The sequence below is a fragment of the Enterobacter sp. PP-008-ECC_S150 genome (assembly GCF_045257065.1).
GTDB lineage: Bacteria > Pseudomonadota > Gammaproteobacteria > Enterobacterales > Enterobacteriaceae > Enterobacter > Enterobacter chengduensis.
In genome coordinates this window covers 164,120-260,758 of the sequence record NZ_JBJHHG010000004.1, presented here as the reverse complement: position 1 = coordinate 260,758, position 96,639 = coordinate 164,120, and the positions used below count along the sequence as shown (strand labels likewise).

The 96,639-nt window shown below is 56.8% G+C and carries 103 protein-coding genes and 1 other annotated feature (1 of these 104 running past the window's edge); of the genes, 53 read left to right on the top strand and 50 right to left on the bottom strand.

All coding sequences use genetic code 11. The annotated features are described in order from the left end of the window. On the bottom strand, positions 1-318 hold a 318-nt coding region (locus ACJBF3_RS07410; RefSeq protein WP_406544877.1), incomplete at its 3' end, for a transposase. A 160-nt stretch (positions 319-478) separates the two neighbouring features. Here ACJBF3_RS07410 and pepT point away from each other — a divergent pair. Together pepT and ACJBF3_RS07400 are read left to right on the top strand one after the other, a co-directional pair. Further along, a complete protein-coding gene (gene pepT / locus ACJBF3_RS07405) occupies positions 479-1,702 on the top strand; it encodes a peptidase T (RefSeq protein WP_045326994.1) in 1,224 nt (407 codons plus the stop codon). Positions 1,703-1,797: 95 nt separating this feature from the next. Continuing rightward, the gene (locus ACJBF3_RS07400; RefSeq protein ID WP_045326995.1) at positions 1,798-2,289 is read left to right on the top strand and encodes an REP-associated tyrosine transposase; all 492 of its coding nucleotides are present in this window, start codon (positions 1,798-1,800) and stop codon (positions 2,287-2,289) included. Between the two features lie 85 nt (positions 2,290-2,374). Here ACJBF3_RS07400 and ACJBF3_RS07395 read toward each other — a convergent pair whose 3' ends face one another. The 8 genes from ACJBF3_RS07395 to rluE form a co-directional block, all read right to left on the bottom strand. Beyond that, positions 2,375-3,496, bottom strand: coding sequence for a cupin domain-containing protein (locus tag ACJBF3_RS07395; RefSeq protein ID WP_045326996.1), 1,122 nt, complete (start codon positions 3,494-3,496; stop codon positions 2,375-2,377). 91 nt (positions 3,497-3,587) lie between these two features. Beyond that, on the bottom strand, positions 3,588-5,051 hold the full coding sequence (phoQ, locus tag ACJBF3_RS07390) for a two-component system sensor histidine kinase PhoQ (protein ID WP_045326997.1): 1,464 nt from the start codon (positions 5,049-5,051) through the stop codon (positions 3,588-3,590). Continuing rightward, positions 5,052-5,723: a two-component system response regulator PhoP gene (gene phoP / locus ACJBF3_RS07385; protein WP_024908594.1), complete on the bottom strand. Its 672-nt coding sequence runs from the start codon at positions 5,721-5,723 to the stop codon at positions 5,052-5,054. 123 nt (positions 5,724-5,846) lie between these two features. After that, complete coding sequence (purB, locus tag ACJBF3_RS07380; protein ID WP_008500757.1) at positions 5,847-7,217, bottom strand: adenylosuccinate lyase; 1,371 nt, start codon at positions 7,215-7,217, stop codon at positions 5,847-5,849. A 19-nt stretch (positions 7,218-7,236) separates the two neighbouring features. Beyond that, positions 7,237-7,866, bottom strand: a complete 630-nt coding sequence (gene hflD, locus ACJBF3_RS07375; RefSeq protein WP_008500756.1) for a high frequency lysogenization protein HflD — start codon at positions 7,864-7,866, stop codon at positions 7,237-7,239. A 27-nt stretch (positions 7,867-7,893) separates the two neighbouring features. Further along, positions 7,894-9,003 (bottom strand): tRNA 2-thiouridine(34) synthase MnmA, encoded by a 1,110-nt coding sequence (gene mnmA / locus ACJBF3_RS07370; RefSeq protein WP_047716228.1) that lies wholly within the window; start codon positions 9,001-9,003, stop codon positions 7,894-7,896. Between the two features lie 41 nt (positions 9,004-9,044). Further along, positions 9,045-9,518 (bottom strand): NUDIX hydrolase, encoded by a 474-nt coding sequence (locus ACJBF3_RS07365; RefSeq protein ID WP_045326999.1) that lies wholly within the window; start codon positions 9,516-9,518, stop codon positions 9,045-9,047. Positions 9,519-9,527: 9 nt separating this feature from the next. Next, positions 9,528-10,181 carry a 23S rRNA pseudouridine(2457) synthase RluE gene (rluE, locus tag ACJBF3_RS07360; RefSeq protein ID WP_045327000.1) on the bottom strand — a complete coding sequence of 218 codons (654 nt, stop codon included), beginning with the start codon at positions 10,179-10,181 and terminating at the stop codon, positions 9,528-9,530. 117 nt (positions 10,182-10,298) lie between these two features. Between rluE and icd the strand changes: the two genes are divergently transcribed. From icd to ACJBF3_RS07345, 3 genes are all read left to right on the top strand, one after another. Next, the gene (icd, locus tag ACJBF3_RS07355) at positions 10,299-11,549 is read left to right on the top strand and encodes an NADP-dependent isocitrate dehydrogenase (protein WP_045327001.1); all 1,251 of its coding nucleotides are present in this window, start codon (positions 10,299-10,301) and stop codon (positions 11,547-11,549) included. A 77-nt stretch (positions 11,550-11,626) separates the two neighbouring features. Further along, on the top strand, positions 11,627-11,974 hold the full coding sequence (locus ACJBF3_RS07350; RefSeq protein WP_045327002.1) for a DUF1304 domain-containing protein: 348 nt from the start codon (positions 11,627-11,629) through the stop codon (positions 11,972-11,974). 74 nt (positions 11,975-12,048) lie between these two features. Beyond that, positions 12,049-12,294, top strand: a complete 246-nt coding sequence (locus tag ACJBF3_RS07345) for a DUF2543 family protein (RefSeq protein WP_045327003.1) — start codon at positions 12,049-12,051, stop codon at positions 12,292-12,294. A gap of 286 nt (positions 12,295-12,580) precedes the next feature. On the opposite strand, the gene ACJBF3_RS07340 is transcribed toward ACJBF3_RS07345, so the two are convergent. Further along, positions 12,581-14,080: a cyclic diguanylate phosphodiesterase gene (locus ACJBF3_RS07340; protein ID WP_045327004.1), complete on the bottom strand. Its 1,500-nt coding sequence runs from the start codon at positions 14,078-14,080 to the stop codon at positions 12,581-12,583. A 236-nt stretch (positions 14,081-14,316) separates the two neighbouring features. On the opposite strand from ACJBF3_RS07340, the gene ACJBF3_RS07335 reads away from it, so the two are divergent. The 3 genes from ACJBF3_RS07335 to ACJBF3_RS07325 all read left to right on the top strand — a co-directional run bounded on the left by ACJBF3_RS07335 (position 14,317) and on the right by ACJBF3_RS07325 (position 17,968). Then, positions 14,317-15,837, top strand: a complete 1,521-nt coding sequence (locus tag ACJBF3_RS07335; RefSeq protein ID WP_080351119.1) for an EAL domain-containing protein — start codon at positions 14,317-14,319, stop codon at positions 15,835-15,837. A gap of 125 nt (positions 15,838-15,962) precedes the next feature. After that, the gene (locus ACJBF3_RS07330) at positions 15,963-17,435 is read left to right on the top strand and encodes a sensor domain-containing diguanylate cyclase (protein WP_045327005.1); all 1,473 of its coding nucleotides are present in this window, start codon (positions 15,963-15,965) and stop codon (positions 17,433-17,435) included. Between the two features lie 284 nt (positions 17,436-17,719). Then, positions 17,720-17,968 (top strand): GlsB/YeaQ/YmgE family stress response membrane protein, encoded by a 249-nt coding sequence (locus tag ACJBF3_RS07325; RefSeq protein ID WP_008500746.1) that lies wholly within the window; start codon positions 17,720-17,722, stop codon positions 17,966-17,968. A gap of 128 nt (positions 17,969-18,096) precedes the next feature. On the opposite strand, the gene ACJBF3_RS07320 is transcribed toward ACJBF3_RS07325, so the two are convergent. Both ACJBF3_RS07320 and ACJBF3_RS07315 read right to left on the bottom strand, forming a co-directional pair. Then, positions 18,097-18,195: a YoaK family small membrane protein gene (locus tag ACJBF3_RS07320; protein ID WP_014883431.1), complete on the bottom strand. Its 99-nt coding sequence runs from the start codon at positions 18,193-18,195 to the stop codon at positions 18,097-18,099. Positions 18,196-18,240: 45 nt separating this feature from the next. Beyond that, positions 18,241-19,269 carry a sensor domain-containing diguanylate cyclase gene (locus ACJBF3_RS07315; RefSeq protein ID WP_045327128.1) on the bottom strand — a complete coding sequence of 343 codons (1,029 nt, stop codon included), beginning with the start codon at positions 19,267-19,269 and terminating at the stop codon, positions 18,241-18,243. Between the two features lie 309 nt (positions 19,270-19,578). Here ACJBF3_RS07315 and ACJBF3_RS07310 point away from each other — a divergent pair, with 309 nt between their 5' ends. Together ACJBF3_RS07310 and ACJBF3_RS07305 are read left to right on the top strand one after the other, a co-directional pair. After that, a complete protein-coding gene (locus ACJBF3_RS07310; RefSeq protein WP_045327006.1) occupies positions 19,579-19,833 on the top strand; it encodes a DUF333 domain-containing protein in 255 nt (84 codons plus the stop codon). A gap of 80 nt (positions 19,834-19,913) precedes the next feature. Continuing rightward, entirely contained in the window at positions 19,914-20,219 is a 306-nt protein-coding gene (locus ACJBF3_RS07305) for a periplasmic protein (RefSeq protein WP_045327007.1), read from the top strand. Here ACJBF3_RS07305 and ACJBF3_RS07300 read toward each other — a convergent pair whose 3' ends face one another. Continuing rightward, complete coding sequence (locus ACJBF3_RS07300) at positions 20,220-20,564, bottom strand: DUF488 domain-containing protein (protein ID WP_045327008.1); 345 nt, start codon at positions 20,562-20,564, stop codon at positions 20,220-20,222. A gap of 101 nt (positions 20,565-20,665) precedes the next feature. Here ACJBF3_RS07300 and ACJBF3_RS07295 point away from each other — a divergent pair, with 101 nt between their 5' ends. After that, the gene (locus ACJBF3_RS07295; protein ID WP_045327009.1) at positions 20,666-21,376 is read left to right on the top strand and encodes a CTP synthase; all 711 of its coding nucleotides are present in this window, start codon (positions 20,666-20,668) and stop codon (positions 21,374-21,376) included. Between the two features lie 47 nt (positions 21,377-21,423). On the opposite strand, the gene ACJBF3_RS07290 is transcribed toward ACJBF3_RS07295, so the two are convergent. Continuing rightward, complete coding sequence (locus ACJBF3_RS07290) at positions 21,424-22,611, bottom strand: CynX/NimT family MFS transporter (RefSeq protein WP_045327010.1); 1,188 nt, start codon at positions 22,609-22,611, stop codon at positions 21,424-21,426. 99 nt (positions 22,612-22,710) lie between these two features. Between ACJBF3_RS07290 and ACJBF3_RS07285 the strand changes: the two genes are divergently transcribed. Further along, positions 22,711-23,502 (top strand): helix-turn-helix transcriptional regulator, encoded by a 792-nt coding sequence (locus ACJBF3_RS07285; RefSeq protein ID WP_045327011.1) that lies wholly within the window; start codon positions 22,711-22,713, stop codon positions 23,500-23,502. On the opposite strand, the gene ACJBF3_RS07280 is transcribed toward ACJBF3_RS07285, so the two are convergent. Next, positions 23,486-23,932 (bottom strand): DUF441 domain-containing protein, encoded by a 447-nt coding sequence (locus ACJBF3_RS07280; protein ID WP_024908579.1) that lies wholly within the window; start codon positions 23,930-23,932, stop codon positions 23,486-23,488. The genes ACJBF3_RS07285 and ACJBF3_RS07280 overlap by 17 nt on opposite strands. A 144-nt stretch (positions 23,933-24,076) precedes the next feature. Between ACJBF3_RS07280 and yoaI the strand changes: the two genes are divergently transcribed. Then, positions 24,077-24,181, top strand: coding sequence for a small membrane protein YoaI (gene yoaI, locus ACJBF3_RS07275; protein ID WP_088475353.1), 105 nt, complete (start codon positions 24,077-24,079; stop codon positions 24,179-24,181). A 21-nt stretch (positions 24,182-24,202) separates the two neighbouring features. Here the strand turns inward: yoaI and ACJBF3_RS07270 are convergent, their stop codons facing one another. From ACJBF3_RS07270 to yeaG, 3 genes are all read right to left on the bottom strand, one after another. After that, the gene (locus tag ACJBF3_RS07270) at positions 24,203-24,703 is read right to left on the bottom strand and encodes a YbaK/prolyl-tRNA synthetase associated domain-containing protein (protein ID WP_045327012.1); all 501 of its coding nucleotides are present in this window, start codon (positions 24,701-24,703) and stop codon (positions 24,203-24,205) included. A 99-nt stretch (positions 24,704-24,802) separates the two neighbouring features. Beyond that, on the bottom strand, positions 24,803-26,086 hold the full coding sequence (locus tag ACJBF3_RS07265; protein WP_045327013.1) for a YeaH/YhbH family protein: 1,284 nt from the start codon (positions 26,084-26,086) through the stop codon (positions 24,803-24,805). Between the two features lie 112 nt (positions 26,087-26,198). After that, positions 26,199-28,133 carry a protein kinase YeaG gene (gene yeaG / locus ACJBF3_RS07260; RefSeq protein WP_008500713.1) on the bottom strand — a complete coding sequence of 645 codons (1,935 nt, stop codon included), beginning with the start codon at positions 28,131-28,133 and terminating at the stop codon, positions 26,199-26,201. 431 nt (positions 28,134-28,564) lie between these two features. Between yeaG and ACJBF3_RS07255 the strand changes: the two genes are divergently transcribed. Beyond that, positions 28,565-29,311, top strand: coding sequence for a MipA/OmpV family protein (locus tag ACJBF3_RS07255; protein ID WP_045327014.1), 747 nt, complete (start codon positions 28,565-28,567; stop codon positions 29,309-29,311). 78 nt (positions 29,312-29,389) lie between these two features. On the opposite strand, the gene ACJBF3_RS07250 is transcribed toward ACJBF3_RS07255, so the two are convergent. Together ACJBF3_RS07250 and gapA are read right to left on the bottom strand one after the other, a co-directional pair. Then, on the bottom strand, positions 29,390-30,274 hold the full coding sequence (locus ACJBF3_RS07250; RefSeq protein ID WP_045327015.1) for a D-hexose-6-phosphate mutarotase: 885 nt from the start codon (positions 30,272-30,274) through the stop codon (positions 29,390-29,392). Positions 30,275-30,349: 75 nt separating this feature from the next. Then, on the bottom strand, positions 30,350-31,345 hold the full coding sequence (gene gapA, locus ACJBF3_RS07245) for a glyceraldehyde-3-phosphate dehydrogenase (RefSeq protein WP_014831506.1): 996 nt from the start codon (positions 31,343-31,345) through the stop codon (positions 30,350-30,352). A gap of 341 nt (positions 31,346-31,686) precedes the next feature. Between gapA and msrB the strand changes: the two genes are divergently transcribed. Together msrB and ACJBF3_RS07235 are read left to right on the top strand one after the other, a co-directional pair. After that, positions 31,687-32,100 carry a peptide-methionine (R)-S-oxide reductase MsrB gene (gene msrB / locus ACJBF3_RS07240; RefSeq protein ID WP_032639794.1) on the top strand — a complete coding sequence of 138 codons (414 nt, stop codon included), beginning with the start codon at positions 31,687-31,689 and terminating at the stop codon, positions 32,098-32,100. A 41-nt stretch (positions 32,101-32,141) separates the two neighbouring features. Further along, positions 32,142-32,414, top strand: coding sequence for a YeaC family protein (locus ACJBF3_RS07235; RefSeq protein ID WP_045327016.1), 273 nt, complete (start codon positions 32,142-32,144; stop codon positions 32,412-32,414). A gap of 51 nt (positions 32,415-32,465) precedes the next feature. Here ACJBF3_RS07235 and ACJBF3_RS07230 read toward each other — a convergent pair whose 3' ends face one another. The 4 genes from ACJBF3_RS07230 to sppA all read right to left on the bottom strand — a co-directional run bounded on the left by ACJBF3_RS07230 (position 32,466) and on the right by sppA (position 37,526). Next, positions 32,466-33,719: a glycoside hydrolase family 18 protein gene (locus ACJBF3_RS07230; RefSeq protein ID WP_045327017.1), complete on the bottom strand. Its 1,254-nt coding sequence runs from the start codon at positions 33,717-33,719 to the stop codon at positions 32,466-32,468. Positions 33,720-33,938: 219 nt separating this feature from the next. Further along, positions 33,939-34,580 carry a bifunctional nicotinamidase/pyrazinamidase gene (gene pncA, locus ACJBF3_RS07225; protein ID WP_045327019.1) on the bottom strand — a complete coding sequence of 214 codons (642 nt, stop codon included), beginning with the start codon at positions 34,578-34,580 and terminating at the stop codon, positions 33,939-33,941. A gap of 9 nt (positions 34,581-34,589) precedes the next feature. Continuing rightward, the gene (gene ansA / locus ACJBF3_RS07220) at positions 34,590-35,606 is read right to left on the bottom strand and encodes an asparaginase (protein ID WP_008500705.1); all 1,017 of its coding nucleotides are present in this window, start codon (positions 35,604-35,606) and stop codon (positions 34,590-34,592) included. A 63-nt stretch (positions 35,607-35,669) separates the two neighbouring features. Beyond that, a complete protein-coding gene (gene sppA / locus ACJBF3_RS07215; RefSeq protein WP_045327020.1) occupies positions 35,670-37,526 on the bottom strand; it encodes a signal peptide peptidase SppA in 1,857 nt (618 codons plus the stop codon). Between the two features lie 167 nt (positions 37,527-37,693). On the opposite strand from sppA, the gene ACJBF3_RS07210 reads away from it, so the two are divergent. From ACJBF3_RS07210 to ACJBF3_RS07200, 3 genes are all read left to right on the top strand, one after another. Continuing rightward, positions 37,694-38,245, top strand: a complete 552-nt coding sequence (locus tag ACJBF3_RS07210; protein WP_045327021.1) for an NAD(P)H nitroreductase — start codon at positions 37,694-37,696, stop codon at positions 38,243-38,245. 116 nt (positions 38,246-38,361) lie between these two features. Further along, complete coding sequence (gene selD / locus ACJBF3_RS07205; RefSeq protein WP_045327022.1) at positions 38,362-39,405, top strand: selenide, water dikinase SelD; 1,044 nt, start codon at positions 38,362-38,364, stop codon at positions 39,403-39,405. 4 nt (positions 39,406-39,409) lie between these two features. Beyond that, positions 39,410-41,317 (top strand): DNA topoisomerase III, encoded by a 1,908-nt coding sequence (locus ACJBF3_RS07200; protein ID WP_047723679.1) that lies wholly within the window; start codon positions 39,410-39,412, stop codon positions 41,315-41,317. A 164-nt stretch (positions 41,318-41,481) separates the two neighbouring features. Here ACJBF3_RS07200 and gdhA read toward each other — a convergent pair whose 3' ends face one another. After that, positions 41,482-42,825, bottom strand: a complete 1,344-nt coding sequence (gene gdhA, locus ACJBF3_RS07195) for an NADP-specific glutamate dehydrogenase (protein ID WP_045327024.1) — start codon at positions 42,823-42,825, stop codon at positions 41,482-41,484. A gap of 228 nt (positions 42,826-43,053) precedes the next feature. On the opposite strand from gdhA, the gene ACJBF3_RS07190 reads away from it, so the two are divergent. Then, the gene (locus ACJBF3_RS07190; protein ID WP_045327025.1) at positions 43,054-43,332 is read left to right on the top strand and encodes a DUF1496 domain-containing protein; all 279 of its coding nucleotides are present in this window, start codon (positions 43,054-43,056) and stop codon (positions 43,330-43,332) included. Here the strand turns inward: ACJBF3_RS07190 and ACJBF3_RS07185 are convergent. Continuing rightward, on the bottom strand, positions 43,292-43,708 hold the full coding sequence (locus tag ACJBF3_RS07185; RefSeq protein ID WP_045327026.1) for a pyrimidine (deoxy)nucleoside triphosphate diphosphatase: 417 nt from the start codon (positions 43,706-43,708) through the stop codon (positions 43,292-43,294). The genes ACJBF3_RS07190 and ACJBF3_RS07185 overlap by 41 nt on opposite strands. Positions 43,709-43,783: 75 nt before the next feature. Here ACJBF3_RS07185 and ACJBF3_RS07180 point away from each other — a divergent pair, with 75 nt between their 5' ends. Together ACJBF3_RS07180 and ACJBF3_RS07175 are read left to right on the top strand one after the other, a co-directional pair. Beyond that, positions 43,784-44,353, top strand: a complete 570-nt coding sequence (locus ACJBF3_RS07180) for a carboxymuconolactone decarboxylase family protein (RefSeq protein WP_045327027.1) — start codon at positions 43,784-43,786, stop codon at positions 44,351-44,353. Continuing rightward, a complete protein-coding gene (locus tag ACJBF3_RS07175; protein ID WP_045327028.1) occupies positions 44,346-44,963 on the top strand; it encodes a CDP-alcohol phosphatidyltransferase family protein in 618 nt (205 codons plus the stop codon). The genes ACJBF3_RS07180 and ACJBF3_RS07175 overlap by 8 nt, the downstream gene beginning before the upstream one ends. On the opposite strand, the gene ACJBF3_RS07170 is transcribed toward ACJBF3_RS07175, so the two are convergent. From ACJBF3_RS07170 to xthA, 6 genes are all read right to left on the bottom strand, one after another. Then, the gene (locus ACJBF3_RS07170) at positions 44,960-46,267 is read right to left on the bottom strand and encodes a sulfurtransferase (protein WP_406544867.1); all 1,308 of its coding nucleotides are present in this window, start codon (positions 46,265-46,267) and stop codon (positions 44,960-44,962) included. The two genes, ACJBF3_RS07175 and ACJBF3_RS07170, sit on opposite strands and share 4 nt — an antisense overlap. Positions 46,268-46,340: 73 nt before the next feature. Further along, positions 46,341-46,961: an ATP-binding cassette domain-containing protein gene (locus tag ACJBF3_RS07165; protein WP_045327029.1), complete on the bottom strand. Its 621-nt coding sequence runs from the start codon at positions 46,959-46,961 to the stop codon at positions 46,341-46,343. Further along, positions 46,961-48,490, bottom strand: coding sequence for a thiamine ABC transporter permease (locus ACJBF3_RS07160; protein WP_045327030.1), 1,530 nt, complete (start codon positions 48,488-48,490; stop codon positions 46,961-46,963). The genes ACJBF3_RS07165 and ACJBF3_RS07160 overlap by 1 nt, the downstream gene beginning before the upstream one ends. After that, on the bottom strand, positions 48,463-49,623 hold the full coding sequence (locus ACJBF3_RS07155) for an ABC transporter substrate-binding protein (RefSeq protein ID WP_045327129.1): 1,161 nt from the start codon (positions 49,621-49,623) through the stop codon (positions 48,463-48,465). Before ACJBF3_RS07155 ends, ACJBF3_RS07160 begins: the two co-directional genes overlap by 28 nt. A 15-nt stretch (positions 49,624-49,638) precedes the next feature. Further along, positions 49,639-50,322, bottom strand: a complete 684-nt coding sequence (locus ACJBF3_RS07150) for a TVP38/TMEM64 family protein (RefSeq protein WP_045327031.1) — start codon at positions 50,320-50,322, stop codon at positions 49,639-49,641. Positions 50,323-50,328: 6 nt separating this feature from the next. Then, positions 50,329-51,135 (bottom strand): exodeoxyribonuclease III, encoded by an 807-nt coding sequence (gene xthA, locus ACJBF3_RS07145; RefSeq protein WP_045327032.1) that lies wholly within the window; start codon positions 51,133-51,135, stop codon positions 50,329-50,331. A gap of 433 nt (positions 51,136-51,568) precedes the next feature. On the opposite strand from xthA, the gene ACJBF3_RS07140 reads away from it, so the two are divergent. The 7 genes from ACJBF3_RS07140 to ves all read left to right on the top strand — a co-directional run bounded on the left by ACJBF3_RS07140 (position 51,569) and on the right by ves (position 59,276). Then, positions 51,569-52,789, top strand: coding sequence for an aspartate aminotransferase family protein (locus tag ACJBF3_RS07140; RefSeq protein ID WP_045327033.1), 1,221 nt, complete (start codon positions 51,569-51,571; stop codon positions 52,787-52,789). After that, positions 52,786-53,820, top strand: a complete 1,035-nt coding sequence (gene astA / locus ACJBF3_RS07135; protein ID WP_023311275.1) for an arginine N-succinyltransferase — start codon at positions 52,786-52,788, stop codon at positions 53,818-53,820. The genes ACJBF3_RS07140 and astA overlap by 4 nt, the downstream gene beginning before the upstream one ends. Then, positions 53,817-55,304: a succinylglutamate-semialdehyde dehydrogenase gene (gene astD / locus ACJBF3_RS07130; RefSeq protein WP_045327034.1), complete on the top strand. Its 1,488-nt coding sequence runs from the start codon at positions 53,817-53,819 to the stop codon at positions 55,302-55,304. The genes astA and astD overlap by 4 nt, the downstream gene beginning before the upstream one ends. Then, entirely contained in the window at positions 55,291-56,616 is a 1,326-nt protein-coding gene (gene astB / locus ACJBF3_RS07125) for an N-succinylarginine dihydrolase (RefSeq protein ID WP_045327035.1), read from the top strand. The genes astD and astB overlap by 14 nt, the downstream gene beginning before the upstream one ends. A gap of 10 nt (positions 56,617-56,626) precedes the next feature. After that, complete coding sequence (gene astE / locus ACJBF3_RS07120; protein ID WP_045327036.1) at positions 56,627-57,592, top strand: succinylglutamate desuccinylase; 966 nt, start codon at positions 56,627-56,629, stop codon at positions 57,590-57,592. A 337-nt stretch (positions 57,593-57,929) separates the two neighbouring features. Further along, complete coding sequence (gene spy / locus ACJBF3_RS07115) at positions 57,930-58,421, top strand: ATP-independent periplasmic protein-refolding chaperone Spy (protein WP_045327037.1); 492 nt, start codon at positions 57,930-57,932, stop codon at positions 58,419-58,421. 297 nt (positions 58,422-58,718) lie between these two features. After that, a complete protein-coding gene (ves, locus tag ACJBF3_RS07110) occupies positions 58,719-59,276 on the top strand; it encodes an environmental stress-induced protein Ves (RefSeq protein WP_045327038.1) in 558 nt (185 codons plus the stop codon). Here ves and cho read toward each other — a convergent pair. Both cho and nadE read right to left on the bottom strand, forming a co-directional pair. Next, positions 59,254-60,132, bottom strand: coding sequence for an excinuclease Cho (gene cho, locus ACJBF3_RS07105; RefSeq protein ID WP_045327039.1), 879 nt, complete (start codon positions 60,130-60,132; stop codon positions 59,254-59,256). The two genes, ves and cho, sit on opposite strands and share 23 nt — an antisense overlap. Positions 60,133-60,312: 180 nt before the next feature. Next, entirely contained in the window at positions 60,313-61,137 is an 825-nt protein-coding gene (gene nadE / locus ACJBF3_RS07100; RefSeq protein ID WP_047716216.1) for an ammonia-dependent NAD(+) synthetase, read from the bottom strand. 232 nt (positions 61,138-61,369) lie between these two features. Here nadE and osmE point away from each other — a divergent pair, with 232 nt between their 5' ends. The 7 genes from osmE (at position 61,370) to chbG (ending at position 67,220) form a co-directional block, all read left to right on the top strand. Next, complete coding sequence (gene osmE / locus ACJBF3_RS07095; protein ID WP_032639844.1) at positions 61,370-61,714, top strand: osmotically-inducible lipoprotein OsmE; 345 nt, start codon at positions 61,370-61,372, stop codon at positions 61,712-61,714. Between the two features lie 281 nt (positions 61,715-61,995). Further along, positions 61,996-62,313 (top strand): PTS N,N'-diacetylchitobiose transporter subunit IIB, encoded by a 318-nt coding sequence (chbB, locus tag ACJBF3_RS07090; protein ID WP_008500676.1) that lies wholly within the window; start codon positions 61,996-61,998, stop codon positions 62,311-62,313. Positions 62,314-62,392: 79 nt separating this feature from the next. Further along, the gene (gene chbC, locus ACJBF3_RS07085; RefSeq protein ID WP_008500675.1) at positions 62,393-63,751 is read left to right on the top strand and encodes a PTS N,N'-diacetylchitobiose transporter subunit IIC; all 1,359 of its coding nucleotides are present in this window, start codon (positions 62,393-62,395) and stop codon (positions 63,749-63,751) included. Between the two features lie 47 nt (positions 63,752-63,798). Next, positions 63,799-64,146 (top strand): PTS N,N'-diacetylchitobiose transporter subunit IIA, encoded by a 348-nt coding sequence (chbA, locus tag ACJBF3_RS07080; RefSeq protein ID WP_023335359.1) that lies wholly within the window; start codon positions 63,799-63,801, stop codon positions 64,144-64,146. Positions 64,147-64,175: 29 nt separating this feature from the next. Further along, positions 64,176-64,994 carry a transcriptional regulator ChbR gene (gene chbR / locus ACJBF3_RS07075; protein ID WP_045327041.1) on the top strand — a complete coding sequence of 273 codons (819 nt, stop codon included), beginning with the start codon at positions 64,176-64,178 and terminating at the stop codon, positions 64,992-64,994. Between the two features lie 109 nt (positions 64,995-65,103). Beyond that, on the top strand, positions 65,104-66,459 hold the full coding sequence (locus ACJBF3_RS07070) for a 6-phospho-beta-glucosidase (RefSeq protein ID WP_045327042.1): 1,356 nt from the start codon (positions 65,104-65,106) through the stop codon (positions 66,457-66,459). A gap of 11 nt (positions 66,460-66,470) precedes the next feature. Next, the gene (gene chbG, locus ACJBF3_RS07065; protein WP_045327043.1) at positions 66,471-67,220 is read left to right on the top strand and encodes a chitin disaccharide deacetylase; all 750 of its coding nucleotides are present in this window, start codon (positions 66,471-66,473) and stop codon (positions 67,218-67,220) included. A gap of 87 nt (positions 67,221-67,307) precedes the next feature. Here the strand turns inward: chbG and katE are convergent, their stop codons facing one another. Continuing rightward, a complete protein-coding gene (gene katE, locus ACJBF3_RS07060; RefSeq protein ID WP_045327044.1) occupies positions 67,308-69,557 on the bottom strand; it encodes a catalase HPII in 2,250 nt (749 codons plus the stop codon). Between the two features lie 188 nt (positions 69,558-69,745). Between katE and cedA the strand changes: the two genes are divergently transcribed. Next, a complete protein-coding gene (gene cedA / locus ACJBF3_RS07055; RefSeq protein ID WP_072049969.1) occupies positions 69,746-70,000 on the top strand; it encodes a cell division activator CedA in 255 nt (84 codons plus the stop codon). Positions 70,001-70,052: 52 nt separating this feature from the next. Here the strand turns inward: cedA and ACJBF3_RS07050 are convergent, their stop codons facing one another. The 3 genes from ACJBF3_RS07050 to hxpB all read right to left on the bottom strand — a co-directional run bounded on the left by ACJBF3_RS07050 (position 70,053) and on the right by hxpB (position 72,935). Then, positions 70,053-71,444 (bottom strand): L-cystine transporter, encoded by a 1,392-nt coding sequence (locus ACJBF3_RS07050; RefSeq protein WP_045327045.1) that lies wholly within the window; start codon positions 71,442-71,444, stop codon positions 70,053-70,055. 127 nt (positions 71,445-71,571) lie between these two features. Further along, complete coding sequence (locus ACJBF3_RS07045) at positions 71,572-72,162, bottom strand: metal-dependent hydrolase (protein WP_032639858.1); 591 nt, start codon at positions 72,160-72,162, stop codon at positions 71,572-71,574. Positions 72,163-72,263: 101 nt separating this feature from the next. Beyond that, positions 72,264-72,935, bottom strand: a complete 672-nt coding sequence (gene hxpB, locus ACJBF3_RS07040; protein WP_045327046.1) for a hexitol phosphatase HxpB — start codon at positions 72,933-72,935, stop codon at positions 72,264-72,266. Between the two features lie 148 nt (positions 72,936-73,083). On the opposite strand from hxpB, the gene ACJBF3_RS07035 reads away from it, so the two are divergent. Continuing rightward, positions 73,084-73,620: a YniB family protein gene (locus ACJBF3_RS07035; RefSeq protein ID WP_045327047.1), complete on the top strand. Its 537-nt coding sequence runs from the start codon at positions 73,084-73,086 to the stop codon at positions 73,618-73,620. Positions 73,621-73,656: 36 nt separating this feature from the next. On the opposite strand, the gene ACJBF3_RS07030 is transcribed toward ACJBF3_RS07035, so the two are convergent. The 3 genes from ACJBF3_RS07030 to pfkB form a co-directional block, all read right to left on the bottom strand. Next, positions 73,657-74,517, bottom strand: coding sequence for a fructosamine kinase family protein (locus ACJBF3_RS07030; RefSeq protein WP_032639864.1), 861 nt, complete (start codon positions 74,515-74,517; stop codon positions 73,657-73,659). A 105-nt stretch (positions 74,518-74,622) separates the two neighbouring features. Then, on the bottom strand, positions 74,623-74,913 hold the full coding sequence (ghoS, locus tag ACJBF3_RS07025) for a type V toxin-antitoxin system endoribonuclease antitoxin GhoS (protein ID WP_045327048.1): 291 nt from the start codon (positions 74,911-74,913) through the stop codon (positions 74,623-74,625). Positions 74,914-75,019: 106 nt separating this feature from the next. Further along, positions 75,020-75,952, bottom strand: a complete 933-nt coding sequence (gene pfkB / locus ACJBF3_RS07020; RefSeq protein ID WP_045327049.1) for a 6-phosphofructokinase II — start codon at positions 75,950-75,952, stop codon at positions 75,020-75,022. Between the two features lie 295 nt (positions 75,953-76,247). On the opposite strand from pfkB, the gene ACJBF3_RS07015 reads away from it, so the two are divergent. Further along, positions 76,248-77,006, top strand: coding sequence for a YdiY family protein (locus tag ACJBF3_RS07015; protein WP_045327050.1), 759 nt, complete (start codon positions 76,248-76,250; stop codon positions 77,004-77,006). An 80-nt stretch (positions 77,007-77,086) separates the two neighbouring features. On the opposite strand, the gene yniD is transcribed toward ACJBF3_RS07015, so the two are convergent. Both yniD and yncL read right to left on the bottom strand, forming a co-directional pair. Further along, complete coding sequence (yniD, locus tag ACJBF3_RS07010) at positions 77,087-77,194, bottom strand: small membrane protein YniD (protein WP_008500658.1); 108 nt, start codon at positions 77,192-77,194, stop codon at positions 77,087-77,089. 98 nt (positions 77,195-77,292) lie between these two features. Next, positions 77,293-77,385 (bottom strand): stress response membrane protein YncL, encoded by a 93-nt coding sequence (gene yncL, locus ACJBF3_RS07005; protein WP_071886547.1) that lies wholly within the window; start codon positions 77,383-77,385, stop codon positions 77,293-77,295. Between the two features lie 324 nt (positions 77,386-77,709). Between yncL and thrS the strand changes: the two genes are divergently transcribed. The 14 genes from thrS (at position 77,710) to selO (ending at position 90,358) form a co-directional block, all read left to right on the top strand. Beyond that, on the top strand, positions 77,710-79,638 hold the full coding sequence (thrS, locus tag ACJBF3_RS07000) for a threonine--tRNA ligase (RefSeq protein WP_045327053.1): 1,929 nt from the start codon (positions 77,710-77,712) through the stop codon (positions 79,636-79,638). A gap of 3 nt (positions 79,639-79,641) precedes the next feature. After that, positions 79,642-80,184 carry a translation initiation factor IF-3 gene (infC, locus tag ACJBF3_RS06995; RefSeq protein WP_014069901.1) on the top strand — a complete coding sequence of 181 codons (543 nt, stop codon included), beginning with the start codon at positions 79,642-79,644 and terminating at the stop codon, positions 80,182-80,184. Between the two features lie 97 nt (positions 80,185-80,281). Beyond that, positions 80,282-80,479, top strand: coding sequence for a 50S ribosomal protein L35 (gene rpmI / locus ACJBF3_RS06990; protein WP_003030583.1), 198 nt, complete (start codon positions 80,282-80,284; stop codon positions 80,477-80,479). Positions 80,480-80,529: 50 nt separating this feature from the next. Beyond that, positions 80,530-80,886, top strand: coding sequence for a 50S ribosomal protein L20 (gene rplT / locus ACJBF3_RS06985; protein WP_000124850.1), 357 nt, complete (start codon positions 80,530-80,532; stop codon positions 80,884-80,886). A 117-nt stretch (positions 80,887-81,003) separates the two neighbouring features. Continuing rightward, positions 81,004-81,128, top strand: a sequence feature (Phe leader region). Next, entirely contained in the window at positions 81,009-81,053 is a 45-nt protein-coding gene (pheM, locus tag ACJBF3_RS06980) for a pheST operon leader peptide PheM (RefSeq protein WP_001386830.1), read from the top strand. It overlaps the preceding feature by 45 nt. A gap of 62 nt (positions 81,129-81,190) precedes the next feature. Then, positions 81,191-82,174, top strand: a complete 984-nt coding sequence (pheS, locus tag ACJBF3_RS06975) for a phenylalanine--tRNA ligase subunit alpha (protein WP_010426091.1) — start codon at positions 81,191-81,193, stop codon at positions 82,172-82,174. 15 nt (positions 82,175-82,189) lie between these two features. Then, entirely contained in the window at positions 82,190-84,577 is a 2,388-nt protein-coding gene (gene pheT, locus ACJBF3_RS06970) for a phenylalanine--tRNA ligase subunit beta (RefSeq protein WP_045327055.1), read from the top strand. 4 nt (positions 84,578-84,581) lie between these two features. Beyond that, positions 84,582-84,881, top strand: a complete 300-nt coding sequence (gene ihfA / locus ACJBF3_RS06965) for an integration host factor subunit alpha (RefSeq protein ID WP_003857805.1) — start codon at positions 84,582-84,584, stop codon at positions 84,879-84,881. Between the two features lie 103 nt (positions 84,882-84,984). Then, positions 84,985-85,965, top strand: a complete 981-nt coding sequence (btuC, locus tag ACJBF3_RS06960) for a vitamin B12 ABC transporter permease BtuC (protein WP_045327056.1) — start codon at positions 84,985-84,987, stop codon at positions 85,963-85,965. A 33-nt stretch (positions 85,966-85,998) separates the two neighbouring features. After that, a complete protein-coding gene (locus tag ACJBF3_RS06955; RefSeq protein WP_045327057.1) occupies positions 85,999-86,550 on the top strand; it encodes a glutathione peroxidase in 552 nt (183 codons plus the stop codon). Next, a complete protein-coding gene (gene btuD, locus ACJBF3_RS06950) occupies positions 86,550-87,305 on the top strand; it encodes a vitamin B12 ABC transporter ATP-binding protein BtuD (RefSeq protein ID WP_045327058.1) in 756 nt (251 codons plus the stop codon). The genes ACJBF3_RS06955 and btuD overlap by 1 nt, the downstream gene beginning before the upstream one ends. A 74-nt stretch (positions 87,306-87,379) precedes the next feature. Continuing rightward, entirely contained in the window at positions 87,380-87,844 is a 465-nt protein-coding gene (locus ACJBF3_RS06945) for an NlpC/P60 family protein (RefSeq protein ID WP_008500650.1), read from the top strand. A 293-nt stretch (positions 87,845-88,137) separates the two neighbouring features. Further along, positions 88,138-88,854, top strand: a complete 717-nt coding sequence (locus ACJBF3_RS06940; protein WP_045327059.1) for an EAL domain-containing protein — start codon at positions 88,138-88,140, stop codon at positions 88,852-88,854. Positions 88,855-88,915: 61 nt separating this feature from the next. Beyond that, complete coding sequence (selO, locus tag ACJBF3_RS06935) at positions 88,916-90,358, top strand: protein adenylyltransferase SelO (RefSeq protein ID WP_045327060.1); 1,443 nt, start codon at positions 88,916-88,918, stop codon at positions 90,356-90,358. Here selO and ACJBF3_RS06930 read toward each other — a convergent pair. The 7 genes from ACJBF3_RS06930 to aroH all read right to left on the bottom strand — a co-directional run. Further along, on the bottom strand, positions 90,355-91,134 hold the full coding sequence (locus tag ACJBF3_RS06930; RefSeq protein ID WP_045327061.1) for a heme ABC transporter ATP-binding protein: 780 nt from the start codon (positions 91,132-91,134) through the stop codon (positions 90,355-90,357). The two genes, selO and ACJBF3_RS06930, sit on opposite strands and share 4 nt — an antisense overlap. Then, positions 91,127-92,119, bottom strand: a complete 993-nt coding sequence (locus tag ACJBF3_RS06925; RefSeq protein ID WP_045327062.1) for an iron ABC transporter permease — start codon at positions 92,117-92,119, stop codon at positions 91,127-91,129. The genes ACJBF3_RS06930 and ACJBF3_RS06925 overlap by 8 nt, the downstream gene beginning before the upstream one ends. Further along, the gene (locus tag ACJBF3_RS06920; protein ID WP_047716210.1) at positions 92,119-92,940 is read right to left on the bottom strand and encodes a hemin ABC transporter substrate-binding protein; all 822 of its coding nucleotides are present in this window, start codon (positions 92,938-92,940) and stop codon (positions 92,119-92,121) included. The genes ACJBF3_RS06925 and ACJBF3_RS06920 overlap by 1 nt, the downstream gene beginning before the upstream one ends. Next, the gene (locus ACJBF3_RS06915; RefSeq protein ID WP_045327064.1) at positions 92,937-93,965 is read right to left on the bottom strand and encodes a hemin-degrading factor; all 1,029 of its coding nucleotides are present in this window, start codon (positions 93,963-93,965) and stop codon (positions 92,937-92,939) included. The genes ACJBF3_RS06920 and ACJBF3_RS06915 overlap by 4 nt, the downstream gene beginning before the upstream one ends. 34 nt (positions 93,966-93,999) lie before the next feature. Further along, positions 94,000-95,982 (bottom strand): TonB-dependent hemoglobin/transferrin/lactoferrin family receptor, encoded by a 1,983-nt coding sequence (locus ACJBF3_RS06910; protein WP_045327065.1) that lies wholly within the window; start codon positions 95,980-95,982, stop codon positions 94,000-94,002. A 72-nt stretch (positions 95,983-96,054) separates the two neighbouring features. After that, the gene (gene hemP, locus ACJBF3_RS06905) at positions 96,055-96,237 is read right to left on the bottom strand and encodes a hemin uptake protein HemP (RefSeq protein WP_045327066.1); all 183 of its coding nucleotides are present in this window, start codon (positions 96,235-96,237) and stop codon (positions 96,055-96,057) included. Positions 96,238-96,432: 195 nt separating this feature from the next. Beyond that, positions 96,433-96,639 carry the final stretch of a 3-deoxy-7-phosphoheptulonate synthase AroH gene (gene aroH, locus ACJBF3_RS06900; protein ID WP_045327067.1) on the bottom strand. Its footprint extends 840 nt past the window's final position, so the window shows 207 of its 1,047 coding nt (coding positions 841-1,047); its start codon lies off the right edge, out of view; it ends in the stop codon at positions 96,433-96,435.

The window sequence follows — 96,639 nt, the reverse complement described above, 5'->3', positions numbered from 1 at the left end:
CATAGATGGACGTGATGCTGCTTCACAGATAGCTTCAGCATCAACGAAGTCATTTTTGTTGCTTTTAACGAATGGGCGGACAAATTGCGGTGATATCAGCTTTGGAAAATGCCCTAACTCTGCCAGCTTGCGTGCCATAAAGTGAGAACCGCCACAGGCTTCCATCGCGATGGTTGTTGCTGGGCATGTCGCCAGAAATTCGATTAGCTTTGGTCGGGTGAATTTTTTACGGTAAACGGCCTTCCCACGATGATCCTGACAATGAATATGGAAAGAGTTCTTACCCAGATCGATACCAATAAGCGCAATGTTTTCCATGATGGTTCTCCGAATGAAAGCCTGTCCTCAGCATAGTACTGGGAAGGAGGGAGTGACCATCTCATTAAATATTCTCGTTTGCGGGATAAAAGTGACCTGACGCAATATTTGCGTTTTGATGCTTATTGATAATGTTGTCACAAAAAGTGAGGGTGACTGCATGGATAAATTACTTGAGCGTTTTTTACAGTACGTTTCGCTGGATACCCAATCTAAGCCGGGTGTTCGCCAGGTGCCAAGCACCGAAGGCCAGTGGAAGCTATTAAACCTGCTTAAAGAGCAGCTTGACGCCATGGGGCTGGTCAACGTCACCTTAAGCGAGAAAGGCACTGTGATGGCAACGCTGCCGGCGAATGTCCCAGGTGACATTCCGGCGATTGGTTTTATCTCCCACGTCGACACCTCTCCCGATTTTAGCGGTAAACACGTGAACCCGCAGATTGTGGAAAACTACCGCGGCGGCGACATTGCGCTGGGCATTGGCGACGAAGTGCTCTCGCCTGTGATGTTCCCGGTGCTGCACCAGCTGCTGGGCCAGACGCTGATCACCACCGACGGAAAAACGCTGCTGGGAGCAGATGACAAGGCGGGCATCGCGGAGATCGTGACGGCGCTGGCGGTGCTGAAAGAGAAAAACATCCCGCACGGGGATATCCGCGTGGCCTTTACGCCGGACGAAGAGGTCGGCAAGGGCGCGAAGCATTTCGACGTGGAAGCCTTTAACGCGCAGTGGGCCTACACCGTTGACGGTGGTGGCGTCGGTGAGCTGGAGTATGAAAACTTTAATGCCGCGTCCGTCACGATCAAAATTGTCGGCAACAACGTTCACCCCGGCTCGGCGAAAGGCGTCATGGTGAACGCGCTGTCGCTGGCATCCAGAATTCACGCAGAAGTCCCGGCGGAAGAGAGCCCTGAACAGACCGAAGGGTACGAAGGTTTCTATCACCTGACCAGCATCAAGGGCACGGTGGACAGCGCGCAGATGCACTACATCATCCGCGATTTCGACCGCAAAGCCTTCGAGGCGCGCAAGCGCAAGATGATGGAGATCGCGAAGAAGGTGGGGAAAGGGCTGCATCCCGACTGCTACATTGAGCTCATCATCGAAGACAGCTATTACAATATGCGCGAGAAGGTGATGGCGCACCCGCATATTCTCGATATCGCCCAGCAGGCAATGCGCGACTGCGATATTGAACCGCAGCTGAAGCCGATTCGCGGCGGTACCGACGGTTCTCAGCTGTCGTTTATGGGGCTGCCGTGCCCGAACCTGTTTACCGGTGGCTATAACTACCACGGAAAGCATGAGTTTGTGACGCTCGAAGGGATGGAAAAAGCGGTGAAGGTGATAGTGCGGATAGCGGAGCTGGCCGCGAAGCGGTAAAAAATGCCCGGTGGCGCTGCGCTTACCGGGCCTACGATCCGAATGTAGGCCGGGTAAGGCGCAGCCGCCACCCGGCATTGAGGCAAGGAGTGCCCATGTCAAACTACCGTCGCCATTACGTCCCCGGTGGAACCTGGTTCTTCACCGTCAACCTGCAAAACCGTCAGAGCGATTTGCTTACCCGTCATATTGATAGCCTCCGTACCGCGACTGTCGCGGTTAAACGCGCAAAGCCTTTTACGATAAACGCCTGGGTTATTTTGCCCGAACATATGCACTGCATCTGGACCTTACCGGAAGGCGACAGCGATTTTTCTGCCCGCTGGCGAGATATCAAAAAGACGTTCAGCCGCAGCATCGACATGCGCCATATCTGGCAGCCACGCTTCTGGGAGCACACCATTCGAAACGAAGACGATTACCGGCGGCATGTGGATTACGTCTACATCAATCCGGTGAAGCACGGCTACGTCAGTAAGGTTATCGACTGGCCGTTTTCAACGTTTCACCGAGATGTTCACGAGGGATTATATCCTGCCGATTGGGCAGGGGAGATCGAGGATTTTGCTGCGGGAGAGCGGAAGTAAAAAGCCGGGTGGCGGCTGCGCCTTACCCGGCCTACGATCGAATTGTAGGGCCGGTAAGCGCAGCGCCACCGGGCATTAAGGCGACTCAGTCCTCAAAGAACCAGTACCCGCTGTTGACCAGCGCGGCCAGCATTGCGAGGAAGGATGGATCTTCCAGCGCCTCGCCAAAGGTGTCGGCAGTCAACACCAGATGGCTGGCAATCGCTTCCAGCGCCGGACGGTGCGGAGAGTCAAGCTTCTCGCCGTTGACGAACACCTCATCACCAATGCGCAGCACGCGCAGCCCGCCCAGACGCGTCAGCTTGTCGCCCTGCCGAAGCGCATCATAAATCTCGTCAGCCTGATACGGCGGTTCCGGCGGCGCAACGTCCAGCTCATGACGCGACTGGCTGATAAACTCACCAAACCACTGTTTGAAGTGCTCCGGCTCGTTGATCAAATCCAGCATCATGCCGCGCAGCTTATCCAGCTCCGCTGGCAGAATATCGGCCGGATGCTCGCGGGCAGGGACGTCAGGGTCGCTATAACGGTAGCTGCCCAGCTCGCGTTGCAGAACATAGTCGGCAAATCCGCTGATCATCTCGCGGCCGCTTGGCGCGCGGAACCCAACCGAGTAGTTGAGGGAGTTTTCCAGGGAGTAACCCTCGTGCGGGAATCCAGGCGGAATGTAGAGAATATCGCCCGGCTCCAGCTCTTCGTCGATAATGCCTTCGAACGGATCGACCTGAAGCAGATCCGGATGCGGGCAGTGCTGTTTCATTGGCACTTTTTCGCCCACGCGCCAGCGGCGGCGGCCCGTACCCTGAATAATAAACACGTCGTACTGGTCCAGATGCGGACCCACGCCGCCGCCCGGTACGGAGAAGGAGATCATCAGATCGTCCATGCGCCAGTCGGGAAGGGCGCGGAACGGGCGCATTAAGGCAGCCGTTGGCTCGTGCCAGTGGTTCACCGCCTGCACCAGCAGCGACCAGTTGTTTTCACCGAGGTGATCGTAACTCTCGAAAGGACCGTGGCTGACCTGCCATTTCCCGTCCTGGTGGCTGACCAGGCGGCTGTCGACTTCATTTTCCATGGCCAGACCGGCCAGTTCGTCAGGGGAGATGGGGTCGACAAAGTTGCTGAACCCGCGTTTCAGAACCACCGGGCGTTTTTGCCAGTAACGTTCAATAAACTCGGGCCAGTTAAGCGTTAAGTGATAATCCATATTTTTTTATTCCGCAGGTTCTTACTGACCTGGATTATAACGGAAGCTCGGCCCCCCGGCTGCGAGATCCTCGCATTTTTCACATAACGGGTTAACTATCGTTCGACGTGGGCTCCTGGCGACCAAAAATGACCTCCATTCGGGCGCCGCCCAGCAGGCTTTCGCCGGTTTCGATTTTTCCGTCGTACTGGTCAACAATCTCGCGGGCGACGGCTAAACCGACGCCCTGGCCTGGGCGTAGCGTATCGGCGCGCTGGCCGCGATCGAACACCACATCGCGCTTGTTGAGTGGGATCCCCGGGCCATCATCCTCAACGATGATATGCAGTTCATTTTCCGTCTGGCGCGCGGACACTTCCACGAACTCCAGACAATATTTGCAGGCGTTGTCCAGCAGGTTACCCATCACCTCCATGAAGTCGTTTTTTTCCCCGACAAAGCTGATTTCGGGCGAAATATCGAGGCTAATGTTCACCCCTTTACGCTGATACACCTTGTTGAGGGCAGAGGTGAGGTTATCCAGAAGCGGGGCGACCGGGTGCAGCTCGCGGCTCAGCAGGGCGCTGCCGGAACGCATGCTGGCGCGGTGCAGGTAGTAGCCAATTTGCTGTGAAATACGGCTGATCTGTTCCAGCATCACCGGCTCGGCATCATCGACGCTCAGCTTCGAACTGCGCATTGAACGCAGGGTGCTTTGCATAACGGCCAGCGGGGTTTTCAGGCTGTGGGTCAGGTCGGTAAGGGTAGTACGGTACTTATCATAGCGTTCGCGTTCACTTTTCAGCAGGCGGTTGAGGTTACGCACCAGGCTGGTAAGCTCGCGGGTCGTTTCCGGATTCAGCTTCTCGCGATGATGCTCTTCCAGCTCGCGAACCTCTTTTGCCAGAGATTCAATGGGGCGCAAGCTCCACCATGCCGCTATCCACAGCAGCGGGATCACCAGCAGAAGATTTGCAGCCAGAACGTAGATGAACCAGCTCCAGACCATATAAGAACGCTTCAGCTCGATCGGAATGGTGTCGATCACCACGATGGTCAGCTGAGGCATGTTCAGCGTCGCCGGGTAGAGATTAATCGCAACGGAGTGCGTCATTTCCGTTTCGGCATCATCCGCGCGGATCTCGTTCAGCTTTTGCTGCAAAGAGCGATCTTCACGGATCAGCGAGCTGGTGGTATTGAGATCGGCCTCAATTTCATGAAAACCGTTGGTTTTAAGCCATTCCGGACGAATACTTTTAACCAGCCACGGGATGTCACGCTGCGCCCACAGTAACTTACCCTTCTCGTCATAGATCAGGGCCAGCGTGGGGCTCTGCTGGTTGAGGTTTTCCGGCATTTCGACGGTGATGCGGTTGTTTTCCCATTTCGCCAGGGTATAAAACAGATTGCTTTCGCCACGCAGCAGCCGAAAGGTGGTTTTATCAAAGCTGACGCTGTAGCCCACGAGGGCGACCATGCCGTAGGAGAGCGACAGCACCAGCACGACGGCGGCCGTTGCCAGCAGAAAACGTACCCGCAGCGAAAGGGGCAGAATATGGCGCAAGATCCGTCTCATTTAGCGTAATTCGAACAGGTAGCCCTGGCCACGGACGGTGGTAATCACATCCTGCGGATACTGCGCCTGAATCTTCTTGCGCAAGCGTCCCATCAGCACGTCAATGGTATGGCTCTCGCGCAGTTCCGCATCGGGATAAAGCTGGAGCATTAAGGAATCTTTGCTCACCACTTTGCCATTGTTACGGATCAGCGTCTCCATGATGGTGTATTCGAAGGCGGTGAGCTTGATTACTTCATCATTGATGGATAATTCCCGGCGGGAGAGATCGACCTGGAAAGGCGGGATGGAAATAACCTGTGACGCCAGCCCGCTGTTGCGGCGTAATAGCGCCTGCATCCGCGCCGCCACCTCTTCAATATGAAACGGCTTGGTGACGTAATCATCTGCACCCGCGCTGAGCACTTCAACCTTGTCCTGCCAGCCTTCACGGGCGGTCAGCACCAGAACCGGCAGGGAGACATCGTGGCTGCGCCAGCGGCGAATTAAGGACAGACCGTCTTCGTCAGGCAACCCTAAATCGACAATGGCGATATCCGGCAGGTGTTCATTGAGATAATAATCGGCTTCTTTTGCATCTTCAGCATCGTCCACCTGATGTCCCATCTCCTGAAGCTGGACCTTCAGGTGATGGCGTAGCAATGCGTTATCCTCAACAACCAGTACGCGCATCATCTCTTCTCCCTAGATATTTGGTATGAATAGTTTAACGCTGATTATGTTGTTGTGGGGATAAACATTGAGTAAACCGGGGAAAAGCATCCCCCTTTTCGGGCGAAAAGGGGGAGAGGGGCGTTATTTCAGCTCGTCGACCATGGTAATGGCGCGGCCAATGTAGTTCGCCGGGGTCATCGCCTTCAGGCGGGTTTTCTCTTCTTCCGGCAGCGCCAGACCGTCGATAAACTGCTTCATGCCTTCGGCGTCAACGCGCTTGCCGCGGGTCAGCTCTTTCAGCTTTTCGTACGGTTTTTCGATGCCGTAACGGCGCATCACGGTCTGGATCGGCTCCGCCAGCACTTCCCAGTTGTGATCCAGCTCGTCCAGCAGGCGATCGCGGTTCACTTCCAGCTTGCTCACGCCTTTCAGGGTGGACTGGTACGCAATCAGCGCGTAGCCAATGCCCACGCCCAGGTTGCGCAGCACGGTGGAGTCGGTCAGGTCGCGCTGCCAGCGGGATACCGGCAGTTTGCTCGCCATATGCTGCAGCACGGCGTTCGCCAGGCCCAGGTTGCCTTCGGAGTTTTCGAAGTCGATGGGGTTCACCTTGTGCGGCATGGTTGAAGAGCCGATTTCACCGGCGATGGTTTTCTGCTTGAAGTGGTTCAGGGCGATGTAGCCCCACACGTCACGATCGAAGTCGATCAGGATGGTGTTGAAGCGCGCGATGCAGTCAAACAGCTCGGCGATATAGTCGTGCGGCTCGATCTGGGTGGTGTACGGGTTCCACTGAATCCCCAGAGAAGTCACGAACTCTTCGCTGAACTGGTGCCAGTCCACTTCCGGATAGGCGGCGATGTGGGCGTTATAGTTACCGACCGCGCCGTTGATTTTGCCGAGAATTTCAACCTGCTCCAGCTGACGGTACTGGCGCTCCATGCGGTACGCGACGTTCGCCATCTCTTTCCCCATAGTGGAAGGGGTGGCTGGCTGGCCGTGAGTACGAGAAAGCAGCGGAATGTCGCGGTACTCCACGGACAGCGCTTTCACCGCGTCGATGATTTTACGCCAGTAAGGCAGCACCACCTCTTTGCGCGCGGTAGAGAGCATCAGCGCATGAGACAGGTTGTTGATGTCTTCAGAGGTACAGGCGAAGTGAATGAACTCAGACACGGCGTGCAGGGCAGGGACGCTTTCCACTTTCTCTTTCAGGAAGTACTCAACCGCCTTCACGTCGTGGTTGGTGGTGCGTTCAATGGTCTTAATGCGCGCGGCGTCTTGTTCGCTAAATTCGGCAACGATTTTATCAAGGTAATCGTTTGCCTTTTCGTCAAAAGCAGGAACTTCCTTGATTGCTGCCTGGGCGGCCAGCTTTTGCAGCCAGCGTACTTCAACCTGAACACGGAACTTCAGCAAACCATATTCGCTGAAGATCCCGCGCAGCGCGCTGACTTTATCGCCGTAGCGTCCATCGACAGGGGATACGGCGGTCAGTGAGGATAATTCCATAATTCGCAACTCCGGGAGGTTAACAATGAGCAAGAATTTGTTTTGCCTGAGTGGTCAGGCGATTACGAGAAAACATTAACTGCAGGCGGCCACCGCCAACCTGGTGCCACAGCACGGCGGCGCGGATCCCTGCCAGCAGGGACGCACGCACTTTTGCCTGCACCTGTGGACTTTGCAGCACGGCAGGGGAGCCGGTGACCTGAATGCGCGGGCCGAGCGGGCTGATGACGTCAACGTAAATACCGGCCATGGCGCTGAGCAGCGTGTCGGACTGCAGGTCAAAATGGTCAAGCTGGCGCTGTAGCCCGGCAATGCGATCGCCCAGGGTATTGAGCGCGCCTTTTGCGGCGCTCAGCTTACGCTCCAGCACCATCAGGCTTAACGTGTAGCGGGTCAGCTCTGCGTTTAATCCCTGACGGCTGCTGGCGTTAAGCACGCCAAGCAGGGTTTCAAGACCGAGACGAAGATTGGTTTCACTGCCACCGAACACGCCCAGGGTCGAGCCAGGGTTGAGATCGATAACGCTGTTCAGTGAAACGTGCAGGGCGTCAGCGTCGCAGTGACCCTGATGCGCAAGCTGTTGCACCAGACGGGCAGACTGGCAAATTCCCGCCAGCGCCAGGGTGATGTCATAGTAGTTCTTCGCCACACGGTCTCCTTTATGTGAGCAATCGTATTAAACAGCAGGCAGCGGCAGGCGCTGTTCAATGATCCCGCCGCCCAGGCAGATTTCGCCGCTGTAGAAGACAGCAGACTGGCCCGGCGTGACGGCGGCAACCGGCTCGTCGAAGCGCACGTCAATGCGATCGTCATCAAGCGCGGTAATGGTGCAAGGAATATCGGTCTGACGGTAGCGTGTTTTGACCGTGCAGCGCAGCGTGCCTTTCAGCGGCTCGCGATCGACCCAGTGCAGCTGCTGCGCGATCAGGCCAACGGACATCAGACGCGGATGGTCGTGACCCTGGGCAACAACCAGAATATTGTTTTCGACGTCTTTGTCGACCACGTACCACGGATCTTCGCTACCTTCTTTGGTGCCGCCGATGCCCAGGCCTTTACGCTGGCCTAAGGTATGGTACATCAGCCCCTGGTGCTGACCAATCTCGTCACCGTCGACGGTGACGATTTTACCCGGCTGTGCGGGCAGGTAGCGTCCGAGGAAATCACGGAATTTGCGCTCGCCGATGAAGCAGATGCCGGTAGAGTCTTTTTTCTTCGCGGTGATCAGGTCCAGCTCTTCGGCGATTTTACGCACCTGCGGCTTTTCCAGTTCGCCGACCGGGAACAGGCTCTGGGCGATTTGCTCGTGGCTCAGCGTGTAGAGGAAGTAGCTCTGATCTTTATTGCCGTCCAGGCCGCGCAGCAGCTGGCTTTTGCCGTTCACGTCTGCGCGCCGCACGTAGTGGCCGGTCGCAATATAGTCAGCGCCCAGGTCTTCCGCGGCGAACTCCAGGAAGGCCTTAAATTTGATCTCTTTGTTGCACAGGATATCCGGGTTCGGGGTACGGCCCGCTTTGTACTCTTCGAGGAAGAGCTCAAACACGTTGTCCCAGTATTCTGCGGCAAAGTTAACGGTGTGCAGTTCAATACCGAGCTTGTCGCAGACGGCCTGCGCGTCAGCGAGATCCGCTGCGGCAGTGCAGTATTCCTCACCATCGTCTTCCTCCCAGTTCTTCATGAACAGGCCCTCCACCTTATAGCCCTGTTGCTGCAACAGGTAGGCGGAAACGGAGGAATCGACACCGCCGGACATGCCGACGATCACTTTTTTTGGGCTATCTGACATTGGAATACTCACGACATTGAACTTCAAGGCGGCGTATTCTATCACGCCCCCCCACCATTGGCACCCTCTGTAAACGGCCAGTTAAATGCGCCGATGACATCCAGCGGCAAGCGGTCGGCGGACTGCCAGCAGCGAATGCTTTCCGCAACCAGCGGCGAGCGCAGGTTTGGCGCGTTCAGGATCTCGTCGGCAGTGACCCACAGGCAGCGGTCGATATCGTCATCCTGCGGCTCTGTGGCGCACGTTTCGCTAAGCTCGACGGCGAATAAGAAGCGCAGGAACGGAGTACTATCGGGGGCGATCCACTGGTGCATGCGGATGAAGTGCTGGGGCTCTGCGTGAATGCCGGTCTCTTCCCACAGCTCGCGTTTCGCGGCCTGCAGGAGCGTCTCGTTGGCTTCAAGGTGTCCGGCAGGCTGGTTCCACAGCGCTTTGCCGTTAATGCTCTCTTCAACAACAAGGAATTTACCCCGGGCGTGAACCACGCAGGCAACCGTGACATGAGGTTTAAACATAGTGACTCCTTAAAAGGTAACGTCTCGCCATTCACCGTTTGCCAGCGCGTCCAGAGTGTAGCTACCCATAGCGTAGCGAATCAGACGCAGGGTAGGGAAGCCGACGTGGGCGGTCATGCGCCGAACCTGACGGTTGCGGCCTTCATAAAGGGTAATTTTGAGCCAGCTGGTTGGAATGGATTTGCGTTCGCGGATCGGCGGATTGCGCGGCCACAGCCACGCCGGTTCATTCACGCGTTCAATACCTGCGGGCAGGGTGGGACCGTCGTTCAGCGTTACGCCGCTGCGCAATTTCTCCAGCGCTTCTTCATCCGGCTCGCCTTCGACCTGGACGAAGTAAATTTTGCCGGTGCGTTTCCCCGGCTGCGTGAGCTTCGCCTGTAGGGCGCCGTCGTTGGTCAGGACCAGCAGGCCCTCGCTGTCGCGGTCCAGACGCCCGGCCGCATAAACCCCCTGTACAGGGATGTAGTCCTTCAGCGTGCTGCGCCCGGCTTCATCGGTAAACTGCGGCAAAACATCGTAGGGTTTATTGAACAAAATAACCCGCTTCGGCTGGGTTTCCTGCGGTCGTCTGGCGGCTTGTCGGGAGCTGAATCGCTCAACCCGGTGTTTTGTAAAAGAAGTTTTCTTCATGGTATTTTCAGGCGTTATCAATTGCCGCATTATAGCCTAATAACGAAGACCTTTCATGGCGCAGGACAATCAGGTACTATCGAAGGGCTCATTACAATTTATTAACATAAGATCAGTAACAACCAGAAGCGCTCGAAGGAGAGGTTAATGGAAAGCAAAGTAGTTGTTCCGGCGGAAGGTAAAAAGATCACCCTGCAAAACGGCAAGATTAACGTTCCTCACAATCCGATTATCCCGTTCATCGAAGGTGACGGTATCGGTGTAGACGTTACCCCGGCAATGCTGAAAGTGGTTGATGCCGCTGTTGAGAAAGCCTACAAAGGCGAGCGTAAAATTTCCTGGATGGAAATTTACACCGGTGAGAAATCTACTCAAGTTTATGGCCAGGACGTCTGGCTGCCAGCCGAAACGCTGGACCTGATCCGCGACTACCGCGTTGCTATTAAAGGCCCACTGACCACCCCAGTCGGCGGCGGTATCCGTTCCCTGAACGTGGCGCTGCGCCAGGAGCTGGACCTGTACGTGTGTCTGCGTCCGGTTCGTTACTATCAGGGCACCCCAAGCCCGGTTAAGCACCCTGAACTGACCGACATGGTTATCTTCCGCGAAAACTCAGAAGACATCTACGCGGGTATCGAATGGAAAGCGGACTCTGCAGACGCAGAAAAAGTGATTAAATTCCTGCGCGAAGAGATGGGCGTGAAGAAAATTCGCTTCCCTGAGCATTGCGGTATCGGCATCAAGCCGTGCTCCGAAGAAGGGACCAAGCGTCTGGTGCGTGCGGCGATCGAATATGCGATCACCAACGACCGCGACTCAGTGACCCTGGTGCACAAAGGCAACATCATGAAGTTCACCGAAGGCGCGTTCAAAGACTGGGGCTACCAGTTGGCGACCGAAGAGTTCGGCGGAGAGCTGATTGATGGCGGTCCATGGCAGAAAATTAAGAACCCGAACACCGGCAAAGAAATCGTCATTAAAGACGTGATCGCCGATGCGTTCCTGCAGCAGATCCTGCTGCGTCCTGCCGAATACGACGTGATTGCCTGTATGAACCTGAACGGGGACTACATCTCTGACGCCCTGGCGGCACAGGTTGGCGGTATCGGTATCGCCCCTGGCGCGAACATCGGCGACGAGTGCGCCCTGTTCGAAGCAACTCACGGTACTGCACCAAAATACGCAGGCCAGGACAAAGTAAACCCAGGCTCTATCATCCTGTCCGCTGAGATGATGCTGCGTCATATGGAATGGTTCGAAGCCGCAGACCTGATCGTTAAAGGTATGGAAGGCGCGATCAACGCGAAAACCGTAACGTACGATTTCGAACGTCTGATGGAAGGCGCTAAGCTGCTGAAATGCTCAGAGTTTGGCGACGCGATTATCGCGAACATGTAATCCAGATTCTGGGTTAAACAAGAGCGGGGGCCTGAGGGTTCCCGTTTTTTTTGCCTCTGCCTGCGGGAGACAACACGATGTTAGCCACCGTCCTTATCGCTGTCGTTGCACTCATCCATCTCTACATTCTCGTGCTGGAAATGTTCCTGTGGAACACCAAAACGGGGCACAAGGCTTTTAATCTGCGTCCCGACTTTGCGCGCGACACCCGCGTGCTGGCGGCGAATCAGGGGCTGTATAACGGCTTTCTGGCGGCGGGCCTGCTCTGGAGCCTCTGGCTCGGCGACAAGGGGGGTCAGGTCGCCATCTTCTTCCTGGCCTGCGTGCTGATCGCCGGGCTCTTTGGCGCAGCCACCGCCAGCCGAAAAATTTTGTATGTGCAGGCTCTGCCCGCGCTCGCAGCGCTGCTTGCGTTACTTATCTGAAGCAACGCTTTGGTTGAGGTAACGCGTCCGATATACTCGTGGCGTTATCCTTCCTGGCGAGAGACGAGACCGTTATGCACAACGACATCCCACTGAAATATTATGACATTGCCGATGAATACGCGACGGAAGCCGCAGAGCAGGTGGCGGAATCAGAGCGCGACGCGCTGGCACACTATTTCCAGCTGCTTCTCACCCGCTTAGCGAATAATGAGGAGATCAGCGAGGAAGCCCAGCAGAAGATGGCCGCGGAGGCCGGGATCCGCGCGGGTCGCATTGATGATGTTGCGAATTTCCTCAACCAGTGGGGAAATGAATAGCCTGCCTTAAAAACCGTTATGCTGATGCTTTGCGATACAGCTCAGCATCACGCTATCGGACCACATGCATTTTTTTCGCAGAATATGCGAAGCAGGTTTGTCGGTAAACAGCACGAAAATGACGGTCAGAAAAAAGAGTGCCACTGGGAAAAGTAAGGATAATTTCACGTTTTTAACCAAAATAAGAGTGTATTTCAGGTAATCTACCGTCTGATTGTGACGACTATATGATTTTGCGTAAAAAATGGAAACGTGTAATTAAAAAAAAATCGCGCAAGGCTTCGGGTTAACGAATGACGCCGGTGAGCCGCTTCGCCAGCTCGCTTCGGCTGAGCGCTTTTGAAAAATACCATCCCTGGATCAGGGCATCGGGATAGCGCTCAGCAATAAAGCGATACTGAATTTCATTTTCCACGCCCTCGAAAACAAGCGTTTTGTTCAGCTTCGCGAGGGCATCGCTGAAGATAACAAAGATGTTTTGCTTATAATGCTCGCTGATGCCATCCACCAGCGACTTATCAATTTTGATCTCATCATATTCAAGCAGCGACAGGCGGGCGAGGTTTGAATTTTGCACGCCAAAATCATCAATTGATATTTTAACGCCGAGTGACTTCAGTTCCTGACAGAATCCCTCGAGGATATCTGCCGCGGAAACGGCTTTCTCGGAAAGCTCGACCTTTAGCAAGGAAAGGGGGAGGCGGTTGGCTGAACACGCGCGGCGCAAAGTGTTAATAAACTGACCGTCTTCAATTTCCTTGCGCCCAACGTTGAGGGAAACGATCAGCTGATGCTTAATGGCCAGCGGGGCAATTTCTGCAAGGGACTTACCGATAATATTGTTGTAATATTTTTTATACAGGCCGATTTTTTTAATTAATGGGATAAACAGCTCCGGCGAGACGTCGCCGTGCTTTTGATCGCGCCATCGCGACAGAACTTCTATGCCCACGATTTTTTGATCGCGAATGCGAATAATAGGCTGGTAATTAACGCTGAAGGTATTGGTTATCACCGCTTTGATCAGCGTACGTTCCAGCGAAAAACGGTCTTCATGAATACGGAAAAGAAATAGCGTTATCGCGAGCCAGATTAAATAAAGAATGATTGCGAGAAACGTAAAGATAAACGGGGGCAACGAGGCCAGTCCTGCATCGTGATGTTTTACAATCACGCATAAATCCCACAAGGCGCTGCACTGCGTCATGGTCAGGGTGAACAGCGTCGACTGCAGCCAGCTTTGCGGCGGAAGCTCAGGGGCGGCCGAAAAAAAGGTCCGACCAAAGTCCTTGGTGGTGGCACTCAGAGAATAGCTTGCGGTAACCGGAGTGAATTTATCGTAGGCATAGCGGGAGGTGAAGATAATAATATTATTATAAATGGCCGCATTGCCTGTGAAGAAGTCTTTTCTGGAAAACTGCGCCAGAAGAAAGCCTCTCGGCGTTTTATGCAGTTCGGCAGGAAGCGCGACGGGCGTCGCGAGTTTCCCCCAAAAGGCGGTACAAACAATTTTTCCCTTTTCGATAAAACCGATATCGCCGAAATAGAGGCTGTTAAGCTTTATTTGTCTGTAGGTATCAAGACTGGCTTTATCACATCCCTGCGTCGTTATGCTTTTGAGTCCCAGCGCCACGCTTTCGGAGAGGTCTTCTGAATAACGTAAAAGCGTATGGGATATTTCGAGCTGTTTGGTTTTCTGCTGACCGATGATAACCGCATTGACTGCATACAGCGACAGAATGACCAGAAGCGTTGAAACGATCGCAACGGCAATGCGCTTTTTCATTTTCCAGTTATCCTGTCCGCTCCCTGATTTCACAAATCTTATCACAGGCAGGGCAAGGTACAAGCCTGATAGTCACAGCTGGTAATCACATTCAGGCGGCTGAACTCATACGAAAGTATCAGTTTTTTAAGACAAATCTCAGCTAAGCTTTTTTCATTGCCATAAGCAACGCCGGGTCAGGCGCAGGCGCTTTTTCCATATCCTCCATGCCTGTTTTTTCTATTAAGGAAAACATCGTGCGCAACGTGACGATCCCCCTTCTCAGTGCTCTGTTTCTCTTTCTGGGCGGCATGCTGATTATTAACTGGCAGCTATGGCAGATGGCGAAAGCGAATAATATTCACACCGCCACCGTTAGCATTCAGAAAATAGAAAACATTCTTACTGAAGCGGCCAGTGCGGCCAACACGGCGAAGCGCGTTGCGGCTCAAGGATGTACCAGTACTGGACAGCTGGCGCTGGGGACAGAAGCTGCGTTAAAACCGCATCTGCGCGCCATCATGATTCAGCAGCAGGGTAAAATCATCTGTACTTCACTTCCCGGAAATGGCGTGTTGATTATTCATCCGGAGACGTTACCTGAGCAACAATTAATGCTGGTCCCCGGTAACCGACTGGTTAACGGCATTCCGGTGCTTGTCTTCCAGATGCCCATTGCGGGAGGGCGCGTCATCGTCAGCGTCAGTGATGCGCATTTGCAGGACGTCATCGCGAACGCGTCAAACAGCGTTGATCTGGAGCTGATGGTTGGCGAAAAACGGTTTACGCGCAGCGGTGATGTGATCGACTGGAAAGCGGCCGCCTGGGCGGGGTCACTTGCGTCATCCGCGCAATTCCCCTTTAGTCTGGCCTGGCAACCGCCTGCCTTTTTTAGCCTGACGCGGCTACTGCAACAGGGATGGAGTCTGATACTGCTTATTCTTGCGCTATCGGTGGCGGTGGGCATTTTGATCCGCCGTTACAAGGGGAAAAGCACCTCATTTGAAGACGATTTGCGCAAGGCCATTTTACAGGGAGAGATCGAGCCTTATTACCAGCCGATCGTTAACGGCGATACTGGCGGGTTGTATGGTGTTGAAGTCCTGGCGAGATGGAAGCATCCAAAATCAGGGTTTATCCCGCCGGATGTCTTTATTCCGATTGCTGAACGAAGCGGTTTAATTATTCCCCTGACCAAAGGGATGATGGCGAAAGTCGTTACGCAGCTTAAGCCACTTTTGCCAAAGCTCCCGGACGGGTTTCATATTGGGGTGAACATCAGCGCCAGGCACATCAATGCCCCTTCTTTCCTCGGCGACTGTCGCGTGTTCGGCAACGGATTTCAGGGTAAAGAAGTCAAGCTGGTGCTTGAGGTGACCGAGCGTGAACCGCTGATCGATAACCCCCACCTGGTGGAAAATCTTAACAGGCTGCATAACGCCGGTTTTGTCATTGCGCTCGATGATTTTGGTACTGGCTATTCAGGGCTGTCATGCCTTAATGCCCTCGCCATTGATTATATTAAAATAGACAAAAGCTTTGTGAACCGGGTTTCAGATGAAAAAGACTCAACGATCCTGCTGGACTGCGTCATTGAACTGGCGAAAAAACTCTCATTACGCATTGTGGCTGAAGGCGTAGAAACGAAAGCGCAGCTGGAGTATCTAAACCGTAATGAAATTACGCTGTTGCAGGGTTATTATTTTGGTAAGCCTGTCTCCTATATCGATTTTATTAAAGTCATTTTATCTAAGCCAAGGGAGACCGTAAGTTTGTAGAGCGTAATTAAGACGAGCTTCTGTAGTATGCTTAAGTGCAATTCATTTTCCTCTTATCCTGAGCTTTGTTACAGTGACAAGAGTTGTCAGCCAGGGATGTCAGGCGTGATAAGGTGGAATAGCTCGTGCATGTGAAAAATACTTTTTACACAACAACCATTACCGTCATTATTGTCTCATTGATCATCTCGCTGTCGCTTGCCGTCCAAATTGCCACGTCAAGGCAGCAGTCAATCCAGCAAATAAATACCGGCGTCGCTAACCTGAGCCATACCCTCGATGTCTATACCGAGGGGATCATGCGCCAGAGCGAAATGTTAATTACTACCGTTTCCGACATTATCGAAATTTATGGCATGACCCCGCAGCAGGCGACCCATATTCAGCGGATGATCAATAATCAGGATAATCTTCTTACCCAGATTAATAATGTGGTTGTTTACGATGCCAGCGGCGATATCTTTACCGCACTGCACGAAAGTTTTACCGGGCCGCGCAAAGGCTCGGACAGAGAGTTTTTTATCTATCATCGGGACAATAAAGGTCAGCAGATTTTTATTGGGGAGCCGGTGGTCAGCCGCACCAACGGTAAATGGGTTATCACCATCAGTCGACGCCTTGAAACCCCCGCCGGGGCATTTAACGGCGTCGTGGTCGTGACGCTGGGTATCGAAAATTTTTTGGCGCTCTACGGGCAAATTAATATCGGTCACTCGGGCGTCATCGGCTTAACGACGCAATCAGGCGTGCTGCTGGTCCGTTATCCCTTTAAAAATACCTATATCGGCACGATTGTTTCTGATTCACCGCTCTTCAGGAAATACCTTAAGGTACAAAATACCGGGATTGCCCGTTCCGTGTCGCGGTTTGATAAAATCGACCGTATTTATGCCTATGAGAAAAACAGACGCTACGGGCTGGTTACCACCGTGGCCGTCAGCATTGATGAAGCCCTTGCTCCCTGGCGCAAGCAGGCGATTCAGCTGGCGGTACTCATTTTCGTGTTTACGGCGATACTCATCGTGGCGTCATACTTCCTGTATTCCGACCTGTCCCGAAAAGCAAAGGACAATAAGGCGCTAAAGATTATTGCCTCAGAAGATGCCTTGACCGGGCTGTACAACCGCCGCATTTTTGATGAAAAATTCCTTTCGGAAATCGCGCGTTGTGCCGCACGTGATGCACCAATTTCGATACTGATTGTGGACGTGGACTTCTTCAAAAAATACAACGATAACTACGGCCATCCGGAAGGGGACCGGTGCCTCGCGCTGCTGGGAAACAGCCTCAGGGAGAGCCTGACCCGCGATAACCAGATTGTCGCGCGATACGGCGGAGAGGAATTTGCGCTGATACTGCCGGATGCGGATATTCAGCAGGCACTTCGTCTGGCACAGACGATTATTCGCAATGTGTTCTCTCTGGACATCGCCCATGCTTTTAGCCCCTTCGGGCGGGTGACGGTAAGCGTCGGAATTTCAACCGCACGCGCCGTCGACATCGCGGGCAGCCAGCAGAATATCATTGTTGCCGCTGACCAGGCGCTCTATCAGGCGAAACGCGCGGGACGTAACCGCTACGCGTTTGTTGGGGTCTGAGCAAAAAAAAGCCCACGCTACGGTGGGCAAGAAATACTGGAAGCAATGTGAGCAATGTCGTACTGAATACCCGAGTGTTTAACTCAACTATTCAGTGTTGAGAAAGATAATCTTTCTCAACAAAAGATGCAACCCCACAGTTTATGTGCCACGCGCTTTTTTATTGATGAATAATTGCGCACTCTCTCATTGTGATGCCTATCACAAATTTCCTTTCTGAAATCCTGTGCTATCCTTTTTTGTGTCGTTGATTTAATGACAAAAACCATACAGAGAGGAAAGTTATGGGAATTTTATCCTGGATTATCTTTGGGCTTATTGCAGGTATTCTGGCGAAGTGGATCATGCCGGGCAAAGATGGCGGTGGGTTTATCGTCACCGTAATACTGGGTATTGTGGGCGCGGTAGTTGGCGGCTGGATCAGTACGCTGTTCGGTTTTGGCAAGGTCGATGGCTTTAACTTCGGCAGTTTCGCCGTGGCGGTGATCGGTGCGCTGGTTGTTCTGTTTATCTACAGAAAGATCAAAAGCTAAGGCTTTAAGCGTTGAAAAAGGCTGCCGGATGGCGGCCTTTTTACTTGCAGGGGTTACCACCAGCCGAGCTGCGTGCCGGCAAACGCCGCAATGGCAACGATCAGCATAATGACGGTTGTTTTCCGCATTTATGCCCCCGGAGCCGCGTAACCGCCGACAAAAAACCATGCTAAAAAAACCACCGCCGTGATAAATATCACGACCGGGAAGAGGATCCCTATTCTCATACCATCACCTGTTTCGGTTCCAATAACGCCGTAGAGTGTACGAGGTTAATCCATAGTGAGAAAGCGTGTTTTGCTTTTTCCTTTCTTAACCTGATACATCGCCACATCCGCGGCGCGTAACGCGCTGTCAGGATCGGTTTTGGCAGGATCCACTTCAATAACGCCAAGGCTGGCTCCAGGATAAATGATATGAACGCTGCCCAGCCAGTATTCGCCAGCAATGCAGGCGCTGAGGCGCGTTTTGAGCAGCGTAATCTGCGCATTATCCCCGTCCTGACGGGCGTGGCTCAGCGACGCGACGAGAAACTCATCACCGCCCAGCCGGCCAATAATATCGTCCTGCTGTTTCTCTTCCGTCAAACGCTTGCCCACTTCAATCAAAAACTGGTCGCCAGCCTCGTGGCCGTAGCGATCGTTAATCAGCTTGAAGTCATCCAGATCGATAAACGCGATGATGGCATTTCGCTTAAGGTGCCGTGCCAGTGAAAAGAGGGTAGTCAGATCCTCAAAGATGGCGCGACGGTTGGGTAAACCGGTCAGAGCATCCGTGTAGGAGTGCGCGATGAGGGCCGCGTTGGCTTCGCGAAGCTGGGTCACCAGCGACTCTTTCTGGATGGACTGGGCAATCAGCCCGGCGAAGAGCTTCAGCACCTGTTCACCGCGCTCGCTAAGGGGCTTTTTGGCCGTGCTGGTGGCGCAGAGCGTTCCGTAGAGTGAACCATCCGCAAGATGGACAGGAATACTCATGTAGGTGGTAATGCCAAGCGCTTTTGCGGCTTCACACTCGGGCCAGCGTTCGGGGACGTCATTGCTGAACAGGGTGTCACTGTCCAGCGCGCGCTTGCACAGCGTCTCATCCCACGGGACGCTGAGTCCCTCAGGAATTGTCATCTGCTTGCTGTTGCGGGCGTAGAGGATGTGCTGCAGCCGCGCTTCGATATCCACCTTCGTCAGGTAGGTCGACTCCATGTCGGTGACAATTTCCAGCATCTCCAGCAGCTGGCGAACGAGGCTTTCAAGGGTTTGCTCGGTGGCAAGGGTTTCTGAAACGCGAGCGAGGATAATATCCGACATGACGTAGAATGACTCCCAGGCAGAAGACGTCTGCATCTGCATGTTATGCTGAGTTTTTAAGCTTCAGGCATAGTAAAACATGAATACAGAAAATTTAATATATGCAGGGAGAGGGCAGCAGCAGAGAAAAAAAGCCCCGTTGTTGAGAGCGGGGCAAAGACATCTTGATTACGGAATGATGTTCTCTGGTCATATCGAGAACACGCCACACTATAGTGCTGAAAAGTGCAGTTAAAATGGAGAAATCATGGAGAACGCGGCGATGACCCGTTACCCTTAGACTGTAACGATGTCACAAGGATCAATAAGATGAGATTTCTGCTTTTAGCGCTGGCGCTTCCTCTGGCGGCCTGCACCGCAAAGAGTACGCCACCCGATGCGCCGAAACCGCCACACGCGATCGGTATGGCGAACCCGGCTTCCGTGTACTGTCTGGAGAAAGGCGGGGAACAGGTCCCGGTTCAAAGCCCGCAGGGCGTACGCACGGAGTGCAAATTACCGGGCGGCGAAACGATCGATGAATGGACGCTCTATCGTCGGGATCATCCGCAACCCACCAGGTGACAGACGCATAGCGCCTGCGATACACTTCTCTTTAGGATTAATCTTAGCCAGTTTCTGGCGTTCGTTACCGCGAGAGAAGTATGTTTCAGCTAAAACCGGGCAGCATGGCAGTAATCGTGGGTGCCCGCACGGCGTCTGGTCGTCGCAATATTGGTAAATCCGTTGAGCTGTTTGGCCTGTGCCAGCCTGGCCAGCGTTTCGTTAACCCGGTCAACGGCGTGATGACGCAGTTACCGGCCACCGCCGACCGCGCGCTCTGGCTGGTGACGGGTGATGTTCACGCTTTTGACAACCAGCACGGCTTTGCGTTTGTCCGCGCCGAACACCTCATGCCACTCACCCCGGATGAAGCGCCGCAAATCCGGGATGAGATGACCATCGGCTGATTACAGGTGGCGCAGCCAGTCTGCTAAGACCAGAGCGTGGTTTTGCTCCGTGTTTTTGGCAGCAAAGAGCAGGGTGACGGTCTGCCCTTTTGCCAGCGTCGCCAGTCGCTTTCCCTCATCAGCATGCTGCGCCAGCGCTTCCCGGTAGGCCTTACTGAAGGCGGCGAAATCAATCGTTTCGCTATGAAAGGCCTTGCGTAAGTCATTCGAGGGGGTGAGCGCTTTACACCATTCATCATACGCGAGGTCCGTTTTCTTCACCCCGCGCGGCCACAGCCTGTCCACCAGTACCCGATAGCCGTCGTCCGGGCCTGCCTGCTCGTATACCCGCTTGCACTGAATCATGACTCCACCCTCCCAATTTAAGGTATTGTGATAATTGCAAAAGATCGGTAGTCTGAGGTTCCTTATGTTATCTGATAATACTCTGGCATAAGGAACCTTTCATGGAACACCTCCCGGTTAAAACGACGCTGCGCATTGCCCTGGTTGGCGATTACAATCCCGCTGTTATTGCGCATCAGGCGATCCCGTTGGCGATTGACGACGCCGCCGCCGTCCTTGACCTCACCGCCGATTACGACTGGCTTGCCACCACGGAGCTGACAAGCCCCGAAGATCTGGTGGGCTACGATGCCATCTGGCTGGTTCCTGCCAGCCCCTATAAAAACACCGAGGCGGCCTTTATCGCCGCGCGCTACGCCCGTGAAAACAGCATTCCGTTTCTTGGTACCTGCGGCGGGTTCCAGCACGCGCTGATTGAGTATGCCCGCAATGTGCTGGGCTGGGCTGATGCGGCACACGCCGAGACGGATACCGAAGGCACTATGGTGATTGCGCCGCTGTCCTGCTCGCTGGTGGAAAAAACCGATGCGGTTGAGCTGCGCAAAAATACGCTGATTGCGAAAGCGTACGGCAAGCCGGAAATTGAAGAGGGGTATCACTGTAACTATGGCGTGTCGCCGGAATTTGCCCAGGCGCTGGAGACAGGCGATATGCATGTGACGGGCTGGGACGACCAGGGGGAAATTCGCGCCGCGGAGCTGGTTACGCACCCGTTCTTCGTCATCACCTTATTCCAGCACGAGCGCGCGGCGCTGGAAGGGCGCCCGGTGGTGCTGGTCCAGGCGATGCTGCGCGCGGCGCGCGATTCATAACGTCATCGCTTTTTCGCCGGGTGGCACTGCGCTTACCCGGCCTGCATTTAGCGCGGCGCTATCTCCCGGTCTCGCCCGGCCAGCATGCCGCAAATAGCCATTATCACGGCGGCCAGGGCGCAGCCCAGCAGCGGGATCCGCCAGTCTCCCGCGCTGTCGTGAATTTTCCCCATAAGCGGTGGGCCGCAGGCGGCGAGCAGATAACCGATCGACTGCGCCATGCCGGAGAGCGCCGCAGCCTGGTGCGCCGAGCTGGCGCGCAGCCCGATGAACGTCAGGCCGAGGATCATCGTGGCTCCTGTGCCGAAGCCAAACACCAGCGTCCACATCACCGCCATGTCAGGTATAAACCATAGCCCCGCCGCGCTGACTGCGCACATCAGCGCCACCGCTCCGGCAATGACGCGCTGATCTTTCAGACGGTGGAGGATCAGCGGCACGGCCAGCCCCGGCACGGCCGTGGCCAGCTGCAACAGCCCGTGCACCGAGCCGGCCTGCGCTTCGCTGTAGCCGTGGCTCAGCAGTATCGCCGGTAGCCAGCCGATGATGACGTAGTAAATCAGCGAGTTAATCCCCAAAAAGAGCGTCACCTGCCAGGCGAGGGCCGAGCGCCATATCGCGCGGTTATGCAGCGCGCCAGCGCCCGTTACCGTCGCAACGTGCTTTTGTCGCCCCTGCGGCAGCCAGAGCAGCAGCGAGGCCAGCGGAAACGCCATCAGCATCAGCAGCGCGCCATGCCAGCCCGCTTCCCCCTGTGCCAGGGGAACAATCATCGCCGAGCCAAACGCCGCCGAGATGCCCATGGTCAGGGAATAGGCACCGGTGAGCTTCGCCACCTGGCCCGGAAAGTCGCGTTTGATTAAACCGGGCAACAGCACGTTCCCGAAGGCAATACCGCAGCCGACGATCGCCGTTCCGATAAAAAGCAATGCGGCGGAGGGCAGGGAGCGAACGGCGATCCCGATGCAAATCAGCAGCAGGGCGATAAGCAGGCTGCGCTCCATGCCGATACGCCGTGCAACGCCTGCCGCGAGCGGCGAGACGAGGGCGAAAGCCAGCAGGGGCAGGGTGGTCAGCAGGCCGGTTTGCGCCGTGCTTAAGCCATAATCAAGACGAATAGTATCAAGCAGCGGGGCTGCTCCGGTAAAGGTGACGCGAAGCGTGGTGGCAATCATCAGGATGCCTGCAATCAACAGCGCGCCGTGTTTTCCTGAGGTGCGAATAGCAGTAGTCATTATGTTCTCATACGTTCAAGCGAGCGCACACAATACCGAGTTTCCCGGCGGTTGAAATCAGGCTAAAATGACAGTTTATCGCTCATATCGGACAAACTGATGATTGGCCTGGGACTGGACGGCTACGATCCTGATAGCCAGCACGACGCGGCTGCCGCGTTTCGCATCCGCGTGGTGGCGGAAGAACAGTATATTCCCCGACATCAGCACCGTAAGGGGCAGCTGATTCTGGCCCTCGGCGGCGCGATCACCTGCGAAGTGGAAAATGCCATGCTGATGGTGCCGCCCCAGTATGCCGTCTGGATCCCCGGCCAAATGCCGCACAGCAACCGGGCCACGCCGGGCGCGCAGCTCTGCTTTTTGTTCATCGAACCTGGGGCGGCAAGCCTGCCCGACCGCTGCTGCACCCTGAAAATCTCGCCTCTCGTGCGGGAGCTGATTTTATCCCTGGCGGAAAAAACGCGTGAGGAGCTCTCTCTTGCGGCCACATCGCGCCTGGTGGACGTCCTGTTTGACGAGCTGCCGCGCCAGCGTCAGGAGCATCTGCAGCTGCCCGTCTCACCCCATCCCAAAATCCGGCTGATGAGCGAGAAGATGGCGGAAGATCCCGCCGCCTGGCAGACGCTGGCGCAGTGGGCAAGCCACTTTGCCATGAGCGAACGCAACCTGGCGCGGCTGGTGGTGAAAGAGACCGGTTTAAGCTTTCGCCGCTGGCGCCATCAGCTGCAGCTCATTGTGGCCCTTCAGCTTTTAATCGGCGGGAAATCGGTACAGCAGGTGGCCCAGTCGCTGGGCTATGACTCGACCACCGCGTTTATTACCATGTTTAAGAAGGGGCTGGGTCAGACGCCCGCGCGATATATGGCCAGCCTGACTACGACTTCCCAATAAACAGCGAGACAAGGCCTGCCGCAATCAGCGGGCCCACCGGCACCCCGCGAAAGAGCGCCACGCCCAGCACGGTGCCCACCAGCAGACCCGCCACCAGCGAGGGCTGACTGCTCATCAGGGTGACGCCGCGCCCGCCGAGCCACGAGACAAAAATCCCCACCGCAATCGCCACCAGCGATTTCCAGTTTACAAACGAGTGCAGCAGCGTTGAGGCGGGAAGCGTGCCGCTGGCGATGGGCGCCATTACCCCAATGGTTAAGATGATGATCCCGATGGTGAGGCCTTGTTTTTCTATCCACGGGAAAAAGGTGTTAAGCGGGGTCACGCGCACAATAATCAGCACCAGAATCGAGATGGCGACGGTGGTGTTATGGCTGACAAAGCCAAGCGCGGCGAGTGCCAGAAGAATAAGCAGAGTAGGGTCAAACATAGGGAATCCTTGCCAGAATAATGAACCTGTTTACTCTACGCGCAAACGCGGCAGAGAACAGTTTCAAAAAGATTTTATCGTTGTCATAACCTTGTCATTTACGCGGATTAAAACGAAAGCAGATATCGCAAAAGGGTCGCTATCATGAACGATCACATGTTTGTGGAAACGCTGATTATCTCCTCATCGTTTTTCGCTATTGCCGCTATTCTCGTCGCCTCCGTGCTGTTCCTGGAAAGGAACGGCTGACAGGGTAGCCAGCCAGTCCGGTTACGCTTTGTGGAAGGTCACCAGCTCAGGACGGGCGATGCGCAGGTAATCCTGGGTATCCATAATCACGGATTTCTCCAGCAGGCCGGCGTTAAATGCGATCTCGTCGAAGCGCTCGAACAGCAGCGGGTCGGCAACCAGCGCCAAATCAGGATGGAAGCTAAAAGGCGGGATAGCGCCGAAAACGCAGGCGGTCAGGGCATCCACTTCGGCCGGGCTGGCGAGGGAAGCCTTTAGTCCGCCAAAATGGCTGGCCAGCTGGCTAAGGTCAGCCTGCAGATCGGCGGCGAGGATCGCCAGAACGTGTTTTTTTACGCCGTTTCCCTTCACCTTGCACACCAGCGCTTTGGCACCCTGGCGCAGGTCGGTTCCGCGAATTTCACTTACCGCTTCACATTTCCCCACCGCCTCGTGCTCCATAACGCGAAAGCGCGCGCCCTGCTCGGTGAGTAAGGCAATCAGCTGCTGGTGAGTGTCTGTTCCAATAACGTCGTCAGTCATAACGATTTTCCCGGTGATAATTCAGTACGCGACTGTCTACATTAGCACGGGATGAGCGGGGTCGAAAGAAAACAGCCAGCGGGTTCGCTGGCTGTGGGGTTAGGCGTTGCTGGTCGCAGACTGCTTGTGGAACAGCTCCCGGAACACCGGATAAATGTCATCCTGGTCACGGATGTGCTGCATGGCAAAATTGTCGAACATTGACTGCAGATGTTCATACTCCCGCCACAGGGTTTGATGCGCGCGACGGGTGATTTCGATATAGCTATAGTAACGCACCACCGGCAGAATTTTCTTCGCCAGAATCTCGTGGCACAGCGGCGAGTCGTCAGCCCAGTTATCGCCGTCCGACGCCTGCGCGGCATAAATATTCCACTGGGACGGGTCGTAACGCTCTTTCACCACCTCATCCATCAGCTTCAGCGCGCTCGAGACGATGGTGCCCCCAGTCTCCTGCGAGTAGAAGAACTCATGCTCATCCACCTCCTTCGCCTGGGTGTGGTGGCGGATATAAACCACCTCCACGTTCTTATAGGTTCTGCTCAGGAACAGATAGAGCAGAATATAAAAACGCTTCGCCATATCTTTGGTGGCCTGGTCCATCGAGCCGGAGACGTCCATCAGACAGAACATCACCGCCTGGCTGGAGGGCTCGGGACGTTTTTCGTAGTTCTTGTAGCGCAGGTCGAAGGTGTCGATAAACGGTACCCGTTCGATCTTCGCCCTCAGCTCGGCAATCTCTTTACGCAGGCGCTCCTCTTCCAGCAGTTGCGCCGGTTCCGTATTTTCAACCACCTTCAGGCTACTCTCCAGCTCGCGCAGTTCGCGACGTTTGCCTGCCGTCATGGCCGTTCGTCGCGCCAGCGAATTCTGCAACGAACGCACGACGCTGATGTTGGCGGGCACGCCGTTGGCGGTATAGCCCGCGCGATGGGTTTTATACTCATTAAGCTGACGATGCTGATTCTTTTTCAGATTCGGCAGCGCCAGGTCTTCGAACAGCAGGTCGAGATATTCATCTTTCGAAATCTGGAAGACAAATTCGTCCTGACCTTCACCGTCCTGGCTGGCCTGTCCCTGACCGCTTCCTGAACCACCGCCGCCGCCCTGAGGGCGCTCAATTCTGTCGTTCTGAACGAAGTGGTCGTTACCTGGGTGTACGCGATGGCGCAGGCCGCCTCGACCCTGATGAAACATCGGTTCGCTGATGTCATCGGTGGGGATGGAGACAGACTCGCCGCTGTCGACGTCGGTCACCGAGCGTTTGTTGATGGCCTCGGAGATAGACTGTTTAATTTGCGCTTTATAACGGCGCAAGAAGCGCTGGCGGTTTACCGTGCTCTTGTTTTTGCCGTTAAGACGCCGGTCAATAAACCAGGTCATATGCCCCCCGTACTGCATTTGCCAACTCTATGCTGCGCGTGTAGTGCCGGATGCGCTGCGCTTATCCGGCCTACGGTTCGTTATTGCAGGCCCCGGCGTGGAGCCTTTTGTTTTAAGACGATTTACGCACGCGCAGGTACCATTCGCACAGCAGGCGGACCTGCTTGCGGGTGTAGCCTTTTTCCATCATACGGTCGACAAAATCGTCGTGCTTTTTCTGCTCATCGGTTGAGGTTTTGGCATTAAACGAGATCACCGGCAGCAGCTCTTCGGTATTGGAGAACATTTTCTTCTCAATGACCGTGCGCAGCTTCTCGTAGCTGGTCCAGTTCGGATTGCGCCCGTTGTTATGCGCTCTGGCGCGCAGGACGAAGTTCACAATCTCGTTACGGAAGTCTTTCGGGTTACTGATCCCGGCGGGCTTCTCGATTTTTTCCAGCTCCGCGTTCAGGGATTCACGGTCAAACAGCTGGCCGGTATCCGGGTCGCGATACTCCTGATCCTGGATCCAGAAGTCAGCGTAGGTGACATAACGGTCGAAAATGTTCTGCCCGTATTCTGAATAGGATTCCAGGTAAGCCGTCTGGATCTCTTTGCCAATGAACTCGGCGTATTTCGGAATCAGGTAACCTTTCAGGAACTCAAGATAGCGCTCAGCCTGCTCCTGCGGGAACTGCTCGCGCTCGATTTGCTGCTCCAGGACGTAGAACAGATGCACCGGGTTGGCCGCCACTTCCGCATGGTCGAAGTTAAAGACGCGGGAGAGGATCTTAAACGCAAAACGCGTGGACAGACCGTTCATCCCCTCATCAACCCCTGCATAGTCGCGGTACTCCTGATACGACTTCGCTTTCGGGTCGGTATCTTTCAGGCTTTCACCATCATAGACGCGCATTTTTGAATAGATGCTGGAGTTTTCCGGCTCTTTCAGACGCGAAAGGATAGAGAAGCGTGACAGCGTTTCCAGCGTGCCCGGCGCGCAGGGCGCGTGCACCAGCTCGCTGTGGTTAAGCAGTTTCTCGTAAATTTTGATCTCTTCGGAGATCCGCAGGCAATAAGGCACCTTGACGATGTACACGCGGTCAAGGAAGGCCTCATTGTTTTTGTTATTACGGAAGGTCACCCATTCAGATTCGTTGGAGTGGGCGAGAATAATCCCGTTAAACGGCAGGGCGGAAATGCCTTCCGTACCGTTGTAGTTTCCTTCCTGCGTCGCCGTCAGCAGCGGGTGCAGCACCTTGATAGGCGCTTTAAACATCTCGACGAATTCCATAATCCCCTGGTTAGCGCGGCACAGCGCGCCCGAGTAACCGTAGGCATCCGGATCGTTTTGGGCGAAGTTTTCCAGCTTACGAATGTCGACTTTACCCACCAGCGCCGAGATGTCCTGGTTGTTCTCGTCACCGGGTTCCGTTTTGGCGATGGCGATCTGTTCGAGGATGGACGGCCAGACTTTCACCACGCGGAATTTGGTAATGTCGCCACCAAACTCGTGCAGGCGTTTTGCCGCCCACGGCGACATGATGGTGCCAAGGTAGCGACGCGGGATGCCGTACTCTTTATCCAGAATTTGTGCATCTTCCTGCGGGTTAAACAGGCACAGCGGATGATCGTTGACCGGGCTGCGTTCGCCGTTGGCGCTGAGCACGTAGATAGGCACGCGCTGCATCAGCGACTTCAGGCGTTCCGCCAGCGAGGATTTACCGCCACCCACGGGGCCGAGTAAATAGAGGATCTGTTTCTTCTCTTCCAGACCCTGAGCGGCATGCTTCAGATAGGAGACAATCTGTTCGATAGCGTCTTCCATTCCATAGAATTCTTCGAACGCCGGATACCGGGCGACCACCCGATTCGAAAAGAGACGGGAAAGCCGTGGCTCCAGGGCAGTGTCAACCATGTTTGGCTCACCAATAGCCATCAATAGCCGTTCTGCCGCATTGGCATAGGCACTGCGATCTTGCCGACAGATGGTAAGAAACTCCTGCAGTGTGAACTCTTCGTCCTTGGCAGCTTCATAGCGCTGGCGATAGTGATCGAATATATTCATGGCATGCCGTCCTTTCGTTTTTTAGCACAGGATAAGAGCCGTTCGTATGAGTAGTGGAGGCTCCCGGAAGAGAATCTCTCGCACCTCACTGCCAGAGCAGCAACCTGTGTGCCAGGTCGGACGCTAAGAACCGCAGGGTGTTCAGGAAAACTCTTCTTAAATTAAAGCGTAGATGGCATTTGCAAAACTTGCATGCCCATAAAATCTACTTTCAATGACATATCAATAACTCATCCAAAAATTTCCACTGTCGTTATAAGGCAAAAGCACGTTTTTCATTCAGCGGTCATATAAATGAAAGCACGCTGTCATCTGTAAAGTTAAAAATAACGGGTTAATCAGACTGATTGGCAGGCAAAAAATTTTGGGATGTACGGGATTGGCGGTTACACTTCACACGCTGATTATTTGACTACAGGAAAGAATGGATTGTGACCAAACTCAAACTTCTGGCATTGGGCATCCTTGCCGCGACCGCAGTAAGCACCGCGCAGGCGGAAAGTCAGTGGACGGTTGGCGCGGGTGTTGGCGTCATTAACAGCCCGTACAAACAGTATGACCGTGATGTTTACCCTCTTCCCGTTATCACCTATGAAGGGGATAACTTCTGGTTCCGCGGGCTGGGCGGCGGCTACTATCTCTGGAACGATACGGCCGATAAGCTCTCCATTATGGCCTACTACGATCCGACTCACTTTAAGCCGGGTGACAGCGACAGCAACGCGCTTCGCCGACTCGACAAGCGTAAAAGCTCGATGATGGCCGGGCTCTCGTATGTCCACAACACCGAGTATGGCTTCCTGCGTACGGCCCTGGCGGGTGATACGCTGGATAACAGCAACGGCTTTATCTGGGACCTGGCGTGGCTATACCGCTACACCAACGGCGGGTTTACCCTGACGCCGGGTATCGGTGTGCTGTACAGCAGCGAGAACTACAACGATTACTACTATGGCGTCTCTAAAAATGAGTCCCGTCGCAGCGGTCTGAAGAGCTACAGCGCAGACGACGGCTGGGATCCGTATCTGGAGCTGACCGCGAGCTATAACTTCCTCGGCGACTGGAGCGTGTACGGCACCGGCCGTTATGAGCGCCTGAGCGACGAAGTGAAGGATAGCCCGATGGTCGATAAGTCCTGGGCAGGTATTTTCTCTGTTGGCGTGAGCTACAAGTTCTGATTGTGCATTAATTGAGTGCAATCATTGCATCAAAACGGGGCGCTTGCGCCCCGTTTGCTTTATCGCGGTGCAGGGTGCTTAACGCTTCACAATGCGTATTGTCTGCCCTAAACGAGACGGTTTTTCTTCGCTCGCTTTTTGAGGGGCGGTCACGCAGGCTGTTTCCACGCAGACAAAGGTTTTGTATCCGTCATCAGGAACGTCGGCCATGCTCACAGACAACGCCGGACCCGGGTTCCAGCCCACCACGTTGCTGTGGTGATGATGAACCACCTCAATGCCGCGGTTCAGGGCACCGTCGTGGATCACGCTGCATGCTTCCGGGTGCAGATAGACGCGGTCGGTACGGTCAGGGAACGCCTGAACGCCATCGCTCAGCTTGCCTTCCTTCGCGTTATCAACTTTGTCGATGAACGTATCACCGAGGCCGCTCACCTTCACGGCGCCGATGTCACCCACGTTGAAGTAGGTGTGCAGGGCAGAGGTGGTTTCGAACTCACCGTGGGCTTCCAGCTCAATTTCGCAGGTTTTACCCAGCTTGAAGCGGGCGTACAGCGTGAAATCATGCGGCCACAGCGCGCGGGTTTCATCGTTAGCCTGCAGCTCAAAGGTCAGCACGGCGCCGTTGTCGTCTTCGTTGTGCGCCTTCAGCGTCCACTGCTGGTTACGGGCAAAACCGTGAGAAGGCAAACCCGGCTGCGCAGACGGACCGAACCACGGCCAGCAGATCGGTACGCCACCGCGAATGGCGGCCCCTTTTTTGAAGGAGGTGGCATCGCTCAGCCACAGGCCTTCCACTTCGCCTTCTGGTTTCCAGGAGAGCAGGTGAGCGCCGTTCAGCGCTACGGAGGCTTTGACTCGAGGGTGGTCAACGACGATCACGTCGGCACCGTCAATCTGACGGCGGGAGAGCACAGGGGTAAGTTGTTCGACTACCGGAAGTGCAAAAATTTTATTAATCATTAAGCAATCCTCTGTCTAAAAAACAATAAAAAAGGCGACCGAAGTCGCCTTTTTGGATCAAACACTCATCTCAACTTATTTGGAGATGTGAGCGATCAGGTCCAGTACTTTGTTAGAGTAGCCGGTTTCGTTGTCGTACCAGGATACCAGCTTAACGAAGTTGTCGTTCAGTGCGATACCTGCTTTAGCATCGAACACGGAAGTGCACACTTCGCCGTTGAAATCGGTAGAAACAACGTCGTCTTCGGTGTAACCCAGAACGCCTTTCATTGCGCCTTCGGAAGCAGCTTTGATTGCTTTCTTAATTTCTTCATAAGAAGCAGCTTTTTCCAGACGAACGGTCAGGTCAACAACGGATACGTTAGGCGTTGGAACGCGGAACGCCATACCGGTCAGTTTGCCATTCAGTTCTGGCAGTACTTTACCTACAGCTTTAGCAGCACCGGTAGAAGATGGGATGATGTTCTGCGCTGCGCCACGGCCGCCGCGCCAGTCTTTGTGAGACGGGCCATCAACGGTTTTCTGAGTCGCGGTGGTCGCGTGAACGGTAGTCATCAGACCTTCGATGATGCCGAAGTTGTCGTTGATAACTTTAGCCAGCGGTGCCAGGCAGTTGGTGGTGCAGGATGCGTTAGACACGATATCCTGGCCAGCGTAAGTTTCGAAGTTTGCACCACGAACGAACATTGGGGTGTTGTCTTTGGAAGGACCAGTCAGAACAACTTTCTTCGCGCCTGCAGTGATGTGTTTACGTGCAGTTTCGTCGGTCAGGAAGATACCGGTTGCTTCAGCAACAACGTCAACACCGATTTCGTTCCATTTCAGGTTAGCTGGGTCTTTTTCAGCAGTAACGCGGATGGTTTTGCCATTAACAACCAGGTGGCCGTCTTTCACTTCAACGGTGCCGTCGAAACGACCGTGAGTTGAGTCGTACTTCAGCATGTACGCCATGTATTCAGCGTCCAGGAGATCGTTGATACCAACGATTTCGATGTCAGAACGTTTCTGAGCAGCACGGAAAACAATACGGCCGATACGGCCAAAACCGTTGATACCTACTTTGATAGTCATATATTCCACCAGCTATTTGTTAGTGAATAAAAGGTTGCCTGTAAAATTACAAAAACCTTACGCAGCGTCAAGCGGAATCGTGTCAATCATTGCGACAAATCAATCCTGTGACTAACGTTTGTGCGACTGACTCGCCTCACTTTCCCTTTGAGCTTGCAACCACATGGGGGCTGCGCCCGGGATTTTAAAGTCCTCGCAGGATAAAAATGTGAGCATGGTCACAATTGCCTGACTGCCTTTTCGCGACACATAAGTTTAGAACAAAAGTGCACGCAAGGGTGTTAATGTTTTGTTAGAATCCGGGTTAAAAGGTGTCTGTTTCTACAGCGAGATGTAAGCATATGTCGAACCAACGTAACCCTGATGATTTGAAAAAAAACCTCACAGAAATGCAGTTTTACGTGACGCAGAACCACGGCACGGAGCCGCCGTTCACCGGGCGTTTACTGCACAACAAGCGAGACGGCGTCTACCACTGTCTGGTCTGTGATGCCCCGCTGTTCAATTCACAAACGAAATTTGATTCCGGCTGCGGCTGGCCGAGCTTTTACGAGCCGGTGAGCGATGAGGCCATCCGCTACCTGACCGACTCGTCGCACGGCATGGTGCGTACGGAAATTCGCTGCGGCAACTGCGATGCGCACCTTGGCCACGTCTTCCCGGATGGCCCTCAGCCTACGGGCGAGCGTTACTGCGTCAACTCTGCCTCAATGAGCTTCACTGACGATGAAAACGGCGACCAGGTGAAGGGTTGAAAAAACGATTCAGCAAATTATTCCTTTAAAGGGGTGCGATTGTGAATATTGATGACATGATTAGCGGTATGACGCCGGAGATTTATCAGCGTCTGGTCACCGCCGTAGAGCTGGGAAAATGGCCCGATGGCGTCGCGCTGACGCCGGAGCAAAAAGAGAACAGCCTTCAGCTGGTGATGCTGTGGCAGGCGCGCAATAACACCGACGCGCAGCACATGACGATCGACACCCAGGGCCAGATGGTGATGAAGAGCAAGCGCGAGCTGAAAGAGGACTTCGGCATCACGCCGAAGCCGATTGCGACTTTCAAATAAGGCTCTCCCTGTAGGCCGGGTAAGCGTTAGCGCCACCCGGCACGCTTCACCTTAGTGTGGGATCCCGAGCGACGCCGCAAGCTGCTTCGCTAGCTGGTTTTCGTCGTCCGCGCCGTACTCCCAGAACATTGCTCCGGCGAGACCTTTCTCCTTGATGTAGCCCGCTTTGATCGCCACAGAACGCGGGTTCTCATACGAAATCGCAAACAGCGCGCTGCCATCAGCACCTTTCACCGAGAGCCACGGCACTTTCGCCTGGTCGTCCCAGTGCTCGGTAAAGCGTTTCTGCGGATCGTTCAGCAGCTTTTTGACGATATCGTTGTACTTCACGTAGGTATCTTTGGTCAGGTCGTAGCCAAGAGACTTGAACAGCCCGATCTCCTGAGGGCCAAAGTACGGCTGGGTCACCGGATTTTTTTGCGCATCCGGTTTCGTCCAGTCGATCCCCGGCTCTACGGCACGTTTCGGTACGCGGCCATAGAAACCTATCCCCAGGTTCATCTGCTGCGGCTTCAGCCCGGCGGCCAGATAGTTGTTGACCACAAAATCGACGCTGTATTTGTCAGCGGCGGCCACCGTCGGCCAGGCGCTGGAGTCATACAGGTTGGCGTTAAAGTACTGCGTGCCGTACGCCATGTCGTAGGTCATCAGGTTGATATAGTCGAGCAGGGGCGCAATGGCTTTCACATCCACCCAGCTTTTCGGGCTTTCCGCATTCGCGCCTACCGCAATAGTGACCAGATTTTTGTGCCCGAACGCGTCGCGCATCTCTTTCAGCAGGGCGGTAAAGTTATCCCGATCGGCAGGCGTGCTGGCAACCAGGCCCCAGGCGCCGTTGACCGGATACTCCCAGTCGAGGTCGATCCCGTCCAGACCGTATTTGTCGACAATCTCCTGCGCGGAGCGGATGAACACCGCGCGCGTCTCCTTAGTCGCCGCCGCACCCGAGAAGCCGCGAGCGCCCCAGCCGCCAACGGAGAGCAGCACCTTAAGGTTTGGGTTTTGCTTGCGCAGGGTTGGGATTAACGCGAGATCGGACGCCACTTTTGGCGATAGCCAGATCTGATGCAGCTTCGCCGGATCTTTCAGCGCGGCGTTGGTTTCGTCTTTTTCGTCGTTATAGACCAGACCAAACGAGTAGTTCAGATGAGTAATCTGGCGAACGTCCAGTTTGTTGATATCGCCGCCCGGTCCGGCGGTGACGTCGCCACCCCCATTGAAATAGCCCACCGACATGAGGGGCGCAGCGAAAGCAAGTGACGTGCAAAGCAGGGGTAATGCTGCCAGCAAGGGCAAACGTTTCATACAAGTTCCTCTTTGACTAAATAGAAATAACCACGCCACGGAAAAGGCGTGGCGAAAAAACAGCCTGACGAGAATAGCATTGCCGCTTCGCTAAGGATGCGAGGGAGTTCACTTTATGGGGATTGGGGAAGAAATGCCGGGTGGCGCTGACGCTTACCCGGCCTACAAAACCAAAGAAGTAGGCCGGGTAAGGCGCAGCCGCCACCCGGCTTAAAAGGCCTAAGCCTGCGTCTCCAGCCAGTCTTCGAGCGTATACAGCGTGGCGCCTTCCGCGGCCATATCCATAAACGCCTGAGCGCTGTCCTGCGGGTGAATGTTCACCCCGCGGCAGCCGTCGGTGATGACGCTGACGGTATAACCCAACTGGATCGCATCCAGCACGGTGAACTTCACGCAGTAGTCCGTTGCCAGGCCCAGCACGATCAGCTCCGTGATTTCGTGGTGACGTAACCACGCGTCCAGGGCCGTTTTCTGACGATGCCCGTTATCAAAAAACGCGCTATAGCTGTCGATAGCCGGGTTTTCGCCTTTATGGAACACCGCGTCGATGGCCTTCTGATTCAGGAGCGGATGCAGCGCCGCGCCTTCCGTCTGCTGTACGCAGTGATCCGGCCAGAAGGTTTGCGCCAGCCCGTCGAGTTCACCCTGGGTGAAAGGCTCGACGCTGTGCTGGCTGGCAAAGCTGCCGTGGTTTGCCGGGTGCCAGTCCTGGCTTGCGACAACCGCTTCACCGCGGGCTTTGCACCAGTCGATCAGCGTGTTGGCCACGTCAACGGTGCTGTCACCCTCGGCGACGGCCAGCGCACCGCCCGCGCAGAAATCATTTTGCAAATCGACCAGGAGCAGGGCGCGTTGCTTCATGAGCACTCCTTATTCGTCCGGGGTCAGCTCGCCGCGCAGATTTTGCATCATCGCGCTGCGAATGGATTGAATGTCCAGATCCTGACTCAGTAAATAGTGAAGTTTAGTCAGCGTTGCCTCAACGGTCATATCGAAACCGCTGATCACCCCCGCATGCGCCAGCGCGTTACCGGTGGCATAGCCGCCCATATTGACCTTTCCGGACATACACTGGGTCAGGTTCACCACCACAATCCCGCGCTCGCTGGCCTCCTGAAGCTCCTTCAGGAATTCGCCGTTCTGCGGCGCATTGCCCACGCCGTAGGAGCGCAGGATCAGCGCCTTCACCGGCTGGCGCAGGAAGTTGCGCACCACGTCGGCAGAGATACCCGGGTAGATGGTGACCACGCCAATCGGCTGCGGGGTAATAGGGTGCACAATCAGCTCGCCCGCGGTATTCGGTGCCGGAGGCGTCCCCAGACGACGGATATGGATCCCGGCTTCCAGCAGCGGCTGCAGGTTAGGGGAGGCGAAGGCGTCAAAACCGTCGGCGTGGGCTTTAGTGGTGCGGTTACCGCGATACAGACGGTTGTTAAAGAACAGCGACACTTCGTTAATCGGGTAATTCGCCGCCACGTAAAGGGAGTTGAGGAGGTTGATCTGCCCGTCCGAGCGCAGCTCCGCCAGCGGGATTTGCGACCCGGTGACGATAACCGGCTTGCTCAGGTTCTCCAGCATGAAGGAGAGCGCCGAGGCGGTAAACGCCATGGTGTCGGTACCGTGCAGGATCACGAAGCCGTCGTACTGGTCGTAATGGGCTTTAATATCATCCGCGATATGCTGCCAGTCCTCCGGCGTCATGTCGGAGGAGTCCATCAGCGGCTCGTATTCGTGGATAGTAAAGTCAGGCATTTCCGGACGGTGGAATTCAGGCATCAGCGCAAGCTGACGCTGAAGGTGGCCGGAGACGGGGATATAGCCGTTTTCAGAGCGCTGCATACCGATGGTACCGCCAGTGTAGGCTACATAAATCGATTTCTTCTGCATGGTAGTGAGTTCTTGTTCTTCAAAAGAAAAAAGTCCCCTCTTCGCGGGAAGAGGGGACGGTTTTTAACGGACGTTCGCGCAGGTCAGGCAAAACGCGTAACGACTCTGTGGATCGTTGAAGGCCGCCAGCTTGTCGCTCTCCGCCTTCATCGCTTTTGCCGCCGTGGCGACCGGCGCAGGCAGGTAAGCCTGCAGCGCCTCCGGCAGCATCGCGCGTACCGAGCCGGACATGCTGTCCATGACCATATCGAAGAACGACGGTTCGTCCTGGTAATACTCGATATGCCACTGCTTCAGCTTCGCCAGTTCGGCGGCTTTCTTCACCGCGTCATCGAAGTCGCCCAGGCTGTCTACCAGACCGTTGCTCTTCGCATCCTGACCGGTCCAGACGTGGCCCTGCGCGATCTGGTCAATCTGCTCAGGCGTCTTTTTACGCGAGTCGGCGACCAGGGTGATAAAGCGTTTATAGCCGTTCTCAATGCTGAGCTGCATCATCTCTGAGACTTCCGGCGGCAGGGATTTGGTCACCGAGACATCCGCCAGCGGGGAGGTCGCTACGCCATCGGTATGTACGCCCAGATAATCCAGGCTGTTCTCTACGGTGTTGATTACCCCGAAGATGCCAATCGAGCCGGTCAGCGTGCTTGGGTTAGCCACGATGTAGTTGGCTGGCGTGGAGATCCAGTAACCTCCGGAGGCGGCCATTCCGCCCATCGACACCACTACCGGCTTGCCGGCGGCGCGCGCTGCGGCCAGCTCAGCACGGATCACCTCGGAGGCGCTGACGCTGCCGCCAGGGCTGTTGACCCGCAGGACAATCGCCTTCACTTTCGGATCGAGGCGCGCATCGCGGATTTGTGACGCGGTCGTATCGCCGCCCACGTTCCCCGGGGTCTCCTGACCGTCCATGATGGCGCCGTTGGCAAAGACCACCGCGACGCTGTCACCGCGGTCGTCCGGTTTTTTCGTCGAGTAATCATACATGCTGATGGCGCTGTAATTTTTGTCCTCTTTGCTCCAGCCAAACTGTTTGCTCAGGGATTTTTCAATCTCGGCGCTGGTGCCCAGGGCATCAACCAGTTTGTTATCGAGGGCGTATTTCGCGGTGTCGCCGTCAACCTTACGCAGACCTTCCAGCACGCCCTGCGCGCCCGGGAACACCTGCTCGGGCGTCATCTGGCGGTTCGCGGCAACGGTGCCGAGATAGTTCTGCCACAGCTCGCCAATCCAGCGGCTGTCCGCTTCGCGGGCGGCAGGGGACATGTCGTCGCGGATAAACGGCTCGACGGCAGACTTATACGTGCCGACGCGGAAGACGTGGGTGGTGACCTTCAGCTTGTCGAGGAGCGATTTGTAGTACAGGCCGTTGGTGGCAAAGCCGTGCAGATCGACAGTACCCTGCGGAGAGAGCCAGATTTTATTGGCGAAGCTCGCCAGATAATATTGCCCCTGGCTGTAGCTGTCGCCCACGGCAATCACCGGCTTGCCGCTGTCGCGGAATTCGCGCAGCGCTTTACCGATGTACTGCATAGAAGGCTGATCGCCGCCGGCAAAATCTTTCAAATCCAGCACGATGCCGGTGATGTTGCGGTCGTCTTTGGCCTGACGGATGGTATCGACGATATCGAACAGGGAGTTTTCCTGCAGGCGGTCGGACGTGGCGCCAAACAGCTGACGGCTGATGACGCCCAGCCGGTTGCTGGCTGACGGTTTATCAACGATTACGCCGGTGATATCCAGCAACAGCGCCCCGCGAGTGGAGTGCTGCGCCTGATTCGCGTTGCTGATGTGCATCCAGATGCCCGCACACACCAGAACCAGCAGGATGAAGAAGATGTTCATCACCAGGTTGCGGACGAAGTTGAGCAGTCGCCACGTCCATTTAAAGAAACCGGCAATAATTCGCCAAAGGGTTCGCATGTATTCTCCCTAACCAGAAAATGACTGTTTCCGTCGCCACTGGACGGTAATGTTGGGTTATCGTAATGACCCAACCGCCACTTGTCAGCAGGAATCGCCTGCCAGGCTGTAACAAAATCTGCCGTCGTGTTAATTTTGTGAGTAAATTTCAAGAAAGGAGTTAACCAATGGACGCACTCGAACTGCTTGTTAACCGCCGTAGCGCTTCCCGTCTGGCTGAACCTGCCCCGGCAGGCGAGCAGCTGGAGAACATTCTGCGTGCCGGCATGCGTGCCCCCGATCACGGCACGCTGCAGCCGTGGCACTTCTTTGTGATTGAAGGCGAAGGCCGCGATCGTTTCAGCCAGCTGCTGGAGCAGGGCGCGATTGCCGCCGGGCAGGATGAGAAAGGCATCGACAAGGCGCGCAATGCCCCGTTCCGCGCGCCGATGATTATCGCCGTCGTGGCGAAATGCCGTGCGGACCATAAGGTGCCGGTCTGGGAGCAGGAAATGTCCGCAGGCTGTGCGGTAATGGCAATGCAGATGGCCGCCGTCGCGCAAGGGTTTAACGGCATCTGGCGCACCGGTGCGCTGACCGAGAGCCCGGCAGTTCGCGACGGTTTTGGCTGTGGCGAGCACGACAAAATTGTCGGTTTCCTCTACCTCGGTACCCCGCAGCTTAAAGCCTCCAGCACCATCAGCGTGCCGGACACCACGCCTTTCGTCAGCCGCTTCTGATAACCCGCGCTAAACTGTCTGGATTCTGAGCATCCGCTGCAGAATTCAGACAGTCATACTTACCTCTTTATGGAATGAGCGCTACCATAGCGCGATTGAGATGACAGGAGACGTCCATGAGCGAGCAAACTATTCGTTTAACGCAGTACAGCCACGGAGCCGGTTGCGGTTGTAAAATTTCCCCGAAAGTGCTGGAGACCATCCTGCACAGCGAACAGGCGAAGTTTGTCGACCCGAACCTGCTTGTCGGCAATGAAACGCGTGACGATGCTGCAGTTTATGACTTAGGTAACGGCACCAGCATTATCAGCACCACCGACTTCTTTATGCCGATTGTCGATAACCCGTTCGACTTCGGGCGCATTGCGGCCACCAACGCCATCAGCGATATCTTCGCGATGGGCGGTAAGCCGATCATGGCGATTGCCATTCTGGGCTGGCCGATCAACACCATCCCGCCGGAAGTTGCCCGCGAGGTGATTGATGGCGGTCGTTTCGCCTGCCAGCAGGCGGGAATTGCGCTGGCCGGCGGTCACTCGATTGATGCTCCAGAACCTATCTTCGGCCTGGCCGTCACCGGGGTGGTGCCGACCGAGCGCGTGAAGCGCAACAGCACCGCGCAGGCGGGCTGCAAGCTGTTCCTTACCAAGCCGCTGGGCATTGGCGTGCTGACCACTGCCGAGAAAAAATCCCTGCTGAAGCCGGAGCACAAAGGTCTGGCAACGGAAGTGATGTGCCAGATGAACCTTGCGGGCGCGGCGTTTGCCAATATCGACGGCGTGAAGGCGATGACCGACGTGACCGGTTTTGGGCTGCTGGGGCACCTCTCGGAAGTGTGTCAGGGCGCGGGCGTGCAGGCGCAGGTCTGGTATCAGGACGTGCCGAAACTGCCGGGCGTGGAAGCGTACATTGCTCAGGGCGCCGTTCCGGGCGGTACTCAACGCAACTTCGCCAGCTACGGTCATCTGATGGGCGAAATGCCTGAAGAATGGCGCAACCTGCTGTGCGATCCGCAAACCTCCGGCGGCCTGCTGCTGGCGGTCACGCCTGAATCCGAAGCCGAGGTTCAGGCGACCGCTGCCGAGTTCGGCATCACCCTGACGGCGATCGGCGAGCTGGTGACCGCGCGAGGTGGCCGACCGATGATTGAGATCCGTTAATTCGATGCGGTTGTTTATTGCCGAAAAGCCGAGCCTGGCGCGCGCTATCGCCGACGTGCTGCCTAAGCCGCACCGCAAAGGCGACGGCTTTATCGAATGCGGTAACGGGCAGGTGGTCACCTGGTGTATTGGTCACCTGCTTGAGCAGGCGCAGCCGGACGTCTACGACAGCCGCTACGCCCGCTGGAATTTGAACGATCTGCCCATCGTGCCTGAAAAATGGCGTCTGCAGCCCCGGCCGTCGGTGACCAAACAGCTCAACGTGATCAAGCGCTTCCTGCATGAAGCCGATGAAATCGTGCACGCGGGTGACCCGGACAGGGAAGGGCAGCTGCTGGTGGATGAGGTGCTGGACTACCTGGAGCTGGCGCCGGAAAAGCGCCAGCAGGTGCAGCGCTGCCTGATTAACGACCTCAACCCGCAGGCGGTGGAGCGAGCCATTTCGCGCCTGCGCGCCAACAGCGAGTTTATCCCGCTGTGCGTCTCGGCTTTAGCCCGCGCCCGCGCCGACTGGCTGTACGGCATCAACATGACCCGAGCCTACACCATTCTTGGGCGTAACGCGGGCTATCAGGGCGTACTCTCCGTGGGCCGCGTGCAAACGCCGGTACTGGGGCTGGTCGTGCGTCGCGACGAAGAGATCGAGAATTTCGTCGCCAAAGATTTCTTTGAAGTAAAAGCGCATATCGTCACCCCGAAAGACGAGCGCTTTACCGCCGTCTGGCAGCCGAGCGACGCCTGCGAATCTTACCAGGATGAAGAGGGGCGGTTGCTGCATCGTCCGCTGGCGGAGCATGTGGTTAACCGCATCACCGGTCAGCCTGCTATCGTCACCAGCTATAACGATAAACGGGAATCAGAACCCGCGCCGCTGCCGTTTTCGCTGTCGGCCCTGCAGATTGAGGCCGCGAAGCGCTTTGGCCTTAGCGCGCAGAACGTGCTGGACATCTGCCAGAAGCTCTACGAAACCCACAAGCTGATCACCTATCCGCGTTCCGACAGCCGCTATCTACCGGAAGAGCATTTTGCCGGTCGCCATTCGGTGATGAACGCCATTAGCGTGCACGCGCCGGATCTGCTCCCGCAACCGGCGGTAAACCCGGACACCCATAACCGCTGCTGGGACGATAAAAAGGTGGACGCCCACCACGCGATTATCCCGACGGCGCGCGCCAGCGGCGTTAACCTGACCGATAACGAAGCGAAGGTCTATAACCTGATCGCCCGACAGTACCTGATGCAGTTCTGCCCGGATGCCGTATTCCGCAAGTGCGTGATTGAGCTTGAGATTGCCAAAGGCAAGTTCATCGCCAAAGCGCGCTTCCTCGCGGAAGCCGGCTGGCGCACGCTGCTGGGGAACAAAGAGCGTGACGAGGAGAACGACGGCACGCCGCTGCCGGTGGTCGCCAAAGATGACGAGCTGCTGTGCGAGAAGGGCGAAGTGGTGGAACGTCAGACCCAGCCGCCGCGCCATTTCACCGATGCAACGCTGCTGTCGGCGATGACCGGGATCGCCCGCTTTGTTCAGGATAAAGATCTGAAGAAGATCCTGCGCGCCACCGACGGTCTGGGGACGGAGGCAACCCGCGCGGGGATCATCGAGCTGCTCTTTAAGCGCGGTTTTCTCGAAAAGAAAGGGCGCTATATCCATTCGACAGAGCCGGGCCGCGCGCTGATTCACTCGCTGCCGGAGCTGGCCGCCAGGCCGGACATGACGGCGCACTGGGAATCGGTGCTGACGCAGATCAGCGAGAAGCAGTGCCGCTATCAGGACTTTATGCAGCCGCTGGTCGGGACGCTTTATCAGCTGATCGATCAGGCGCGCAGCACGCCGGTAAAAACGTTCAGAGGGATGGTTGCACCCGGTGGCGGCGCGAAGAAACCGTTTAAAAAGAAAAAGAGCGCGGCATAATTTCGTAAGCCGCACTGCGGCCTGAAAAAAAAAGCCCGGTGGCGGCTACGCCTTACCGGGCCTACAACGTCTGGACCTGCCCAATCATCTAAAAAAAAAGAGCGCGAATTTTCGTAGGCCGGGTAAGGCGCAGCCGCCACCCGGCGAAAAGCGGCGCTGCGGCCTTACACCACGCCCTGACCAATCATCGCGTCCGCCACCTTCACGAACCCGGCAATATTCGCCCCGCGCACGTAGTTGGTTTGCGACGCTTCCCCGCCGTACTCCACGCAGGCGTGGTGAATATCCAGCATGATGTGGTGCAGGCGCGCATCCACTTTTTCCGCCTTCCAGCCGAGACGCGCGGCGTTTTGCGCCATCTCGAGGCCAGAGGTCGCCACGCCGCCTGCGTTAGCGGCCTTGCCAGGGGCAAACAGCACGCCCGCTTCCAGGAACAGATCCGTCGCGTCGATGGTGGTCGGCATATTCGCCCCTTCGGCCACCGCTTTTACGCCATTGCCAATCAACGTGCGCGCGGCCTCCACGTCCAGCTCGTTTTGCGTGGCGCACGGCAGGGCGATATCCACCGGTACGCCCCACGGCTGCTTCCCTTCCAGATAGGTCAGGCCAAACTCGCGGGCATAATCCGCCACCCGGCCGTCGCGGCTGGCTTTGATGTCACACAGGCGCGCCAGTTTTTCCGCCGTGAAGCCCGCTTCATCCACCACCGTGCCGCTGGAGTCAGAGGCGGTCACCACGCGAGCGCCAAACTGCATCGCTTTCTCAATCGCGTACTGCGCCACGTTACCGGAGCCGGACACCGCGACGCGCATCCCTTCAAAGCCTAAACCGTGACGCTTGAGCATGGCCTCGGTGAAGTAGACCAGCCCATAGCCCGTGGCTTCCGGGCGGATCAGGCTCCCGCCAAACGACAGCCCCTTGCCGGTAAACACGCAGGCGCTGTTGTTGGAGAGCTTTTTCATCATCCCGGCCATAAAGCCCACTTCACGTCCGCCCACGCCGATATCACCGGCAGGCACGTCGGTATCCGGGCCCAGGTGACGCCAGAGTTCGGTCATCAGCGCCTGGCAGAAACGCATCACTTCGCCTTCGCTTTTGCCCTTCGGGTCGAAATCGCTCCCGCCTTTCCCGCCGCCCATGGGCAGCGTGGTGAGGGCGTTTTTGAACGTCTGCTCGAAGCCGAGGAATTTCAGAATGGACAGGTTCACGGAGGGGTGAAAACGCATGCCGCCCTTAAACGGACCGATGGCGGAGTTAAACTGCACGCGCCACGCGCGGTTAACCTGTACCTGGTTGCGATCGTCCACCCAGGCCACGCGGAACTGGATCACCCGCTCGGGCTCGACGAGGCGTTCAAGCAGCGACATCTGGCGATAGCGCGGGTTTTGTTCAAGGAAGGGCCACAGGGTGGTCATCACTTCACGCACGGCCTGCGCGAACTCGCTTTGGTGCGGGTCGCGCTGCTGAACGTGGGCAAGAAAACTTTCCAGAGAGCGTGTCTGATCCATAGATATAAGAACCTCTTATAATAATGTTTGCTTATGACTTATGCGATTTGTGTTGTTTTTTTGACTATACCACCCGTACTGCTTTGTGAGGCAAGCATAAATTTAAAACGAAAGGGAAATTAATGACCCGAGTCGGGTCATAACCAAAAGCGATGGCGAGATAAATTAAAGGTTCCGCTCGGGTTTACCGTTATAGTCATTATCAGGACATAACAGGAAGGTAAGTTTATGAACCGTTACGTGATGGCCGCGTTAGCGTTAGTATTGACCGCAGGCGCGCAGGCTGACCGCCTTCGCCCGGGCGTGGAGGTGAATGTACCGCCGGAGGTGTTTAGCGCCAGCGGGCAGAACCAAACGGTGCAGCCCTGCAATCAGTGCTGTATCTATCAGAATCAGAACTACTCTGAAGGGGCGGTGGTGAAAGCCGAGGGCGTGCTGCTGCAGTGCCAGCGCGACGAGCGCGCTATCAGCACGAACCCGCTCGTCTGGCGTCGCGTAAAGCAATAAACGCTTCCAGCAGCGGAATATCCGCGGGGGCTAAGGGGTAGCTAAACGCCTCTTCCGGCGAACACCACGCCAGCGCGCAGTGGTAGTGCGCCGTGAGCTCGCCGCGAAAAGCAGGAACGTGCCAGGCGTGCAGGTTGATTAAGCGCTGCGAGACTTCCCGCTGGTGGCTTGCCACGTATTGTCCCGGCAGGGCGTCAATGCCCAGCTCCTCACGCAGCTCGCGGACAAGCGCCTCGGGCTGGGTTTCACCCGCCTCGACTTTTCCGCCGGCAAATTCCCACATTCCGGGCTGGTCGGCGTGGGCAGGGCGCTGCGCCAGTAAAATGTTGTCGTCTTTTTCGATGATGGCGGCAACGACATCGAGTGTTTTCAGCATGGTCGTCAATAATTGATGGCAAAAAAAGACATATTATCGTGCCCTTTCTCAGAGTCCAGCTATCAGGAGAATCAGGTGAAAGAGACGAACGCCTGGGTTGCCCCCCTCAAATCCCTTCCCGCCAGCCTTAAGCCGATTGCCGCCATGCAGAAAAAGCATTTTGGCGCGGTGCTAAATCCCACCCGCTGGTGGGGGCGCATGCCGCGTCTGTTCTGGCTGGTGGCGCTGTTTGTCGGCTTTCTGGAGCGTCGTCGCGCGCGCCTGGCGCCCGCGCTTCGTTCGCTGCTTATGACGCGGGTGTCCCAGCTCTGCCACTGCGCGTTCTGTATTGATGCCAACAGCCTGCGGCTGGCCGAGCGCTGCGGCGCGCTGGATAAGGTGCAGGCCGTGGCCGACTGGCGAAATTCCGCCTTGTTTACGGATCAGGAGCGCGCGGCGCTGGCCTACGCCGAGGCGGTCACCGCCACGCCGCCCCGGACGGATGAGGCCATCAGAACGGCGCTGAAGCGCCACTTTACGGATGACGCCATCGCCGAAATGACGGCGCTCATTGCGTTTCAGAACCTCTCCGCCCGCTTTAACGCCGCGCTGGATATTCCGGCGCAGGGGCTGTGCGCCACGCTTAAAGGGAAGCCTGATGCTTGACCGTCACCTCCACCCGCGGGTTAAGCCCGTTCTGCATCGTCTGGTTTCCGTGCTGGATAAGCCGGGCATCACCCCCGACGGCTTAACCCTGACCGGGTTTGCCGTTGGCGTGCTGGCGCTGCCGTTTCTGGCCCTCGGCTGGTATCCGGCGGCGCTGGTCGCCATCGTTCTGAACCGCCTGCTGGACGGTCTGGACGGGGCGCTGGCGCGCCGCAGAGGGCTGACCGATGCGGGAGGGTTTCTTGATATCGCACTAGATTTTCTGTTCTACGCTCTGGTGCCGTTTGGCTTTGCGCTCGCCGCGCCCGCAGAAAACGCGCTGGCGGCCGCCTGGCTGCTGTTTGCGTTTATCGGGACCGGCAGCAGCTTTCTGGCCTTTGCGGCGCTGGCGGCGAAGCACGACATCGACAACCCCGGCTATGCGCACAAGTCGTTTTACTATATCGGCGGGTTAACGGAGGGAACGGAGACTATCGCGCTGTTCGTGCTGTGCTGCCTGTTTCCGGCGCACTTTACGCTGTTCGCGTGGGTATTCGGCGCGCTGTGCTGGCTGACCACCACAACGCGCGTCTGGAGCGGCTACGTGACGCTGAGGTCACTCAATTCTTAGAGAGCGCTTTCTGGCCCGCGTGCACCGGTGGTCACCGGGTTTTGCGGGTGACTGCTCCATTCGTACCAGCCGCCGTCATAGACGGCGACGTTTTTCCAGCCCATCGCCCGGGCGTACATAAAGGTTTCGGACGCCCGCCAGCCGGTGCCGCAGTAAAACGCGACCTGCTGTTCCGGCAGGATATGCCACGTTTTCCACATGGCGGCGATGTCGTCAGCGCTGCGCATGGTGCCGTCCGGGTTATGGAAATCCTCCATGTGGGTGGCATCGCTGCCCGCGTGACCCCAGCGGGCACCGGCAATCTCACCTTTTGGCTTGATGTAGCTGTAGCCGCTGGTTTCGCCGATGAACTCCGGCCACGAACGAATGCTGACCAGGGAGGCGTCCTGACGGTGCAGCATGCCGCGCGCCTGGTCCATATCGACCATCAGCTGCGGCTGGCCGGGGATCGGCGCGCCGAAATCGGGGGCTGGCGTCACTTTCGCAGGCGTACCGCGCTCAACCGGCAGACCGGCATCTGACCACGCCTTCCAGCCGCCGTCGAGAATACGCACGTCCTTCACGCCCGCATAGAGCATAATCTGCGCCACGCGCGCGGCGGCGTAGACGTCGCGGCCATACAAGATGACGGTGGTGTCGTGGCGGATCCCGTGCTTAGCCAGCATCGCTTTCAGCCTGTCGTCGGAGACTTTATTCCACAGCGGCTCGCTTTCCACCTCGTTGGTGTCGATATAGCCCGCGCCGGGAATGTGGCTCAGCAGGTAAAGCTTCGGTGCGCCCCAGGCGGCTTCAATCACTTTCCAGTCACCCGCAGGCGCGGCGGTCACGGGTTTACCCTGCTGGAGGCGGTGGATCCACTGCGGGTAAACCAGCTGTTCAAAGTGGGGCAGGCGCTGAAGGCGGTCGGGCGACTGCAGAGCGTCACTGAGCAGCGAAACGTGGCTGAAACCGGCTTTCTCCAGACGGGCTTTCACCGCCTGGGTATCGGTCTCGTCGCCGTAGAGCGCGATGGCCGCTGCAGGCGTCAGCTGATGCTGTTTTGCCCAGCGCGCAATCTGTTCGTCGCTCATTGCGCTAAGCCAGCTGGCCGAAAGGTTAAGGGCGGCGGGTTCATGCCCGGAGGGGCCGCTGAACGTCTGCGGCCAGCCGTTATAGAAGGCGCTGGCGCGGGTGTCGACGGGCGTGCCGTGCTGCGCCTGAAGCTGGGACAGCGTCATCGCGTTGGGCATATCAGCCGCCAGAGAAGAAAAAGAGGCGAGGCCGCAGAGCAGGGCCAGCGCGGTCAGTTGAGAAACACGTTTCATCGAATAACCTGACGTCAGTAAAAGAGGGGGGCATTGTCGTCTCTCCCGAAACGGAAAACATTGCGTTAGCACATTATTGCCAGCGAGAAATCTCAATCAGCTCGCCGCCGGGCGGAATATCGTCCTCATCGTGCGTGACCAGCACCACCGGGATATTGCGCGCGCGGAGAGTGTCAAATACCCAGGCCCGAAACGTCGTGCGCAACGCTTTATCAAGGCGGCTGAACGGTTCATCCAGCAGCAGCGCCTGCGGCTCGGCGAGCAGGGCGCGCAGCAGGCTGACCCGGGCGCGCTCTCCGCCGGAAAGGGTGGCCGGATCGCTGGCGAAGTGACCGCTCAGCCCGGCGGAATCCAGCGCCTGCTCGACCGCTTCGCGCCGCGCGCGTCCGGCGATGCGCCCGGGCAAGGCCAGCAGCAAATTCTGCCCGACGCTGAAAGCGTCAAACAGCAGCGCGTCCTGAAAGAGAATGCCCAGCCCTCGGGACTCCACGGGGAGACCGTCGCAGCGGCGCGCGTCGAGCCACAGTTCGCCCCGTGCCTGAAAGTCGTCTGACAGCGCGCCGACCATCCACGCAAAAAGAGTCGATTTACCGCTGCCGGACGGCCCCATCAGGGTAACAATCTCCCCGCGGGGAACGCAAAAACTGACCCCGCGGAAAAGCGGTTCGATGGTGAGATCGTTGACCTTCAGCATTAACGTAATCCTTGTCGGGAGCGGCCCGCGAGCCGGGATAGCAGGGCGGCAAGACCAAACACCGTGCCCGTGACCAGCAGTAATCCCAGCGCCCGGTTAGCGAGAATCGGAATACTGCCCCCGCTGCTGAGCGCGACGGTTTCGGTGGTCAGCGTGGCGAAACGCCCCGCGCCAAGCCAGAGCGTCGGCATGTATTGCGCCATGCTGACGGAAAAGCCGGCGGCAAAGGCCAGCAGCGCAGGACGCGCCAGCAGGGGGCATTTCAGCAGTAAGAATATTTTTGCCCGTCGCCAGCCGAGCGTTCTGGCGGTAAGGATCAGCCGGGGATCGATCCTTTGCCAGGCGGGCCGCAGCACCAGAAGCGTCCACGGGCATACCCACAGCAGGTGGCTCCAGAGCACGGCGACATAGTATCCGTCGAAGCCCACGCGCAGCGCAATGGCATACTGGCCGGTGACGAGCGGCAGCGCCGGAAGGGCGAGCGGTGCCCACACCCAGAGCGCGCCGCGCTGCGGGCCCCATTCCAGCCAGAGTAAGCCGACGGCCAGGGCAATCAGGCCTGAAAAGAGGCCGAAGGAAAGGCTGTTCCCCACCGGGCCAACGTCATCCCGCTGCGCCAGCATCAGCAGCACCGCGGCGCACAGGACGCCGCACGCGGGCAGAAACCCGCCCAGTGCCCGCTCTGGCAGCACGAGATGAGTCCGGGGACGCGTTCCGCTAAGGTCCAGAAACGTGCGACGCCATCCCTTCCACAGGCCATAGCCTGCTGCGGCAAGCGCGGCCAGCAGCAGAAGGAGAAGCAGGCACAGCAGCGTCCCTTTTGCCTGCTGCTGCGCGTCGCCCTGGCTCAGCCACTGCCAGGCCAGAACGGCCAGGGTCGGCGGGTTGCCGGGACCGAGAACGAGCGCCACGTCCACGACCGACAGTGACCAGGCCAGCACCGCCAGCATCACCGCGCCGAGAACCGGCGCGATAGCCGGAAGGAGGAGCCAGTTAAGCGCCTGAAAACGCCCGTAGCCGAAGGTTTGCAGAACGATCTTCTGCTGCGCGAGCCGCTTTTCCGGCAGCACGGCGTAAATGGCCCACAGGACAAACGCGCTCTCTTTGACCGCGAGCGTCAGGCCCAGCCCGACGCCATAGCGGTCAAACGGAGGCGAACAGACGGTGCAGATCTGATAAAACAGGCCGCCTTCGGCAAACAGCAGCAGCGCGGCGGTGGCGAACGCCACGTGGGGGATCGCCAGCAGCCACGGCAGGCGGGTGGTGAGACGTCGCCAGCGTTGCCCAGGCCACAGAAGGCTGACGAGAAGAAGGGCGATCAGCAACGCGCCCAGCGTGGCGACGAGCGTTGAGACCAGCGTGGCAATGGTCGCCTGGGGCAGCTGCGGGTCGTTTAGCAGCCGCTGCCAGTTTGTCAGCGAAAACGCCGGGGCAAACAGCATGGCGCTGGCGGGCAGGAGCGGCAGATAAATGACCGCCATCGCCAGCCAGACGAGCCAGCTTAGCGGGTGCCGTAGCGACGCAGCCATTCCTGCTCCAGCGCGTTCACCCAGGCGGACTGCGGCTCGGCAAGCACCTTTGGCAGCCCCTGAGGCGTATGGGCCAGCAGCCGTTTCGCTTCATCTTCGGGCAGCGTTCTGGCATCCAGCACGCTCGGATCGCCCCAGATGGCCGGGTCGGCCTTGCGGATCTGCGCCTGCGGCGACAGCAGGAAATTGGCCACCACCTTTGCCCCCGCGCTCGCGCTGGCATTAGCCGGGATCGCCACAAAATGGACGTTGCCGATCGTTCCGTTCTGGAAACCAAAGCTGAAGCTGTCGGCGGGCAGTTCGCCGCTCGCCACCTTCTGTAGGGCGTGCGCCGGGTTAAAGGTCAGCGACAGGTTCAGGCTGCCGCTGGCAAGCAGGGTGTCCATGCGCGCAGGGGAAGGCGGGAAATCTTTTCCTTCACGCCACAGCAGCGGGTGCAGCTTATCAAGGTAGGCCCAGAGCGGCGCGGTCACCTCGGCAAAGGTGTCATCGGGTGCTTTTTCCAGCGCCTGCGGATGCGCGGTGAGCGTCAGCAGCAGCTGTTCCAGAAACGCGGTACCGGTAAAATCGGGCGGGCGTGGGTAGCTCACCTTGCCCGGGTGCTGCTGCGCGTAAGCCAGCAGCGCCTGAGGATCTTCCGGCGGCGTCGGCATGCTGGCTTTGCGGGCGATAAAGGTCAGCTGCGCGCCGCCCCACGGCGATTCCGCGCCGTCGGTGGGAAGCGCAAAATCCTCCGTGACGGGTTTGCGGGTATCGACATAGCGCCAGTTTGGCAACGTCTGCGCCCATCCGGTTTGCAGCAGGTTCGCCTCTTTCAGCGTGCGGAAGTTTTCGCCGTTGACCCACAGCAGGTCAACCGAGCCGTTGGTCTTACGCCCCGCGGCGGCTTCGGTCTGAATACGTTTTACCGCATCGGCAGCGTCCGCCAGCGGGACGATTTTAAGCGTAATGGCGTAGTGCGTTTGCATCTCGCCGCTGACCCACGCCAGGTAGCGGTTGACCGCCGGATCGCCGCCCCAGGCGTTAAACCAGACGGTCTGGCCTTTGGCCTGTTGCTGAATGGCCTGCCAGCCGTCGGCGGCATACAGAGGGGCGGCCAGCAGCAGCCCGGTCAGAAACGCGCAGAAACGCACACGGCGCATAATGCCTCACTTTTTGAACGAAGAGGTGTAACGGGAAAAGAGCCAGCGCGTAGCCAGCGGCAATAACCCCAGTAGTGTAAAGGCGAATACCATGCCCGGCGACAAAATATCGCGCAGCGATGACACCTTCCCCAGCTCGCGCCCTGCGTTGAGAAAGACAACCGTGGCGGGCAGCATGGCGACCTGGCTGACCCACCAGTAGCGGTATACGCTAATGCGGGTGAGGCCCATCAGTAAATTCACCAGGAAAAACGGGAACAGCGGCATCAGGCGCAGGGCGAAAAGATAGCCCGTGCCGTCACGCGCCATACCGGCATTGACCGTTTTCATCTGCTGGGCAAACCGCCGCTGGACACCGTCGCGCAGCAGGTAGCGGCTGGCAAGCATCGCCAGCGTGGCCCCAAGCGTGGAGGCAAACGACACCAGCACGGTGCCTTCCCACAGGGGAAATAACGCCCCGCCCAGCAGGGTGAGGATCGCCGCGCCGGGAATCGACAGGGCGGAAACCGCCGCATAGAGCGCAAAAAAGATCAGCGCGCTTTGCAGTGGCGCGTGGTCAACATGGGAGAGGAGTGCCTGCTGGTGCGCTTTAATCCCTTCCAGGGAGAACGTGTCCGGGGGAAGCATGACAAACGTCAGAATAAATGCGCCCAGAAGGGCGCACAGGAAGAGTGTTTTTCGAATGTTCACGCGTCATTACAGCTTGAATTTAGCCCACACCGGCGCGTGGTCAGACGGTTTTTCCATGCTGCGGATGTCGTAGTCGATCCCGGTTTCGACGCAGCGCTCGGCCAGCGGCGAGCTGGCCAGCAGAAGGTCGATACGCAGGCCGCGGTTGTCGTCAAAGCCTTTGGAGCGGTAGTCAAACCAGGAGAAGCGGTCCTGCGTTTCCGGGTTGGCATTGCGGAACGTATCCACCAGGCCCCAGCCCAGCAGGCGCTCCATCCACTCACGCTCTTCCGGCAGGAAGGAGCATTTGCCGGTGCGCAGCCAGCGCTTGCGGTTCTCCTCGCCAATGCCGATATCGAGATCCGTCGGGCTGATGTTCATGTCGCCCATGATCAGCACCGGATTCTCCTTTTTGAGCTCGGTGGTCAGGTAGTTCTGCAGATCCTGATAAAACTTCGCTTTGGCCGGGAATTTTGTCTCGTGGTCACGGCTCTCGCCCTGCGGGAAATAGCCGTTAATCACCGTGATATTCCCAAGCGCGGAAGGCACTTCCGCCATGATGATGCGGCGCTGCGCTTCTTCACCGTCGCCCGGGAAGCCGCGACGTACGGAAACCGGCGTCTCTTTGGTCAGCAGCGCGACGCCATAGTGACCTTTTTGTCCGTGATAGAAGACGTTGTAGCCGAGTTTTGCCACCTCTTCGAGGGGGAACATGTCGTCGTGAACCTTTGTCTCCTGCAGGCCGATCACATCAGGCTGATGTTGCTCAACGATAGCTTCAAGCTGATGGGGGCGGGCACGCAGGCCGTTGATATTAAAAGAGACAAATTTCATAGTCGCTGCCAGTGCAAGGTGAATAGTGCAAGGATGGTAGCAGAATTTGCGTCATCTGTTACCGGGTATGGCCAATAACTGCAACAGATAATGCCGGTGGTGCAATATTTGCACCATTCTGACGCGCTTCGCCCCCAAACGGAGCATAAATGGACGATAAATTTCGCGAGCGATCACAATTCCAGAATTATATTTGGCCTCTGCATACTCTTTCTGATTTTCATGCGGCAAAGCGCCGCTTGTCGTAAAAATATTCACTTTTTATGCACTAAAAGTGAATAACTCCATGTTGTAACTTGTTGATATTCTGTTACCTCAACCCGTTTATGCATTTTTATCGCTGGCTGGCACGAAGTCTGCAATCTACATTCACAGTGCAAACACTCAATTATTTAACATTCAAATAACTTTTTATTTACCGGATGAGGTCGCTATGTCTCTGTCAATTACGCGTGAAAATTTCGATGAATGGATGATGCCGGTTTACGCCCCGGCGGCTTTTATTCCGGTTCGTGGGGAAGGCTCGCGCCTGTGGGATCAGCAGGGTAAAGAGTATATCGACTTTGCCGGTGGGATTGCGGTTAACGCGCTGGGCCATGCGCACCCGGCGCTGCGTCAGGCGCTAAACGATCAGGCGGCGAAGTTCTGGCATACCGGCAACGGCTTTACCAACGAACCCGCGCTGCGCCTGGCGAAAAAGCTGATCGACGCGACGTTTGCGGAGAAGGTCTTTTTCTGTAACTCGGGGGCGGAAGCCAACGAGGCGGCGCTGAAGCTGGCGCGCAAATATGCCCACGATAAGTTTGGAACCCACAAGAGCGGCATCGTGGCGTTTAAAAATGCCTTCCATGGCCGCACGCTGTTTACCGTCAGCGCGGGCGGCCAGCCCTCCTACTCGCAGGATTTCGCCCCGCTGCCGCCGGATATTCGCCACGGCGTTTATAACGATCTGCAGTCCGCCAGCGACCTGATTAACGACACCACCTGCGCGGTGATCGTCGAGCCTATGCAGGGCGAGGGCGGCGTGCTTCCGGCGCAAAAAGCCTTCCTGCAGGGGCTGCGCGAGCTGTGCGATCGTCACAACGCGGTCCTGATTTTCGACGAAGTGCAGACCGGCGTGGGCCGCACCGGCGAGCTGTATGCCTATATGCACTACGGCGTGACGCCGGACGTGCTTTCCACCGCTAAAGCGCTGGGCGGCGGCTTCCCGATTGGCGCCACGCTGACCACCGATAAATTCGCCAGCGTGATGACCGTGGGCACCCACGGCACCACCTACGGCGGCAACCCGCTGGCGACCGCCGTGGCCGGACAGGTGTTCGACATCATCAACACGCCTGAGGTGCTTAAGGGCGTTAAGCAGCGTCACGAGTGGTTTGTTGAGCGCCTGAACGCCATCAACGGCAAGACCGGGCTGTTCAAGGAGATTCGCGGCCTGGGGCTGTTAATCGGCTGTGAGCTCACCGCCGAGTTTGCCGGAAAAGCGAAACTGATTTCACAGGAAGCGGCAAAAGTGGGCGTAATGGTGCTGATTGCCGGTGCCAACGTGGTGCGTTTTGCGCCCGCGCTGATCGTCAGCGAGGAAGAGGTGCAAACCGGCCTGGACCGTTTTGCGCTGGCGTGTGAAAAGGTGAAGTCCGGGGTGTCATCATGATGGTCATCCGTCCCGTTGAGCGCGGCGATCTCGCCGGGCTCATGCAGCTTGCCGGTAAGACGGGAGGCGGGCTGACCTCGCTTCCTGCCGATGAAAAAACGCTGTCGGCGCGCATTGAGCGCGCCCTGCAAACCTGGCAGGGGACGTTGCCAAAAAGCGAACAGGGCTATGTGTTCGTGCTGGAAGACACCGACACGGGAACCGTGGCCGGGATCTGCGCCATCGAAGTGGCCGTCGGGCTTAACGACCCGTGGTACAACTACCGCGTCGGCACCATGGTTCACGCCTCGAAAGAGCTGAACGTCTATAACGCGCTGCCCACGCTGTTTCTCTGTAATGACCACACGGGGGCGAGCGAGCTGTGCACGCTGTTCCTCGACCCGGCTTGGCGCAAAGAGGGCAACGGCTATCTGCTCTCCAAATCGCGCTTTATGTTTATGGCCGCCTTCCGCGACCGCTTTAACGAGAAAGTGGTCGCCGAGATGCGCGGCGTGATCGACGACACCGGCTACTCGCCGTTCTGGGAGAGCCTGGGCGAGCGCTTCTTCTCGATGGAGTTCAGCCGGGCGGACTATCTCTGCGGCACCGGGCAGAAAGCCTTTATCGCCGAACTGATGCCGAAGCATCCTATCTATACCCATTTCCTCAGCCCGGAAGCGCAGGCGGTGATTGGCGAAGTGCATCCGCAAACCGCGCCTGCCCGCGCGGTGCTGGAGAAAGAAGGCTTCCGCTACCGCAACTATGTCGACATTTTCGACGGCGGGCCGACGCTTGAGTGCGATATCGACCGCGTTCGCGCCATTCGTAAAAGCCGTCTGGTTGAGGTCTCTGAAGGCCAGCCCGCGCCGGGCGACTGGCCCGCCTGTCTGGTGTCGAACGAAAATTACGCCAACTTCCGCGCCATGCTGGTGCGGACTAACCCGAAATGTGAACGTCTGGTCCTGACGGCTGCAGAACTGGATGCCCTGAAATGTAACGCCGGCGATACGGTTCGCCTGGTGCGTCTCTGCCCTGAGGAGAAAACAGCATGACATTATGGATTAACGGTGACTGGGTCACGGGCGAAGGCGAAGAGCGCGTAAAGAGCAATCCGGTTGGAAAAGAGGTTCTGTGGAAGGGGCGTGACGCCAGCGCCGGGCAGGTAGAACAAGCCTGCCATGCCGCTCGCCGCGCGTTTCCGGCCTGGGCAAAACAGCCTTTCGCCGCGCGTCAGGCCATTGTTGAAAAGTTTGCCGGGCTGCTGGAGGCCAACAAGGCCGAACTGACGCGCATCATCGCGTCTGAAACCAGTAAACCGCGCTGGGAAGCGACAACCGAAGTGGCGGCGATGATCAACAAAATCGCCATTTCGGTGAAGGCGTACCACACCCGCACCGGCGAACAGCACACCGAGATGCCGGACGGCGCGGCCACGCTGCGTCACCGTCCGCACGGCGTGCTGGCGGTATTTGGCCCGTATAACTTCCCGGGGCATCTGCCGAATGGCCACATTGTGCCCGCGCTGCTGGCGGGCAATACCGTCATCTTCAAACCGAGCGAGCTCACGCCATTAACCGGCGAGGCGGTGGTGAAGCTGTGGGAACAGGCTGGCCTGCCGCCGGGCGTGCTGAACCTGGTCCAGGGCGGGCGCGAAACCGGTCAGGCGCTGAGCGCCCTGAGCGATATCGACGGCCTGCTGTTTACCGGCAGCGCCGGAACGGGCTATCAGCTGCACCGCCAGCTGGCGGGACAGCCGGAGAAAATTCTGGCGCTGGAGATGGGCGGCAACAACCCGCTGATTGTGGAAGATCCCGATGATATTGACGCCGCGGTGCACCTGACGATTCAGTCCGCCTTTATTACCGCCGGACAGCGCTGCACCTGCGCCCGTCGCCTGCTGGTGAAACGGGGCGCGCAGGGAGATGCCTTCCTGAAGCGTCTGGTCGAGGTGAGCGCGCGCCTGGTGCCGGCCGCGTGGGATGCTGACCCGCAGCCGTTTATCGGCGGGCTGATTTCCGAACAGGCCGCGCAGAACGTGCTGAAGGCCTGGCAGGACCACGTCGCGCGCGGCGCGAAAACCCTGCTGGAGCCGAAGCCCGTTCAGCCGGGTACCTCGCTGCTGACGCCGGGCATCGTCGAGATGAGCGGTGCGAACAGCGTGCCGGATGAAGAGGTCTTTGGCCCGCTGCTGTGCGTCTGGCGCTATGATGATTTTGATGCGGCCATTGCGATGGCCAATAACACCCGGTACGGCCTGTCGAGCGGGCTGATTTCGCCGCAGCGCGAGAAGTTTGAGCAACTGCTGCTGGAAGCGCGCGCCGGGATTGTCAACTGGAATAAGCCGCTGACCGGCGCCGCGAGCACCGCGCCGTTCGGCGGCGTGGGCGCGTCGGGCAACCATCGCGCCAGCGCGTGGTATGCCGCCGATTACTGTGCGTGGCCGATGGCGAGCCTGGAAACCCCGGCGCTGACGCTGCCGGAGACGCTTAATCCGGGGCTGGACTTTACCGGAGGGGATCGTCATGAAAGCGTGTGAAGTCAACTTTGACGGGCTGGTGGGGCTGACCCACCACTACGCCGGTCTCTCTTTTGGTAATGAAGCCTCGACGAAGCACCGCTTTCAGGTCTCTAATCCGAAGCTGGCGGCGAAGCAGGGGCTATTGAAAATGAAGGCGCTGGCGGATGCCGGCTTTCCGCAGGCGGTGATCCCGCCGCAGGAGCGCCCGAACGTGGCGGTGCTGCGTCAGCTCGGCTTTAGCGGCACCGATGAGCAGGTGGTTGAAAAAGCGGGTACGCAGACGCCGCACCTGCTCTCGGCGGCAAGCTCGGCCTCCTCTATGTGGGTCGCAAACGCCGCGACCGTTGCGCCGTCAGCCGATACGCTGGATGGCAAAGTCCATCTGACGGTGGCGAACCTGAACAATAAATTCCACCGCGCCACCGAAGCGGAAACCACCGAGCGCGTGCTGCGCGCCATTTTCAGCCATGACGACCATTTTGCGGTGCATCAGGCCCTGCCGCAGGTGGCGATGTTTGGCGACGAAGGCGCGGCCAACCATAACCGCCTGGGGGGCGATTATGGCGAGCCGGGGCTGCAGCTGTTTATCTACGGGCGAGAAGAGGGGGGCCACGCCGCGCCAACCCGCTATCCTGCACGTCAGACGCTGGCGGCCAGCCAGGCGGTTGCCCGCCTCAACCAGGTCAATCCTTCCCAGGTGGTTTTCGCCCAGCAGAACCCGCATGTGATCGACCAGGGGGTGTTCCATAACGACGTGATTGCCGTCTCTAACCGCCAGGTGCTGTTCTGCCACGAGCAGGCGTTTGCCCACCAGGACAAGCTGCTCGCCACGCTGCACGAGCGCGTGCGCGGCTTTACCCCAGTTCAGGTGCCAACGGAGGCGGTGAGCGTGCAGGACGCGGTCGAAACGTATCTGTTCAATAGCCAGCTGCTCAGCCGCGACGACGGCAGCATGATGCTGGTCCTGCCGCAGGAGTCCCGGGATCATCAGGGCGTCTGGCGCTACCTGACGGAGCTGGTGCAGGCCGATAACCCGATTGATGAACTGCGCGTGTTCGATCTGCGCGAAAGCATGGCCAACGGCGGGGGGCCCGCCTGCTTACGTCTGCGCGTGGTGTTAACTCAGGACGAGATGCAGGCGGTGAACCCGGCGGTCATGATGAACGATACGCTCTTTATGCGGCTGAATGACTGGGTCGATCGCTACTATCGCGACCGCCTGACGCAGGCCGATCTGGTTGACCCTCAGCTTCTGCGTGAAGGTCGCGAGGCGCTGGACGCGTTATCGACAATCCTGCAGCTGGGATCGGTTTATCCGTTCCAGCGCTAAAGGAGTGGATATGGAAAACTTACTGGCGCTGACCCTGGCCGATGAGACGCCGGAACAGAAGGAGGGCGAGGGCCCCTCCTTTCGCTGGCGGTGGCTGGGGCGCGGGGTGCTTGAGCTGACGCCGGGCGCAAAAAGCGATCTTTCGCTGCTGCTTTCAACGGGCATCCACGGGAACGAAACGGCACCCGTCGAGATTGTCGATCTGCTGCTGCGCGCGCTGTACCGCAATGAGATTGCCCTGACGTGCCGCGTGCTGGTGGTGCTCGGCAATCCGCCCGCGCTCGCGCAAAACAAACGCTACCTGGTCAGCGACCTTAACCGCATGTTCGGCGGGCGCTGGGCGCAGTTTCCGCAAAGTGACGAAACGGCGCGGGCAGCGTGGCTGGAGAATGTGGTAACCGCGTTTTTTGCCGCTGCGGGGCCCGCGCGCTGGCATCTGGATCTGCATACGGCCATCCGCGCGTCCTACCATGTCCGCTTCGGCGTTCTGCCGCAGCGCAGTCAGCCGTGGGAGGAAGATTTCCTGAGCTGGCTGGGGGACGCCGGGCTGGAGGCGCTGGTGTTCCACCAGTCTCCGGGCGGAACCTTTACCCACTTTACCTGCGAGAACTTCGGCGCGCTGGCCTGTACGCTTGAGCTGGGAAAAGCGCTCCCGTTTGGGCAAAACGATCTCACCCGCTTTGCGCCCACGCATCTTGCCCTGCGGGCGCTGCTGGGCGGAACCGCTCCCGAGTACGCGCATCAGCCCGTTGAGCGGTATCGGGTTGTACAGCAGATCACGCGGCGCAGCGACGCCTTCCTGCTTCACATGGCCGCCCATACCCTGAACTTCACGCCGTTTCGCAAAGGGGCGCTGCTGGCGGAGGATGGTGATGAACGGTACGAGGTGCAGAAAACCACCGAGTATGTTTTATTCCCTAACCCCTCCGTGGCGTTTGGCCTGCGTGCCGGACTGATGCTGGAAAAAATATCCTGAACCTTTCCCCTCTCATCATCCGGGAGGGGAAGCTAAATATTTTTCTTAACGATTTAAGCGCCTACGCGTGTTTTGCAGAATATTCCTGGTGAATTGCTTTATTATTCACCTTCGCTTCGCTATACTCCGGCTAAATCGCTTTAAAATCATCGCATTGAATATTTTTAGTTGCAACTCTCCACGCTTTATCCTTATTTCCTCCACATTTGGCGAAAATTTGTTTTTTACACTTTCATTGTTTTACCGTTGCTCTGACTAATTGACGATAAACCCCGTAAAGTTAATCTCGTCAACACGGCATAGCGCCGAAGAATAACTGAAAGAAAGGAAATAAATTATGCGTAAGTTTACTGCACTGTTTGTTGCTTCTACCCTGGCTCTGGGCGCTACCAGCATGGCGTTCGCCGCAGATACTGCGACCACCACTGCCGCGCCTGCTGAAGGTAAAATGATGATGCATCATAAAGGCCCGGGTATGCACAACGAGATGATGATGTTTAAGGATCTCAACCTGACGGATGCGCAGAAACAGCAGATCCGCGACATCCGTAAGGGCGAACGCGACCAGATGAAACGTCCGCCGCTGGAAGAGCGTCGTGCGATGCATGACATCATCGCCAGCGACAGCTTCGACAAGGCGAAAGCCGAAGCGCAGATCGACAAAATGGCCGAGCAGCATAAAGCCCGCATGCTGGCCCACATGGAAACCCAGAACAAGATCTACAACGTTCTGACCCCGGAACAGAAAAAACAATTTAATGCGAATTTTGAGAAGCGTCTGACAGAACGTCCGGCGATGGAAGGTAAAATGCCAGCACCAACCGAATAATCGGTTCACTCTCTTAAGACCGCCGGGATCCTGTCCACAAAAGCGCAAACGCTGTGGACAGGACCGGCGGTTTTTCTTTTCTACCCTCTTGCCTGCCGCCGCCAGCGCGGTATGCTCCTGTAGTCCCATCAGAGAATGTGTGTAGAGTCATGGCGTTAGAATTTTTATTAACGTTCCGCTAAGGCCTGCCCGCTCTGCTGCCGATACTGTGTCTGTAGCTACCTAACGATAACAAACAAGACAGCAACGATAGCGATATCGTTGCCCTGGCACGGGTAGTGCCATTCAGGAGTGGTGATGGAGTTCTTTGATATCCGTAAGATGCCGGTCAGCCTCTGGCGCAATGGTGCGGGTGAAACGCGTGAGATTTGCTGCTTTCCGCCCGCGACGCGGGATTTTCACTGGCGGGCCAGTATCGCGACTATCGCCAGCAACGGCGAATTCTCCGCCTTTCCCGGCGTCGACCGGGTGATTACGCTACTTGAAGGCGGGGAGGTGACGCTGGATGCCGGTCAGGCGTTCTTTCATACCCTGAAGCACCATCAGCCCTACAGTTTTGCCGGTGATTTACCGGTCAAAGCGCTGCTGTCGGATGGGCGGATGGCGATGGACTTTAACATCATGACCCGGCGCGACTGCTGCCAGGCAAAGGTGCGGGTTGCTGACCGAACCTTTACCACCCTTGGCTCACGCGGGGGCGTGGTGTTCGTGTTAAGCGGGGCGTGGCAGCTGGGCGATAAATTGCTGACGGCCGATCAGGGCGCCAGCTGGCAGGAGGGGACCCACACGCTGCGTCTGCTCGAGTCTCAGGGCACCTTATTGTTCAGCGAAATCACGTGGCTGCCGGGTCATTAAGCACAACGATCTCAAACTTGCCGGCTAATACCGGTTTACAGAGAATTTTGTAGCCATCGTGGTCAAATCCGGCGGGCGTGCGCAGCAGGGTTGCCGCGTCGTTAATGTCATCGACAGCGCCCAGCCAGAGCCAGTTGTTGACGATGTGATACTGGGTCATCGTCTCACCCACTTCTTTTAGCGCAACGGCACCTTCCCAGGGCCAGCAGTTCACGCTGATGGCCGCCAGACCGTCAAGGAGCCGGGCGTGGTGCGCCTCAACGCTCTCTTTTCCGCAGCAGGCACCGGCGCAGCGCTTCAGGGCGGAGCGGAAACAGGCGCGCCCGCGCGTGGTGCCCTCTAAACCCAAAAGGCTATAGCAAAGCTGCAGCTCGTCCGCCAGGGTCTGCAGCGCCTGAAGCGCGGCACGTTTGTTGGCGAACAGCCCGTAGAGATTCGGGGCATGAGAAAAATCGACCTCGCGCGCGTAGACGACCTGCGGCTTGCCCTCGTTTATCTGCAGGGAGCAGAGCTGACGATTGCGGCGCAGGCGCTTGTTGAACAGCGGCTGTTGTTCTTTTATCAGCCGCGCTTCCAGCAACAGCGCGCCCATTTCTCCCGCCGTCTGGAACCAGGTAATCCGTCGCGACTGGCGCAGCATGGCGGCCTCGTCCGGCGTGCGAAGATGGGATAGCACCCGGCTGCGAATGTTCACGCTCTTGCCGATATAGAGCGGCAGGGTGTCGCTTTCGCCGTGAAAGATGTACACGCCCGGCTGTTTAGGCAGCGCCTCAAGCCAGGGGCGAAGGTGCTCGGGATATTCATAGATAGCCGCCGCTTCAAACTCAAGACGCGGGGCGGATTGACGCCTGCTCACATATCACTCCGTATACTGTTCAGGCATACAGTGTAGCAGGTGTGTGGTGGTTAAAAAAGAGCCGGGTGGCGGCGACGCCTTACCCGGCCAGATCGTGTGGTCTGTTGCCCTCACCCCAACCCTCTCCCAGGGGAGAGGGCGCAAACACAAAAAACGGTAACCTGGGTTACCGTTTTGCGTTTATTTCCAAAAATCATCAAACACCGTGATCGGCGTGTGGCGCTTGTGCTCGGTTTTCAGATACCAGCCTTCGATGATCTTCGCGGTGCCTTCATCCAGCTTTTTGCCTTCCAGATAATCATCAATGTTGTCGTAGGTGACGCCAAGGGCCGCTTCATCCGGCAGGGAAGGGCGATCGTCCTCAAGGTCCGCTGTCGGCGCTTTCTTATACAGATGCTCAGGGCAGCCCAGCGCGGCAAGCAGCTGCTTACCCTGACGCTTGTTCAGGCGGAAGATCGGGTTAATGTCGGTGCCGCCGTCGCCATATTTGGTGAAGAAACCGGTGATTGCTTCTGCCGCATGGTCGGTACCGACCACAACGCCTTTGGTCATCCCGGCGATGCTGTACTGCGCTTTCATGCGCTCGCGGGCTTTCTCGTTGCCGCGAACAAAATCGCTCAGTTCAATGCCCGCTTCGCGAAGCGCCTGCTCGCTTGCCAACACTGAGCCTTTAATATTAACGGTGAGCACGCGGTCAGGCTGAATGAAGGCAATCGCATCCTGGCAATCCTGCTCGTCCGCCTGTACGCCGTAAGGAAGGCGTACGGCGATAAACTGCAGCGTCTCGTCGCCCGTCTCTTCGCGAAGCTCTGAAATTGCCATCTGGCAGAGTTTACCGGTCAGGGTGGAGTCCTGGCCGCCGCTGATGCCCAGCACCAGGGATTTCAGGAAAGCGTTCTTTTTTAAGTACGATTTTAAAAAATCCACGCTGCGGCGGATCTCTTCGTGTGCATCTACCGTGGGCTTCGCGCCCAGCGCCTGAATAATCTCTTGTTGCAGAGCCATCACGCCCTCCATATGCAGTACATAAACAGAATGTGTTAGCTGTTAAAACTAACCCTTTGGGCGAGAAACGACAAGGATCACAGTTTCGAGTGCGCTAATTTGCGCCGATTTAGCAGGTTATCGTTGTTTTATTAGAATTTTCCGAAATTCGTCTGGCGGAACTCGCAAAGTTGAACAATAGTATTTTTTATCCCATGCTTAGATAACACGCTGATAAACAAGAGGACGGAATATGAACAAGAACGTAGCAGGAATTCTTAGCGCAGCGGCGGTACTGACTATGCTGGCAGGGTGTACGGCTTACGATCGCACCAAGGATCAGTTTACCCAACCCGTCGTAAAAGACGTCAAAAAAGGGATGACCCGTTCGCAGGTGGCTGCGATCGCCGGTAAACCTTCTTCTGAAATAACAATGATTCATGCGAAAGGGACCTGCCAGACCTATATCCTGGGTCAACGTGATGGTAAGGCAGAAACCTACTTTGTCGCGCTGGATAATACCGGTCATGTTATGAACTCCGGTTACCAGACCTGTGCTGAATATGACACCGATCCGCAGGCACCTAAGGCGCAGTAACCCTGCGTGCCTGAGGATGTTAACTAACCGGCCTTTGGGCCGGTTTTTTTATGCATCATAAAATCTTATTTCTTTGCGCGAATTATTTGCCCGAAATGTGAAGGGAGTCAACAAGCCAGGTCAATGAGAGACAATTTCAGTCTGTTCAGAATTATCCCCCGTCTGTACCATTGCGTATACTCACTCCAACGATAAACAACAGTACGCAAGCTACCTGTCTGCCGGGACAGCGAGTCGAGTGATAGCGCGATGGCAGGTAGTCAGACAAGAGGGAAATTACGATGGAAAAGAAACATATCTACCTGTTCTGCTCAGCGGGCATGTCAACGTCGCTTCTGGTGTCCAAGATGCGTGCACAGGCTGAAAAGTATGAAGTCCCCGTGGTGATTGAAGCGTTTCCAGAGACGCTGGCGGGCGAAAAAGGCCAGACCGCCGATGTTGTTTTACTGGGGCCGCAAATTGCCTATATGTTGCCAGAAATTCAGCGACTGTTACCGAATAAACCGGTCGAAGTGATTGACTCCGGGCTGTACGGCAAGATTGATGGTTTAGGTGTTCTTAAAGCTGCTGTGGCAGCCATTAAAAAAGCTGCTAATTAATTTTTATTTTTCCCGTCAAAGAGCTATTTCACACACAATACGCCGTAACATGCGTTACGGCATTTAAGGGTATTTACCTATGAGTAAAGTCATCGCTTCACTTGAAAAGGTACTCCTTCCTTTTGCTGTTAAAATAGGAAAGCAGCCTCACGTTAACGCCATCAAAAACGGCTTTATTAAATTAATGCCGTTGACGCTGGCCGGGGCCATGTTCGTTTTAATTAACAACGTTTTTCTGAGCTTTGGTGAAGGATCCTTCTTTTATTCATTAGGCATTCGGTTAGACGCTTCAACAATTGAAACCCTTAATGGTTTTAAAGCCATCGGCGGCAACGTCTATAACGGTACGTTAGGGATAATGTCACTGATGGCGCCTTTCTTTATTGGGATGGCGCTGGCAGAAGAGCGTAAGGTGGATCCGCTGGCCGCCGGTTTATTATCCGTCGCCGCCTTCATGACCGTTACGCCTTACAGCGTGGGGGAAGCCTACGCCGTCGGCGCCAACTGGCTGGGTGGCGCTAACATCATCTCCGGTATTGTTATCGGTCTGGTGGTCGCGGAGATGTTTACCTTTATTATCCGTCGCAACTGGGTTATCCGCCTGCCGGATAGCGTGCCGGCTTCCGTTTCTCGTTCATTTTCCGCGTTGATTCCAGGCTTTATTATTCTCTCCATTATGGGGATTATCGCCTGGGCGCTCTCCCACTGGGGCACAAACTTCCACCAGATCATTATGGACTCTATCTCTACGCCGCTGGCGTCGATGGGTGGCGTGGTCGGTTGGGCGTATGTGATTTTCACCTCTCTGCTGTGGTTCTTTGGCGTGCATGGTTCACTGGCACTGGCCGCGCTGGACAGCGGGATTATGACCCCCTGGGCACTGGAAAACGTCGCGCTTTACCAGCAGTACGGCTCCGTTGACGCGGCGCTGGCGGCGGGTAAAACCTTCCATGTGTGGGCGAAGCCGATGCTTGACTCCTATATCTTCCTGGGCGGTACCGGGGCGACCTTGGGTCTGATCATCGCGGTCTTTATTGTCTCTCGTCGTGCTGACTACCGTCAGGTTGCGAAGCTGGCGCTGCCGTCTGGCATCTTCCAGATTAACGAACCGATTCTGTTCGGTCTGCCAATCATCATGAACCCGGTGATGTTCATTCCGTTCATCCTGGTGCAGCCGCTGCTGGCCGCCATTACCCTGACGGCGTATTACATGGGCATCATTCCACCGGTCACCAACATTGCACCGTGGACCATGCCGGCAGGTCTGGGCGCCTTCTTCAACACCAACGGCAGCGTCGCGGCCTTCCTGCTGGCGATATTCAACCTCGGGATTGCTACCCTGCTGTACATGCCGTTCGTGGCGATTGCCAACAAAGCCGCCACCATTATTGACGAAGAAGAGAGCGAAGAGGATATCGCCCTCTCACTGAAATTCTAAGATTGACCGGCGCGGGGAAGCCCGCGCCAGCCACAAGGAGCTGAAAAATGTTAGATTTGGATAGTATTGTCGCAGACGAAGCCGTTGAGAACGATCTCGAAGAAGTGGTGATGGGGCTTATCATCAATTCCGGACAGGCGCGCAGCCTGGCCTATGCGGCACTCAAGCAGGCCAAGCAGGGGGATTTCGCCGCCGCGAAAACCATGATGGAACAGTCCCGCACGGCGCTGAACGAAGCGCACCTGGTGCAGACAAAGCTGATTGAGAGCGATCAGGGCGAAGGCAAGATGAAGGTCAGCCTGGTGCTGGTTCACGCTCAGGACCACCTGATGACCTCGATGCTGGCGCGCGAGCTGGTGGCGGAGCTCATTGAGCTTCACGAGAAAATGCAGTAAGTCAGACTGGGTAGCAGGAGGTCAGCACGATGGAAATCAAAACCGCACTTGAACAGCAGCTGTTTAACGGTAAAAATTTTCACGTGGTCATCTACAACAAGACGGAGAGCGCCAGCGGTCTGCACCAGCATGACTACTACGAGTTCACGATTGTTCTGACCGGTCGCTACTACCAGGAAATCAACGGTAAGCGCGTCCTGCTGGAGCGGGGGGATTTTGTCTTCCTGCCGATGGGATCTTATCACCAGAGCTTTTACGAATTTGGTGCCACCCGTATTCTGAATGTGGGCGTCAGCAGACGCTTCTTCGAGAAGCACTATCTGCCGCTGGTGCCGTTCTGCTTTGTGGCCTCCCAGGTCTATCGGGTCAAAAACGAGTTTATGACCTGGATTGAAACGGTGATCGCCTCGCTTAACTTCCGCGACAATGAATTTGATGAGTTTATTGAAACGGTGACCTTCTACGTGATGAACCGGCTGCGCCATCATCGCGAAGAGCAGCAGGTGACGGATGATATCCCGCAGTGGCTGCGCAGCACCGTTGAGCTGATGCACGATAAAGGCCGGTTCAGCGAAAATGCGCTGGAAAATATGGTCTCCCTGTCGGGCAAGTCCCAGGAATATCTGACCCGAGCGACGCAGCGTTATTATCGTAAAACGCCCGTGCAAATTATTAATGAAATCCGCATTAATTTTGCAAAAAAACAGCTGGAAATTACTAACTATTCTGTCACCGATATTGCTTACGAGTCAGGATACAGCAGCCCCAGCCTGTTTATTAAAACCTTTAAGAAATTAACGTCATTTACACCGAACAGTTACCGGAAAAATTTAACGGTAATTAATTAACTTTCGGCGGATTACCCGCCACGAATATTGCTTTAATGGCTTGCCCAAATAGCGGGAAGAGTACGCTATACCTTGCAGGCGATTAACCTGATACGCTAAGGGAGATATTATGCAAAAGAAATTGAAAGTCGTAACCATTGGTGGCGGCAGCAGCTATACCCCGGAATTACTTGAAGGCTTTCTGAAACGTTATCATGAATTACCGGTCAGCGAATTATGGCTGGTGGACGTTGAGGAAGGTCAGGAGAAGCTGGATATTATTTTCGACCTGTGCCAGCGCATGGTGGAAAAAGCGGGCGTGCCGCTGACCGTGCACAAAACCCTCGATCGTCGTCTGGCGCTAAAAGATGCAGATTTCGTCACCACCCAGCTGCGCGTCGGCCAGCTGAAGGCGCGCGAGCTGGACGAGCGTATTCCGCTAAGCCACGGCTATTTGGGTCAGGAGACCAACGGCGCGGGCGGCCTGTTCAAAGGGCTGCGCACCATTCCGGTGATTTTCGACATCGTTAAAGACGTGCAGGAGATCTGCCCGAACGCGTGGGTGATTAACTTCACCAACCCGGCCGGAATGGTCACTGAAGCGGTCTATCGTCATACCGGCTTCAAGCGTTTTATCGGCGTCTGTAATATTCCGATCGGTATGAAGATGTTTATCCGCGACGTGCTGGCGCTGACCGACAGCGACGATCTGTCCATCGATCTGTTCGGCCTGAACCACATGGTGTTTATTAAAGATGTCATCGTGAACGGAAAATCGCGCTTTGCCGAACTTCTCGACGGCGTGGCCTCCGGTCGCCTGACGGCGGCATCGGTGAAAAACATCTTTGACCTGCCGTTCAGCGAAGGGCTGATCCGCTCGCTGAACCTGCTGCCTTGCTCGTACCTGCTTTACTACTTCAAGCAGAAAGAGATGCTGGCCATCGAAATGGGCGAGTACTATAAGGGCGGCGCGCGCGCGCAGATCGTGCAGAAGGTCGAAAAGCAGCTGTTCGAGCTGTATAAAGATCCGAACCTGAACGTCAAACCGAAAGAGCTGGAGCAGCGCGGCGGGGCCTACTACTCCGATGCGGCATGTGAGGTGATCAACGCCATCTACAACGACAAGCAGGCGGAGCACTATGTTAACGTGCCGCACCACGGCCATATCGACAATATCCCGGCTGACTGGGCCGTCGAGATGACCTGCATCCTGGGACGCGATGGCGCTAAGCCGCACCCGCGTATCACCCACTTCGATGACAAGGTCATGGGGCTGATCCACACCATCAAAGGCTTTGAAGTGGCGGCAAGCAACGCGGCGCTGAGCGGTGAACTCAATGACGTACTGCTGGCGCTGAACCTTAGCCCGCTGGTGCATTCCGACCGCGATGCGGAGCAGCTGGCCAGCGAGATGATCCTGGCGCATGAAAAATGGTTGCCGAATTTTGCCGCCACGATCGAGAAGCTGAAGTTTAAACAGCACTAAGAGGACGCACAATGGAACACCTGCTGATCGTTAATGCTGATGATTTTGGCCTGTCGAAAGGTCAGAACTACGGCATTGTGGAAGCCTGTCGCCGGGGGGTTGTGACCTCTACCACGGCGCTGGTAAATGGTGAGGCGGTTGAACACGCGGCGCAGCTGAGCCGCGAGGTGCCGGAGCTTGGCGTCGGGATGCACTTTGTGCTGACGCTCGGGATGCCGCTTTCGTCCATGCCGGGCCTGACGCGCGACGGCCAGCTGGGTAAATGGATTTGGGAACTGGCGGAGCAGGGCGCTCTGCCGCTCGAGGAGATTGCCCGCGAACTGGACTGTCAGTTCAACCGCTTCGTCGATCTGTTTGGTAAGTCGCCGACGCACATCGACAGCCATCACCACGTGCACATGATCCCGGCGATTTTCCCGCTGGTGGCCGAGTTTGCCCGGCGCAAAGGGGTGGCGATGCGCGTGGATCGTGAGGTGCAAGGGTTGCCGGACTGCGACGTCATAACCACGGCGGGGTTCAGCAGCGCGTTTTACGGCGAGGCGATCGACGAAGCGCTATTCCTGAAGGTGCTGGATGATTCCGCCGCGCGAGGGGAGCGGTCGCTGGAGATGATGGCGCACCCAGCGTTTGTCGACAACATCGTGCGCAAAAGCGCCTACTGCTGGCCGCGGCTGGCGGAGCTGGACGTGCTGACGTCGCCATCGCTGAAATACGCGATTGCCGAGCGTGGGTATCGGTTGGGGACGTTCGGGGATCTGTAAGAAGTGCCGGGTGGCGGCTACGCCTTACCCGGCCTACAAAACCAATCGAAAGTAGGCCGGGTAAGCGCAAGCGCCACCCGGCTTTTTTTACGCCGGGATCTGATCGATCTTGCTGCTGCGCGACCAGACGCGGTGCGCGGCGAGCAACTCAAACAGCTTCGTCATGAAGGCATCGTCAACGCTGTCGCCCTCGACAATGCCGTCCTCACCCTTATCGGCCACCTTCAGCTGCGCCTTAAACTGGCGCGCGTCGCCGGACAGCGCGATGGGTTTCAGGTGCTTATAAGCTTCCAGCAGATAATAAACGGCGTCGCCGTTGCTCAGCAGGCTGGCAATATCCCCGCACGGCACAATCACCGCATCGACGGTCAGCGATGGCGCACCGGCAAACGTCGCGGCCACCGGCAGCACGGAACCGTCATCGGCGGTCACTTCCCCCATGCGGGAATAGAGCAGTTTGGCATGCACGCCCTGAGATTTCAGCGCCTTCATAATCCCCAGCACGTCGCTGGCGCGGGTGCTGTCGTTCAGCAGAATGGCGACCACGCGGCCTTTGATCGAGCCGCCCGGCACCGCATACAGGCTCAGCGACGGATCTTTCTTCACGCCGTTAACCTCTTTCGGCGGAGCAAGGTTACGCTGCTCGTCGGTCAGCGTAATGCCCAGATTATCCGCGACGCTCTGGGCAAGCTGGATATCAATATGCGCCAGCTGGTCGACCACGCGCTCGCGGATGTAGGTGCGCACCACTTTACTCAGCTCAAAGCTGAAGCCACCGATGATGTGCTGTTGCTCAATCGGCGTCTGGCTGTTCCAGAACAGGCGAGGCTGGGCGTAATATTCGCCGAATGAGGGGCTGCGCTCGCGAATTTTATTGCCATCGACGCGCTCCTGATAGGATTCGAATCCACCGCGTTTTGGTGCGGGAGGCGTTTCGCGCGGCCAGTTATCGTTGATGGAGTTCGGCTCATAGTTCGCCGGGTTGGTGTCAATATCCTGACGGTGCATGCCGTCGCGCTGGAAATTGTGGTACGGGCAGGTGGGGCGGTTGATCGGAATTTCGTGGAAGTTCGGTCCGCCAAGACGGCTGATCTGCGTATCGGTATACGAGAACAAACGTCCCTGCAAGAGCGGATCGTTGGTGAAATCCAGGCCCGGCACGATATGCCCCGGGTGGAACGCAACCTGTTCGTTTTCGGCAAAGAAATTATCCGGGTTGCGGTTAAGCACCATTTTGCCCACCAGCTGAACCGGCACCAGCTCTTCCGGGATCAGCTTCGTCGGGTCAAGCAGATCGAAATCGAACTTAAATTCGTCCTCTTCCGGAATGAGCTGCAGGCCCAGTTCGTATTCCGGGAAGTCGCCCGCTTCAATGGACTCCCACAGTTCGCGGCGATGGAAGTCCGGATCGCGGCCGGTCAGCTTCTGCGCTTCATCCCATACCAGCGAGGCTTTACCCGCCACCGGCTTCCAGTGGAAGCGGACAAACGTGGCTTTCCCCTCGGCGTTGATCAAGCGGAAGGTATGAATACCAAACCCTTCCATGGTGCGATAGCTGCGCGGAATGCCGCGGTCAGACATCGCCCACATCACGTTGTGTAAGGTTTCAGGCTGCAGGGAGACGTAGTCCCAGAAGGTGTCATGCGCACTTTGTCCCTGCGGTATCGCCCAGTGGGGCTCCGGTTTTACCGCATGGACAAAGTCAGGAAATTTATGCGCATCCTGAATGAAGAACACCGGGGTGTTATTGCCCACCAAATCGAAAATACCTTCTTCGGTATAAAACTTGGTGGCAAAGCCGCGGATATCTCGTACGGTATCCGCCGAACCCGCGCCGCCCTGAACGGTAGAGAAGCGCACAAACACCGGGGTGATTTTTTTCGGGTCGGAGAGGAAATCCGCTTTAGTGACCGCTTTCAGGCTTTTGTAGGGCTGGAAGTAGCCATGCGCAGCCGAGCCGCGCGCGTGGACGATGCGTTCAGGGATCCGCTCGTGGTCGAAGTGGGTAATTTTTTCCCGCAGGATAAAGTCTTCCAGCAGGGTGGGGCCACGGCTCCCGGCGCGCAGAGAGTTCTGATCGTCGGCGATGCGCACGCCCTGATTGGTGGTCAGCGCATGACCTTCCCCTCCTTTACGATGAGGGTCAAGGGATTTCAGTTTATCGTTCTTCACATCGGGTGATTTGAAGCTCCCCGGTGCGGTAGGCTGTTCACCGGGTGCGGAAGGGCCGGGTGAAGGTTGATGAGAACCGTCAGCAGGCGCGAGTGAGTCCATTCCCGGTTGCGATTCTTCAGTGCCATGAATGGGCGATCGATCGGTTTTATCTTTGTTCGACATTGCACGCTTCTCCTTTATCCATTGCTAAAAACCCTATTAAGGATAGAACAATGTCGCGAGAAGGTTCGCGAACTAAGAGTTTTCACATAACGTTATTGGCAAAAGACGCTTTCTCACGTACTCGGGGCGCGACGTAAGGCGGCAGGATCGGCTATCATAGAGTTTTCCTGCTTCAAGAATTTGTTTTAGTGAACCAGTCGCTTATGAAACCTCTTCGTCAACAAAACCGCCAGGTTATTAGCTATGTGCCCCGCGTTGAGCCCGCGCCGCCAGACCATGCCCTGAAAGTGGAGGGTTTTCGCGATGTGTGGCAGTTGCGGGGGAAATACGTGGCCTTTGTGCTGACCGGCGAGCATTTCCGTCGCTCTCCTGCCTTTACGGTACCGGAGTCCGCACAGCGGTGGGCGATGCAAATCCGCCAGGATGAAGAGGTTGAAGAATAACAGCCATAAAAAAACCGCCGGTTCAGGCGGTTTTTTTTTACTTCTACCGTGATTAACGGTGCGCCAGCTCGGCGTCGTCTTCACTTTCCAGAATCGCTTTGTCGGTCTGCTTCAGCCACTGGCTGGTCAGCGTACCGGCGGTCATGGAGCCGCTCACGTTCAGCGCGGTGCGGCCCATGTCGATCAGCGGCTCAACGGAGATCAGCAGCGCGACCAGCGTAACCGGCAGACCCAGCGCAGGCAGCACAATCAGTGCGGCGAAGGTTGCGCCACCGCCAACACCCGCAACGCCTGCGGAGCTTACGGTCACAATCCCAACCAGGGTCGCGATCCAGACCGGATCCAGCGGGTTAATACCCACCGTCGGGGCAACCATCACCGCCAGCATCGCCGGGTAGAGACCCGCACAGCCGTTCTGGCCAATGGTGGCACCGAAGGATGCAGAGAAGCTGGCGATAGATTCCGGCACGCCCAGACGACGAGTTTGCGCTTCTACGTTCAGCGGAATAGACGCGGCGCTGGAACGGCTGGTGAAGGCAAAGGTCAGTACCGGCCAGACTTTACGGAAGTATTTCAGCGGGCTGACGCCGTTTACGCCCAGCAGGATGCCGTGCACCACGAACATAATGCCCAGGCCCAGGTAAGAGGCGACAACGAAGCTGCCCAGCTTAATGATGTCCTGCAGGTTAGATCCGGCAACCACTTTGGTCATCAGCGCCAGAACGCCGTAAGGGGTGAGCTGCATGACCAGACGCACCAGCTTCATCACCCAGCTTTGCAGGGTGTCAATAGCAACCAGCACGCGCTCGCCCTTTGGCGCGTCGTCTTTCAGCAGCTTCAGCGCCGCTACGCCCAGGAACGCGGCGAAAATCACCACGCTGATGATGGAGGTTGGGCTCGCACCGGTCAGGTCAGCAAACGGGTTCTTCGGAATGAAGGAGAGCACCATCTGCGGCACGGTCAGATCGGCCACTTTACCGACATAGTTGGTCTGAATCGCGGTCAGACGCGCCGTTTCAGCCGTCCCCTGCACCAGACCTTCTGCGGTCAGGCCAAACAGGTTGGTCACCAGCACACCCACCAGCGCGGCAATCAGCGTGGTGAACAGCAGCGTACCAATGGTCAGGAAGCTGATTTTACCCAGCTGGGTCGCGTTGTGCAGGCGGGCAACGGCGCTCAGAATCGAGGCGAACACCAGCGGCATAACGATCATCTGCAGCAGCTGCACATAGCCGTTACCGACAATGTTGAACCACTGGATGGAATCTTTCAGAACTGGATTATCGGAGCCATAAATTGCCTGTAATGCCAGACCAAATACGACACCCATGGCCAGACCAACCAGCACCTTTTTCGCCAGGCTCCACTGTTTGTGGCGCGCCTGCGCGAGAAGCAATAGCAGTACAGCGAACACAACGACGTTCGCGATGAGTGGAAAATTCATCCCCGTTCTCCTGATTTATTATTGGGTCGGTTTTTACCGATCCTGTTGGCGGAAGGTTAGCAGAAGTGTGATGTCGCGCTTATATCCAAATGGAATGGTTTATGACAAATGGGATAATTTTGTCGGTTTACTGTTCAATCTGGTGATGAATAAAGCGATTGAACTGAAATTGCAGCGAATTAATCATCTGGGAAGACCAGCGGACTGCACTGTTTTCGGGCAGGGTTTGCGGCATCCAGACGGCGTAAGCAAACAGCGCCATGCACAGGACGCGCTCAAGCTGGTTCCCTTTCTGCGGGGCCAGGATGGGAAAACGAAAGCGCCAGCGGCAGGGCCACAGCAGCGGTACGCCCGCAGGCGTTAGCATATCGGCCAGAATATGGCTTAAATAGCCCAGCACCATCCCCTGAATGGCGTCGGCGGGGACGATCCAGCTTTCGGGCACCTTTAAATAGAAAAGCGTTAGCAGGCCAAACACGGCCAGCAGGCTGTGCGTAAAACCACGGTGGCCGAACGCGCGGGCGATGGGTTTTGACACCCACTTCAGGCGCTGACCGAGGAAGGATTTAGGATGGTCAATGTCGGGCAGCAGACAGGTCAATACGGCGGAAGGGACAACATGCCACCAGTCCCCCTGTGCGAGCACAGGGGTAAGTTCAGCGTTTTTGGCAAATACTGCGCACGCGATAGAAAAAAGCAGGTGGCCTTCCGCCGTCATGATAAAACCCACAAAACTGTCAATTCATACAGTATAGGGTTTTTATACAGTAGGCGGAAGAGGTGACGGTGTAACTGTTTGTCACAAACCGGAGAAAGGCGTTAACCGCCCTGCAGGTGTTTCGCCGTCAGTTCTGCCAGTGAATTCAGCTTCACATCGGCAAGCGCAAAACGGGGATCGTGACGGCCTTCTTCCGCAGGCACCACAATGGAGCGCATCCGCGCGGCTTTAGAGGCCACCATGCCGTTAACAGAATCCTCCAGCGCAACGCAGCTGAGGGGATCGAGTCCCAGCTTTGCGGCACAGTCCAGGTAGACCTGCGGATGGGGCTTGCTGTATGGCAGTTTCTCCGCGGACGCGAGGGCGTCGAAACTGTCGCGCAGTTCAAACATCGTGAGCACTTTTTCCAGCATATGCAGAGGCGACGCCGAGGCCAGTCCCACCTTCAGCCCCTGTGCCTTGCACAGCGCGACAGCCTCGCGAACGCCGGGCAGCAGTGGTCTGCTCTCTTCAACTAAAGAGATGGCGCGGCTGATAATGCGCGCGGTCACCTCATCGCGATCGGGACCCACCCACGGCTGTTGGGCAAACCACAGGTCAACCACCATATCGATGCGCAGGCCCAGCGTATCGGGGAGTTCATTACGGCGGCTGATATCCACGCCCAGGCTGGCCATAACGTCCAGTTCGGCGCGATCCCACAGCGGTTCGGAATCGATCAGTAATCCATCCATGTCAAAAATTGCGGCAAGAATTTTGCGCGGTGTCGACATCACAACGTCTCCTTATCCAGGGTGTTCGACAGACGATACGTGCTAAGCACACTCTGCAATTTAGCATATTGCCTTTAAAGAGCGGGCGAAATTGATGGTCAGCAGGTAGACTTAGGCACAAATAACGCGTCTTTATGAAGAGGAACTGATGACGTATCAACAAGCTGGACGCATTGCGGTCTTAAAACGTATTGCTGGCTGGGTGATTTTTATTCCTGCCGTCATTTCTACGCTGATTTCCGTGCTCAAATTTATGTACGATCACAGCGAAAAACAGCCGGGTATCAATGCGGTGATGCTTGATTTCGCGCATGTTATGATTGAGATGATGCGTTTTAATACGCCATTTTTAAATGTCTTCTGGTTTAACTCACCCACCCCGGATTTTCATCAGCAGCTGAATATCGGCTTTTGGGTGATATACGCCCTGATCTTTGTCGCGCTGGCCTTGCAGGCCTCTGGCGCGAGAATGAGCCGTCAGACGCGCTTCTTACGCGAGGGGGTTGAGGATCAGTTGATTCTGGAACAGGCTAAAGGCCCGGAAGGCTTGAGCCGGGAGCAGATTGAATCCCGCATTGTTGTGCCGCGCCACACCATTTTCCTGCAGATTTTCCCGCTGTATGTCCTTCCCGTGATTATCATTGTGGCGGGATACTTCTTCTTCTCATTGCTCGGTTTTCTGTGAGGGATAAGGGTGGCAGTAAGGCCACCCGTTCGCGTCTCAGGCGGCGAGCATGCGTTCAAGCGCCCGCTGGGCGTTAACCAGGTGTTCTCCACCAAAAAGAATGGCACGGTTCATCAGCGTATAAAGCTGATAGACCGGCTGGCGGTCGAGGAAGCCGGGCGGCAGGGGGGAGACAGACTGATATCCGTCGTAAATTTGCGGCGGTTGCTCAGGATGCAGCGGCAGCATGGCAAGATCGCATTCTCTGTCACCCCAGTAGCAGGCCGGGTCGAAGATGTAGGGGCCGTTAGGGCCCAGCGCGCAGTTATCGGACCACAAATCGCCGTGAAGCAGAGACGCCTGCGGCTGGTGGGATGCCAGACGCTGCTGAACGTGCTCGACAATCGCATCAATATTGCCAAATTCCAGCCCTTTCTCGGCGGCCAGCTCAAGCTGCCAGCCGATGCGCTGCTCGGCAAAAAATGTCGACCAGCGGCGCTGCCAGGCGTTGGGCTGTGGCGTGGTGGAGAGGTCGTTGTCAAAATCGAGACCAAACTGCGGCTGGTCACTCCATTGATGCAGGCGCGCGAGCTGTTGCCCGAGGATAAACGCATTATGGGCATCCAGCGGTCGGGCGGGGAGATATTCCATGACCAGGAAACTGTAGTCGCGGTCGCTCCCAACGGCCAGAACCTGCGGGACCGTCACCGTTTTACTGCGCGACAACAGCTCAAGCTGGTCGGCTTCGGCGGTAAATATCGCAAGCAGTTCACGTTCGTCGCATTTAACGAAGAGATCGCGTCCTGCGTAGCGTAAATGCCACGCGGCGTGGATCTCACCGCCTGGCAGTTCGTTACGCAGTTCAATTTCACCTTCGCCCAGCTGCTCACGTAAAAGATGACTGATAGCCTGCCACATGTTGTCTCTCCCATGTTGTCTGCCAGATCATAACGTTAGCGCATAACTGCGGTAAAAAAATACGAACTAACGCACACCTGAGCGGTTTAAAGTCATGCAGCGCACTTATTGTTCTTTTTTTCGCCAGATTTCCCAGGTAGATACGTCAATGTCGGCAGGCTTGTCGGTCGCGCTTTCCACCAGGCTGGCGGCCAGCGCATGAACCTCTTCCTGGCTCAGGGCGCTGATGAGACCAAATGCCAGCGTGCCTAAATCATGAATATTGCCCTCGTCATCCGTCAGCGTGAGGAGAAAATTAGCCCGGGTGAAGGCATTGTTAAGCTCATTGAGCTCGGTCAGGGATGCTTCATGAAGGTTGATCGTCACGACGTAACGAGTGATGTCACCACTGCTCATAATTCACCTCATTGTTATCATGGAAGTTTTCTTAGCATAGTCGATAGTTTGGGTTTGGCGACTCGGTGAGGGCTTTCCCCTTCGTCAACCCGAAGGGGAACCGGCGTTAATTTCGGGACAGGTAATCGACGATTTTTTGCGTATCGGCCAGCGAGCAGAGACGCGTGCCCTGGTTGATGGTCGCGGCACTACCCGCGGCTACGCCGTAGCGCGTCATTTCCAGAAGAGACGCGCCCTGCGCCAGTTTTAGCGTCATCGCGCCCACCATGCTGTCGCCAGCGCCAACCGTGCTCTGGCTCTTCATCGGCGGTGGGACAACCTGCACGGAAGAGGTTTCGTCGACGGCCAGCGCCCCCTGAGGGCCGAGGGAGACGACGACGCGGCGCGCTTTGCCGCTGCGCACCAGCTCCTGCGCGGCGGAGCGAACGTCATCAGGCTGCGTCAGCTCACGGTTGACCAGCGCGCTGAGCTCTTTCTGGTTAGGTTTGACCAGTTCCAGATTACCCGGCACCAGCGCCGCCTGCAGGGCCTCGCCGCTGCTGTCGACAATGCAGCGGATACCGCGCTGCTGCGCGGCCCGAATCAGCGCCGTTAATTTTTCCGTGCTGACCCCGGGCGGCAGGCTGCCGCTGACCACCAGCAGCGCGCCGCTCTCAATCTTCAGCACTTTCTCCTCAAGCTGACGAAATTCGTCATCGCTCAGTTTCGCGCCCGGCATGACAAAACGGTACTGCTCGCCGCTTGATTCGACGTGGACATGCAGATTTTGCCGCGTCCAGTCTTTGGCCTCGACGGTCTCAACGGCCACCTGTTCATCTGCCAGCAGCGAGACCAGGTGCTCACCGGTGGCACCGCCCGTGGGAAAAATGGCCGTGGCTTTGCCCCCAAGGTGTGTAATGGCGCGCGCCACGTTGATCCCGCCGCCGCCGGGCTCAAAGACCGGGGCGCTGCAGCGCAATTTACCTTCCGGGTAAATCTGCGGCGTCAGGGTGGCGGAATCCAGGGAAGGGGAGAGCGTCAGGGTGTAGATAGAAACCATCATTACCTCCTTTTAGCATGGGTTCTTTTTAGTCTGGCACCATTTATCAGGAAGGCAATGTAAATAACAGTATGATTTTAAATATGAATACTGAATAAAATTAAGGTCGGAGATATATAAAATAAAACGCTTTTTGGGATCGTTCTTATTCAAAAAATGAAATAAGAAATCATTGCTATGTTATATGCGGCTTTTTATAATTTGTTACCTTTCTCTGGACGCCTTGTCATTGATCCTCAAGAAAGATTCCGGGACCGTGTGGTCTCTTTTTTTGTTGTACGGACTCCTTAATAAAATGAAGCTTTTAAAGACAGTGCCCGCTGCACTGATGCTGGCGGGTGGCGTGTTTGCGGCTATGAACGCGACCGCTGATGATTCCGTTTTTACTGTCATGGACGATCCTTCCTCCGCGAAAAAACCGTTTGAAGGTAACCTGAACGCCGGGTATCTGGCACAATCCGGTAACACGAAAAGCTCTTCTCTGACGGCGGACAGCACGCTCACCTGGTACGGTAATACTACCGCCTGGTCGCTGTGGGGTAATGCCAGCAACACTTCCGCTAATGACGAACGTTCTTCCGAGAAATATGCGGTAGGCGGACGTAGCCGTTACAACATGACCGACTATGACTACCTGTTTGGGCAGGCGAGCTGGTTAACCGACCGTTACAACGGTTATCGTCAGCGCGATGTGTTCACCGCCGGTTACGGTCGCCAGTTCCTGAACGGTCCGGTACACAGCCTGCGTTTTGAATTCGGTCCGGGTGTACGTTATGACGAGTACACCAACGGTGATACCAAAACCCAACCGCTCGGTTACGGTTCCGGGACCTATGCCTGGCAGATGACTGACAACACCAAATTTACCCAGGGTGTTTCTGTCTTTGGTGCCGACGACACGACGCTGAACTCTGAAACGGCGCTGAACGTGGCTATCAACGAACACTTTGGTCTGAAAGTGGCCTACAACGTGACCTGGAACTCTTCACCACCTGAATCTGCGCCTGATCATACCGACCGTAGAACCACGGTTTCACTGGGTTATAGAATGTAATGAAAGCGGGCCGACGATAATGTCGGCCCGTTTAGTGTCTGTGGTCTTGTGGCGTCCCTTCTGATGACCCGCATTCGCTCCTAGCCCCAAATCATTGCCGCCCAACGCAGCAGCAGCATTGCGCCGCAGATGGCAATCAGCACCAGCACCATTTTCCAGTGTTTTACGGCAAATCGTTTTGTTGGCATAACCTAATCCTTGTTCGTTGATATCCTCAGTCTACCAAACAGGGCCGAAATATGCCCCTTCTCAGGAACGATTGGGTTATGCCAGCGCAGGGTTCAGCTCAGAACCAGTGGAATCGTTCGGCGAGAATCAACAATAAACCTGTGGCGGAAAGGACGTTCAATATCACAACCGTTCTACTGGATACGTTCATGGTATGCACCTTTGGGTTTAAAGACCTGTTCAAGAGTAGCCCAGCATCTCCGAAATGCGAGCGCAGGGGAGAAGCAACCTGCAAATTCGTGCGAACGTGCCAGGCCGTCAATCTGGCCGTAGAGGGTGCAATCTCCTTTCCGTTAGTGTTAACATTGCAAGGCTTACCGTAAATTCGACGTTGTCCGATTTTTCGGCAGGTGAATGATGACGAACCAATTTGACGATTGTTGGTCAGATGGTGTCGTAATCTATTGTCAAATCACGATTATTTTCTTTGTATATGCTCTTATGTGTGGGGCATCACTGCAAATAAGGATATAAAATGCCTGTAATTACTCTTCCTGACGGCAGTCAACGCCATTTCGACCGTCCTGTTAGCCCAATGGATGTTGCCCTGGACATTGGTCCGGGTCTCGCGAAAGCGACTATCGCTGGCCGTGTTAACGGTGAGCTGGTGGATGCCTCCGATCTGATCGAAAACGATGCGACGCTCGCTATCATCACCGCGAAAGACGAAGAAGGTCTGGAGATCATTCGTCACTCCTGCGCGCACCTGTTAGGTCATGCTATCAAGCAGCTGTGGCCAAACACCAAAATGGCGATCGGTCCGGTTATCGACAATGGTTTCTACTACGACGTTGACCTTGACCACACCCTGACTCAGGAAGATATCGACGCGCTCGAAAAACGCATGCACGAGCTCGCCGAGACGAACTATGACGTCATCAAGAAGAAAGTCAGCTGGCACGAAGCGCGTGAAACCTTCGTGAAGCGCGGCGAGAGCTACAAGGTCTCCATTCTTGACGAAAACATTTCGCATGATGACAAGCCTGGCTTGTACCATCACGAAGAATACGTCGACATGTGCCGTGGACCGCACGTGCCGAACATGCGTTTCTGTCATCACTTTAAGCTGATGAAGATCGCAGGCGCCTACTGGCGTGGCGACAGCAACAACAAAATGTTGCAGCGTATCTATGGTACCGCGTGGGCCGATAAAAAAGCCCTGAACGCCTACCTGCTGCGTCTGGAAGAGGCGGCGAAGCGTGACCACCGTAAAATCGGTAAGCAGCTTGACCTGTATCACATGCAGGAAGAAGCGCCGGGTATGGTGTTCTGGCATAACGACGGCTGGACCATCTTCCGTGAACTGGAAACTTTCGTACGCTCCAAGCTGAAAGAGTACCAGTATCAGGAAGTGAAAGGCCCGTTCATGATGGACCGTGTGCTGTGGGAAAAAACCGGCCACTGGGACAACTACAAAGATGCGATGTTCACCACCTCATCTGAGAACCGTGAATACTGCATCAAGCCCATGAACTGCCCGGGCCACGTTCAGATCTTCAACCAGGGTCTGAAATCCTACCGCGACCTGCCGCTGCGTATGGCGGAGTTCGGTAGCTGCCACCGTAACGAGCCATCAGGTGCGCTGCACGGTCTGATGCGCGTTCGTGGCTTTACGCAGGATGATGCGCATATCTTCTGTACGGAAGACCAGGTTCGTGACGAAGTTAACGCCTGTATTCGTATGGTCTACGATATGTACAGCACCTTTGGCTTCGAGAAGATCGTGGTCAAACTCTCAACGCGTCCGGAAAAACGTATCGGTAGCGATGAGACATGGGATCGCGCGGAAGCGGATCTCGCCGTAGCGCTGGAAGAGAACGGCATTCCGTTCGAATACCAGCTGGGCGAGGGCGCATTCTACGGTCCGAAAATTGAATTTACCCTGTATGACTGCCTCGATCGCGCATGGCAGTGCGGTACTGTACAGCTGGACTTCTCCCTGCCTCAGCGTCTTAGCGCCTCTTATGTTGGCGAAGACAACGAGCGTCAGGTCCCGGTTATGATTCACCGTGCGATTCTCGGTTCCCTGGAGCGCTTCATCGGCATCCTGACTGAAGAGTTCGCCGGCTTCTTCCCAACCTGGCTTGCGCCAGTGCAGGTGGTGGTGATGAACATTACCGATTCTCAGGCAGATTACGTTAAAGAATTGACGCAGAAACTACAAAATGCGGGCATTCGCGTAAAAGCAGACTTGAGAAATGAGAAGATTGGCTTTAAAATCCGCGAGCACACTTTACGTCGTGTCCCGTATATGTTGGTCTGTGGTGATAAAGAGGTGGAAGCAGGCAAAGTTGCCGTTCGCACCCGCCGTGGTAAAGACCTGGGCAGCCTGGACGTAAGTGAAGTGATTGAGAAGCTGCAACAAGAGATTCGCAGCCGCAGTCTTCAACAACTGGAGGAATAAGGTATTAAAGGCGGAAAACGAGTTCAAACGGCACGTCCGAATCGTATCAATGGCGAGATTCGCGCCCAGGAAGTTCGCTTAACAGATCTTGAAGGTGAACCACTGGGGATTGTGAGTCTGAGAGAAGCGATCGAAAAAGCTGAAGAAGCTGGAGTAGATTTAGTTGAAATCAGCCCTAACGCCGAACCGCCAGTTTGTCGTATCATGGACTACGGCAAGTTCCTTTATGAAAAGAGTAAGTCTTCTAAGGAACAGAAGAAGAAGCAAAAAGTTATCCAGGTTAAGGAAATCAAATTCCGTCCTGGTACCGACGATGGCGATTATCAGGTAAAACTCCGCAGCCTGATTCGCTTTCTGGAAGATGGCGATAAGGCCAAGATCACACTGCGTTTCCGCGGTCGTGAGATGGCCCACCAACAGATTGGTATGGAAGTGCTTAACCGTGTCCGTGACGATCTGAGTGAACTGGCAGTAGTCGAATCCTTCCCTACGAAGATCGAAGGCCGCCAGATGATCATGGTGCTCGCTCCTAAGAAGAAACAGTAAGGCCTTCAAGCAGCAAAATCTGTGGAGCCTTCGGGTTTCATAGGTTTTGTTCGCCTATGTTTCGTTTATTTAACAATGCGAAGTGGAAGTTATTAAGATGCCAAAAATTAAGACCGTACGCGGTGCTGCTAAGCGCTTCAAAAAAACCGGTGGTGGTGGATTTAAGCGTAAGCACGCAAACCTGCGTCATATTCTGACCAAAAAATCTACTAAGCGTAAACGTCACCTGCGTCCAAAAGGCCTTGTTTCTAAAGGCGATCTGGGTCTGGTTATCGCGTGCCTGCCGTACGCATAAGCCGTTAACGTTTAATTTTTTACTAAGAATATAGATACAGGAGAGCACATATGGCTCGCGTAAAACGTGGTGTAATTGCACGTGCACGTCACAAGAAAATTTTGAAACAAGCTAAAGGCTACTACGGTGCGCGTTCACGCGTTTACCGCGTTGCCTTCCAGGCTGTTATCAAAGCAGGTCAGTACGCTTACCGTGACCGTCGTCAGCGTAAGCGTCAGTTCCGTCAACTGTGGATTGCGCGTATCAACGCAGCAGCACGTCAGAACGGTATTTCTTACAGCAAATTCATCAACGGCCTGAAAAAAGCCTCTGTTGAAATCGACCGTAAGATCCTGGCTGACATCGCAGTATTCGACAAAGTAGCGTTCACCGCTCTGGTCGAAAAAGCGAAAGCAGCACTGGCATAAGCCAGTTGAGAGAGGGAGCCTTGCTCCCTCTTTTCATTTAACACCATCAGAAGATTGACATTTATCCGTCCAGGCTTTTCAATAAGGTCTTAACGGTTTTTACCAGACAAGGTAACGCAAGCATGAATGCTGCTATTTTCCGCTTCTTCTTTTACTTTAGCACCTGATTTCAGGAGGCTAGCGCGTGAAAGATGAAACGAAAAACAGCGCCAGATAAGCCTCCCGATGGAGGCTTTTTTTGTGCCTGAATTTGAGAGAATAACTCCACCAAATCGGTGTCTGCACCGACATAATGAGGAAAATCATGTCACATCTCGCAGAGCTGGTTGCCAGTGCAACAGCCGCCATTAATCAGGCCTCAGATGTTGCCGCGTTAGACAATGTCCGCGTCGAATATCTTGGGAAGAAAGGGCACCTGACCCTTCAGATGACAACCCTGCGTGAGCTGCCGCCAGAAGAGCGTCCGGCAGCGGGTGCGGTGATTAACGAAGCCAAGGAGCAGGTTCAGCAGGCGCTGAACGCGCGCAAAGCCGAGCTGGAAAGCGCGGTGCTGAATGCGCGTCTGGCCGCAGAAACGATCGACGTTTCTCTGCCGGGGCGCCGTATTGAAAACGGCGGTCTGCATCCGGTTACCCGCACCATCGACCGCATTGAAAGTTTCTTCGGTGAGCTTGGCTTTACCGTGGCGACTGGCCCGGAAATTGAAGATGATTACCATAACTTCGACGCCCTGAACATTCCTGGCCATCATCCGGCACGCGCTGACCACGACACTTTCTGGTTCGACGCTACGCGTCTGCTGCGTACTCAGACCTCCGGCGTTCAGATCCGTACCATGAAGGATCAGGAGCCACCTATCCGCATTATCGCGCCGGGCCGCGTCTATCGTAACGACTACGATCAGACCCACACCCCAATGTTCCACCAGATGGAAGGTCTGATTGTTGATAAAAACATCAGCTTCACCAACCTGAAGGGCACGCTGCACGATTTCCTGAACAACTTCTTTGAGGAAGATCTGCAGGTTCGTTTCCGTCCGTCCTACTTCCCGTTCACCGAACCGTCTGCGGAAGTTGACGTGATGGGCAAAAACGGTAAATGGCTGGAAGTGCTGGGCTGCGGCATGGTGCATCCAAACGTGCTGCGCAACGTGGGTATCGATCCGGAAGTCTACTCCGGCTTTGCCTTCGGCATGGGCATGGAGCGTCTGACCATGCTGCGCTACGGCGTGACCGACTTACGTGCATTCTTCGAAAACGATCTGCGTTTCCTCAAACAGTTTAAATAAGGGCAGGACAGAACAATGAAATTCAGTGAACTGTGGTTACGCGAGTGGGTGAACACCACGCTGGACAGCGACGCGCTGTCTAACCAGATCACCATGGCGGGCCTGGAAGTGGACGGCGTTGAGCCGGTTTCCGGCGCCTTCAACGGCGTCGTCGTCGGCGAAGTGGTTGAGTGCGGTCAGCACCCTAACGCTGACAAACTGCGCGTGACAAAAGTTAACGTGGGCGGTGACCGCCTGCTGGATATCGTCTGCGGTGCGCCAAACTGCCGTCAGGGCCTCAAGGTGGCCGTGGCGACCGTCGGTGCAGTGCTGCCGGGCGATTTCAAAATTAAAGCGGCTAAGCTGCGCGGTGAGCCATCTGAAGGCATGCTGTGCTCCTTCTCCGAGCTGGGTATTTCCGACGATCACAACGGCATCATTGAGCTGCCGCTGGATGCGCCCGTTGGCACCGATATCCGTGAATACCTGAAGCTTGACGACAACACCATCGAAATCAGCGTCACGCCAAACCGTGCTGACTGCTTAGGCATCATCGGCGTGGCGCGCGACGTGGCCGTGCTGAACCAGACCGAGCTGAACGCGCCGGACATTGCGCCGGTTGAAGCAACCATCAGTGACGTGCTGCCTGTTCAGGTTGACGCTCCGGATGCGTGCCCGCGCTACCTCGGCCGCGTGGTGAAAGGCATCAACGTGAAAGCCCCAACCCCGCTGTGGATGAAAGAGAAGCTGCGCCGCTGCGGCATCCGCTCTATCGACGCCGTGGTTGACGTGACCAACTACGTACTGATGGAGCTGGGCCAGCCAATGCACGCGTTCGATAAAGATCGTATTGACGGCGGCATCGTTGTGCGCATGGCGAAAGAGGGCGAAACCCTGGTTCTGCTGGACGGCAGCGAAGCGAAGCTGAACGCCGATACCCTGGTGATTGCTGACCACAGCAAAGCGCTGGCAATGGGCGGTATCTTCGGGGGCGAACATTCAGGCGTTAACGACGAGACGCAAAACGTCCTGCTGGAGTGCGCGTTCTTCAGCCCGCTCTCCATCACCGGTCGCGCGCGCCGTCACGGCCTGCACACCGATGCGTCTCACCGCTACGAGCGCGGCGTTGACCCGGCGCTGCAGTACAAAGCGATGGAGCGTGCAACTCGCCTGTTGATCGACATCTGCGGCGGCGAAGCGGGCCCGGTTATTGACGTTACCCACGAAGCGACCCTGCCGAAGCGTGCGACCATTACCCTGCGCCGCAGCAAGCTGGATCGCCTGATTGGCCATCACGTTGCCGATGCCCAGGTGACCGACATCCTGACGCGTCTGGGCTGCGAAGTGACCGAAGGCCAGGACGAGTGGAAAGCCGTTGCGCCATCATGGCGTTTCGACATGGAAATTGAAGAAGACCTGGTGGAAGAAGTGGCCCGCGTGTACGGCTACAACAACATCCCAGACGAGCCTGTCCAGGCCGGTCTGGTGATGGGCAAACACCGTGAAGCCGACCTGTCCCTGAAGCGTGTGAAAACCATGCTGAACGACAAAGGCTACCAGGAGGTGATCACCTACAGCTTTGTTGATCCTAAGCTTCAGCAGCTGATCCACCCGGGCCAGGAGGCGCTGATCCTGCCTAGCCCAATCTCCAGCGAAATGTCCGCGATGCGTCTGTCCCTATGGACCGGGCTGCTGGGCACCGTCGTTTACAACCAGAATCGTCAGCAAAACCGCGTGCGAATTTTCGAAAGCGGTTTGCGCTTTGTACCGGATAATCAGGCAAATTTAGGCATCCGTCAGGATCTCATGCTGGCTGGCGCCATCAGCGGAAACCGCTATGAAGAGCACTGGGACCTGGCAAAAGGCACGGTTGATTTCTACGATATGAAGGGCGACCTGGAAGCGATTCTGGATCTGACCGGTAAATTATCTGAAATTGAATTCCGCGCAGATGCCATTCCGGCCCTGCATCCGGGCCAGAGCGCAGCCATCTACTTAGACGGCAAACGCGTTGGTTTTATTGGGGTTGTTCACCCTGAGCTGGAGCGTAAGCTGGACCTGAACGGCCGCACCATCGTGTTCGAGCTGGAATGGAGCCCGGTAGCAGACCGCGTGATTCCTCAGGCGCAGGACGTCTCCCGCTTCCCGGCAAACCGCCGTGATATCGCGGTTGTGGTCGCGGAAAATGTGCCCGCAGCAGATATTTTGGCCGAATGTAAGAAAGTTGGCGTAAATCAGGTAGTTGGCGTAAACTTATTTGACGTGTACCGCGGCAAGGGCGTAGCAGAAGGTTTCAAGAGCCTCGCTATTAGCCTTATCCTTCAGGATACCAGCCGTACACTCGAAGAAGAGGAGATTGCCGCTACCGTCGCCAAATGTGTAGAGGCATTAAAAGAGCGATTCCAGGCATCATTGAGGGATTGAACCTATGGCGCTTACAAAAGCTGAAATGTCAGAATATCTGTTTGATAAGCTTGGGCTTAGCAAACGGGATGCCAAAGAGCTGGTAGAGCTGTTTTTCGAAGAGATCCGTCGTGCTCTGGAAAATGGTGAGCAGGTAAAACTCTCCGGTTTTGGCAATTTTGATTTGCGAGACAAAAACCAACGTCCGGGCCGTAACCCGAAGACGGGGGAAGATATTCCCATTACAGCCCGCCGCGTGGTGACCTTCAGACCCGGCCAGAAGTTAAAAAGCCGCGTCGAAAACGCAACGCCCAAAGCAGAGTAATATGAACTAACCAAAAAGGCCGCCCACGCGGCCTTTTTTCTTTGCGCTCTCCGGCAAACCCGCCGTAAAATCAATGATATCTCACGCTACTATAACCTTACACATGCTTGATTTTGCCCATCTACAGTTCCGTTCCGATCGGCGTCGCCTGCTTTGGCTGGTGCTGTTGCTCACTGCCGCCGCGGGCGTGAGCCTGTGCGCCGGCGACAGATGGATTGGGCCTGAAAGCTGGTGGGGGCCTGACGGGCAGCTCTTCGTCTGGCAAATTCGCCTTCCGCGCACCGTTGCGGTGATGCTGGTGGGCGCAGCGCTGGCGCTGTGCGGCACCATTATGCAGGCGTTGTTTGAAAACCCTCTGGCGGAGCCCGGCCTGCTCGGGGTGTCGAACGGTGCAGGCGTGGGGCTGATTGCGGCGGTGATGCTGGGCGGGGGAGAGCTGTCAGGATGGAGCATTAGCCTCTGCGCCATACTTGGCGCACTGCTGATCACCGCAATCCTTCTTCGCTTCGCCAGACGGCACCTGTCGACCAGCCGCCTGCTGCTTGCCGGCGTGGCGCTGGGGATCATCTGCAGCGCGCTGATGACCTGGGCGGTCTACTTCTCGACCTCCTTTGACCTGCGTCAGCTGATGTACTGGATGATGGGCGGCTTTGGCGGCGTTGACTGGCACCAGGGCTGGCTGATGGCGCTGCTGGTACCGGCCATCCTGTGGGCGGCCCTGCAGGCGCAGCCGCTGAATATGCTCGCGCTGGGTGAAACCTCTGCCCGCCAGCTCGGCATGCCGATTGGGTTCTGGCGTAACGTGCTGGTGATCGTGATTGGCTGGCTGGTCGGCGTCAGCGTGGCGCTGGCGGGGGCTATCGGTTTTATCGGGCTGGTTATACCGCACATGCTGCGCCTGTGTGGCCTCACGGACCATCGAACCCTGCTTCCGGCCTCTGCGGTGGCCGGGGCCGTCACGCTGCTGGTGGCCGATATCATCGCCCGCCTTGCCCTGACGGCCGCAGAGCTGCCGATTGGCGTGGTCACCGCCACGCTGGGCGCGCCGGTCTTTATCTGGCTACTATTAAAATCCGGACGTTAAAAAACGACCTGTAAAACAACCTGAGGGAATGCTATGCAGTCAGATATCCTGAATACAGAAGTGACGACCATTGACGGCGAGAAAACCACGCTGGAAGGCTACAGAGGCAACGTGTTGCTTATCGTCAACGTAGCATCCAAATGCGGCCTGACGCCGCAGTACGAGCAGCTGGAAAATATTCAGAAGGCCTGGGAGAAAGACGGTTTCACCGTGCTGGGCTTCCCCTGCAACCAGTTCCTGGGACAGGAGCCGGGCAGCGAAGAGGAGATTAAAACCTTCTGCAGCACCACCTATGGCGTGACGTTCCCGATGTTCGGCAAAATTGACGTCAACGGTGAGGACCGCCATCCACTGTATGCGAAGCTGATCGCTGCCGCTCCTAAGGCCGTTGCGCCGGAAGGCAGCGGATTTTATGAGCGTATGGCCAGCAAAGGGCGCGCGCCGCTTTACCCGGACGATATCCTGTGGAATTTCGAGAAATTCCTGATCGGTCGCGACGGCCAGGTCGTTCAGCGTTTTTCGCCGGATATGACGCCTGAAGATCCGATCGTCATGGAGTCGATCAAGCTGGCGCTGGCGAAGTAATGTCATTACTGATGCAGCTCACGGACGTTGCCGAGAGGGGACGTCTGGAGCCAATAACCGGTACCGTCAATGCGGGAGAAATCCTGCATCTTGTCGGGCCAAACGGTGCAGGGAAGAGCACGCTGCTGGCGCGGATGGCAGGCATGACCGACGGAGAAGGGCAGATAACGCTGCTGGAGCATTCGCTTGCCGACTGGTCACCGGTCTCGCTGGCGCATCGGCGCAGCTACCTCGTACAACAGCAGGTGCCGCCCTTTGCGATGCCGGTCTGGCACTATCTGATGCTGCATCTGCACGACAAACAGCAGACGGCGCTGCTGACGGACGTGGCGGCGGCCCTCGGGCTGGAAGATAAACTCGCCCGGCATGCCAGCCAGCTTTCCGGCGGAGAGTGGCAGCGGGTGCGCCTGGCGGCGGTTATCGTTCAGATCCACCCGGCAGGTAATCCTCACGGGCGGATGCTGCTTCTCGATGAACCTATGAGCGGTCTGGACGTGGCGCAGCAGGCGGCGCTGGATACCCTGCTAAGCGCCCTCAGCCGAAAAGGCATCGCCGTGGTGATGAGCGGTCATGACCTCAACCACACCCTGCGCCATGCCCACCGGGTGTGGCTGCTGTCGCAGGGAAAAATGATCGCTAGCGGTCCGCGGGAGCAGGTGCTTACCCCGCCCAATCTTGCCCGCGCGTACAACATGTCGTTCCGCAGGCTGGATATAGAGGGACATAAGATGCTGATTTCTACCGGGCAGGCGTAACCGTTTCTTGCCTGTAGGCACATTTGCACGCTAAATTACGAAAAGAACAAAAAAAGCAGAGGATTCGTCTGAAAATGCGATTCTGGTTTCTCCTGATGGCAGCACTTTTTCTTGCGGGATGCAGTAGCCATCGTGCGCCGCCGCCTAACCCACGGCTTTCAGATTCGATCACCGTCATTGCCAGCCTGAACGATCAGCTGAGCAACTGGCGCGGCACGCCGTACCGCTACGGCGGCATGAGCCGCGGCGGCGTGGACTGCTCCGGCTTCGTCCTGATGACGTTTCGCGATAAGTTTGATTTACAGCTGCCGCGCGAAACGCGCAAGCAGGCGGAAATTGGCACTGAAATTGATAAAGACGATTTGCTGCCCGGAGACCTGGTTTTCTTCAAAACCGGCTCGGGTGAAAGCGGTCTCCACGTGGGCATATATGATACAGATAATCAGTTCATTCATGCCTCGACCAGTCGCGGCGTGATGCGCTCTTCTCTTGATAATGTTTACTGGCGTAAAAATTTCTGGCAGGCACGGCGTATTTAGTCTTTGTCGGATACTTCTCTTATGACGGCATGGTAAGTAATAAATCATGCCGTTTTTCTCAAATAAGATGCTTAAAGTTAAATTTACCTAAAATTAGCGCATCCTGTATGTGTCTGTTTTATCTAAAACTGGCTATTATTCTACAACCAGGATAAAATTATTTTAGATTCAGGGATAAATCTGAAAATTAATACGGAACTAATGAAATTAATCTTATTAAAATCAAGACAGTGGAATTGTGTCGGCAATTGCTCCAGGATGTCCTCTCTCATCTTTAATGCGGGGCGAGTGCAATGATTATTACGCTAGATAATGCTTACCAGTCTGAACTGCTGCTCCTGCCTGCCCGTAATAGCGCAGGTGAGCTGAAAGGTTTAGAAATTCTGGTTAACTTTACTGGCGTCGGCAGCGATGTGCGGATCCCTACTGAGCTTGTTATCCCTCGGCTTTCAGCGGCTGAAGAGTTAGCGCTGTTTAACGAAAAGCTGCAATTGCTTGATACCTGTAAACTGTTTTTTATTCAGCATCAGTTAATTGCATGGATCAATATTACACCTGTAATTGGTGAATTTTTATTAACTAATGGAAACGCTGTTTCAATCCTTGAGCGTTATCCGTTTCTTGAGTTTACTGTTAATGAGAATTATCCAGGTTTAAATAACGGAAAGGACGATCTGCAGCTGGCGAGAATGGCGATCCATTTTCCGCTGGTCCTGGCAAACTTTGGCGCAGGCGCCGCATCGCTCAAAGCGGTGTATGATGGATTATTTAAACGGGTCATTCTCGATAAAGGATTCATTCAGCAGCGCGCCCCGGAGCTCTCTTTTGAGCCTTTTATGCGCGCCATCCTCTGGCAAATCACGCCTCACTGCCAGTCTGTGATCGTCTCCGGCATTGATGACCACGCACTGCTGCAACGCGTTTTGTCTTTCAATTTTGGTGCGATGCAGGGCGCGCTTTGGCCAGCGGTCACCGCGGAGCACGTCACCACGCTGGTTCAGCAGCGATAACCCTGTCTTTCGCCCGTGTTTAAGTTCGGGCAAACCCTCTACACTAAAAGCAGGAGGACTTATGACCCTGTCTTTTACTGCTCACTGGCACGACGAGTTGCCGGGATTTTACACCGCACTCAAACCCACACCGTTACACCATTCACGCCTTATCTGGCATAACGATCGGCTGGCAGAAGAGCTCGCCATTCCGCCCGAGCTGTTTCAGCGCCCAGACAGCGCTGGCGTCTGGGGAGGCGAAATGCTTCTCGCCGGTATGCAACCTCTGGCTCAGGTCTATAGCGGACACCAGTTTGGCGTCTGGGCGGGACAGCTGGGCGACGGCCGGGGGATCCTGCTCGGCGAGCAACGGCTTCCCAACGGGGAGACGGTTGACTGGCACCTGAAGGGGGCGGGCCTGACGCCCTATTCGCGAATGGGAGACGGGCGTGCGGTACTTCGGTCTACGATTCGCGAGTGTCTGGGCTGTGAAGCGATGCATGCGCTGGGCATTCCCACCACCCGGGCGCTTTCCATCGTCACCAGCGAGACGCCGGTCGCGCGCGAAACCGTGGAAAAGGGCGCAATGCTGATGCGTATCGCGCAAAGCCACCTGCGCTTCGGTCATTTCGAACACTTTTACTACCGCCGCGAGCCGGAAAAGGTGCGCCAGCTGGCGGACTTTGCCATTCGTCACCACTGGGCGCACTGGCAGGACGAGGCGGATAAATACGTTCTCTGGTTCAGGGATGTGGTGGCCCGTACCGCAACCCTGATTGCCCGCTGGCAAACGGTCGGCTTTGCCCATGGCGTTATGAATACGGACAACATGTCGCTTCTCGGGCTGACCTTCGATTACGGTCCGTTTGGTTTCCTGGACGATTATCAGCCTGGCTATATCTGCAACCACTCTGACTATCAGGGACGGTACAGCTTTGACAATCAGCCCGCGGTGGGCCTGTGGAATCTGCAGCGGCTTGCGCAAACCCTGTCGCCGTTTATCGACGTTGATGCTCTCAACGATGCGCTCGACAGCTATCAGGACATCTTGCTGCGGGAATATGGCACGCTGATGCGCAACAAGCTGGGGCTGGTGACGCAGGAGAAGGGCGATAACGACATTCTCAATGGCCTGTTTGCCCTGATGGCGCGCGAAGGCAGCGATTACACGCGCACCTTCCGGATGCTGGGCCAGACGGAACAGCACAGCGCCGCCTCGCCGCTGCGCGATGAGTTTATTGACCGGCAGGCGTTTGACGACTGGTTTGCACAGTACCGCGCGCGGCTGCAGCAGGAGCGGGTGGATGACGCCACCCGCCAGGCGCAGATGAATGCAACGAACCCTGCGATGGTGTTGCGCAACTGGCTGGCGCAGCGGGCGATTGAGCAGGCAGAACAGGGCGAGTACGACGAGCTGCACCGTCTGCACGTGGCGTTGCGCACGCCGTTTGCCGATCGGGATGATGACTACGTCAGCCGCCCGCCCGACTGGGGCAAGCGGCTGGAGGTGAGTTGCTCAAGCTAGGGCGCGAGAAACACCTGCGGCGCGGCGTGAACCGGATGCCTGCCGACGAAGACCTGCGCGCCGTACCAGCGGGCCAGCGCATCGGCCTGCAAAACGGTTTCCGGTTCTCCCTGGGACACGATGCTGCCGCCATGCAGCAGCAGGATGCGGTCCGCCCACAGCGCCGCCAGATTCAGGTCGTGCAGCACCGCGCAAACGTGCAGATGTCCCCGGCGGGTCAGGGATTTCAGCAGGCGCAGCAGATGCTGCTGATGGTAGAGATCCAGCGCGGACGTGGGTTCATCAAGGAACAGCCAGCCGCGCGGGGCGCCCTCGCACCAGAGCTGGGCCAGCGCGCGGGCGAGCTGGATACGCTGCTGCTCGCCGCCGGAGAGTGCGGCAAACTGCCTGCCCGCCAGCGGTAAACAGCCGGTGATGGCCATGACCTCCTCAATCACCGACGCTTCAGGCGTGCGGGTCCAGGGCGCGCGCCCCATACCGACGACCGCCTCAACCGGCCAGTCAAATCCGAGCTGCGTATTCTGGCGCATCACCGCCCGGTAGCGTGCGAGTCTGTTCGGCTGCCAGTCTGCAAGCGGCGTGCTCGCCAGGCTGCACCGTCCGCCCGCAGGGTTAAGATAGCCGGTAAGCAGCCGCATTAGCGTTGATTTTCCGGCGCCGTTAGGGCCAATCAGCGCCACCAGTTCGCCTTGAGATAAGGTCAGCGACACGTCGTTAATCAGCGTGCGTTGCCCGGCGCGAAAAACAAGATTTTCTGCACAATAGCGTTCAGCCATGCGCGCCTCCGCGACGAAAGATAAGCCACAGGAACCACGGCGCGCCGAGAAGGCTGGTCAATAAGCCGACCGGCATTTCCGCCGGGGCGACCAGGCTGCGCGCCAGCGTATCGGCCACCAGCAGAAGCAGCGCGCCGACCAGCACCGAACCGGGTAGCACCACCCGGTGATCGGCGCCCAGCCACATGCGCACCAGGTGCGGTACCACCAGGCCGACAAAGCCGATCACGCCACTGACCGCAACGGCGGCGGCCACCAGCAGGGCGCTGCACAGCAGCAGGATCCGCTGCACGGCGGCAACCTCTACGCCGAGGTAGTGCGCCTCTTCATCGCCCAGCTGCAGCAGGTTGAGCGCACCTGCCAGACGCCAGATAACCAGCGCGGTGGGGACCATCAGCGACGCGACGGCCAGCAGCGTCGACCACTGCGCCTGGCCGAGGCTGCCCATTCCCCAGAGAGAAAGCTGGCGAAGCTGGGCATCATTGCTGAGCCATGACAGCACGCCGACGGCCGCGCCGCACAGCGCGTTGATGGCAATGCCCACCAGCAGCAGGCGCGACAGGGAAGCGTCACGCTGCCGGCTGAGCAGAAAAATCACGAAGGTGGCGGCCAGCGCGCCGAGAAACGCCGCCAGCATCGGGGCATACAGCATCACCAGCGCAGGCAGCGAAAGCGGGAGCACCACCCACAGCGCAACCGCAAGCGCCGCGCCGCTGCTGATGCCGAGCAGGCCCGGATCCGCCAGCGGGTTGCGAAACAGCCCCTGCATCACGCAGCCCGCCAGCGCCAGCGAACCGCCAATCGCCAGCGCCAGCAGCACGCGAGGCAGACGGATCGTCAGCCATATCTGGCGCAGCGCCTCGTCGGTACCGTTCCACAGCAGGCTCACCGGCAGACGCAGTGCGCCAATACCGCTGGCCGTCAGCGTCATGACGACCAGCAGCGCGGCCAGCATCCACAGTGACAATGCGGCTCGCCGGGACATCAGGGCAGCTGCTCCGCGTTGGTTCGCAGCTGCTGGATGGCTTCCGGCGTTCGCACGCTGAAGCCCAGCAGCGCCATATCGTCAATCGCCAGCACCTGCTTATTCCGTCCCGCCGGGGTTTGCGCCAGGCCGGGCAGCGTCCACAGATTCGCTTCACCGCCCAGGGCGTTGAGGCCGTCCTGAGAAATCACCACCAGATCGGGACGGCTGGCGATCGTGCCTTCCTGAGACAGCGGCTGATAGCGGGTGAATCCCTGCATCGCGTTCTGCAGCCCCGCCGCACGAATGGCCGCATCCGCACCGGTCTGTTGTCCGGCCGCCATGGCGGTCATCCCGCCGTGGTTGAGAATAAACAGCACCCGTTTATTGAGCGGTGACGCGGGCAGCCCCGAGAGCGACTGACGCAGCGCGCTGCGCAGCGCTTCCCCCTCGGCCTCGCGGTGCGTCGCTTCAGCGACGATCCGCACCTTTTCGTCAATCACGCTCAGGTCGTTACGGGCAGGCACCGTGATAACCCTGACGTGGCTTTGCTCAACCTGCTTAAGCGCCAGAGAGGGCTGCGCCTGGGCGCTGGCCAGCACCAGCGTTGGGCGCATGGATAAGATCCCTTCCGCGTTGAGCTGGCGCAGGTAGCCCACGTCCGGCAGCGCGGTCGCCGCCTGCGGCCACTGGCTGGTGCTGTCGCGCGCCACCAGCGAAGAGGCCGCGCCGAGCGCATAGACAATCTCGGTGACGTCGCCGCCGAGGGTCACGATTCTCTCCTGCGGCGTAGCAAACGCCAGCAGGGGCAGGGCGCTGAGCAGGGCGAGCCAGCGCGTCATGCGGCCAGCCCTTTCGCGGTTAAGGCGTCAACCTGGCTGCGCCACTGGCTCTGCTCCGGTTCGCCTTCGGTACGCTGGCCGTACAGCTGGGCGATTTGCGTTCCGTCGGCAGCAAACAGCTCCAGGCTGGTCACGTGCCCGTCAGCCGTCGGCTTGCGCGTGACCCAGCTTTCCGCAATGGAACCTTCAAGCAAATGCAGGGTAAAGGTCGGGTTAAAGATGTTCAGCCAGCCTTTCATCGGCGTCAGCGTTTCCACTACGCCGGTGAAGATCTGCACGCAGCCGCGGTTGCCGACAAAGATCATGATTTCGTTTTCGTCCCGATGGGCCGCTTCCAGCAGCTGCGCCAGCGCGGCGTTTTCTACCCGGCAGGCCAGATCGTCACCCACCAGGCGAAACGCCTGCTGACGGCTGAGGTTATGACGCTTCAGCAGGCCGAAGAACTGGTGGACGTCGGTCATGGCGCGCCACTCTGCGTCCACGAGCGCGGCTTGTGCGTTTTCTGCGTGGGCCGGGAGATCGGCTGCCTTCAGCGCCAGCGGTGGATTATCGGCAATGATGAAGCGGGTCAGCACGTCGCCCCAGGCGGAAACGTCGGTGTTGTCCGTGGCGTAGATCTTCAGCAGGGCATCGCCCTGGTGGTCGAAGAACTGAATGCTCTGGCGCTCGCCGCGGGCGGTGGCTTCACTGATGTGAAACGCGCTCGCCCACTGGTTGAGGAACAGGCGCAGATCCAGCGCGCGCGGGTTCAGCACCAGCCCGGCGTGGCCGTTCAGGTGCTGGTTGGTGAAGTGCCCAACCTGCTCGTGCACGGCGTAGTCGTTGCGGCAGATGCATTTGGTTTCGCCCACGGCTTCCAGCGCGCCTAAAATCTCGCGGATCTCACCGCGCAGTCGCCAGGCGTCGTGGCCCACGCGGGCAAAGGTCAGCTCTGCTTCACTGATGTTCATTAACCCTGCGACGTCGCGCGCGTACTTACCGGGATTGGCTTCTTTTAGCTCAAGCCAGCGAGTGTAGTGATTCATTATCTTATCCTTCTGCATAGTTGCCCGACGGGCATTACCACTGATAGCTTACGAAAATCTTGCCGTTACGACCGTCCTGCGGAATGCCCTGAGGTGACCAGTATTCTTTGTCAAAGGCGTTGCCGAGTACCAGCGTGGTGGTCACCCCTTTCAGCTTCTCCTGCCCTTTATAGCTCACGTAGAAATCGTTGACCGCATAGCCCGGCTGCTTGCTGTAGCTGCTGCTGATATGCGTTGAGCGATCGACAAAGGTGCCAATCCAGCCGACGGAAAAACCGCTCTGCGCCACCGGAATGTCCAGCCTGCTGGTGACGGTGTCCGGGTTAATGCTGGAGATGTACTCGCCCGTATCGGTATCTTTCCCGCGCGTGCGGTTATAGGCCAGGTCGAGGTTGAAGAGGTCGGCAGAGTATTTTGCCATCATGTCCCAGCCCCAGATTTTGGCGTTCGGGACGTTATAGGACATGGTGGTCGCGGCGGCAAAATCGACGGTGGTGGAGATATAGTCCCTGGCTTTGGTATCGAAGTAGCTGGCTTTAAGCTCCAGCGCATCGCTGGCAAGCATCAGATCGTCAAAGCGCAGGCCAAAACCAAACTCCTGCGTTTCGTTGGTTTCCGGACGCAGGTTCGGGTTCGGTACCCAGTAGTTGGTATAGAACCGGCCAATGGAGAAGTGTTTGGCGTCGTTATACATCTCGCCCATGGTCGGCGCGCGGAAGGCCTGTGCGTAAGAGCCAAACAGCATCAGCCAGTCGGTTGGGCTGACGGTTAACCCGGCGCGGGATGACCACTTATCGGCATCCACATCGTTATAGCCGTCGCTGCTGCCGCGGTAGTTGTCATACCGCGTGCCGCCCAGCAGGGTAACGGGCAGATCGCGAAGGGTGATTTCGTCCTGCAGCCAGCCGGAGCTGAAGTCGATTTTCGCCTCCGGGAAGCCGGTGGTCGCACCGCCAGGGTGCTGTTCCTGACGGTAGTATTCCCCGCCGTAGGTTAGCAGATGTGCGGCAAAGGTGTCGCTGAACAGGCGGGTGCGGTTTTCCACCTTGCCGCCTCGGGTGGTCTGCTTGCGGAACTCACCGCTCCCGTCGATATTCTGGGCATTAATGCGCGCTTCGGACCAGTAGACCTTCGCGTCGGCGTTCAGCAGGTCGTTCCCGGCAGGGGCGATGCGGTAACCCAGCTGCGCATCGCGCTGAATGGTGGAGCGGTCGGTCATCGGGTTACTGCTGTCCGCCCCGGTCGTTTGCGGGTTTTTCGGCTCCTGTGCGGCGTTGTTGTAGTAGCGCAGGGAGCCGCTCAGGGTCTGGGCCGGGTCGATTTTCCAGCTGCCTTTCGCCAGCATGTTATTGATGGATTCGTCGTTTGGCGCGGTCTTACCGTCACTCTGGCGGATATCACCGCGATCGCGGCTGGACCAGGAGAGCAGACCGTCCAGCGTATCGGTGCGCCCGTAGGCGCTGGCGCCCATCCCGAGGCTGCTGTCGCCCGTCGCACCCGTACCAAACACGCGGTAGCCGCTGTGTTTACCCGGTTCCAGCAGGTCTTTGGCGTCAACGGTGTCATAGGAAATCACGCCGCCCAGCGCGCCGCTGCCGTAGAGAAGCGCGGAAGGACCGCGCACGACTTCGATACGTTTGATCAGCGCCGGATCGAGGAAGGTGCTGTTCAGGTGGCCGGTATCGGTTCCCTGACGCACGCCGTCAACCAGCATCAGCACGCCGCGACGGTCATAGCCGCGCAGGTTCACGTCCTGCCCGTTGGTACGTCCGGTGCCGTCCAGCGTCAGGCCGGGGACGTTACGCAGCAGGTCGGCCGCCGAGCTGGCGGTCTGTTTCTCCGGCGCGCTGGCGTCAATCACGCTCACCATCATGGGGGCTTCAAAGGCGCTGCGGGCGTTGCCCGTGGCGGTGACGGTAATATCGTCCGTGGCGGCAGCTGCCGCGGTCGGCAGGGCGCTGACGATCGCCAGCGCCAGAAGTGACGGGCGTAAAGACGCGGAAGGCAGGTGTGGCATAGCAACTCTCCATAAAGAATCGAAAGCGCTGGCTGCCTGGGGATGACCTGGGTGGCTGGCGAATGTGTTGGTTTATTTTGTGAGGATCAATTTTCCGGCATTCGTCTGGCGCAGCAGGTAGTGCTGACCGTCATGCTCGATAATCACCCGGCCCTCATCACCCAGCAGGCTTTTGCTGTCGATGCGACGATCGGTGGAGGGAGGGGCTGTGTGTGTTTTTGCTGGCGTTGCCGCACTGTTATTTGTACGTGACATAATGTTTATAAATAACAATCAATGTAACAATGATAATCATTATCAATAAACTGCAAATTCACGGCAAGCGTTTTTGTGAAAATTGTGTGACGGGATCAATATTGCGTAGTGAAAAGCCCGGTGGCGGCTTTGCCTTACCGGGCCTACAGCGGCACGAACCGTAGGCCGGGCAAGCGCAGCGCCACCCGGCGGGTATTAGAAGCGCGTATCTACCGCAGACGCCAGCTTATCCATTAGCAGCTCGCTGTCTTCCCAGCTCAGGCACGGGTCGGTGATTGACTGGCCGTACACCATCTGCTGTCCGGCAACGATTTTTTGCGTGCCTTCTTTGATAAAGCTTTCCGCCATAATCCCGGCAACGGCGGTGGAGCCGCTGCGGATCTGCTGGCAGATCTCATCGCA

Bases quoted from the DNA above. Each gene is read 5' to 3' on its own strand.
- yncL (WP_071886547.1), bottom strand. From the start codon at position 77,385: ATGAACGTATCCAGTAGAACGGTTGTGATATTGAACGTCCTTTCCGCC.
- pepT (WP_045326994.1), top strand. From the start codon at position 479: ATGGATAAATTACTTGAGCGTTTTTTACAGTACGTTTCGCTGGATACC.
- ACJBF3_RS07160 (WP_045327030.1), bottom strand. From the start codon at position 48,490: ATGGCTGCGTCGCTACGGCACCCGCTAAGCTGGCTCGTCTGGCTGGCG.
- chbA (WP_023335359.1), top strand. From the start codon at position 63,799: ATGTTAGATTTGGATAGTATTGTCGCAGACGAAGCCGTTGAGAACGAT.
- ACJBF3_RS07265 (WP_045327013.1), bottom strand. From the start codon at position 26,086: ATGACCTGGTTTATTGACCGGCGTCTTAACGGCAAAAACAAGAGCACG.
- mnmA (WP_047716228.1), bottom strand. From the start codon at position 9,003: ATGTCAGATAGCCCAAAAAAAGTGATCGTCGGCATGTCCGGCGGTGTC.
- ACJBF3_RS06940 (WP_045327059.1), top strand. From the start codon at position 88,138: ATGATTATTACGCTAGATAATGCTTACCAGTCTGAACTGCTGCTCCTG.
- ACJBF3_RS06915 (WP_045327064.1), bottom strand. From the start codon at position 93,965: ATGAATCACTACACTCGCTGGCTTGAGCTAAAAGAAGCCAATCCCGGT.
- ACJBF3_RS07250 (WP_045327015.1), bottom strand. From the start codon at position 30,274: ATGATTAATAAAATTTTTGCACTTCCGGTAGTCGAACAACTTACCCCT.
- hemP (WP_045327066.1), bottom strand. From the start codon at position 96,237: ATGTCACGTACAAATAACAGTGCGGCAACGCCAGCAAAAACACACACA.
- ACJBF3_RS06920 (WP_047716210.1), bottom strand. From the start codon at position 92,940: ATGACGCGCTGGCTCGCCCTGCTCAGCGCCCTGCCCCTGCTGGCGTTT.
- ACJBF3_RS07325 (WP_008500746.1), top strand. From the start codon at position 17,720: ATGGGAATTTTATCCTGGATTATCTTTGGGCTTATTGCAGGTATTCTG.
- ghoS (WP_045327048.1), bottom strand. From the start codon at position 74,913: ATGAGCAGTGGTGACATCACTCGTTACGTCGTGACGATCAACCTTCAT.
- ACJBF3_RS07305 (WP_045327007.1), top strand. From the start codon at position 19,914: ATGTTTCAGCTAAAACCGGGCAGCATGGCAGTAATCGTGGGTGCCCGC.
- chbG (WP_045327043.1), top strand. From the start codon at position 66,471: ATGGAACACCTGCTGATCGTTAATGCTGATGATTTTGGCCTGTCGAAA.
- btuC (WP_045327056.1), top strand. From the start codon at position 84,985: ATGCTTGATTTTGCCCATCTACAGTTCCGTTCCGATCGGCGTCGCCTG.
- ACJBF3_RS07320 (WP_014883431.1), bottom strand. From the start codon at position 18,195: ATGAGAATAGGGATCCTCTTCCCGGTCGTGATATTTATCACGGCGGTG.
- spy (WP_045327037.1), top strand. From the start codon at position 57,930: ATGCGTAAGTTTACTGCACTGTTTGTTGCTTCTACCCTGGCTCTGGGC.
- pheS (WP_010426091.1), top strand. From the start codon at position 81,191: ATGTCACATCTCGCAGAGCTGGTTGCCAGTGCAACAGCCGCCATTAAT.
- ACJBF3_RS07345 (WP_045327003.1), top strand. From the start codon at position 12,049: ATGCACAACGACATCCCACTGAAATATTATGACATTGCCGATGAATAC.
- ACJBF3_RS07210 (WP_045327021.1), top strand. From the start codon at position 37,694: ATGGACGCACTCGAACTGCTTGTTAACCGCCGTAGCGCTTCCCGTCTG.
- ACJBF3_RS07340 (WP_045327004.1), bottom strand. From the start codon at position 14,080: ATGAAAAAGCGCATTGCCGTTGCGATCGTTTCAACGCTTCTGGTCATT.
- pfkB (WP_045327049.1), bottom strand. From the start codon at position 75,952: ATGGTTTCTATCTACACCCTGACGCTCTCCCCTTCCCTGGATTCCGCC.
- ACJBF3_RS07400 (WP_045326995.1), top strand. From the start codon at position 1,798: ATGTCAAACTACCGTCGCCATTACGTCCCCGGTGGAACCTGGTTCTTC.
- ACJBF3_RS07230 (WP_045327017.1), bottom strand. From the start codon at position 33,719: ATGAAACGTTTGCCCTTGCTGGCAGCATTACCCCTGCTTTGCACGTCA.
- thrS (WP_045327053.1), top strand. From the start codon at position 77,710: ATGCCTGTAATTACTCTTCCTGACGGCAGTCAACGCCATTTCGACCGT.
- astB (WP_045327035.1), top strand. From the start codon at position 55,291: ATGAAAGCGTGTGAAGTCAACTTTGACGGGCTGGTGGGGCTGACCCAC.
- ACJBF3_RS07050 (WP_045327045.1), bottom strand. From the start codon at position 71,444: ATGAATTTTCCACTCATCGCGAACGTCGTTGTGTTCGCTGTACTGCTA.
- chbR (WP_045327041.1), top strand. From the start codon at position 64,176: ATGGAAATCAAAACCGCACTTGAACAGCAGCTGTTTAACGGTAAAAAT.
- ansA (WP_008500705.1), bottom strand. From the start codon at position 35,606: ATGCAGAAGAAATCGATTTATGTAGCCTACACTGGCGGTACCATCGGT.
- ACJBF3_RS07270 (WP_045327012.1), bottom strand. From the start codon at position 24,703: ATGACTGACGACGTTATTGGAACAGACACTCACCAGCAGCTGATTGCC.
- ACJBF3_RS07290 (WP_045327010.1), bottom strand. From the start codon at position 22,611: ATGACTACTGCTATTCGCACCTCAGGAAAACACGGCGCGCTGTTGATT.
- ACJBF3_RS07070 (WP_045327042.1), top strand. From the start codon at position 65,104: ATGCAAAAGAAATTGAAAGTCGTAACCATTGGTGGCGGCAGCAGCTAT.
- rplT (WP_000124850.1), top strand. From the start codon at position 80,530: ATGGCTCGCGTAAAACGTGGTGTAATTGCACGTGCACGTCACAAGAAA.
- ACJBF3_RS07350 (WP_045327002.1), top strand. From the start codon at position 11,627: ATGTTAGCCACCGTCCTTATCGCTGTCGTTGCACTCATCCATCTCTAC.
- ACJBF3_RS06945 (WP_008500650.1), top strand. From the start codon at position 87,380: ATGCGATTCTGGTTTCTCCTGATGGCAGCACTTTTTCTTGCGGGATGC.
- ACJBF3_RS07395 (WP_045326996.1), bottom strand. From the start codon at position 3,496: ATGGATTATCACTTAACGCTTAACTGGCCCGAGTTTATTGAACGTTAC.
- ACJBF3_RS07300 (WP_045327008.1), bottom strand. From the start codon at position 20,564: ATGATTCAGTGCAAGCGGGTATACGAGCAGGCAGGCCCGGACGACGGC.
- ACJBF3_RS07165 (WP_045327029.1), bottom strand. From the start codon at position 46,961: ATGCTGAAGGTCAACGATCTCACCATCGAACCGCTTTTCCGCGGGGTC.
- ACJBF3_RS06925 (WP_045327062.1), bottom strand. From the start codon at position 92,119: ATGTCCCGGCGAGCCGCATTGTCACTGTGGATGCTGGCCGCGCTGCTG.
- astE (WP_045327036.1), top strand. From the start codon at position 56,627: ATGGAAAACTTACTGGCGCTGACCCTGGCCGATGAGACGCCGGAACAG.
- ACJBF3_RS07190 (WP_045327025.1), top strand. From the start codon at position 43,054: ATGAACCGTTACGTGATGGCCGCGTTAGCGTTAGTATTGACCGCAGGC.
- ACJBF3_RS07185 (WP_045327026.1), bottom strand. From the start codon at position 43,708: ATGCTGAAAACACTCGATGTCGTTGCCGCCATCATCGAAAAAGACGAC.
- ACJBF3_RS07200 (WP_047723679.1), top strand. From the start codon at position 39,410: ATGCGGTTGTTTATTGCCGAAAAGCCGAGCCTGGCGCGCGCTATCGCC.
- ACJBF3_RS07285 (WP_045327011.1), top strand. From the start codon at position 22,711: ATGATTGGCCTGGGACTGGACGGCTACGATCCTGATAGCCAGCACGAC.
- ACJBF3_RS07280 (WP_024908579.1), bottom strand. From the start codon at position 23,932: ATGTTTGACCCTACTCTGCTTATTCTTCTGGCACTCGCCGCGCTTGGC.
- ACJBF3_RS07015 (WP_045327050.1), top strand. From the start codon at position 76,248: ATGAAGCTTTTAAAGACAGTGCCCGCTGCACTGATGCTGGCGGGTGGC.
- hxpB (WP_045327046.1), bottom strand. From the start codon at position 72,935: ATGTCGACACCGCGCAAAATTCTTGCCGCAATTTTTGACATGGATGGA.
- ACJBF3_RS07035 (WP_045327047.1), top strand. From the start codon at position 73,084: ATGACGTATCAACAAGCTGGACGCATTGCGGTCTTAAAACGTATTGCT.
- katE (WP_045327044.1), bottom strand. From the start codon at position 69,557: ATGTCGAACAAAGATAAAACCGATCGATCGCCCATTCATGGCACTGAA.
- osmE (WP_032639844.1), top strand. From the start codon at position 61,370: ATGAACAAGAACGTAGCAGGAATTCTTAGCGCAGCGGCGGTACTGACT.
- selD (WP_045327022.1), top strand. From the start codon at position 38,362: ATGAGCGAGCAAACTATTCGTTTAACGCAGTACAGCCACGGAGCCGGT.
- ACJBF3_RS06910 (WP_045327065.1), bottom strand. From the start codon at position 95,982: ATGCCACACCTGCCTTCCGCGTCTTTACGCCCGTCACTTCTGGCGCTG.
- btuD (WP_045327058.1), top strand. From the start codon at position 86,550: ATGTCATTACTGATGCAGCTCACGGACGTTGCCGAGAGGGGACGTCTG.
- chbB (WP_008500676.1), top strand. From the start codon at position 61,996: ATGGAAAAGAAACATATCTACCTGTTCTGCTCAGCGGGCATGTCAACG.
- ACJBF3_RS07140 (WP_045327033.1), top strand. From the start codon at position 51,569: ATGTCTCTGTCAATTACGCGTGAAAATTTCGATGAATGGATGATGCCG.
- ACJBF3_RS07315 (WP_045327128.1), bottom strand. From the start codon at position 19,269: ATGTCGGATATTATCCTCGCTCGCGTTTCAGAAACCCTTGCCACCGAG.
- msrB (WP_032639794.1), top strand. From the start codon at position 31,687: ATGTCGAACCAACGTAACCCTGATGATTTGAAAAAAAACCTCACAGAA.
- yniD (WP_008500658.1), bottom strand. From the start codon at position 77,194: ATGCCAACAAAACGATTTGCCGTAAAACACTGGAAAATGGTGCTGGTG.
- ACJBF3_RS07310 (WP_045327006.1), top strand. From the start codon at position 19,579: ATGAGATTTCTGCTTTTAGCGCTGGCGCTTCCTCTGGCGGCCTGCACC.
- nadE (WP_047716216.1), bottom strand. From the start codon at position 61,137: ATGGCTCTGCAACAAGAGATTATTCAGGCGCTGGGCGCGAAGCCCACG.
- gapA (WP_014831506.1), bottom strand. From the start codon at position 31,345: ATGACTATCAAAGTAGGTATCAACGGTTTTGGCCGTATCGGCCGTATT.
- astA (WP_023311275.1), top strand. From the start codon at position 52,786: ATGATGGTCATCCGTCCCGTTGAGCGCGGCGATCTCGCCGGGCTCATG.
- selO (WP_045327060.1), top strand. From the start codon at position 88,916: ATGACCCTGTCTTTTACTGCTCACTGGCACGACGAGTTGCCGGGATTT.
- rpmI (WP_003030583.1), top strand. From the start codon at position 80,282: ATGCCAAAAATTAAGACCGTACGCGGTGCTGCTAAGCGCTTCAAAAAA.
- chbC (WP_008500675.1), top strand. From the start codon at position 62,393: ATGAGTAAAGTCATCGCTTCACTTGAAAAGGTACTCCTTCCTTTTGCT.
- yeaG (WP_008500713.1), bottom strand. From the start codon at position 28,133: ATGAATATATTCGATCACTATCGCCAGCGCTATGAAGCTGCCAAGGAC.
- ACJBF3_RS07175 (WP_045327028.1), top strand. From the start codon at position 44,346: ATGCTTGACCGTCACCTCCACCCGCGGGTTAAGCCCGTTCTGCATCGT.
- purB (WP_008500757.1), bottom strand. From the start codon at position 7,217: ATGGAATTATCCTCACTGACCGCCGTATCCCCTGTCGATGGACGCTAC.
- ACJBF3_RS07170 (WP_406544867.1), bottom strand. From the start codon at position 46,267: ATGAAACGTGTTTCTCAACTGACCGCGCTGGCCCTGCTCTGCGGCCTC.
- icd (WP_045327001.1), top strand. From the start codon at position 10,299: ATGGAAAGCAAAGTAGTTGTTCCGGCGGAAGGTAAAAAGATCACCCTG.
- ACJBF3_RS06955 (WP_045327057.1), top strand. From the start codon at position 85,999: ATGCAGTCAGATATCCTGAATACAGAAGTGACGACCATTGACGGCGAG.
- pncA (WP_045327019.1), bottom strand. From the start codon at position 34,580: ATGAAGCAACGCGCCCTGCTCCTGGTCGATTTGCAAAATGATTTCTGC.
- gdhA (WP_045327024.1), bottom strand. From the start codon at position 42,825: ATGGATCAGACACGCTCTCTGGAAAGTTTTCTTGCCCACGTTCAGCAG.
- phoP (WP_024908594.1), bottom strand. From the start codon at position 5,723: ATGCGCGTACTGGTTGTTGAGGATAACGCATTGCTACGCCATCACCTG.
- phoQ (WP_045326997.1), bottom strand. From the start codon at position 5,051: ATGAGACGGATCTTGCGCCATATTCTGCCCCTTTCGCTGCGGGTACGT.
- ACJBF3_RS07030 (WP_032639864.1), bottom strand. From the start codon at position 74,517: ATGTGGCAGGCTATCAGTCATCTTTTACGTGAGCAGCTGGGCGAAGGT.
- rluE (WP_045327000.1), bottom strand. From the start codon at position 10,181: ATGCGGCAATTGATAACGCCTGAAAATACCATGAAGAAAACTTCTTTT.
- ACJBF3_RS07295 (WP_045327009.1), top strand. From the start codon at position 20,666: ATGGAACACCTCCCGGTTAAAACGACGCTGCGCATTGCCCTGGTTGGC.
- ACJBF3_RS07365 (WP_045326999.1), bottom strand. From the start codon at position 9,518: ATGTTTAAACCTCATGTCACGGTTGCCTGCGTGGTTCACGCCCGGGGT.
- ihfA (WP_003857805.1), top strand. From the start codon at position 84,582: ATGGCGCTTACAAAAGCTGAAATGTCAGAATATCTGTTTGATAAGCTT.
- ACJBF3_RS06930 (WP_045327061.1), bottom strand. From the start codon at position 91,134: ATGGCTGAACGCTATTGTGCAGAAAATCTTGTTTTTCGCGCCGGGCAA.
- ves (WP_045327038.1), top strand. From the start codon at position 58,719: ATGGAGTTCTTTGATATCCGTAAGATGCCGGTCAGCCTCTGGCGCAAT.
- pheT (WP_045327055.1), top strand. From the start codon at position 82,190: ATGAAATTCAGTGAACTGTGGTTACGCGAGTGGGTGAACACCACGCTG.
- ACJBF3_RS07045 (WP_032639858.1), bottom strand. From the start codon at position 72,162: ATGACGGCGGAAGGCCACCTGCTTTTTTCTATCGCGTGCGCAGTATTT.
- astD (WP_045327034.1), top strand. From the start codon at position 53,817: ATGACATTATGGATTAACGGTGACTGGGTCACGGGCGAAGGCGAAGAG.
- yoaI (WP_088475353.1), top strand. From the start codon at position 24,077: ATGAACGATCACATGTTTGTGGAAACGCTGATTATCTCCTCATCGTTT.
- sppA (WP_045327020.1), bottom strand. From the start codon at position 37,526: ATGCGAACCCTTTGGCGAATTATTGCCGGTTTCTTTAAATGGACGTGG.
- xthA (WP_045327032.1), bottom strand. From the start codon at position 51,135: ATGAAATTTGTCTCTTTTAATATCAACGGCCTGCGTGCCCGCCCCCAT.